Here is a 97,427-nt window from a genome sequence, read left to right on the forward strand (position 1 = left end):
ACGAGTTCAAGACCCTAAAAGACCAACGGCTCTCTCTTCACTTCTACTATATAAAAAATAGTAGTGCGAACCAATGCCTTGGTCTGCACTACTAATCTTAGTATGTTTTATTGCTAAAAAAGGAGATGAAAAGATGGATCGTATTGATGTATTGTTAAAAGCTTTTATTGCCACTTTCGGTGGCTTCTGTGGTTACTTTTTAGGAGGATGGGATACAACATTGAAAGTTCTAGTAATCATGGCAGCAATCGACTATATAACGGGAGTAATTGCAGCAGGATTTAATGGGGAATTGAAAAGTAAAATTGGTTTCAAAGGCATCGCCAAAAAGGTGGTGCTTTTTCTTTTAGTTGCAGCCGCTACTCAAGCTGATGCAATTGTGGGCTCAAATAGTGCTCTTCGTGAAGCAACAATCTTTTTCTTTATCGGAAATGAGTTGCTTTCACTTTTAGAAAATGCAGGGCGTATGGGAATACCTTTGCCTTCAGCTTTAACAAATGCAGTCGAAATTTTAGGTGGTAAACAAAAACAAGAAGAGAAAAAGGAGATGTTCAATAATGGAAATTAGAAAAAATTTAGTTGACCCAAGTAAATATGGTACAAAATGCCCTTATACGATGAATCCGGAATTCATTACAGTCCACAATACTTACAACGATGCTACAGCAGAAAACGAAGTAGCTTATATGATTCGTAATGATAATCAGGTTTCATTTCATATTGCAGTAGATGATAAAGAAGCAGTACAAGGAATCCCTTTAGAGCGTAACGCCTGGCATACTGGCGACGGTAACGGGAATGGTAACCGTAAATCTATCGGAGTTGAAATTTGCTACTCTTTAAGCGGTGGAGATAGATATTATAAAGCGGAAGACAATGCTGCTATCGTTGTAGCTCAACTAATGAAACAGTACAATATTCCAATTAATAAAGTCCGTACACATCAATCATGGAGTGGGAAATACTGTCCTCATCGTATGTTGGCAGAAGGACGTTGGGATAGCTTTATCGAGAGAGTCCAAAATGCATATAACGGTGGAGGTAGTCCAGTAATCCCAACTCCTATTTCACCTTCAAACGATGGTGCAAAAGTTGCTTATATTAATGGCGATAACGTGAATTTACGAAAAGGACCTGGAACTGGATATGCAGTTATTCGTAAGTTAGGTAAAGGAGAATGCTACCAAGTATGGGGTGAGTCAAATGGGTGGCTAAATTTAGGTGGCGATCAGTGGGTATATAATGATCCATCATACATTTTTTATACAGGAGGAGGAAATGCAACAGCACCTTCGAAACCTTCAAATGATGGCATTGGTGTAGTGACTATTACAGCAGATGTATTGCGTGTTCGTAAAGGTCCAGGAACTAATTATGGCATTGTAAAAAATGTATACCAAGGAGAACAGTATCAGTCGTGGGGATATAGAGATGGTTGGTATAATGTCGGTGGAGACCAGTGGGTTTCAGGTGAATATGTGAAGTTTGAAAAATAAAACATATTACTATACAAAAGAATAGTTTTTTTATTAAACAATAAAAGGCGGTTGTTCTATGGGCAGGCACGTATATCTTGACTGTTATATTTGCAGATGTTACCATAAATGTACACCGTTTCTTATTTTTATATTTATGGTAAGTATCCGTAAAATTAACCTAAAAAATCCCCTTTTGCACTCATATGCAAAAGGGGATTTTTATTTTTAGAAAAAGTACAATCTATATTATATAGTTTCTTTTTGAGATTTGAATGCTAATCCTCCAGATACAAATTGTAATATAGCTGGTATGAAGAATATTAAAGCTGATAGAAATAATGTTATTAAGCCAATTGCTATCGAAATAATACCGTAAACTTTATTGTTTAGTTTATTTACTAAACAACTAAGTGTCAAAGCAGTAAGTTGTAAGACTAAAACAATAATAGATGTAACAAAAAGACCGTTATCTTCATTGACAGGTTGGCCTCCAGCCCAAAGCATTACAATAAAAGAACATATTACTCCAAATATCCCTCCAATTAATCCTGTTACAAATTCAGTAGTACGTTTCATAAAAAACCTCCTTGAAATTATATTTAAATCATATCAATTGCATGTAATAGCTGTAAATGTTCGTTTGTAATTTATTGACGAAAAAGAACATTAGTTCTATAATTTATACAAACGCATGTTCTTTTGGAGGTCATCTTATGAATCATTTACTTAAATGCTCGTTCAATCAAAAACTACCAATTGAATTAATTTATTTAAACGGTTCAGGAGATTTCTCTCAAAGAACTGTGATTGTTAGAAAGATATATGAAGATCGTATATTGGTGTATTGCATGAAAAAACAACAAGTTAGAACGTTGAAATTAGCTAATATACTATCTGTTGATAAAGTAAGAACAAAATATCAATACGCTTAATGAGGTGATACTTTATGTCAACAGCAATTCCGAAACCACCAAAAAAGAAAGGTGCTTCAAAAAAGGAACCTAGACCATGCATGGATGAATTCGAACAACAAGAAGCTGCTGAATTAATTCAATTAGCAGTACAAGACGAAACAGAATTAGTGTTTACTGTGTATCGAAAATATAAAGAACCAGATATTATCCAAGGGAAAATCGTTAAACTTGAACAACAAATGGGTAGAATTCTAGTGAGTGATGGACCGAATGCAATACATAAAATTCAATTCATGGATATTTTGAAAATCGAAACGCCTAGTTAATTTAGCTAGGTGTTTTTTATATGGCCATAAATTCTTTATCAAAGTAGAACTTGTCCATTAAGTTGTTTACAATTCCGTTGAAATAAGCGAATTTACCCTTGTTCATTTTTGTTCTCGCTTTAATTTTCATAACAAACTCTTTGATAGCTTGTAAGCCAATAGTAAGTTCCTGGTCTTTAGTAAATGCTTTATCACCTGTTGTATGGTTAACGATTTTATTACACTGTCTTACGACTTTCCACAGTTCTTGAATTGTTTTAGATTCACTGTAAAAGGAACCAACTAAAGAAACAAAACGTTCTGGTACCCAGTGAGCTACAAAATCAGCTTGGTCAATATTCTCTTCTAGAGTATTGCTATTCTCATTACTATTACGTTTGTTTATATCTTTTATATTTTGTTTTAAGGAAACAGGTTTTGTTTTAATGGTAGGACACTTTGTAGGGCTTTTTGTATATACCTTGTTGGACACTTCTTCCACAATTGGTTGAATAATAATAGCGTTAGATGTTTGAAGCATATCCTTTTTACGTTTCATTGCTACTTGTTTAATCATCTCTAGATCCACAAGCTTTTTCATTAAACGTTGTACAGTTTTATAGGATACTTCCATCTTTTTAGCTATTCTATTTTTGCATAGGAAACTAACACCTACATATTTGCAGCTGTGGCGTTTTAAAATTTCAAGTAGTGTAATGAGTTTAGATTGTACATCCGTACGCTTAATAGACATATGGATATTTTCTCTGTATTTACGTACAGTTTTGTTTAGTTCTTCTACTTCTATAAATGGTGATAAATTATGAAATGACTCTTTACTTGCTACAACTTCAATTCTTTTTCTTTCCATATATATGTCTCCTTTGTGGAAACAAAAAAGCAACAGAATGCCAAGTGTAAGCAAACTGTTGCTAAGGAGCCCTTACGTACTGTAAAATAGTTCGTAAGAGTACAGCAAGTGTTTGCCTATCGTGAGTAGGCGGACGGTATATAGAGTGTTGACGCACTTTATATACACGCTGTACTTTTTTGTTTTATAATCCAACGGTATATTTTTTATGTGTTATGAGAGGTTTTTCGGCAGAAAAGAAGGAACGAAAGAGTTAACTCATATTACACATAAAGCACCGATTGCGATTAGTCCAGCAGATCAACTTTATTTTTTCCCTACCTATTCTTACTCTAGAAAAGAGTGCGCTTGGTTGTCTCATTTTTATATTGAAAGTAATAAAGAATTAGAAGATGGAAATCTTATTATTAGATTTATAAATGGCTTTGCTGTGAAATTAGAAATATCAAAAACTAGTTTTGAAAATCAACAAAATCGTACAGCGAAATTACGTACTGAATATGAAGATCGTAGGAAAAAACAAGGGAATCCTTGTTTTAAAGAGGTCGATAAAAAAGAGGAATCAACATTAAGACCCGCTTATGAGAAGGTGTATTTTGTGAAGGAAGGCGAAGTGTGAAAGGATGGGGGAATCCCCATTCTTTTTTTGTTTGTCAGTCAGTCTTTGTAGATAAGGCGATATATTAGAAAAAACGAGTTGTAATTGATATATTTAGAAAATCACCAGTATAATTTCATTTACCGATAAAAACCGAAAAACAATCTAAATAACAAAATGAACGACACGTCCTGTCGAATATTGATAGATTATCATAGCTAAATAATGAAGGAATTCTTATGAAAGATATGGAAACTTTAATAAATACATCTCCGTATGTCGTATCTACCATTTCCTCTTTCATATAAGCAATGATACAGTAGGGATAGTATTTAGAGTAAAGGGGTAAAGTGTAGAATGGATTTTCAGACAATCAAAGAGTATTTTTCACCAGAAAATATGGATCATATTGTTGAGAGTTATAAAGCGTTCGGACCACTTCTTGGTATTGGTTTACCGATGATAGAGGCGTTGATTCCAGCATTACCGCTTATTGTATTTGTACTGGCGAATGCTGTTGCATTTGGCTTTTGGCTCGGTTTTCTTTATTCATGGCTTGGATCAGTAATGGGTGCATTACTTGTCTTTTTCATCATCCGCCATTTTGGTCGCAGTCGTTTCTTTTCGTTTGTAAATAAGCATGAGAGAGTACGAAAAGCAATGGGGTGGATTGAAAGGAAAGGATTCGCACCGATTTTTGTTATATTTTGTTTTCCGTTTACACCGTCAGCGCTAATAAATGTTGTCGCTGGTTTATCCCGAATTAGTGTAAAACAGTTTGGTCTAGCGTTAGCATTCGGAAAACTTGTGATGATTTTTATTTTAACGTATATCGGTCATGATTTAATGTCATTTATTCATAATCCAGTGAAATCAGTTATTGTAGCGATTGGTATTTTTATTTTATGGTATGTCGGTAAGAAAATCGAAGTAAAGTTAGAACTACATTAAGAATAGTCTTCTTTGTAAAGGAAAGCTTCAGTATTAAAGGATAAGGGGAGAAGCAGATGAAGAAAACTTTGAAAAAAGAAGGCATAGAGTGGATACGAACAATTTTAATTGGTGTATTATTAGCTGTATTTTTTCGAACGTTTTTCTTTTCAACGTATGTTGTAGAGGGGAAGTCAATGATGCCGACATTGCAAGATGGCAATATGCTAGTTGTAAATAAGGTGAGTTATCAAGTTGGGGACTTGAACAGATTTGACGTTGTGGTATTTCATGCGAATAAAAAAGAGGACTATGTAAAGCGGGTTATCGGTTTACCTGGAGATCATATTGAATATAAGCAGGATAAGTTATATATAAACGGTCAATTTATTGATGAGCCGTATTTAGAGAAGTATAAGAAAGAGATAAATGGAAGGCAACTAACAGGCGACTTTACATTAGAAGAGTTAACGAAAGAAAAGCTGGTGCCACCCGGGTTTATTTTTGTAGTAGGTGATAACCGGCTCGGGAGCTGGGATAGTAGACACTTTGGCTTTGTAAAAGCTGATACAGTTGTCGGTAAAGTTGATTTGCGATATTGGCCAATTCAAGAGGTGCAAACGAATTTTTCAAAAGGTTGATATAATGAAGTAGAAGTATAGAAAAGACAAACAACTCAGTTTGTCTTTTTTCGTGTACTATAATACAATTATAGTAGCAAACTAACGTTCGTTATGTAAGTGAAAGGTGGGGTTACATGTCACTTCGATTTGTGATTGGTAGAGCGGGAAGTGGAAAAAGTACACTTTGTTTACGCGAAGTGCAAGAAGAGTTAAAACAACGCCCGAGAGGGAAAACAATATTATATCTTGTGCCAGAACAGATGACATTCCAGACGCAGCAGGCGTTAATTGGAAGTGAGGATGTAAGAGGTTCTATTCGGGCACAAGTTTTTAGTTTTTCACGATTAGCGTGGAAGGTACTACAAGAAGTTGGCGGAGCGAGTCGTCTTCATATTGATGAAGCGGGTGTACATATGTTACTCCGTAAAATTGTAGAGTCTCGTAAAGATGGATTATCGGTGTTCCAAAAAGCAGCGGAGCAAAACGGTTTCTTTGAACATCTTGGCAGTATGATTGCAGAGTTTAAACGTTACAATGTAACGCCATCTAACGTATATGAAATGTGGCAACAATTGGATGCGCATAGTAGCAGTGCCGAACAAAAGTTGCTAGCGAATAAAGTGTATGATTTACAGCTATTATACGATGATTTTGAACGTGCTTTAATTGGAAAATACTTAGATTCAGAAGACTACCTGCAATTGCTAGTGGAAAAGCTTCCGCAGTCTGAATATGTAAATGGTGCGGAAATTTATATAGATGGATTTCATTCACTCTCCCCGCAAGAGTTAGAGATTGTAAGACAGCTTATGATCTGCGGAGCGAGAGTTACGATCACGTTAACGATAGATGAAAAAACGTTAGCACAGCCAGTAAATGAACTCGATTTATTTTATGAAACGACGTTAACGTATGAAAAAATCAAACAAGTAGCGCGTGAAGAGAAAATAGAAATTGAAAAAACAATTCCACTTATGGAACAGCCGCGTTTTCATTCTCCGGCATTAGCGCATTTAGAAGCTCATTATGAAGCGCGTCCGAATGAAAAATTTAACGGTGAAGCGAGTGTAACGATTAGTACAGCTGCGAATTTACGAGCAGAGGTAGAAGGTGTTGCGCGTGAAATTCGTAAACTTGTGGCGGAGGAAAACTATCGTTACCGAGATATTGCGGTTCTTCTTCGTAATGGGGAAAGTTATTACGATGTGATGCGAACGTTATTTACAGATTATAATATCCCACACTTCATCGATGAAAAGCGCCCGATGTCACACCACCCATTAGTAGAATGTATTCGTTCTGCACTCGAGATTATTAGTGGGAATTGGCGTTATGATGCGGTGTTCCGCTGCGTGAAAACAGAGCTTTTATATCCATTAGACGTAAGAAAAGAAACGATGCGTGAAGAAATGGATGAATTTGAAAATTACTGTTTAGCGTACGGTGTACAAGGAAAGAGGTGGACTTCAGAGGATCCATGGATGTATCGCCGTTATCGTTCTCTTGATGATACGAACGGGATGATCACAGATAGTGAACGTGAAATGGAAGAGAAAATAAATAGGTTACGTGACGTTGTAAGAACACCTGTTATTCGCATGCAAAAAAGGTTAAAGCGTGCAGGAACAGTTATGCAAATGTGTGAAGCAGTTTACTTATTTCTAGAAGAGCTGGATGTTCCGAAAAAACTAGAAGAATTACGTATACGTGCAGAAGAAAGTGGAGATTTCTTATTTGCGACAGATCATGAACAAGTATGGGAAGAAGTAATGAGCCTTCTTGATACGTTTGTAGAGATGCTTGGTGAAGAGAAAATGTCTCTTTCTATGTTTACGGACGTTATGTCGACAGGTCTTGAGGCACTTCAATTTGCTAACATTCCGCCGTCATTAGACCAAGTGTTAATTGCTAATATTGATCACTCCAGGTTATCTGACGTGAAAGCAACGTTTATTATAGGTGTAAATGAGGGTGTTATTCCAGCAGCACCTATGGACGAAGGTATGCTTTCTGATGAAGAAAGAGAAGTTCTTGGTGCAGCGGGGATTGAATTAGCGCCAACGACGAGACAAACTTTGTTAGAAGAACAGTTCGTTATGTATCAAATGGTAACGAGAGCATCTGAGAAGTTATATATTTCATGCCCGCTTGCAGATGAAGAAGGAAAGACGTTACTTGCGTCTAGCTTTATTAAGAAAATAAAAAGAATGTTCCCTAATGTGAAAGATTCATTTATTACCAATGACGTAAACGATTTATCACGTTCAGAACAAATTTCATACGTAGCAACGCCAGAAGTAACGTTATCTTACGTTATGCAGCAACTACAAACGTGGAAGCGATACGGATTTGAAGGGAATTTAGACTTTTGGTGGGACGTATATAATTTCTACGTAACTTCAGATGAATGGAAACAAAAAAGTAGCCGCGTCTTATCAAGTTTATTCTATCGAAATCGTGCGAAGAAACTAAGTACAGCAGTAAGTAGAGATTTATACGGAGATATAATTAAAGGAAGCGTCTCTCGTATGGAACTATTTAACCGTTGTGCATACGCTCATTTTGCGCAGCACGGTTTATCGCTTAGAGAGCGTGATATTTTCAAGCTTGATGCGCCGGACATCGGCGAATTATTCCATGCGGCATTAAAGAAAATTGCGGACAAGCTATTGCGTGAAAACCGTACTTGGGTGGATTTATCCATAAAAGAGTGTGAGCATCTTTCTGTTTTAGTAATAGAAGAAATCGCACCGTTATTACAACGACAAATTTTATTAAGTTCAAACCGTCACTTCTATTTAAAACAAAAACTACAACAAATCATTTTCCGTACGTCAATCATTCTTCGTGAACATGCGAAGTCAAGCGGATTCGTACCAGTTGATTTAGAAGTGCCGTTCGGTATGGGTGGTACAGGATCACTTCCGCCGATGGAATTCTCATTACCAAATGGTGTGAAGATGGAAGTTGTCGGCCGTATTGACCGTGTTGATAAGGCAGAAGATGAAAACGGGACGTTCTTACGTATTATTGATTATAAATCAAGTTCAAAAGCGTTAGATTTAACGGAAGTGTATTACGGATTAGCACTTCAAATGTTAACGTATTTAGATGTTGTTACTTCGAATGCGCAGACGTGGATGAAAAAAGGTCACGCAGCATCACCAGCTGGTGTATTGTATTTCCATATTCATAACCCAATCGTTGAGATGAAAGGTGACGCATCTGAAGCTGAAATTGAAAAAGAAATTTTAAAGAAATTTAAAATGAAAGGACTCGTATTAGGAGATGCTGACGTTGTTCGTTTAATGGATAACAAACTTTCAACAGGAAGTTCAGATATTATTTCTGCTGGCCTGAAAAAAGACGGTAGCTTTAGTGCGCGTTCAAGTATTGCAAGTGAGCAAGAGTTTAACGTACTGCAAAAATATGTACACCATACGTTTGAAAATATCGGAAAAGATATTACAGAAGGTGTTATCGATATTGCTCCTTATAAAATGGGAAATAAAGCAGCATGTACGTTCTGTAACTTCAAATCTGTTTGTCAATTTGATGAGTCACTTGAAGATAATCAGTTCCGATCGTTAAAAGATATGAAAGATAGCGAAGCGATGGAGAAAATAAGAGAGGAGGTTGGCGGAGAATGATAGAAAATTGGCCTAAAAAACCAGAAGGTAGTCAATGGACAGATGATCAGTGGAAAGCTGTTGTAGCGAATGGACGTGATATTTTAGTTGCGGCTGCAGCTGGGTCAGGGAAAACAGCAGTATTAGTTGAACGTATTATTAAAAAGATTATTAATGAAGAGAATCCAGTCGATGTCGACCGCCTGCTCGTTGTAACATTTACGAATGCAGCGGCGCAAGAGATGAAAAACCGAATCGGGGAAGCGTTAGAAAAGGTATTAATTGATGAACCAGGCTCTCAACACGTAAGAAAGCAGCTGAGCCTATTAAATAAAGCTTCCATTTCAACAATTCACTCATTCTGTTTACAAGTAATTAGAGGATATTACTACATGCTTGATGTTGATCCTCGTTTCCGTATTGCGAATCAAACAGAAAATGAATTGTTAAAAGAAGAAGTGCTAGATGACATATTAGAAGAAGAGTACGGAATCGAAGATAATACAATCTTCTTTGAACTTGTTGATCGTTATACGAGTGACCGTAGTGATGATGACTTACAACGTATGATTTTAGCACTTCATACAGAGTCAAGAGCGCATCCAAATCCGGAAAAATGGCTTGATAAATTAGTAGAAGCATATGACGTAGAAGGAAAGACAATTGAAGATTTAGTATATGCTTCTTATTTATTAGAAGATGTGAAATTCCAGCTTGAAACAGCGGAACAGCATATTCGTAAGGCAACTGAACTCGCAATGCTTCCTGACGGTCCAGCGCCTCGCATTGAAACCCTGCAAGCAGATCTAGCTTTACTTGGAACGCTATCATCAGCTGCTCATGAGTCGTGGACAAGTTTGTATGAAGCGATGCAAAATGTATCGTGGCAAACGTTAAAGCGTATTAAGAAAAGTGATTACAATGAAGATGTTGTAAAACAAGTAGACTCTCTTCGTAATAAAGCGAAAGATGAAGTGAAGAAATTACAAGAAGAGTTATTTAGCCGAAAACCTGAAAGTTTCTTACGAGATTTTCAAGATATGCACCCAGTATTAGAAAAGCTTGTTCAACTTGTAAAAGTATTTACAGAGCGTTTCCAAGCGATGAAGCGAGATAAAGGAATGGTCGATTTCACAGATTTAGAGCATTTCTGTTTACAAATTTTAAGTGAACAAAGTGAAAATGGTGAAATGAATCCGTCAGCAGTGGCGCTCCAATATCGTAATAAATTTGCTGAAGTATTAGTCGATGAATATCAAGATACGAACTTTGTACAGGAATCTATTATTAAATTCGTAACGAAAGATTCTGAGAGTGAAGGAAACTTGTTCATGGTTGGTGACGTAAAGCAGTCGATTTATCGTTTCCGACTAGCCGAACCAGGACTATTCCTAGGAAAATATAAACGCTTCACACAAGAAGGATTGGGCGGTGGAATGAAGATCGACTTAGCGAAAAACTTCCGTAGTCGTCATGAAGTGTTAGCAGGTACGAACTTTATCTTCAAACAAATTATGGGTGAAGAAGTCGGAGAAATCGACTACGATGCAGACGCTGAATTAAAGTTAGGTGCTACCTATCCAGAAGGTGAAGATGTAGCGGCAGAACTACTGTGCATTCAGCAAACGGAAGAAGAAGTAATAGACGGAGAAGAAGGTGCAGAAGTCGAAAAAGCACAGCTTGAAGCTCGTCTTATGGCGCAGCGCATTAAAGCGATGGTTGATTCAGGTTATGAAGTGTATGACCGTAAAAATGATAGTATGCGCCCAGTACAATACCGCGACTTCGTTATTTTACTTCGCTCCATGCCGTGGGCCCCGCAAATTATGGAAGAGTTAAAATTACAAGGAATTCCAGTGTACGCTGACCTTGCGACTGGTTACTTTGAAGCGACGGAAGTAAATATTATGATGAACGTATTCCGCGTTATTGATAATCCGATGCAAGATATTCCGCTTGCAGCTGTACTTCGTTCTCCAATCGTTGGATTGAGCGATGAAGAACTTGCAACGCTTCGTGCTCATGGAAAGAAAGGCTCGTTTTATGAAGTAATGAGCTCATTCTTAAAAGGGGCACCACTTGAAGAGGAGCAAGAACTTCATGATAAATTAGAGTGGTTTTATAACTTACTGCAAGGATGGCGTGAATTCGCGCGCCAACAATCACTTTCTGATTTAATTTGGAAAGTGTACGGTGAGACAGGTTATTACGACTTCGTTGGCGGTTTACCAGCTGGAAAGCAAAGGCAGGCAAACTTACGCGTACTATATGACCGCGCAAGACAATACGAAGCAACATCATTTAGAGGATTATTCCGCTTCTTACGTTTTATTGAACGTATTTTAGAACGCGGTGATGACATGGGTACGGCGAGGGCCCTCGGTGAACAAGAAGACGTTGTTCGCATTATGACGATTCATAAAAGTAAAGGGTTAGAGTTCCCGGTTGTATTTGTAGCTGGACTCGGTCGTCGTTTTAATACACAAGACTTAATGAAACGTTTCTTATTGCATAAAGATTTCGGTTTCGGTTCGCAATTTATCGATCCGCGTAAACGAATTAAATATACAACATTATCACAGCTTGCGATTAAGCGTAAAATGAAAATGGAATTAATCGCGGAAGAAATGCGCGTACTATACGTAGCGTTGACGCGCGCGAAAGAGAAGTTAATTTTAATCGGAACAGTTAAGGATGCAAATAAGGAAATGGAAAAATGGCTTGATGCGAGGGAACATAGTGAATGGTTATTACCAGATCACATACGTGCCGGGGCGTCTTGTTATTTAGACTGGATTGCACCTTCATTATATAGACACCGTGATAGTGAAATGCTTCTTGAATTAGGACAAGGAAGTATTCCAGATGAAATTTACGGGTATGACACTAGCTGGAAAGTAGAAGTTGTGGACGGTAATACGCTACTTGCACCAGAGCCAGTTCAAGAAGAGAAACAAGAATTGTTAGAAGCGCTTCGTGAGAAAAAGGCTGTGCCGTTAGAAAGTGAACGAAAAGATGAAGTGTATGACAGATTAATGTGGAAGTACGGATATGAGGAAGCAACATCTCACCGTGCGAAGCAATCTGTTACAGAAATAAAGAGAAATTATCAATCAGAAGATGGTAGTGATAACGCCTTTATTAAAAAACTACGTGCACCAATTAAAACACGTCCGCGCTTTATGGAGAAAAAAGGGTTAACGTACGCAGAGCGCGGAACAGCAGTCCATGCCGTTATGCAGCATGTTGATTTGAAGAAGCCGATTACGGTTGAAGTTCTTCAAGAGCAAATTGCTGGAATGGTAAATAAGGAATTATTAACATTCGAGCAGGCGGAAGAAATAGCGATTGAAAAAGTAATTTCATTCTTTGACAGTGACTTAGGTAAAAGGGTATTAGCGGCGAAAAGTGTTGAGCGTGAAGTTCCATTTACGATGATGCTTGCAGCAGAAGAAGCATATCAAGATTGGCAAGGGAATAGCGGGGAATCGATTCTTGTCCAAGGGGTTATCGACTGCATGATTGAAGAGGAAGATGGCATTACGTTAATCGACTTCAAAACAGATACGATTGAAGGGAAATTTCCAGGCGGATTCGAACAAGCGAAACCAATTTTAGAAGATCGATATAAAGTGCAGCTTTCGTTATATGCAAAAGCACTGGAGAAAAGCTTACAACATCCTGTAAAAGAGAAATGTTTATACTTCTTTGATGGGAATCACGTTGTAAATATTGAAGAATAGAGGGGCTTGAAAATGGTAACGGAAAAAACGTTAAGAACTTGTGAACAGGGACACGAGTACTATAAAAGTAGCGATTGTCCAACTTGCCCAGTCTGTGAGAAAGAGAGAAAACCAAAAGAAGGTTTTCTCTCTCTTCTTTCAGCGCCAGCAAGAAGGGCATTAGAACACCATGGAATTCAAACTGTAGAAAAACTCTCAAAATATAGTGAAAAAGAAATATTAAAACTGCATGGTATGGGACCTGCGTCTTTGCCGAAGCTTAGGAGGGCTTTGGAGGAGAGCGGGTCATCATTTAAATAAAATGAAATAGTGCCTCTTCACTACTTACTTGTTTATACCACTATTTGTGGACAGTAAAGCTCTTGCTTATTAAAATTTTATTTTAATAATTTTGAATTAGATAAAAGAAAAAAGTAGGAGAATATCTCCTACTTTTTTTACGCTGTTCCAATCTGATCTTGATCTGCCACATCAGAATCAAATGTATTCGTTGCACTAACACCGTTAAACGTATTCACGACAAACCCAACATTGGAAGCTCCAGATCCGTTATAGGCTTTCGTGTTTTCTTTCGGAGATACGTTATAAAAATCTCCTAAGTTGAAAGATCCGTTACTGTTTTGCACGACGAGATTTCCTACAACCGAAGGCATACCATCCACCTACTTTACTAAGCTTTTTAATTACTATATGAATTATTGTGCGGAAGGTTCATCCGTAATATATTGGCGGATTTGTATAATACGAGAGTTATTAAAACCATAATCAACATTTCCAATTTGAAAGCAACCAGAATTTAAAAGTGTGCGTAATTCAACGTTATTAACTTCAATAAAAGGGCATTCATTTACAATGTTTAATTTTACATCTGTCGTTCGTTTTGGAATTGTAATGTGTTCATCTGTAAAGATTTCAAAAGCATCAAAGCGACCTTCTCCCCGTATATAAAAAGGAATTTCACGGTGGACGGCAATAGCTCTACTTTTTAATTCCATTTGGTTTGCATCTCCAACTTGAAATACAGCAGCAATCCCTAAAGAAATAATAGAAACATTTTGGACAATAGACACATGATGCAACATAATTTCTCAGTCTCCTTAACCTGGAGTAGGAGGGACATCTGTTACTAATGGTACAAATGGACCCTCTGTAACTGTTTCAAATGGTGTATCGAGAATAGAAGATAGAATGAGGAGATTTGCATCTCCAATTAAAAAGAGTGCGGACGACGATACACCGTTCATTTTAATCTGTCCGACTTTTAACTCACGGTTTACAACGTTAAGGTTCATACATACTTACTCCTTTCGGAAATTTCCCGGTATGTGCTGAATAAAGGAGAGAAAGGCTTTGTCAATATCTTGTTTCATTGCCTGAATAATGATATCTCGTAAATAATCTGGATCTGTTGAAATACCTTCATATGATTGCGCTTGTGATAAATAATAAGGGAGTCGATGCTCCATCTGTTTTTTTATGTCATCCACCATCATTTGTCGATACATTTCATCAAGCGGTGTTCGCTCTTCTTGTTCAAAATGGAGAATACGATTATATGCTTCTTCATCTAAGTATCGATGCATTTCTTGGAGGATACCTTGATAAAAGTCTGGGTTTGTTTCAGTTTCAGGGTTTACCTTCAATGTTTCTGTATCCACTTGAAAATCTTCAATTTGTTGTCCTTTTGCTGAAAATGGGTTTAAACCAATATTTAAAGTACCATTTAAATTTTCGACTTTTAATTGATCGAATTTGTATTCCACTTTTCCTACAGAAGAGGAGGGGCGATTTTTTAATTCGTTAAGCTCTTCTTGGAGTTGGCGCACTTGATCTTCTAAATTCAGGATGGCTGCTTGTTGTGTTTGAAGAGCTTGTTGAAGTTGGTGTAAGTAAGTATATATATCTTGATTCATTTGTGAAACCTCCTTTTCAATAGGGAGGGTAAAAATATTCCTGCTATATATTTATGACAAGGATGTCTTAAGAAGAACTAGTTGATGGTTTGATAGAAATAATTTGTCCTTTCGCCTGTAATGGGCGAAGCGGCTCCGTAAATCCGCCCGTATTTGAAAATTTAGATAGGGCTTTAATACTTCCGGCAGTACCAATTTGGAACACAGAAGAGGTTGTAATGCTATCAATTTTAATACTGTTGATGATGATACTTTGGTTTACATAAAAATTCAATGCAATTGCCTCCTTTAAGTTGAGCCAATTATCGCTTGATCGATTACATCTGAATCGTTGACAGTCGTTGCACTTTGATAATTGTAGACAGAAACATTGTCTCCAACGTTGAAAGAGCCGGCCCCGGCGAAAGCACGTGAGTAACTAATAGGCCTAATCGCAAATACATCTCCAATATGAAAAATACCACTTGATCCAATATTGACGATACGAATATGTCCGACCATAGCTGGCATATAAAACACCCTTCGTTTTTAAAATTTTCTTTTCTACTATTGTATGGGCGTTTTCAATAAAATGTGTGTTTTTTTGAAATAAAAGACACACACACGCTATTGCGTGTGTGTGTCGAGTGTTTGATTTGGGTGAAAATCCGTATGTACATGCCAAATTACATTTAAGAGCCTGTCCAGTTCTTGGCTACAATCCACTGTTTTTTGAGAAGTCATTCCATAGCGTTCAGCAAAATAAATCATTTTTTCACGTTTTTTTTCAATCGCTTGCTCAAACATTGAAATCGGCTCCATCTCTAAATGAAATTTTTAGTATATATGTAGTACATATTATACAAAAACTCCATAAAAAAGAAATACCTTCGCTAAAAAAAGTAAAATTTCTACATTTTATGCCAAATATAAAGGCGTAACGAATAGGGTATGAGAAGAATATTGTAAAAATTAGCGTGTATGAGAAGGTTTTTTTCTTACGGATGCGAATACAATTAAAGGGCATGAGTTTTAGGATGGAGAGTGGAAATATTGCGTTTTGTAACGGCGAAGAAAGAAGAAAAGGTATTTGTAGGTATTGTGGATGAAGAAGAAAAAAAGGTATTACACTTAAGAGAAGCGCAAAGACAAAAAGGGGAAAAGGTTACAATCCCTATTACAATGTTAGAGTGTATTGAAAGAGGAACTGAATGCTTTGAGAAAGTATGTGAAATTGTAAATTGGGCAAAAGAGAACGGGGAAGCGGCGTATTATCCGTTAACAGAGGTGAAAATATTAGCACCGATTCCAAGGCCAAGAAAGAATATTTTGTGCGTTGGAAAAAACTATCGTGAGCATGCCATAGAAATGGGCGGAATAGAGTCTATTCCAGAAAATATAATGATTTTTACGAAAGCACCAACAACAGTTATTGGCATAAATGAGCAAATTAATGGTCACCCTCATGCAACGGACGAACTAGATTACGAAGGAGAATTAGCTATCATTATTGGTAAGCGAGGGAAGCAAATAAAAAAAGAAAAAGCGCTTGAGCATGTTTTTGGTTATACGATTATAAATGATGTAACAGCTCGAGACATTCAAAGAAAACATAAACAGTTTTTCCTTGGGAAAAGCTTCGATACATTTTGTCCGATGGGACCGTATTTAATTCATAAATCGGTGGTTAATGCGCCGAATGCATTACACATTGAAACGGTAGTAAATGGAGAAGTAAGGCAAACTTCCAACACAAATAAAATGATTTTTTCAATAGAAGAAATTATTTCAACGATAAGTAAAGGAATGACTTTAGAACCAGGCGATATTATCGCAACAGGAACCCCGGCTGGTGTCGGAAAAGGTTTCACACCACCGAAGTTTTTACATGCTGGTGATGAAGTGGTTATTACAGTAGAAGGAATTGGTACTTTGCGAAATGTAGTGAAGTGAAGAAAAGAGCTATCTTGTTAAAAGATAGCTCTTTTTTATGGCCTTGGGTTATAGAGGTAATCAATAACGGAAAAAGTGTAAAGACCAATGAATGCAAGTGTACAAATGCCAAATAGTATAACCGTAAGTGCGCTTTTTTCTCGTCCAAAACCAATGATAGTAAGAATAACAGCAGTCCAAAATGATGCTTTCAGTAGTGTGAATGTAGTAGGAGTTGAGTAGTGAGTAAGCCATGTTGTGGAAAGTAGGAAGCCAAAGAATGTAACTAAAATAAAAGATGTAGCTAAATAGTTAATATGTTTACCATATCTTAATAGCATATCGCACCTCCTTTACGATTTTAAAATACAGAAAATTGCAAAATTATCTTAATGTAAATGAATATAAAAAGAAAGAGGTTGTCCCAACATGTCGGACAACCTCTCTATCATTACGATAATACAGCTTTAATTTTTTGGAATGCCCACTCTAAATCTTCTTCAGAGATTACTAGAGGTGGTGCGATACGAATTACGTTTTCATGTGTTTCTTTACATAGTAGACCAGCTGCTTTTAGTTGTTCACAGTAAGGACGAGCTGGTTCGTTTAATTCGATACCGATGAATAAACCTTTACCGCGAACTTCAGTGATCATTGGGTTATCAATCTCTTTTAATTGCCCAACTAATTTTTCACCTAATTGAAGAGAACGCTCTGTTAATTTTTCTTCTTCTAACACTTCAAGAGCTGCGATAGAAACAGCACATGCAAGTGGGTTACCACCGAATGTAGAACCGTGAGAACCTGGCTCGAATACGCCTAAAATGTCGCGGTTTGCTGCTACGCAAGAGATTGGGAATACGCCGCCGCCAAGTGCTTTACCAAGTATGTACATGTCAGGAGTTACATTGTCCCAGTCACAAGCAAATACTTTACCAGTACGGCCTAAGCCAGTTTGGATTTCATCTGCTACAAATAAAACGTTTTCTTTTTTACATACTTCAAAAGCTTCTTTTAAGTAACCAGCTGGTGGGATGTTAATTCCTGCTTCACCTTGAATTGGCTCTAAAATGAATGCTGCTGTGTTTGGTGTAATTGCGGCTTTTAATGCTTCTAAATCACCGTAAGGAATTACAACGATGCCAGGAAGCATTGGACCGAATCCACGCTTGTACTCTTCGTTTGAAGACATAGAAACAGAACCCATTGTACGTCCGTGGAAGTTATCTTCACAAACGATGATTTCAGCGCGGTTTGCTTCTACTTTCTTCACATCGTAAGCCCAGCGACGAACTGTTTTAATTGCAGTTTCAACAGCTTCAGCACCTGTATTCATTGGAAGTACCATTTCTTTATTAGTTAGTTTCGCAACTTTTTCGTACCAAGGACCTAATTGATCGCTATGGAAAGCACGAGAAGTTAACGTAACACGATTAGCTTGGTCAATTAAAGCGTTAATAATTTTCGGGTGACGATGACCTTGGTTTACTGCAGAATATGCACTTAATAAGTCCATATAGCGGTTTCCTTCAGGATCTTCTACCCAAACACCTTCTGCTTTAGAAATAACGATTGGAAGTGGGTGATAGTTATTTGCTCCGTATGTGTCTGTAAGTTCGATAATATCCTTAGTTTGAATCATGATTGTTCCCCCTTTTGTTATTACAAGAAGTTTGTAAATACTCTAAATATTATAGCATTTAAATGTAAAAAAGCGAAACATTTCCTGAAAATAAATGAACATGTTATCATATAGGATGAAAAAGTGTGAAAAGAGGAGGTAAGGAATACGATGGTACATATGCATATTACAGCATGGGCGTTAGGTTTAATTTTATTCTTCGTTGCGTATTCACTTTATTCAGCAGGAAGAAAAGGTAAAGGTGTACATATGGGGCTTCGCCTAATGTATATCATCATTATTGTGACAGGCTTCATGTTGTACATGAGTATTGTGAAGACAGCAACAGGTAGCATGCACATGTGGTATGGCTTAAAAATGTTAGCTGGTATTTTAGTTATCGGCGGAATGGAAATGGTTCTTGTGAAAATGAGCAAAAACAAACCAACAGGGGCGGTTTGGGGCTTATTTATTGTTGCGCTAGTAGCAGTATTATACTTAGGACTGAAATTGCCACTTGGCTGGTACGTATTCAAATAAAAATAAAACCACCTTATAATCTCAAAGACTTGGGAGATAAGGTGGTTTTTATTTTTTATGTCGCATCGATATGCAACTCTTCTCCATTTACTTTCGTAAAACGGAACATATTTTTATTTGACGTAGTGTGACGGACGAAATGGTGCTGCAGTGTACAAATCATTTCGTCGTTATCAAACAAAAGAATATTTACTCCTTCGCGTGACTCCTCTTTCGGTAAGAAGGATAAATAATTATGACAATACATGCAATCATATAAAGAGTAGTGAAGTGATTGCAATGATTCGGTTAATAATGTGAAGACAGAGTCAGGTAATTCCTCGAGCCATTCATTATAGCTAAGAAGTAACTTTTTTCGAATACGTACCATTTCACCATTTTGCAAATGGTGTTGCTCGTTGGCGATTTGTAATACATCTTGTTCATAGAAACGGGCTGGTAACCAATTGTTATTATACAAAATTTCAAACCCATCTTCGGCAATATCTTCTAATAGAAACGCTTCATCATTTTCATCATCAAAGAATACCCATTCATTGTTTATATATTCTACATTACCGACTGTATGAGCACGGGGCTGGTTATATAAAATATGTTTACGTTGTATCATATACGATTTCTCCTTTATGAAAAGTAGTTATTCCTGTTATAGACAGTTCGTGCGTTCTTTATAACTAGACACATCTAGACATAGGTGGGCATACAATAAAACACGTTTTACTGAGTGAGAATGCTATTCCATATGTGGATAGTAGGTTATCGTCAAGTTTTTCATTTTTTGATCCGCACTCTTAGGGTGGGGATTACTGCACGTTCAAGAAAAGAAATAAGATGGAAGGATGATTTATATGTGCGGGATTACAGGATGGGTGGATTATAAACGCTCATTAGAAGGAGAAAGAGATGTCGTTACGAAGATGGCTGAGACGTTAGCGAAGCGGGGGCCGGATGATAATAAAGTTTGGATTAAAGGAAATGTCGCATTTGGGCATAAACGGTTAATTGTTGTTGATCCTGAGGGGGGGAAACAACCAATGACTTGTTTAAAAGATGAAACGAATTATGCCATTTGCTATAACGGTGAACTTTATAACACAGAAGACATTCGAAAGGAATTATTAAGAAGAGGGTATACGTTCAAAGGTCATTCTGATACAGAAGTATTATTAGCTTCTTATATTGAATGGAAAGAAGAATGTGTCGATCATTTAAACGGTATATATGCGTTTGCAGTATGGGACGAACAGAAAGAACAAGTATTTATTGCGAGAGATCGATTAGGTGTAAAGCCACTTTTTTATAAATATGATAGCGGACGCTTATTATTTGGTTCGGAGTTAAAAGCGATATTGTCGCATCCAGATGTGAAGGCGGAAGTAACATTAGAAGGGTTATCAGAAATATTCGGACTCGGACCGTCAAGAACGCCTGGCCACGGTATTTATGCTGGTATAAAAGAATTACGTCCAGGTCATGCGATGACATTTTCAAAGAACGGTTTATGTATATGGAGATATTGGAATGTAGAAAGTAAAAAACATGAAGACTCTTTTGAAGAAACAGTAGAGAAAACGCGCTTTTTATTACAAGATGCTATTACAAGACAGCTTGTTTCTGATGTACCACTATGTACTTTTTTATCAGGTGGTGTAGATTCGAGCGCTATTACAGCTATTGCAGCGAAAGAATATGAGAGATCGGGAAAAGGGCAATTGCACACGTATTCTATTGATTACGAAGATAATGACAAATACTTTAAAGCAAATGCATTCCAGCCAAATTCAGATGCTCCGTTTATTAATTTAATGACTGAGACATTTCAAACAACCCATCATCGCTGCGTCATTTCGAATGAAAAATTAGCAGAGTATTTAACTGAAGCAGTACTTGTTCGTGATTTGCCTGGTATGGCAGATATCGATTCGTCATTATTATGGTTTTGCCGAGAAATTAAACAAGATTTTGTCGTTGGCTTATCTGGAGAATGTGCAGATGAAATATTTGGTGGATATCCGTGGTTTTATAGAGAAGATGATTTACAATCGAGTGCATTTCCATGGATGCGTTCTACAGAGGCACGTGAACAACTTCTAAAAAAAGAATGGAGAAATAAATTAAATTTACAACAATATGTACAAAGGCGTTATGAAGAGTCGATTCAAGAAGTTCCTATTTTAGAGGGGGAAAGTCCGCTAGAAGCAAAAAGACGCCAATTATTTTATTTAAATATGGTATGGTTTATGACAACATTATTAGACAGAAAAGACCGCATGAGTATGGGGGCAAGTTTAGAAGTACGTGTTCCATTTGCAGATCATCGTCTTGTCGAATATGCGTGGAATATTCCTTGGGAAATGAAAATGTATAAAAACCGCGAAAAAGGTCTATTACGTAAAGCGTTAGAAGATGTACTTCCGCATGACATCTTATATAGAAAGAAGAGTCCGTATCCGAAAACGCACAATCCACACTATACAAACGCAGTAACAGTATGGCTTCAAAATCTATTAACGGATAAAGGTTCAATTTTACACGAACTGTTTGATAAAGAGCAGTTGAGCGGATTGATTCAGTCTGGCGGCAGTGCATTTCAAACACCATGGTATGGTCAATTAAACACAACCTAACTACATCAAATGAATACAGTTAGGCTGCGATTATTTTATTTTGAAATCTGTAACCTTTATTACTGGTGCAATGGGGTTCTTGCCTACACGAGCAGGTTTTGTGACTTCGACTGTAATGGAAGATACAATTGCATTTACTGCTGCTTTCTTAGATTCGTTGTTTAAATTGTACCATTCATCTTTCAACTGATTTAAAAGTTCTTTTATTTCAAGTGAAGAGGCTGTATCAGTTATATTAGCCAGTTGTTTTTGAATTATGTTCTCTTCTTGGGTTAGGGTTAACATATCCTTTTTATATTCGTTCTTAGGAATATCTCCTTCTATGAACAGATATTTTAAACGTGCTTTCTTATCTTGGATTCTGTTATATTGTTCTTGTAAATTACTTAACTCTATTGGTTTCTCTTCAGTATCATCAAGATCAACGATGGCGTCTTCCAAGAGGTTTAGAAATTCTTTTTCGATTACATCCTCTGGAACTTGAGGCATATCGCAGGTTCCTTTATGATGTCTTGAGCTACATCTATAGCTCATTACAATTCTATTATGGCTTCTTACTTGTTTATTTCCCAAAAAATGCTTTCCGCATCTGGCGCACTTTAAAACATTAGAGAATACGAAAAAATTATGCAATCTAACTTTGCCTCTCTTTCTACTATCTTGTACTTGTTGTACAGTATACCAAGTATCTTTATCGATAAAAGTTTCGAAATCCTTTTGAGCAATGTCTGTTAGAATGTCGTCTCCCCAGCGGATTTTTCCAATATAAATCGGATTATTTATAATATAGCGTACAGCATCATAATTGAATATTTTCCCTCTCTTAGTCTTAACGCCACGACTGTTTAAAGATTTTACGATGCTTATTATACCTTTTGTTTTAAACATCTCGAATATGTATTTTACAATTTCAGCCTCAGTATGATTGATATATAAGTTTCCTTTGTTTAGGTCATATCCCATGGGGGATTTAGCTCCGTTTCTCAGACCTAATTCAGCCTTTTTGTGCATGGAATCTCTCACACGTTCTGCTGTTGTCTCTCGTTCCCATTGCGCAAGTGTAGCAACTAAGGTAATAAACATTCTTCCGGTAGCGGTTGTTGTATCAAATATCTCTGTACTACTCTTAAATTTAACATTATATTCATCCATTATTTTTAGAATGGAATGTAAGTCTGATACTGAACGAGTGAATCGATCTAATCTATAAACAAGAATAATATCAAATTGTTTTTTCTTCATATCTTTTATCATTTTTTGAAAAGCAGGTCGTTCTGTATTTTTCGCACTATATCCTTCATCACAGTAATCATTTACAACTACCCATCCTTGTGATTTAGCATATTGCTCCAGACGTAATTTCTGCATATCCAATGAAATACCTTCTTCAACTTGCATATCAGTAGATACGCGTCTATAAATTACACACTTCATTTGCGCATGCTCCTTTCTTAACTAAATTTCTATATCATATGTTTTATCAAAGCTAATTAGACAAATGTATGGGTCAATCATTTGATTGACTTTTTGGCCCAGTGAGAAATTCTCACTGTTCATCCAACTGAATGAAATCATATAAATCTTCCATATTTACGTTAAGTTGAGAAGCGATATTCTTAGCAGTTTGATAAGACATGATTCTATCATTATTTGCATAAGAATGAACTTGTTGTTTTTTCATATCTAACTTTAATGCTAAATCTACTTGTGTTAATTTCTTCTCTTTTAAAATTTCATTCAGTCGGCATTTGCCGACTACATACACCGTTTCACCGCCTAATTATTGAATGATCGGACTCACACTGTATAAAAATTTTCCTATAATCCTTATATCCTCGCAGTTATTTTGTGAGTATTGTTGGTCCTTAAAACTTTTGTCATGTGAACAAGGTTCTAAAATTATTAAATCTGTAAACTTATACACCCTTTTTAAAGTTGCGTAATGTCCATTTACAATTACAGCTGCTATTTCTCCGTTTTGTACATCACACTGTTTTTTTAGTATGGCGTAATGTCCATTAGGAACAATTTTATTCATGGATTCACCGCTAACAACCAGACCGAATAATTCATCAATACTGTGAGTTTTATATGGAGGTGCAATTCTATCAACTACATCTTCTATAGCTTCCAATGGAACACCAGCTGCTATTTTACCAATAATAGGAATGTCTTTTTTTAGTTCACACTCAATGGGTTTTTCTTGAACTAATTGAAGTTCCCCATCCACAATTTCAACTTTTGTATTCTTATAAGTTGTATCAATATCAGATTTTGTTACTCCAAATACAGCGGCCATTTTTTCTAAAACCCCTGAACTTGGCTTGGCTCTATAATTCATATAATCACTTAAGGTACTTCTTGCAATTCCTATTTGACTAGCTAAATCAGATTGAGTCATATTATTTTTTTTTAAAAAGTTCTTTATGTTTCTTACTATAGTTTGTTTTTGTATATCAGTCATACCGTCACCTCCTATTCTGATTACGCTTTTTAATATAACATATTACGAATTATTCGTAAAGTGTTATATTTGTATGATTTTTTCGTATTTTTGTATTGAAATTACATAAATTTAGTAATACAATAAATCTCGAAGGAAGGGGGAAACGAAATGGATTATTTGAAAAGAACATTGAATGAACTTAGGGAAAGCGCAGGGTTCAATCAAGCAGAGCTTGCGGATATATTAGAAGTATCCCCAAAAACGCTATGGTTATACGAACAAGATTCAACAAACATACCAGATGAATTAATTAAAAAATATATGTATTTGTTCGATGTTCCGTATGAGGATATATTTTTTGGTTCTAAGTACGAAAAATTCGTACAGGTGAAGAAACGTGTACAAGAAAGAGCAAATAATTTAAAGAAAATTGTTTCGTAAAATTTTGCTTTAAATGGGTAGTCCTATTGTCCCACGAACATATAAATGCATTGAGGTGATTGAGGATGAGTGGGGGACAAATCATTCGTGATGAAAATGGGTATGTGGTGAAAGTAATCCTTACAAAGGAACAGTGGAAGAAATTTCTAACACCGTTAATACCAGCTGCACGGGAGTTAATTATTCAAAGAAAAGTGGAACAACGAAAAAAGCAAAATGAGAATGAATAATTTTTTTAATATATTTGCGAAATTTGACGATAAATATTGGTTCTACAAATTAAAGGAGAGTGAAAAGCATGAATGGAGTACTATTAGCAACACGAATTATGAAAGGGCATGAAGTCGTTAAAAAATGCGCAGAAGCAAGAAATAACCCTTTACTATTAGAAGCTATGGAATCAGAAGCAAAACGTAAGTTATATGAAATGAACCGTAAGGTTTCAAATCGAAGGGAGGTGAGTTAATTGAAGGAAGTAACGGTAATTTTTAAATCAGGTGCTAAAGCAAGTTTTACAGTAGAGGAATTTGCAACATTTAAAAATGGATTTGGAGCTTTAACAAAAATCGAGTATACAGGTGCTAATGAGAAAGTACCCTTCCACATTGGATTAAGTAATATTGATGCAATATTTGTGGAAGACCTTGATGAGAAGGAATCAATTAAGGAACCTGATCATCCAATTGAAGATTTTTATGGTAATGAAATTATGAAAGATGAAACTTACTTTGTGTTTGATTGCGATGTTGTACTTGAACAGAATTTAAAGCAATATTTGACAGAAGAATACGAAGTTGAATGCTATCAAGCTCAATAATTAAAGAAAGGATGGTAAAAGAAAATGACACCTGAAGAGTTGTTCGAAGAGAAACAACATTTAGTGATAGCGGCGATTAAACAAAGGTTTGGAAGTATGGCAAGAGCTACACAAATTGCAGAAATGAACAATATGGAGTTGGACGATTTAATTCAAGTAGGTCGTATGCATTTATGGCAGTGCTGTGTGAAATATGATGCAGAGAGAGTGAAAACATTCAATGCATATGTCATGAAAGGTATGAAATGGGCAATGAGCGATGAAATTCACATGAAAGGAATGCCTTTTAAGATAAGTAGAAAAGTTAGTCATGAGGAAAGGAACCAAATTAATTTTCATTCGATTGATTTACATCGAGATGAGGAAACAGTAAACGAATTCTACGCAGTGTCTCCAATTGATGTGGAAGAAGAAGTAATATCATCCATTGAGTTTGAAGAAGTAACTAGTGTGCTGGAAGAAAAAGAAAAGTCAATCATTCTGCACATCGGTGAGGGGTATACCACAGCAGAAATTGCAATGAAATTTGAGATGGGACAATCCACAGTGAATGGAAAGAAAAACAAAGCATTTCTAAAAATTAATCCTGATTATAAACCGATGAAGCAAACATCATTTTTCAGGGGTAAAAGGACATTAAAAAACCACCTGCGCCAACAGGTGATCTAAGTAAAAATATTCACAGTTATTATAGCATGAATTGATTTCGTGTAAAGGAGGGACAAGCGTGAAGAACGGTAAAAAGCCAAATAAACGTGAAAAAATTCATATTCAATCAAACGATTTAAATCCACAGGATTGGTTGATTTTTAAGAAAGTAAATAAGGAATTGCATTTGGTCCATCGGACTACTGGTGTAACTCGTATAATTCCAAATTTATAGGTTAGGAGGTTACATATTAATGAGTATTAAAGAAGTTGCTAAGGCTGTACAAGCTATACGAGAAGCTCGAAATGAACATGGGATTATTAGTGTTCGTGGAAAAGAGGTTCATCTTAGTAATGAAGTATTGGAATCATTGTTGGATGAATCAAAGGTTAAACCATTAATACTAAAACGTGAATCAAAGGATTATCCTTATGAAGTTTCGTTTATTAGTGAACATGTAATTTATTTCTCTCTTTATACTTCAGAAAGATTAACAACTAAACTTGGAGGTAATATCGATGAATGCATTACAACAAAATGAATTATTAGAAGTGGACCAATTACAAGATGCGGAGCAACAATTTGAAATTACGGATATTAACGGTTTGAACTGGGCATTCCGTAAACTTGCAGCACTTAAAGCGAAGGAAAAAGAAATTACGACACTAGCAAATGTTGAACGTGATCGCATTACACAATGGGAGCAAAGTGAATTGAAGCCCATCCACAATGATATTTCATTCTTTGAAACTCATATTCGATGTTATCATATGGAACAGCTTGAAATGGATCCAAAACAGAAAACAATTAGTACGCCTTATGGTAAATCAAAGACTCGTAAGAGTAGTGAAGCGCCGGAGCAAAAAGATAAAGCCCAGGTACTTCAATATGCCATTGAAAATGAGCTTGATGATTGCTTAAAAACAGAAGTCAAATGGGCTGACTTGAAGAAGAAATTCAAGATTGCGGAAATCAGCGGTGAAAAAGTAGTTGTGGATGAAGATGGACAAATTGTCCCAGGGGTTACGGTTAAACCTGAGATGATTTCTTACAGTGTGGAGGTTTAATAAAAATGGCTAAAGTAAAAATTGAATTAGATGTAGATTGGTTAGAAGAAGGTGAAAATCTTGATGAATTAATCAAAAGTCAAGTTATTACGGGCTTACAGGATAGATTAATTCAAAAAGCAGAACAAAAGGTTTTAGCGAAAATCGAACGTGAAGTTGAAGAAAAGGCAAATGAGGTTGTAGATAATTTTATTCATGGAGCCTTGGAAAAGAAAATCGATGAATTAAAAATACCACACAAGAAAAGCGGTTGGGGATCGGAAGTGGAATTAATCCCGATTAGTGAGTTTGTTGGTATGAGGTACGAACGATATCTGACTGAAAAAACACTTGATGAAAATGGCCGAGAGGCTAAGTACTCAAGTGATAGAAAGTTATCCATAAGTGAGTATTTTATTCAAAACTATCTTGCTAAGGAGCTTACTTCTAAAGTTAGCACGATGATTCAAACTGCAAGAAAAGATGCAGAGGAAACAATAGTAAAGGCGCTTGAAAACAATCTAAAAGAACAGCTATCCGTTGATATTATTCAACGGCTCAATATCCCACAAATGTTGGAGAGTCTGCAAAATAAAGCTACAGAATTAGATGTTAAAGAATAGGGTGGGAAAAGGAGTGTAAAACATGTCGTTAAAAGTAACAGATGCACAACGTGAAAAACTGAAGGCTTGTATAGCGTTATTTGGTGCAAGTGGCGGAGGTAAAACATTAACTTCTTTAATCCTGGCATATGGAATGATGAAAGAAGCTTATCCTGATTTACCAGAAGAAGAATTGTGGAAGAAGATTGGTGTTATCGATACGGAACATAAACGTTCGCTTCTTTATGCAAACAATACAATTAAAGGTTACAAGATTGGTAGCTTTAAATATGTAGAACTTGATGCACCATATTCTACAGTGCGATACCAACAAGCGATTGAATTATTAAAGAAAAGTGGTTGTGAGGTTGTTATTGCAGATAGTCTTTCACATGCTTGGGAAGGTATCGGAGGTATCTTGGACCAGCAGCAAGATTTAGGTGGGCGTTTTCAAGATTGGAAAACAATGAAGCCGGTTATTAAAGAGTTCATTAAATCACTTACAGAAAATGATGTTCATATTATCGCTACGTTACGTACTAAACAAGAATATCAAGCTGAGCGTGATGATAATGATAAGCTTCAAATTCGTAAGTTAGGATTAAAACCAATTCAGAAAGATGATTTGGAGTACGAATTCATGATTGTTCTACGTATGGAGCAAAATCATACAGCTACACCAACTAAGGATAATTCTAATTTAATAAATGAAAATGGTGAATTAATTAAGCCAGAGCATGGTGCAATCATTTATAAATGGTTAGAACTTGGTGTGGATGTAAGAGCGGAGCAAGAGAATGAAAGAAATGCTCTTATTGCAAAAATTATAGAAATTGTTGAATCCAGTGATGAAGCAGCGAAGATGCTAGATGAAATTGAGTTTAAAACAAAACAAAAGCTCCAAGAGTTCAATCTTAAATATTTAAATGCCGCTTTAGATAGATTAAAAGTTTTTAACAACAAGGAGGAAAAATAATGTTTAAAGTAGATCACAGTCAAGCAACAGAATTTGAGGTAATTAAGCCAGGTGAATATGAAGTAACGGTTGTTAATTATGAGTTAAAGCAAGCAGAGTCAGGTAATAACCGAGTAATCGTTGATTACGAGATTCGCAGCGATGTGGACCAACCATTCCAAGGTCAAAAGATTCTATTTGATAATTTTACGGTTACAGAAAAAGCAATGTGGAGATTCCAAGCAGCATCAAAGGCAGCGCAATTCCCGGATGGAATGCAATTTAGTAGCTATAAGGAATGGGCTGATACATTCCTGAATAAACCATTGCGATTAGTAGTAGGTGAGCGTGAATATAACGGTAAAAAATATCCGGAAGTAAAAGGATTTAAGGTTTCTGAAGTAGCAGCTCCAAGTACTAACGTTGAAATTTCAGATGATGATGTACCATTTTAAAAATTAATTAACAAGATTCAAATAGGAGGGAGCTGCTAAGGGCTCCCTTTTCCAAAGGGAGAAAATCAAATGAGATATAAATTTAACCAAATACCGGCAGAGCTTAGAAACACTCCTCATTGGATCTTATGGCGGTCAGAAGTAAGAAACGGTAAGAAAACAAAAGTTCCTTATCAAATCAATGGGGAAATGGCTCAATCGAATAATAAGCGGAGCTGGTCAACATTTCCGACAATTATAAAGTTTTATGAACAAGGTGGATATGACGGAATCGGATTTATGTTTTCTAAAGATGATCCATTTGTAGGAATAGACATTGACCATTGTATTCAAGAAGGCGCGCTTACAAGTTTAGCTGAGGACGTTATTGAAACTGTTAATAGTTACACGGAATATTCACCAAGTGGTGATGGCATCCACATTATTGTAAAAGGTAAGCTGCCATTAAAAGGACCAGGTACAGGACGCAAAAATGTTGATATCGGATTAGAAGTATACAGACATGGACGCTATTTTACTTTCACCGGTGATTGCTTGGATCAAGTTCCTGTGGAAGATAGAACAGAAGAATTGAAAGTTTTATTTGAGAAGTATTTGAAAGAAAAGCCAAAGCCCGAAAAGAAACAAAGTACTGCTTCATTCGAACGAGAAGATATTACTAGTTTATCGAATGCGGAATTATGGGAGCGAATGTTTGATAGTAAAAGCGGTGCAGCCATTAAAGATTTATTCCAGGGCATTTTGATAAATGATGACCACTCTTCAACTGATATGGCCTTATGTAATCATTTAGCATTTTGGACGGATAAAGATGCTGCAAAGATGGATTCAATGTTTAGAGAGTCTTCCTTACTTCGTGAGAAGTGGGATAAACCACATTCAAGTGATGGTCGTACATATGGCCAAATGACAATTGATACAGCAATTCTTTCAACTCCTTCCACAATAGCTGATTATGAACCACCTGAAGAGAAAAAATATGAAGTTTATATTTCTGATAACTCAATTGAAGATACTGAGGAAATTATTGATGAAGCACCAAAGTTTCATTTAACTGAGCTAGGAAATGCAGAACGTATTGCATATTATCATGGCGAGAATGTTCGTTATTGTAATGAATTGGAATGGCTTATATGGAACGGCAAGCATTGGCATGAGGATAGTAAGAGACAAATTGAAGCTATCACGGCCAAAACGTTGAGAGCCATATATGGGGAAGCAAAGGCTACAGAAGATAAATATCAATCAAAGTTACTGCATGATTGGGCTAAGAAGTGTGAAAGACGGTCAATTAGGATAAATAGCATATTGGATGTAAGACCGATGGTATCAGTGAAAAAGAAAGAATTAGATTCTCATAACTTTTTATTTAACTGTGATAACGGAGTTATCGATTTAAAAACAGGTGAATTATTACCGCATGACCGTGACTTGTTATTAACAAAGATTTCTCCAATCAAGTATGACAGAAATGCTGAGTGTCCAAACTGGAAAGCTTTCTTGGAGAGTATTTTTAAAACACCTGCAGGTGAAGCGGATTATGAATTAATAAATTACCTGCAGAAAGCAATTGGTTATTCATTAACCGGTGTAACCAAAGAGCAAGTAATGTTTTTCTTATTCGGTAATGGCCGTAATGGTAAATCTACTTTTATTAATATCATCCAGGATCTACTCGGTGATTATGGAAGACAGACAAACAGTGACACGTTCTTGAAAAAGAGAAATGATTCAGGAATTAATAACGATGTGGCCAGATTAGATGGAGCGCGTTTTGTATCGGCCGTTGAGAGTGAAGAGGGGCAACAATTATCTGAAGCTCTGGTTAAACAAATCACCGGTGGAGAAAAGATGTCAGCTCGTTTCTTACGCCAGGAATATTTCGAGTTTACACCTGAATTTAAAGTATTCTTCACTACCAACCATAAGCCGATTGTAAAAGGTTCGGATGAAGGTATATGGAGAAGGATTATGCTTATTCCATTTACCGTAACAATCCCAAAAGACAAGATTGATTATGATCTACCTGATAAATTAGCAAAAGAGATGCCTGGAGTTTTACGGTGGGCTGTTGAAGGTTGCATGAAGTGGCAGACCGAAGGATTGCGTGCTCCTGAAGCCGTGAAGGCAGCGACAGCCGAATATCGTGAAGACATGGATATATTAGGACCATTTATTGATGAAAATTGTACGGTTCATTCTACGGCGCAAATTGAAGCGAAATCACTTTATGAAAGTTATACCAAGTGGTGCTATCAAAATAATGAAATGGATTTAAAGAATCGTGCCTTTTATCGTCAATTAGAGATTCGTGGATTTAAGAAAGAAAAGGGTACAGGTAATAAAACATTTATTACTGGAATTACATTAAATCAATTTGCGGGAGCAAATCTATTCTCAACTGGAGATAAAGAAGAAAAACACAATGTAACTGCAATCAATAGGAAAAAAGTTTAGATAATAGTTACTAAAGTTACTGAACTGCTTTTTTCGATAACTCTTATAAACGTTGATATAACAATGTTTATAGATGAATAGTTATTGAAGTTACTGAGTTTCCTATATCGGCTCTTAAGAAAATAAATAAATAAAAAAAATATATATAATATATAGCCTTTAATAGAAAAGTGGATAACTTTAGTAACTTTGATAACTCAATATGCTTTAAACCATTGATATGACTGGGTTTTGGGGAGTTATCGAAAATTTTCATTCAATAACTTCAGTAACTCCTTTTAAGGGGATTGTGATATGGAACATCTTGAAAAAGTGAATCGACCGCAAAATCTAGATGAATTTATTCAACAAAGATGTATTGTTGCTATCGATAAAAAAATTGAAGCCCAGTTATTTTATAAAGCTTGTATGAAAGCATTTGGTTTAACTAAAGTTTCGTTCATTGGTACAAGAACTTTTTATAAAAACCTAAAAAATATGGGTCTTGTATTAAAGAAATCAAATAATAATAAACTTTATATTTTTGGACTAACTTTGAAATAGGTGATTGAATGCATCCAAAACAAATATGTGCTGATATTCAATCGATGGGAGCGAAGCTCGTTCTTGATGGAAATGATTTATACATTGAGAATCATGAAAAGATTGCTCCTGAAATTGAATTAGTTATTAAAGAATACAAGCTACGTATTATTAAATATTTGCAAGGGAATTATTCGGACCAAGATCATGCAGTAAAACAAACAATAGATAAAATTATTAATTTTTTTATCGGTGTTGAGCAAGACATGAATCCAAAAATTAATGATTGGTTTAATCATGATGAAGCTGCAGCAAGAATGGTTATGGAATTGACATTAAACTTCTCACTTAATGGCTGGTTATATGTAAAAGAATCTGTGGCCAACTATGAAAATAAATTAACGGACGAGCTTTCATTGAATTTATATAATCGTGCGATGGCTTATTTTAAGAAAGGGGCATGAAAATGAGAGAGATAAAATTCCGTGCTTGGGATGGAACGAGTTGGGTTTATAGCGAGTGTATATCAAAAGACGGCATCAATTGGTGGATATTAAATAATGAAGATGATAATTGGTTGGTGTGTTTAGATCCACAGCAATATACAGGATTAAAAGACAAAAACGGTAAGGAGATTTATGAAGGGGATATTGTTCATATGTATAGCGTTATGCCAGGATGCGACATTGACGAAATAGGAATAGTTAAGTTTATAGAATGTGCCTTTCTGTTTGAAAAGACAGACGGAAGTAACGGATGGTCGATATTTAACGAAGCAACAGAGATTGAAGTCAGCGGAAATATTTACGAAAATCCAGAGTTATTGGAGCGATAAATATGAGTGCTATACATTATCGATACTCAGAAAAAGAGTTAAAGGAAATCCTGGATACATTAGAAATCATGGTGGATACAAGGGAACAGAAAAACCAACATGTACTTGATTATTTCCGTAAAAAGGATGTTAAATTCAGACTTAGAAAAATTGATACAGCCGATTATTCAGCGGTAATTCCTAAAAATCCTGAAATGGGCATTACACGAGATATTTATTTAAGTGCTGGGGTAGAACGTAAAAATGGCGTAGATGAATTGGTTCAATCAATTAAAGATCGTACGAGATTTGAAAATGAATTGATTCGTGCTGCTAAACATCCATTTGTTCTTCTTGTGGAAGATTTAAAAGGCTATCAAAAAATATTAAAAGGTGAGTATATAAGTCAATACAAACCAGAAGCGTTACTTGGTAGTTTAAAAACATTTGAAGTACGATATGGATTTTCAACGGTATTTATTGAGCCAGCTACAACCGGTAATTACATATATCATCATTTCTTATATATGGCTCGTGAGTATTTGAAGAAGGGCGTTATCTGATGAAACCTAAAACAATTAAAGGAGAAATAAACCATGACTAAAATTCAATTGAACGTATTATTTAAGAAAATGCAAAAAGATGATAAAAAGGAAGTTTTGATGTTCCACGTATTAAGTGATGAATTACCACATGCTGATGAGTTATTGAAGATGCCAGGTACTATTGTTCATCTAACTGTGGAGAAAAGTGATGTTGAAGCAATTGGTGCTGAATTTGTTTCTATTCAACGTGATAGCAAGAAAACAGTTCTTAAATTCAATGTAAAAGGCGATACGAAAGATAAAATTAATAAACTTTATCCATTCGCTGGTGAAAATGTTTCTATTACTCTAGAGCCTTCGCAAATGTCGATTGATGAGTTTTACGAAGAACAACATGAAGGTGTCGAGTATAACGTTAATCCTGATGGAACAACTGATGTTGCACCTGGTCAATTAAAAATTGTTGATGAAGAAAGCGTTGCTGAATAAATATTTGTCCTGGGCTTCAGCTCAGGATATCACATATAAATCGAAAGGGAGATTAACGAATGTCTAACAAATTTGATAAGGACTTTGAAGCAATTACGAATGATAGTGAATTAACGGAAGAAGGAACAAAATTTATAGAAGCTGTAAAACAATTCGTTGGCACTCAATATGATTCAGAGGATTTAGCGAAATTGATTGTATTAATTATGGCTGCTTTAGATGTGGACGACAATGCTTTTAATACAGCAATATCCGCTTTATATCAAACTGCAATAGAAGTGCAAACAGGTATCAATCTGAATGAATTACTGGATTTAGTGACAAAAGGTGAACCAGGCTTAACTCATTAGGAGAATCCAATGTGTTCGACGAGTTTCGACATAGAAATGAATGTCAGAATCGTAGTGATTTGAAGTTTTATTTCTTTCTGAATACAAATAGATGTACAAGCATTAAAACGTCTTAGAAAGGGAAATAAACGTGTTTTAAGAGATTTGTTGTTTTTAATAGAAAGTAGGTGAATCATCATTTGTTTGACTGGCTGAAAGACTATCAGAAATTAGAAGAAGATATTGATTACTTAGATTACAACTTAGATAAAACAAAAGCTGAATTAAAACGCTGGGTCAGTGGTGATTTGCGAGAAGTGCGTTTAACTGCTGAATCTGAAGGTGCAAAGGTAGAAGAGCGTATAGAAGCAATCGAATATGAGTTAGCTCATAAGATGAATGCAATGTGTGATTTATTGAAATTGATTAGTAAGTTCAAAGGATTAGAAAATAAGTTATTAAAAATGAAGTATGTGGACGGAATGACATTAGAAGAAATAGCCGAGGATATGAATTACAGTTCTAGTTATATTTATAAGAAACATGCTGAAATAATAAGGAGAATAAAGTTCGCTGAAGAACTTGCACTTTACTGACACCCAGTTTTATGAATGTTAACTCTTGAAAATATCGATTATAGTAATAACATAAGATTTTGACGAAAGGGCAACTGGTGCACGGTTGCTCTTTTATTAATAGTTTTTATAGGAATGTACGTTCTGCTTATGCTATAATTAGATTGGATTATAATTCCAAAAATGATTATGGAAAGGGATGTTGCATAGGTGAGTAATTTAGATCAAACTATTCAAAAATTCAAGGTATATTTTGGTGAAGATACTGAGGAAAAAATGTTAAAAGAAAAATTTAAGGAGTTTGAATCGGTTTTCTATAAAATGCATGTAGAGTTAAATGCGACAGAAAGAGGTTCTTTTCATACTGACTGGGTGATGGATACGAAATTTGTAGAAATCGAAGGTGTTAAACTAGAATTACATCTTAATAAAGAAACAAATGTAATTGAAGTTAGTAAGAAAGATGAATCGGGTTCTACTAGATTAGATGCCATCATTTTAAAAGAAAATGAATTGTATTGCACCAAACGTGGAGTGATTTTCACAGAAGATGTGTTCAATGAGTTTTTAAAAGAAGTGTTTGTAGAAATACTAGGTTAATAAAGTTACCAGAAGCATTCCTTATGGAGTGCTTTTTTATATAAAATTTACATAGGTGGTGTAGATATGACTCTAACGTTGCATAATGGAGATTTGAATAAGTTGGCAAGAGATACTTCACATGACAGTATCATCTTGAGAGTTGGTGAACAAGAAATGGTATCTCTGAAAAGCAATGGAGATATTTTTGTTAAAGGTAAGCTTGTTGAAAACGATAAAGAAGTTGTAGATGGCATGAGAGAGTTATTGATGTTATCTAGGAAAAGATAAGCGCAAACGTGTTGCATTTGAAAAGGATGGTGTTAAGTAAATGAATCCAGATGAGATATATGTAAAGCAAATGAATGCGTGGATTAAAGAACAAGAGGCTAGAAGAGAACAGATTGTAGTAACAATTAAAACTAGCTCTGAGATTGTGGAACAAAACAAGATACAGTTGCAATGGTTAGATAAGGGCTTGGGTCTTGCTAAAGAAGAGTTCGAGACTTGGAAGAAAGAAAAGCAATGACTATAACAGTAGCAATGATTTTAGGTCTTTGGTTAGGTTGGTTGGTAGGAGCGTTAAAGAAAAGATAAGGAGAGTGAATGTAAATGATTACTGAAATCAGAAAAACAATATCTGGTACTGAGTATTGGGATAATGAAGAAAAGCGAAGTCTATTTGTTCCAACTGGTGAAGAACCAGGATTCGAAGTAACTGTAAATCCTGGGAGTATGATTGCTAATAGAGAAGTAGCAACAGGTGGATATTTGACTAAAGATAAGTTGGCAATTGGTGAAGCTGGTACTGAACTTATCTTGAGTAACAAGACAATAAAAGAGTTACGTGAGTATGCTGATGAGCTAGGCATTGAGATTCCTTCTGATATTAAAAAGAAAGAAGACATCATTGAATTACTATCATGAAGTACTGTGACTTCAATGGCTGCCATAACAAGATAAGCAAGGGACGTTACTGTGAAGAACATAAGCGTAACAAACCAAGGAAGAAGAAAGATAAGAAGAACATCTACCATCATGATAACAAACCATTCTATCGAACTGATGCATGGAATTATGTCAGGTCAAAGGTATATGAAAGAGAGAAGGGATGTTGTCAACGATGTGGACAGTTCGTCTTTGGCAGGCGTGCTCATGTTCATCATGTAATACCAATCAAAGAAGATCCAACTCTTAAATTAGAAGAGAATAACCTCAGATTACTTTGTCCAGTTTGTCATACAATTGAGGAAAATGAAGATAAACCTAAAAAAGTTTTTCCGAGTTATTTTGGAAGCCCCCCTATCAAAAATTAAAATTTCTCCTCTGGGGAGGATAGGTAGCGTAGGGGGCATCTCTATCGTTAGACAACATTTTTAAAAAATAAAGGGGGGTGTGAAATGTCTACGAAAAAAGAGCGTCAAAAAATTGTGGCCGATAAAACAGAAGCTGAGAAAAATCGGATATTGAAAATCATGCGTGATGCAGATATTTACACCCTTACTTTAGATCCATTAATTGAATCATATTTAGATATTTTCGAAGTTTATATGACGATGTTTATCGAATGGAAAGAGAAAGGGTTTCCACCTACTCAACGTCACACCAATAAGGCAGGAGCCACGAATAATTCAAAGCATCCATTGGCGCAGCAAGTAGAAACTTGGGCGGATAAAAAAACAAAAGCATTGGATTTATTAGGTCTTACTAATAAGGCTAAACCAGGTAAATATGTCACTGGTGGTTCTACTGTTGGGAAAAATGAAGAGGTGGAAAAGCCAAAAGCAAAGGTTAGTGAATTAGACAAACATCGTGCAAAATGGCGTGGTGCAAAATGATTGAACGTGGCGTTAACTATGCAGATATTTATGCAAAACAAGTAAGAAAGAATCCTAAAAAATATCCCGATACTATCAAAGCGATGGTAGATCGTTATTATAAATGGAAAAAGCGTAAAGATATTTGGTTCGATGTGGACCGAGCGAATGAAATGATGGATTGGGTTGAAACGTTTGTCCGGCATACGAAAGGTGATTTAGCTGGACAACCTTTTATTCTGGAAGATTGGGAGAAATTCGCTTATTCATGGATTTATGGATGGGTTCATAAGAATGAAAAAGGGCAAATTGTCCGAGTTACTCGAGAAGCCTACATTCAGGTTCCTAAGAAAAATGGTAAAACTTTAATCGGTGTTGGTGCTCTTGGTTATGCGATGTACGGTGAAGGAGTACTTAGTGCCGATTGTTATTGTTGTGCGAGTGATTTTAACCAGGCTCAATATGCAGCAAAGCCATTTGCAGCAACAATTATGAACCATGATGTATTAATGGATTGTTCACACATATATAAAGGTCCAAAAGGGACGATTTCTAGTGTGACATATGATTATATTCGTGATGATTTGGCTTATCAGAACCAATTCATTGTAATGAGTAAAAATATTCAATCCATTGAGGGTTCCAATCCACACTTCATTCTAAATGATGAACTTCATGCTCAAGAAAATATGGATCAGTACGATAACTTTAAATCAGCACAGGTTTCTCGTGCTGAGCCGATTATGTTTAATATATCAACGGCTGGTAAAGGTTCTTCATCAGTTGGTATGCGAGTATATCGTGAGGCCAAAGAAGTATTGAAACGTGATGATAATGATTCAAGTTTCGTCATGATATACGAACCTAACAAGAACTATGATTGGACAGACCGAAATGTTTGGGCAATGGTTAATCCAAACATTGGTGTATCTGTAACGATGAGTGCACTTGAAACGGAATTTATCTCAGCATCACGTTCAGCACATAAAAAAGCCGAGTTTCTTTCTAAACATTTGAATGTATTCGTAAATGGAGCTGAGAACTTCTTTGAGCAAGGTCAAGTTGAACATGTTCTTGTGGAAGACCTGGGTGATTTAACAGGTGAAACTTGCTATATCGGTTTAGACTTATCGAAAACAACCGATTTAACATGTGTAAGCTTGAATTTCCCTAACGCTGGTTATACCGAAGATGGAAAGTCAATATTGAAGGTTAAACAAATGTATTTTGTACCTAATGAAGATATCGAACATCGCGAGAAGGAAGATAATGTTCCATATACTTATATGGCTGAACGTGGTTTTGTTACTTTTTGTGATGGAAAGATGATAAACCAGGATCAGGTTATGGATTACATTGTAGAATGCATGAATTTATATGATGTGCAGCAAATAAACTATGACCCAGCGATGTCACAAAAGTTAATTGAAAAACTTGAGAATCTTGGCCTCGAATGTATCTCGGTAAGTCAGTGGCCTAATGTTATGAATGCAATGATGGATGATGCAGAAATACTTATTTATGAAAAACGTATAATGACCGATAACCCTTTGTTTGTTTATTGTGCTCTCAACGTTGTGGTTGTAACAAATATCAATGGAATGAAAGCACCAAGTAAGCGGCAGTCCAAAAAGAAGATTGATGGATTTGTTGCTTTTTTATGTGCTCATAAAGAAACGATGATGGTTATGGACAGCATAACTGAAGAAGGCATGGATGAATTAATTGATGAAATTTATAGATAGAAAGAAGGTGAGAAAATGGGCTTACGGAGTATGTTTTCAAATTATTTGTATCGACAAGCTGAAAAACGTGGTTGGTTTGAAGATATATTCAACAATACTATCCGATATGGTGGGAGATACGTCACTGACGATACTATTTTAGAGTCTAGCGATGTTTATGAGTTACTACAAGATATAAGTAATCAAATGATGCTGGCTGAGATCGTTGTGGAAGACAAAGATGGTAAGGAAATTAAAAATGATTCAGCTCTTAAAATTTTAAAGAATCCTAACAATTATCTTACGCAGTCCGAATTCATTAAGTTAATGACAAATACTTATTTACTTCAAGGTGAAACCTTTCCAGTGTTGGATGGTGACCAATTACATTTAGCCACTAATGTTTATACAGAATTGGATGATAGATTGGTAGAGCACTATAAAGTAAATGGAGAAGAAATCCCACCATTTATGATTCGTCATATGAAAAACATTGGGGCAGACCACTTAAAAGGAAAAGGTATTCTTGAGTTAGGAAAAGATACACTTGAGGGTGTTATGTCAGCAGAAAAAACTTTGACGGATAAGTATAAAAAAGGTGGATTATTGGCGTTCCTACTAAAATTAGATGCCCATATTAATCCACAAAATGCAGCACAGTCTAAACTTATTAACGCTATTTTAGATCAATTGGAATCCATTGATGATGCAAGGTCCGTTAAAATGATTCCACTCGGAAAAGGATATGCAATAGAAACGCTTAAAAGTCCGTTAGATGACGAAAAGACTCTGGCATATCTAAATGTATATAAAAAGGATTTGGGTAAGTTTTTAGGCATAAATGTAGACACATACACAGAGTTAATCAGAGAAGATATTGAGAAAGCAATGATGTATATCCACAATAAAGCAGTTAGACCAATAATGAAAAATTTTGAAGACCATTTGAGTCTTCTTTTTTTCGGCAGAAATTCGGATAAACGCATTAAATTCAAAATTAATATCCTTGATTTTGTTACTTATAGCATGAAAACAAACATTGCTTACAACATTGTTCGAACTGGTATTACATCACCAGATAATGTGGCGGATATGCTTGGATTCCCTATGCAAAATACACCTGAATCACAAGCTATCTATATTTCAAATGACTTGACTGAAATCGGTATGAAAAATGCAACTGATGATTCATTGAAGGGAGGTGATGGAAATGGCAAAGACAAAGGAAACACGGACATTTGACATCACTAAATTAAGTACTAGGGACGCTACGGAAGAACAACCTTCCAGGATAACTGGTTATGCAGCCGTGTTTAATTCAAAGACAACTATTGGTGGATGGTTTGATGAAGTTATTGAACCTGGTGCATTTGCTCGTTCTCTTTCTGAGAATAGTGATATTAGAGCGTTATTCAATCACAACTGGGATAATGTCCTGGGTAGAACGAAAAGCGGTACATTGAGACTAGAAGAGGATGAAAAAGGACTTAAATTCGAAATTGAATTACCTAATACATCTGTTGGTCGAGATTTAGCTGAGAGTATGTCCAGGGGCGATATTAACCAATGCTCATTTGGATTTTGGATAACCGAAGAGAATTGGGATTATAATGTTGAACCAGCATTAAGGACCATTAAAGAAGTAGAACTTTATGAAATATCGGTTGTTTCAATACCAGCTTATGACGATACGGAAGTATCTTTAGTTCGTAGCAAAGAAATTGGCAAAGAAATAGAACAACGAATGAAAATGATTAAACAAATAAATCAAATCTTGGGGGAAAAGTAAAATGAATAAACAATTATTATTAGCATTACAAAAACGAAGCAATGAAAGATTAGTAGAATTACGTACACAAGTTGAAAATCCTGAATTACGTGCTGAAGACTTACCAGCAATTCAAGAAGAAATTGATGAAATTAACAAGCAATTACAAGACGTTGCTGATGCTTTAGCTAATCTTGAAGATGAGGGTGAAGGTGACGAAGGCGACGAAGAAGGAGAGGAAGGTTCTGGCGATGCTGGCACTGAAGGTTCTGGTGAAGGTGGAGAAGGACGTTCTGGAAATCCAGAAGGGAATGCAGGTGTAAGTCCGGAACAACGTCAAGCAGCGATGGCAGCTATTAAATCAGCATTATCTACTCGTAATGCAAAATCAACTAAAGCGAAGGAAAAAGAAATTCGTTCAGCATTTGCTAACTTTGTTGTTGGTAACATTTCAGAAATGGAAGCACGTGCATTAGGTATCGAAGCAGGTAATGGCTCAGTTACAGTTCCAGAAGTCATTGCTAGTGAAATTATTACTTATGCTCAAGAAGAAAACTTCTTGCGTCGACTTGGCCAAGGTGTAAAAACAACTGGTAATATGAAATATCCAATTTTAGTTAAGAAAGCTACAGCGCAAGGTCATAAGAAAGAACGTACAGGTTCAAATCCAATCCCTGAAACAGATATCGAATTCGATGAAGTATACCTTGAACCTACAGAATTTGATGCATTAGCAACTGTAACGAAAAAATTATTAAAACAATCAGGTTTACCAATTGAACAAATTGTCATGGATGAATTAAAGAAAGCTTATGTTCGTAAAGAAGTCCGTTATATGGTTCATGGTGATGAAACTGATAATGTCAATCCAGGGGCACTAGCTAAAAAAGCAGTAGAGTATAAACCGACAGCAGAAGACGTTGAATTATATGATCAACTTGTTTCAATGAAAAATAGTGTGCCAAAAGTTGTTCGTAAAAAAGCCCGTTGGGTGCTTAATACAGCAGCGATTACAAAAATTGAGAAGATGAAAACTAAAGATGGTTTCCCATTATTAAAACCTTTAGAACAAGCTCAAGATGGTTGTGATTATAAATTGTTAGGCTATCTGGTGGAAGAAGAGGAAGAAATCAGTAAAGAAGGACAAGAAGATACACCTGTTTTCTATTTTGGTGACTTCTCTTCATTCAAAATTCAAGATGTAACTGGTTCATTAGAATTAGAAGTATTAAGAGAATTATTCACTAATACAAACCGAGTAGGATTTAAGCTGTATTCATTACTTGATGCACAACTAATCTACTCGCCATTTGAGCCAACTGTTTATCGTTATGAAGTAAAAGCTACAACTGAAGGTAAATAGGTTATGAATGATTTAATTGAGAAATTAAAATCTCATATTCATTGGGAAGAGGGCATGGATGATTCTTTGCTCTCTTTTTATATTGAGCAAGCAAAGACGTATGTAAAGAATGCGACAGGCAAACAGACCGAGTATTTAATTATTATGGTTGCCGGTCTTATCTATGATTACAGAGTCTCTGAAAAAGAATTAGAACAGGCACTTGATGCTTTAACACCGTTCTTTGTCCAGGAGGTTTATGCCGATGAAGAGAAAGACGAATAAACTCAAATGGATGGGTGAGCTACTTAAATTAGGAGAAACAATTGATCCTGAAACAGACCGTGTTATGATGGGATATCCGTTAGAACGTAACATTCGTTATAACAATATTGGGGTTACAGCCACTGATAAATTTACAACGAAAGATACGAATGAAATTGTAAAGAAAATTGAAGTCCGTATTGATCGTGACATTGAAAATAACCAAAAGGATTATCGTATAAAAGTTGGTGGCCGTATCTATGATATTGACCGTATTTATGTGCGTGAAGAAGACCGATTGATGGAGGTGTCACTGTCTTATGCAAATTAGTTTTCAAGAGTTACGAGACATTATGAAGAAGTCAGGCATTCCAGTTTATCGTGATAGTGCACCCACAACAGCAAATTATCCTTACATTGTGTATGAATTTGTGAATGAGCAACAGAAAAGAGCTTCTAATAAAGTTATAAAGGATATGCCACTTTATCAAATTGCAGTTATCACAAATGGAACTGAAAAAGATTACGAGCCGTTAAAGACTGTTTTTAATGAAGCAGGCGTGTCCTATTCTCAATTTGATGGAATGGGTTATGACGAGAACGACGACACTATCACGCAGTTTATAACGTATGTGAGGTGTATCCAGTAATGGCTTCAAATAACAATGGCTTTGCTGAAGCATTAGAAGATATCAATACGCTATTACGGGTGAATAAAAAAGTAAGTTTGGATGTGTTAGACGAGGCAGCCAAGTATTTTGCTAGTAAATTAAAAACCAAAATCAAAGCATCCAATAAAAACAAGCGGACGCATTTAAGGGATAGCCTAAAGGTTGTTGTGAAAGATGATCGTGTATCTGTGGAATTTAAAGATGAAGCGTGGTATTGGTATTTAGTTGAACATGGCCATAAAAAAGCAAATGGTAAGGGGCGTGTGAAAGGAAAACACTTTGTCCAGAATACCTTTGATGCAGAAGGTGACAAAATTGCTGATATTATGGCACAAAAAATAATGGATAGAATGTGAGGATGAGACACATGACAATTGAAAATAAAGAAATTCAATATTCCGTAGGGATCGAAGACTTATATCTGTGCTTGATGAAGGGAAATGAAACTTCTAGCACCCTACCAACTTATGAGGACATTGTTTATAGACAAACGAATATTTCAGATTTAACGATTTCCACTACTTCTACTAATTTTACAAAGTGGGCATCTAACAAAAAAATTATTAACATTGTCAAAAATACAGCGTTTGGATTAGCTTTTAACCTTGCTGGTTTAAATCGTGAAGTGAAAGATAAAATTTTTGCTAAAACACGTAAAAAAGGCGTGTCTTTTGAAACAGCGAAGTCGAAGGCGTATCCAAAGTTCGCAGTAGGTGTTGTATTCCCTTTAAATGATGGAACAAAAATATTACGTTGGTACCCAAAATGTACAGTTGCTCCAGTAGAGGAATCTTGGAAAACACAAGGTGATGAAATGACTGTAGATGACATTGCTTACACAATTACAGCAGATCCATTGTTATTTAATGATGTAACACAAGCTGAATTAGATACTGGTGATCCTGAGGCAAAAGGAATTAAAGCTGAAGATTTCCTAAAACAAGTAATTTGTGATGAATCTCAACTAGCGCAGCTAGGTGGAACGACTCAAACAGGTAAATAAGGAGGGTAATTATGGCACGTTTAAGTGATTTAGTTAACGTTAATATAAATTTAAATAAAATCAAAATACAGGGTGTCGATATCCCTGTTATTTTTACGTTTGAATCATTTCCTTATGTGGAAGAATCTTATGGGAAACCATATCATGAATTTGAAAAAGATATGAATGAAATGTTGGCAAAAGAACAATTTAACTTAGGGGAAAATGAAGCAAAATTGATGCGATCTTTAATTTACGCGATGATGCGTAGTGGAGGTACTGAGTGTACACCAACAGAAGTGAAAAATTCAATTCCGCTTTATGATTTACCTGATATTTTCAAAGTGGTATTTAACATTTTTAACGGTCAAAACTTCCAACATTCCGATATGGAGAAGCTAAAGCAAGAAAAAAAGTAAAAAACATACTGACTAAAAACGAGGAATCTCAGTCCGAATTGGACTGGGATTTTTATTTTTATGTCGGTAATACGTTGCTTGGTTTAAGTATGGATGATTTCTGGAAAATCACACCTGCACATTTTCTAAAACAATTCATTATGCATCTCAGATACAACAATCCAGATGCATTACATGAGCAGAAACCGAAACAAATCTACACGCTAGATCAAACACCATTCCTATAAGAAATGAGGTGAGAAAATGCCTGGGAATAGTAAAGAAAGAAACGTTGTTCTTAATTTTAAAATGGATGGCCAAGTTCAGTATGCAAATACATTGAAACAAATCAATATGGTTATGAATAATGCAGCGAAAGAATATAAAAATCATATTGCAGCAATGGGCCAAGATGCGACAATGACTGATAAACTTCTTGCTGAAAAGAAGAAGCTTGAAATTCAAATGGAAGCAGCCAAGAAACGTACAGCTATGTTGCGTGCTGAATATCAAGCTATGTCCAAGGACACAAATACAACCGCTGAACAACTCAATAAAATGTACGGGAAGTTGCTTGATGCAGAACGTGCTGAAACTTCTCTTGATCATGCAATGAAAAGAGTGAATGAAGGTCTTTCCGAGCAAGCAATTGAAGCCAGGGACGCACGTGGAACTTTATTGGATTTACAAGAGAATTCTAAGAAGCTTGAAGCTGAACAGAAGCGTTTGACAAGTTCATTCAAACTTCAAAATGCTGAATTAGGTCAAAATGCTAGTGAAGCGGATAAGTTAGAATTAGCACAGAAACAACTACGTCAGCAAATGGAAATGACGGATAGGGTTGTTCACAACTTAGAACAACAATTGAGTGCAGCGAAGCGTGTGTATGGTGAGAACTCTACCGAAGTGCAGCAACTTGAGGCTAAATTAAACCAAGCAAAAACTACATTAAAGCAATTTGAAAACTCCTTACAGAGTGTTGGGCGAAGTGGTTCACAAGCAGCGGATGGTATGGCGGAAATCAATAAGAAACTTGATATGAACAATTTAATGGAAGCCGCTGAAGTCCTCCAAGGAATATCCGAAAAATTGATTGAAATGGGAAAGTCAATTGTAAATACAGCAATAGAGTTTGATGGATCACAGAGGAAAATTCAAGCTTCATTAGGGTTGACTGGAAAAGGTGCCGAAAACCTTCAAAAGATTGCTGTTGATACTTGGAAAAAAGGCTTTGGTGAAAATCTTGAAGAGGTAGATAATGCACTGATAAAAGTTTATCAAAATATGCGTGATGTTCCGTATGACGAGCTTCAAATGGCGTCGGAAGATGTTCTAACGCTAGCTAAAGTGTATGATGTGGATTTAAACGAAGCGACACGTGGTGCAGGACAATTAATGAGCCAATTTGGTTTATCTACACAAGAAACATTTGATTTACTTGCTGCCGGTGCTCAAGAAGGTTTAAATTATTCGGATGAATTATTTGATAATTTATCTGAATATGCGCCTTTATTCAAACAAGGTGGTTTTAGTGCTCAAGAAATGTTTACGATTTTAGCAAATGGAACAAAAAGTGGTTCGTATAACTTAGATTATATCAATGACCTAGTGAAAGAATTTGGTATCCGTGTACAAGATGGTTCGAAAGGTGTATCAGAAGGATTCGGCGATTTATCTGAAGAGACACAAAAAGTATGGAAGTCATTCAATGAAGGTAAGGGAACTGCAGCTGATGTTTTTAATGCTGTGTTAGGCGATCTTCAAAAGATGGATGACAAAGTAAAGGCAAACCAGATTGGTGTTGCTTTATTTGGCGTGAAATGGGAAGACATGGGCGCTGAAGCTGTACTTAGTCTAAATAATGTACATGGTGGCCTTGGTGATGTAACTGGACGTATGGATGAAATGAAAAAACTTCAAGAAGAATCACTTGGACAAAAGTTTCAAAGTGCATTGCGAGAAACGCAAGCAGCACTGGAACCGTTAGGAAAACAACTTGCCGATTTAGCTGCAGATGTTCTTCCGAAAGCTGCAAAAGGAATCTCTGATCTTGCTGAATGGTTTTCTAAGTTACCTGGGCCAGTTAAAGATTTTGTTGCCATTTCTGCAGGCTTGACAATTGCTATTACAGCTATAGGGGCTGCGATAGGTGTGTTATCTTTTGCGTTTGGTGCACTGAGTTTATCATTATGGCCTGTTTTGGGAATTATCTTGGGTCTTTCAGCTGTAATTGCAGGTGTTATTTGGGCCGTAAAAAACTGGGGAGAAATAACCGATTGGCTTTCAAAAAAGTGGTCGGAATTTAAAGATTGGTTTGGTGAATTGTGGGATAGTATAGTTCAAACTTGTGAAGATGCTTGGTCATCCACAGTTGATTACTTTTCTGGAGCCTGGTCAGATTTTTTAAATATGGTAAATGAGTTCTTTGAACCTATAGGTCAATTTTTCACTGATCTATGGACGGGTATTTCTGATACAGCATCTGAAATTTGGACAGGTATTACTGATTTTTTTTCAGAATCGTGGTCTTCATTCATTGAATTAGCAGATAGTATATTGTCTCCTTTAGGTGAATTTTTCAGTGGATTGTGGACGAGTATTGTTGAAACAGCTTCTGAATTATGGGGAACACTCGTACAATCTTGGCAAGAAACTTGGAATACCATTGTTACGGTTTTAGATCCAATTATTTCTTTGATTTCTACAGTTCTTGAGGCTGGATGGTTATTAATACAAGCCGGAGCGCAAATTGCTTGGGCGGCCATATCTCAATATATCATACAGCCGATTCAGGAAGCGTATGATTGGATAAGTGCACAAATTGGTGAATTAGTCACATGGCTTAGTACGCAGTGGGAACTTATAAAGGCTGCTGCACAAGTTGCTTGGGGCTTATTTAAACAATATATTACTCAACCTGTTCAAGAAGCATGGAACTGGGTTAAAGAACAGATCGGTACGCTTGTTTCTTGGTTAAATTCACAGTGGGAGACCTTGAAATCATATACTTCCGCAGCATGGAATCTAGTAAAACAATATGTCATTCAGCCTGTTCAAGAATTGTGGAATGCAACGAAAGAAAAATTGAATGATTTAGCAAATTGGATACTAGGTAATTGGGCCAAAATCCAATCTTACACACTTACGGCATGGAATTTAGTTTATAAATATATTATTGATCCAGTGATTTCAGCTTATAATTCTGCAAAAGAAAAGTTCAATGATATGTACAACACAGCACGGGAAAAATTTGATTCAGTAAAAAATGCAGCTCAAGAAAAATTTGATGCGGCAAAGAGATTTATCATTGACCCGATAAAAGATGCGGTGGATAAAGTGAAGGGATTCATTGATAAAATCAAAGGGTTTTTCAGTGATTTGAAATTAAAGATTCCGAAACCGGAAATGCCTAAAATGCCGCATTTTAGTTTAGAAACTAGCACGAAAAACATTTTAGGGAAAGACATTACGTATCCATCTGGCATTGGTGTACAATGGCGTGCAAAAGGCGGTATCTTTACTAGACCTACCATTTTCGGTATGAGTAATGGCCAGTTGCAAGGTGCAGGAGAAGCTGGGCGAGAAGCAGTTTTACCGTTGAATAAAAAGACATTAGGTGAAATTGGTGAAGGGATTGCAGCAACGATGTCTACTGAACCAACTGTAATTAATATTTATAATCCTTCAGTGAGGGATGATCGTGATATCGACCGCATGGTCGGAAAAATAGATGATGCACTTGCTCAAAAAGGGCGTAATTCAAAAATAGGAATAGGGAGGACTTAAATTGCTAGACATAGGTATCGATAATCAGTTAGCAAGTGACTATGGAATATGTATGGTAGAACGCCCTGTTATTCCTACAGCAGAACAAGAAGTAGAATATATTGAAGTGTCTGGTAGACATGGCTCACTTACAAAAAAAGGGGCGTTTAAAGACGTTCCTTTAAAAATAAAATTCAATATGCTTGAAGAAGAGAATATTAAGCCGTTAGTGCGACGTATGAAGGCTTGGTTGATGAATGGAAAGACATTATATTTTACTGATGATGATGTGTATCGAAAAATTAAACATGTTGTAGTAGGTGATATTGTAAATGAAATTGAAGAACACGGTGAATTTGAAGTGGATTTTAAGCTAGATCCCTTTGAATATACAGAGGATGTAAATCTAAAGCTTACCAAACCTGGTGTAATTTATAATCCAGGTACAATTGAATCTGATCCTAAGTTTTGGATTGTGGGAAATGGTACTTTCCGTATAACAATTAATGACGTCTCTTTTCAAATAAAAGATGTGAATGGTTCTGTTGTCATAGACTCAGAAGTACTTGAAGCATATACAGATACCATATCAATGAATAATAAAATGGTCGGGCAGTTCCCTATACTCAACATGGGAGAAAATAAAATAGAGTGGTCAGGAGCAATTCAATTTATGGAAATTCGACCTAGGTGGAGATATAAATGATTACTTTATATAAACCAAATGAGACTGACTTTACACACAATGGTATAGGGGCTTTAGATAAAAATATTTATAACGCAACTGTTGAGGAAGAACTCAATGGTTTATTTTTATTTTCATTTAGTTATCCATTGTTTGCACCACGTGGTCTGGAAATAGAGGGAATGAGCATCATTAAAGTTCCAACTCCTGATGGTGAACAACTGTTTCGAGTGGCAGCTCCTAAAGTCAGTATGGGTGAAATTAAAGCGCAATGTTATCACATTTTTTATGACTTAACAGAAAATCTAATTGAAGACATTTTTGCTGAAACAACAAATGGTAATGGAGCAATGAATCGTATGTCAGCAGGATGCCAATACAAGCACCCTTTTCAGTTTTATTCAGATGTACCAAAGATAGCAAGTGCACGTATTGTCCGTAAAAATCCTGTGGAAGCATTATTGGATTCTAGTCAAGACAATTCATTTGTTAATCGTTGGGGCGGCGAATTAAAACGAGATAATTTTGATGTGAAGATGCTACAAAATCGTGGTATGGATCGTGGGGTAGTGATTCGTCATAAAAAAGATTTGTTAGGGTATGAAGGTAATGTGGATTGGAAAAGTCCCATAACTAGAATCATGCCACAAGGTTTTGATGGGTTATTTCTTCCTGAAAAGTATGTGGATAGCCCACTTATAAATAAGTATCCTCATCCTAAAATTAAAGTGGTTGAGTTTAAACATATTAAAGCAGCTATTGGTGAAAATGCTGACGATGAAGATGCAGTTCCGTTAGAAGAAGCATATAGGTTATTACGCCAGGCAGCTAAGGATATGTTTGCTATTCAAAAGGTTGATCAGCCTAAAGCGAATTATAACGTTAAGTTTCAGGAGTTATCACAAACGGAAGAGTATAAGGATTATAAGCATTTACAGAGTGTTTATATGGCAGATACGGTTACGGTTGAGCATCAAGAAGATGGTATTGATATAAAGGCGAAGGTAATTGCTTATAAATATGATCCAATAAAAAAAGAGTATCTGGATATAACCATTGGTAACTTCAAAGAATCCTTTACGGACGTTTCCGGTAGAGTTGATCTGGTACAAGAAGAGTTATCCAATATGCCAGGCTCTATTTTGGATGCAGCAAAAGCGAATGCTACAAGCCTTATTAATTCAGGATTCGGAGGACATGTCCGTATTTATCCAGATCGTATTTTAATTATGGATACGAAAGATGAAAAAAGTGCTAAAAAGGTTTGGCAATGGAATTTGAATGGATTAGGGTATTCTTCCACAGGGGTGAATGGACCATACGGAACTGCCATTACAAGTGATGGAAGAATTGTTGCTGATTTTATTACTGCAGGTACGTTGAGTGGAAATCTTGTGCAAGGTGGAGAAATAACAGGTGCAACATTACGAACTTCAGATAGTGTGAACTATGTAAATATTTCAAAGCAATTCATACGCTTGTATGAGTCATCTAGAACAAGGGTGTTTGTAGGGTATTACAAAAATAGTAGAAATGAAATACAACCTACTCTTATTTTAGGCGGAGATTCAGATTCCACAGGGGCAAATGGGGCTATTATGGTGTACCAATTCTCAGATACGAGCGTTAAGTCTGGTGGAATTGGAATCACAAAAGGACTCGATGGCAATGGATACTTGAATGCAGCTTCTTTATACTTTTCGCAAACAGGGAATGCAATGCTTGATGCTGACAAAATGATTGTCCTAAATGCTCAAACTGATATGAGGTTTAAAGTCAAAGATCAGTTCCGCTTTTATCGTAATGACAATTGGATTGCGAGTATTGGAGTGTCATCTGGAGGAGATACAGATATCATACTTCCAAATGCTATGATACGAAATTCGAGTTACGAAAATGGCTATATTCAAATAAAGACAGCTCTTGGATCATATTATCAAGGAGTAATTGCTTCAGACTTCAAAGTTTCTTCTAAAGAAACATATAAAACCAATATCCGTCCTATTGCATTCAGCGCACTTGAAAAGGTAATGGAATGGGAAATTAAACAGTACAATTTGAAAACCGATATTCCCAAACTGTATGAGATGCGTATGAATCGTAAAGAAGGAGAGCCGGTAATTACTACAGATGCAATTCCTACACATTATGGTTTAGTTATTCCAAAGGAAGCAGAAGAAAATGGTGTAGGCCTATACGGGATGCTTTCACAATTGACAAGCGCATTTCAAGAGCATGTGATAAAAACGGATGCTAGATTGGAAGAATTAGAGCCATTAACACCTAAAGGGAATATAAAGCATAGGAACAGGGTGAAACGTCAGAAAAAGCCATTTAGACATGTGAAACGGAGTAGCTAGAAAGAGGTGTAGTTATGCGAAATGAGGAAATTATGATAGATTTAGCAGATCCTGTGTTTACAAAAACAATTCGTTCTCGGCAAAATGACAAGAATGGATTGAAGCTTACGGTGAACGTAAGAGAAAAAGGGGAGAAGGTGGATTTAACAGGGTATGTGGTTAAATATGAAGCGACAAATCACACAGGAGTATTCATTCGAGATGATGCTCAAATAGTTGATGCAAAGAATGGTGTGTTTTCATATTCGTTTACATCTCAAGCTGTTTCTACATCGGATGATTGGACGGCTTATTTTGTATTCGAAAAAAGTAACGAACGAATGAGTACACCAGACATTCGTATTACATTAAGACGAGATGTAAAAGAAGGGAATATTAAAATTGAAAATTACATTTCAGAGTTTGATAAAGCCCTTGAAATGGTTAAAGGGTATCAAAAGCAAATTGATGAAGCTAATAAACGTATAAACGAATTGACAGCAGCAGTTACAGGTCAGAAATATCAACTGTGGAAGGTTACAGACGATGATGGAAGTTCCGTTGATCTGGCTGCAAATATAGATTTGAATACAATTGTAAAATCTGGATTCTATGTAGGAAGCCAACTCAAAAATACACCAAATAATTCAATATATACATGGTTTGTCGCCGTAGAATCTAGCAGTAATGCAGCTCTTGTCCAAAAAGCTACACTGCTTGGAAACTGGAATGAAATTTATATTCGAATAAATAACAGTGGTAAGTGGTCCGAATGGTCTCGTTTGGTATTAGAGAAAGAGATTGTACCTAAAACAGGCGGTACGTATACGGGAACGACTCATTTTAATACTGATAATGCTATCGTAATTGGTAGTCGTTCGTATAAAACAGTTCTTCATAAAGGTGCACAAGGCCAACTTGTTATCGCTCCTTCTACAGAAGAGCAAGGTGATGAATGGGATTGGTCCAAAAGAGTAGAAATTCGAACTGATGGAACAATTAAACAGGCGACTGATATTGGATGGATTAACCTTCCTACAACTGGGGTAGAGAATGTTCCCGATAGAATTTTGAAATATAAAAGAAGCGGTGAGCAGATATCCGTCATTGGATCTGTTAGAAATCCAGCAAATACAACAATATTCGCAGTCCTTCCGGTTGGGTTTCGTCCTGTGCAAAACATCGCTTTCCCAGCACTCGCTTATGGCAATGGACCAACAGTTTGTGAAATTACAGTTAAAAGTGATGGTGGAATTTTCGTAAATGGTGTTCAAAGTGGAAATACAATTCATATTGCAATTAACTTTTTAATTTAGATATTACAGATTAAGCGTGCATAAGCAGGCTTTTTTATTTTGGAATGGGGTGATAACAGTGGACAAATGTAAAGATTGCGAAGAAAACAAAACGAAGGTTCAAGGCATAGAGGTACGTCTGGCTGTCGTTGAGAGTAAAGTTGTGAAAATCGAAGAAAGCATTGAGAAAATTAGCGCCAATACTACATGGATTCTTAGAATCATCATCGGAGCAATTGTAACAGCACTTATTGGATTGCTATTGAAAGGGGGCATGTAAAATGTCAAAAGAGAATATCAAAAAACGATTCCGCAACTGGCGTACCTGGATTGCGGTTTTTTCTTTGCTTGGATTTCTATTTACTAAGTTTGGAATGCCAGAAGCCAAAAACTTTATTGAAGAATTATTGCCTTATGTATTTGCGGTAGGTGTTTCATTAGGTATTTGGACAGACCATGAAGAAAAAGGGGAATATGTAAAATGAAAAAGACTATTAAAGTATTAAGCTCAGTTGTGACCGCTTCTATTATTCTATTAACATCTGTAGGAAGTGTTTTTGCAGATAGAGAAATGATTATTCCAGGGTTACCTCAAGTCGAATATCGCAATGGATATGGAGCGTATGAAGGTGTAGTAGCACATTCTACAGCGACTCCTGAAGCGCCTGCTATTAATATCCGAAACTATGAAGCAAGAACATGGCGTTCTGCATTTGTGCATTATGCAACAGATTGGGATGAAACAATTCAAATTGCTTCTACTAAGTATCAAGCATGGGGAGCAGGTCCGGCAGCTAATAAACGATTTGTTCATGTAGAGCTCTCTGAAACTAGTGACTCTATTAAATTTAAAAAATCATATGAAAGATATGTAAAGTTACTTGCTAAAATTTTAAAAGATAGAAATATCCATCCATCCATTGGATTGTGGACGCATAAAGACATTACGTATAAGCTTGGTGGCACAGATCACGAAGATCCGATTGACTATCTTCGTAGTCATGGTGTATCGGAATCAAAATTCCGTGCTGATGTATTAAAAGCATATAATGGAGATTCTATTTCAGTTGAAGCGAAACCACAGCAACCAAATGAAGTACCTGGTGTTATTAATGAAGTGGGAGTAGCGTATATTGATGGATACAATGTAAACCTTCGTTCTGGTCCATCCACAACAAATAGTGTTATTCGTAAATTACAAAAAGGTGAATCGTATAAAACCTGGGGTAAAGTAGGAAACTGGTTGAATCTTGGAGGAAATCAGTGGATTTATAATGATTCATCATACATTCGCTATAAAGAAGAATCGTCATCTGTGGAAGGTAAACGTGTAGTTTCTAAAGTGAATGACTTACGATTCTATTCAAAAGCTTCCTGGGCTGATAGAGATGTAGCAGGAACTGTCGATGAAGGATTAGGATTTACAATCCTTGATAAGGTATCTGTAAATGGCTCGCAGCAGTATAAAGTGAAGAATAGTAAAGGTAATGTGTACTATATTACAGCTAGTTCTTATTATGTAGAAATTAAATAGTAAGTATAAAAAGTGCCGGCTCTTAATTGAGTCGGCTTTTTTTATTGAGTATATTAAAAAAGTAATAGAGTCTTCTAAAAATACCTCTAAGTTCGTCAAAGTTTATTTTTAGAACAAAACTTTGATTTTCATGTTTAAAGGTCTCAACTACATTTACAACATGTTTATTAGTTATTTGTACAGATAAATTTCGATTTTTATTATCCGTCACTGTGACAATTCTTTTTTCATCGTCCACTAGATGTGGTCCCATTCCCCAAAAAATATTATTAGGATTTGATTTGTATTGTTGCCTTAAAGAATTATCAATGCATTCTTTTACTAATTTATCCATTTCGATATATTCATCATAAGTCATTTTAATTTCATTTATGCTTTGTGTTTTAAAATATTCTTGTTTAATCTCAATTAATTTCTTTTCTGAGTCAGCTCTTAAAACAATCTTTTGATAAGTATTTTCTTTGAATAAGCTTGTACGTTGCAATGTAATCACCGTCAACTTTGATAAGGATAGGGGTTATTATAAATCAGAAATTCTTCTAACTTGTTTTTTCTTCTTCTTAAAATTCCTTTTATATTCTTTAAAATCTTGCTTATCCACATGAAATTTTTCACCTGTAGCTACATTTTTAACTAAGTATGTTTTGCATGTGAATTCTCTTATATAGTAAATAATAACTCCTAATATAAGAGATAAACAAAATGTTGGAATAGCTAAGATAATTGCAAGTGCAGCTAGTATATTATCAGTTTTATGATCTCTCTGTAATACTAATCTTTTTCCCGCTGCAGCCTGAGCTTGTTCTAATTGCTGCATGCGTTGTAGCGATGCAATCGTATCATAACTCATGAAAAACCCTCCTTAAGAGTAGTAGACAAAGTCCCACTTGTATAAGAGAGACTTTGGATTTTTATTATTTAATAGTAACAAACTTTTTGAAGAATGCACTGCGCTTGTCTTTGTCATAAACATAAGGCTTATCAAACTTCTGTTGCCAAGATTTATCTTCAGTTTTTAAATTCTCTATTTTATATCCAATGTAAGAATTTAATTCTTTTCTATCTAAATTTATACTGTATGTTTTCCCTTCAAATGGTATTGTCATCTTTACAGTGCTTAAAGTTGGGAATTGTCTTAGTAGTCTAGTTGGTTCGCTTACTAATAACTTTTCAATTGTATGTCCCGTTGAAAAGTATTGTTTATATGCTTCATCATCTAATTTATTGTCAGGGTTATCAGTTTTATAAGATTCAAATGAATCGTAGAAAGTAATTTCAGCTTGGTTATTATTTACTTTCATTTCTTTTATGAAGCTTGCGCCTCTAATATTTTTAGCGTAGGAAACAAATTCTTCTTGAGTCACGGTTTCTTTGGTACCAGAGCTTTTGCGAACGGGATCTAGATTAATAAATACCATACATACAATAAATGAAATTAGAGCTGTAGAAAGATAAATTTTCACTACTCGTAAACGAGTGATTTTCTCTCCTCTTAATACAATTTTAGGCATGAATAAACCTATAATTAGAACGATAATTGACACAATAGATACTAGAAACAGTATCACTTCTAATGCGTTTAACAAAAAATCCACTCCTTAAAATTAAAATTGGTATAATACCTAAATCATACCAATTTCATGTAATACCTGTAAATGTTCGTTTCTAATTCATTGACGAAACAGAACGATTGTTCTATAATTTACACAAACAAATGTTCCTGTGGAGGTCATCTTATGAATCATTTACTTACATGCTCATTCAATCAAAAAATACCAATTGAATTAATTTATTTAAACGGTTCAGGAGATTTCTCTCAAAGAACTGTAATTGTCAGAAAGATATATGAAGATCGTATATTGGTGTATTGTATGAAAAAACAACAAGTTAGAACAATGAAATTAACTAATATACTATCTGTTGATAAAGTAAGAACAAAATATCAATACGCTTAAAAGGCTTAATGAGGTGATATTATATGACAAATGGAGTACCAAAACCACCAAAGAAGAAAGGTGGTTCAAAAAAGGAACCTAGACCATACATGGATGAATTCGAGCAACAAGAAGCTGCTGAATTAATACAATTGGCAGTACAGGATGATACAGAATTAGTGTTTACTGTGTATCGAAAGTATAAAGAACCCGATATTATTCAAGGTAAAATTGTTAAACTGGAACAACAAATGGGTAGAATTGTAGTGAGTGAAGACCCAAATATAATACATAAGATTCAATTCATGGATATTTTGAAAATCGCAACGCCTAGTTAATTTAGCTAGTTTTTTTTTTATATGGCCATAAATTCTTTATCAAAGTAGAACTTGTCCATTAATTTATTTACAATCCCGTTGAAATAAGCGAATTTACCCTTTTTCATTTTCGTTCCAGACTTAATTTTCATAACAAACTCTTTGATAGCTTTTAAGCCAATAGTAAGTTCCTGGTCTTTAGTAAATGCTTTATCACCTGTTGTATGGTTAACGATTTTATTACACTGTCTTACGACCTTCCACAGTTCTTGAATTGTTTTAGATTCACTGTAAAAAGAGTTAACTAAAGAAATAAAACGTTCTGGTACCCAATGAGCAACAAAGTCAGCTTGTTCAATATTCTCTTCTGGAGTATTGCTATTCTCATTACTATTACGTTTGTTTATATCTTTTATATTTTGTTTTAAGGTTTTAGTAGTTGTTTTATTGGTGTGACATTTTTCTTCATTTTTAACAGGAGCTTGTGTGACAACATGTTCTTCCACAATTGGTTGAATAACAATAGCATTACTTGTTTGTCTCATATCACTTTTACGCTTCATTTCTAGTTGTTTAATAATACCTAAAGACTCTAAGTGTAGGCATACTCTAATAACCGTTCTACGGCTAATATTGAGGTCTTCAGCGATGTGTTTTTTTGTTCTGAATGATACACCAAAGAACTTAGAAGAATAGTTGTGTAATTTATTTAATACAGCCAATTGAGTTTTATTTAACTGATCTACGAATTTTTCTTTGTATGCACGAACAGTCCTGTTTAATTCATCGACTGTTTTAAATGTTGCTAGGTTTTCATATGTTTCATTGCCTGCAATAATTGTAATGCTTTTTTTCTTTTCCATAACGATTTGTCTCCTTTTTGGAAACAAAAAAGCAACAGAATGCCAAGTGTAAGCAAACTGTTGCTAAGGAGCCCTTACGTACTGTAAAATAGTTCGTAAGAGTACAGCAAGTGTTTGCCTATCGTGAGTAGGCGGACGGTATATAGAGTGTTGACGCACTTTATATACACGCTGTGCTCTTTTGTTGTATTTATATGGCGTTTGGTCAATTGATGACTGGGCCACAGCTTTTAGCTCATTTAGCACAAATTCATGTTTGGTTTAAAGAATATGGGGTAAATATTAAGGAATAAGGGAAAAGCGGCTTACAATTATGTAAGTCGCTTTTTATTAAAGAAATTGTCATATAAAATTCAAAATCACCTTATAAATAATACTTAATTAGAATTATTATTTTGACGTACTTATTATTACTTGTTATAATTGGAAACAAACGTTCTTGAAAAAGATTCTCATTTATAAAATTGAGGTGTTATATAGATGACAAAGAAAAAAATAGGTTTACTCGTAATGGCGTATGGAACACCAGAATCATTAGACGATGTAGAGGCATATTATACACATATCCGTCACGGGCGTACGCCATCAGAAGAAGCGCTTGAAGATTTAATTGGGCGCTATAAAGCGATTGGTGGAATTTCACCGCTTGCAAAAATTACGAAAGAACAGGCGCATAAATTAACAGATTCAATGAATAACATATTTACAGAGTATGAATTTACTTGTTACTTAGGTTTAAAACATATTGCACCATTTATAGAAGATGCGGTAGAAGAAATGAAGCGTGATGGGATTGAGCAAGCGATTAGTATCGTATTAGCGCCACATTACTCTACATTTAGCATTAAAGCGTATAATGACCGTGCTATTCGTCTTTCGCAAGAAATTGGTGGTCCTGTTATTGAACCAATTGAACAATGGTATGATGAACCGAAATTTATTTCGTATTGGGCAGACCAAATAAAAGAGACGTTTACAGAAATTGATAATAAAGAGAAAGCAGTCGTAATTTTTTCAGCGCATAGTTTGCCAGAAAAAATTATTGCAACAGGAGACCCATATGTAGAACAACTAAAGCATACGGCAGATTTAATTGCAGAAGCTGCAAATATTCAAAACTATACAACGGGTTGGCAAAGTGCTGGGAATACTCCAGATCCGTGGATTGGTCCAGATGTGCAAGATTTAACGAAAGATTTATATGAAGAGCATGGGTACGAATCTTTCGTATATTGCCCAGTTGGTTTTGTAGCGGAGCATTTAGAAGTTTTATATGACAACGATTATGAATGTAAAGTTGTAACGGATGAATTAAATGCCAAATATTTCAGATCAAATATGCCGAATGCACAATCTGCATTTATCGACTGTTTGGCTGAAATTGTTTCCAAAAAAGTGAAGGAAATAGTTGACAAAGATTTAGTTTTGAATAATAATTAATTTATAATAATTTTAAATAAATAATGATTACTACGAAAGAAAGAGGAGGATCCCCCTAGATGAATCCAAATAATCGCTTAACAACAAACCAAGGTGCTCCAGTTGGAGACAACCAAAATTCTCGTACAGCTGGTCGTCGTGGACCAGTATTATTAGAAGACTATCATTTAGTAGAAAAACTTGCGCACTTTGATCGTGAACGTATTCCGGAGCGTGTTGTGCATGCACGTGGTGCAGGTGCTCACGGTGTATTCGTAACGAAAAATAGTATGAAGCAATATACGAAAGCAGCATTTTTACAAAATGAAGGAACTGAAACGCCTGTATTTGTTCGTTTTTCAACGGTTATTCATGGTCAAGGTTCTCCTGAAACAGCACGTGACCCACGTGGGTTTGCTGTTAAATTTTATACAGAAGAAGGAAACTACGATATCGTAGGTAATCATTTACCAGTTTTCTTCATTCGTGATGCAATTAAATTCCCTGATATGGTACATTCCTTAAAACCAGCACCTGATACGAATATTCAAACGCCAGATCGTTATTGGGATTTCATGACGTTAAGTCCAGAATCTACACATATGATGACATGGGTATTTTCTGATTACGGTACACCAGCAAGCTATCGTGAAATGGAAGGTTTCGGCGTCCATTCATTTAAATGGATTAATGAAGAAGGCAAAATTGTTTATATTAAATACCACTGGAAACCACAGCAAGGTGTGCGTAACTTAAATGCGAAAGAAGTGCAAGAAGTACAAGGGAAAGACTTCAATCATGCAACTCGTGACTTGTTCGATGCAATCGAAAAAGGAAATTACCCAAAATGGGATTTACACGTACAAGTTATGCAATTAGATGAAATGGACTCTTTAGACTTTGATCCACTAGATCCAACGAAAGTATGGCCAGAAGATCGCTTCCCATTAATGGAAGTAGGGACAATGACGTTAAATCGTAATCCGAAAAACTTCTTTGCAGAAGTAGAGCAAGTAGCGTTCTCTCCAAGTGCAACTGTAAATGGTATTGAGCCATCGGAAGATAAATTATTACAAGGTCGTTTATTCTCTTACCCAGATACACAGCGTTATCGTCTTGGTGCAAATTACTTACAAATTCCTGTAAACTGCCCATACGCAGCTGTTCATAATCAACAACGTGATGGTGCGATGCAAGTGAATCAAAACCCATCTACAATCAACTACGAACCGAGTCGTCATGCAGAGAATCCAGTTGAAGACAAAGCTTACCGCGATTCAACTATGAAAGTAGAAGGCTATGTATCTCGTGAAAAAATTGAGAAACCAAATGACTTCAAACAAGCAGGTGAGCGTTACCGTTCATTCTCTAAAGAAGAGCAAGATAACTTAATTGCAAACTTAACAAATGATCTAAAAGACGTAAATGAACGCACAAAATTATTAGCTGTTTGTAACTTCTTCCGTGCAGATCAAGAATACGGTATGCGTTTAGCACAGGCATTAAATGTTGATATTACGCAATATGTAGGAAATGCTCCGAAATAAATAGGAAAAGACGACCGAAGCCCGGTCGTCTTTTTTGTATAAAGTTATGTGGGGTATTTCGCATGTAAAACATGTCGCAATTTGTTGGTAAATCGATATGTTGTGTCGAACCGTTGATATATTGAAAGAAACAATCGATATATTTGAAAAATCGTTGATATATTCAAAAAATCGCTGATATATTCTCCCTAATACCAGATTGGGTATTGAGAAATCTATGTAACAAGTTCCCATTATTTAATAAGGCTAAGTGGCCTGAGTTCTACGATAGATAGGAACTCAGGCTTTTTTATGCAAAAAATTTATGAAATCTTTTTGGAATAAAACTGAGGACAAGAAAGAGGGCGATTTCTCCTAAAATAGCGACAATGATATTGAATAAAAAGGTACGGAAATTTGCAGTGATATGAGTAAGAATCGCGTATTTCCAATAAGATAAGCTCATGAAAATCACTCCTTGTAGCATTTTTTATAGTATATAAAATTTGTTTCGTAAAAGTGCGTGTCTTAGTTTGTGATTTGCGAAAAAACAAAATAAATTCTCAATATAATTTCAACAATTGAGTAATAAAACATGGAATATATTACCTGTTTAATTGCATAGGAATAGGAGTGTTTACAAAAATATTTTTTGAATTAACATAAAATTTACAAAAAACTAATAAATTGTTGAAATAATACAAACGTAAATATATACTCTATATATACTTTTTACAAAAAAAGGATGTGATGAAATGAATTACATGTTTACTTGGTAGGATAAGATTGATTCATTTTACAAATTCGAAAAAATTAAGTGAGGAGAAATGTACATGTTTCAATTTATGAAATCACCAATCGGTATAGCGGTTGGAGTAGCAGCGGTTATATTAGCGTCACCAAAAGCGAGAAAGGGGCTAAGAAAGCTAGCGGTAAAAACAGTATCTGCTTTTCTCGGTGCAAAAGAACAAATTCAAAATGCTAGTTCAGAAATGGAAGAAGCTTTACCGAAAGTAAAAGAAGCGGCACGTAAAGTGGCAGTAAAAACAGTATCGCCAATTATTGGAGCAGTAGAAGCTGTACCGACAACTATTTCTAAATTCCAGGAAAAATGGGCGTCTCGTGTAAATGCATATCATTCTGAGCAGAGTGTAGATTACGAAAGCATACCTGTTACTCCTTAGATAGTAAGTGATTTTACTTCCTTTACAAGGATAAGGAGGATGATGATGCAGAGTAAATTATTAAAAACGAGATTTATACGATCGTTACCTGGAAGAATTCGAATTGAAATATATAAACTAAAATACAACTTGGACATGGCGAACTTGATAGTAGAACGTTTTCGTGACGTGGAAGGTATTTATCAAGTGAGTCCCTCTATCTCTACAGGAAGAGCCCTGATTACTTACGATATCAACAAGACCTCTCTACATACCGTTTGTGAAATAATTAAACTCCTAGAAGAACAAACTACAAAGAATACTAACTTTAACAATATTGAAGAAACGAAGAAAGCAGAAGATTCTTCATCTAGTGTAATTTCTTACGAGAAAAAAGGTGAAGGTGTTCCATTGCCACTAGCGCTTTCTGTCGCTGGATTAGGTGCGTTCGGTATAAAGCAACTATTTATGGGAAGATCAGCTTTAGCTAGAAGTCCAGGGCTTTTTTACTTGTCGGGGGCTTTATCTGTTTTGACGGGATACCCGTTTTTAAAACGAGGATTCAAAAAAATGGTTGCTAGCAAAAAAGTGAATTCTGATCTAGTGCTTGGCATAGGAACGCTTGCACTCGCACTAGCGCGGGAAAATATCGTCGTACTAGCGGGACTTAGTCTATTAAATTATTTAAATTGGAAGCGTAGTCAAGCGAACATAAATGAAGAGAAAGATTCGTATAAAGAAAGAATTTTATCCCCGGAGATTAAAGCATACAGTGAAAAGCAATCGAAATGGGGCATGCTTTTTGGGGGAGCAACATGGGCCTTTACGAGAAATCCACTACGCGGAATGGCGGTTTTATTAGCTGCGAATCCGAAACCTGCAGTTTCGTCTGCTGAGTATGCATGGCGACAAGGAGATCTCGTTGCGAGGGAAAGAGGATATCTTATTCCAAATGAAGGATCGTTATCTCAACTGTCCCGAACGAGAACAATCGTATTTGACGATATATCGCGTATATGCTGTCATGAAGAAGCGGAGATTAGCTGCATTTCAGAAGATGAAGGGCAAGTTTGGTGCACGGCAGCCTCACTGCTGGAGAAAAGTGGGCATGATTGGAAAGAGGAAGTTGTGCAACGAGCGAAGCAAACAGGAAGAACGTTAAGGAAAGCTTTTGAAATCGAAGTTGATGACGAAGGGATAAAAGGTGACATACAAGGCATTCCATCCTTTATCGGGAGTAAAGTATTTGTGCAGCGAAATGGTGTAGATATAAGTGCTTATGAGTTAGAAGCGAAAGGACTTGGCAAAGAAGGATTTAACGTTCAGTTCGTTGCTAAAGGTAAAAAATGTGTAGGATTGTTAGTTGGATCGAAAATGACGATTACACCTGAATTCACAGAAATAATGAAAGAATTAGGTGAAAATCAGTGGAAGTTTGCAGTTTTGCAAAATAGTTTACATGTAAATCATAGTGTTCTTTCGCAGCACGGTATTGATGCAAGTTGGCAACATAGTGATGTTGTAGAGCGTGTGGAGCGTATTCGTTCGGATGGGGAAGAAGTATTATTTGTTTGTGAGGATAATATTGAATTTCCGTCTGTATCTTATTATGAAATGAAAAATATATTTCAGTCAATCGCCTATGCGAAACAAATCGATTTATTAGTGAAAGAACATTTTCGAGTAGCGAAAATATGGAATATTGCCGGGGAGATGCTGGCTGTTTGGTCTATATTCACGGCACCTATTATCGCTTTAATGGCAAATGCTCTATCTTTAACGTTTTTATCTAGAGCGAAGCGAGTAAGTGAGAAGATTTTTTCTAATAAAAAGTTACTGAATATGAACCACTCGGTAGCTAGAGAAACTTCTACAAAATGGTATGCACTCTCGCAAGAAGATGTAATAAAAGATTTACAAGTGGAGAAACAGCAAGGGCTAAGCGCTCGAGAAGTGCAAATGCGACAAGAAAAGTATGGAATGAATAGAATTGAACCGAAGCAGTCTGTTCCTTGGATTGTTTCATTTATGGGGCAATTTAAAGAGTTTACATCGCTTATTTTACTTGGAGCAGCTGGATTATCTGTATTATCAGGTGGGGTGTTTGATGGATTAGCGATGGGGACAATTCTCGTCGTCAATGCGGTAATTGGAACCCTTCAAGAGCGAAAAGCAGAAAAAGTAGTAGAAGCTTTAAATCAATTCCGTGCGCCAAATTGTATAGTAACCCGTGAAGGGGAAGAGATAGAGGTAGCAAGTAGTGAGCTCGTCCCAGGTGATGTTGTCTGCCTTCAAGCTGGAGACCGCGTACCTGCGGATCTTCGTATTATAGACTCTTGGAATTTAGAAGTTAATGAAGCGATGCTAACGGGTGAGTCTCTACCAGTTGAAAAGAAAGTGGATGCGGTAGGGGAAGAATGTTCGTTAGCGGAGCAGAATAATATGCTCTTTATGGGCACATCCGTAACGCGCGGCAAGGCGAGAGCTATAGTAGTGGAAACCGGGATGAGTACAGAGATGGGCTATATGATTTCCTTAATGAAGGGGGAAGAAACAGAGCCTACACCACTACAGCAAAAGGTGACGTCTATTAGTAAAACCTTTATTAAAGGAGCATTTGTGGCTGGCGGTATTGTGCTTGTAGCAGGATTGCTACGCGGTTTACCGATTACGCAAATGATTACAACATCAGTTGCTCTTACAGCATCTGCTGTGCCAGAAGGTTTACCGATTATGATTACAATCGCTTTAAGTGCAGGAATCTTTCGTATGCAAAAGCAAAATGCACTTGTTCGGAAGCTTTCTAGTTTAGAAACGTTAGGTAGAACAACTGTTATTTGTTCTGATAAAACAGGTACTCTTACGAAGAATGAAATGACAGTTAAAGTCATTGCCACACCAAATCGTATGTGGAGTGTATCGGGTGATGGATATGAACCAGTTGGTACAATATCGGATGTAACGTCGTCTAAAGTCGCAGCTGCTGTAGAGATGGAAGTAGAAGAAGCGACTTATCATGAAAGTGAAAAAACGCCGTTAGAACATCCAGATTTTGTTCGCGTTCTGCAAATTAGTGTTCTTTGTAATAATAGTAAGTTAGAACATGAAGACGATCAGTGGATTGTGAAAGGTGACCCAACTGAAGGGGCTTTATTAAGTTTTGCTTCTAAAGCGGGTGTTTCATATAAGGATATGGCATCATTTGAACGACATCATGAAGAACCGTTCGATTCTGAGACGAAAATTATGAGTGTCGTTTGTAAGGAAAATGAATCATTGTATAAGTTTTCGAAAGGATCTGTAGAGGCGATCCTTACTAGATGTAAATGGTATCAACATAACGGTGAAATCTATCCGTTATGTGATAAAGAAAAAGAGGTCATTTTACAACAAAATGAAGGTTTTGCAGAACAGGCATTACGTGTATTAGGTTTTGCGTATAGTAATGTTGAGAATAATGACCTTATTTTTGTTGGGTTAGTTGGTATGATTGATCCGCCAAAACCTGAAGTGGAAGAGAGTATTCGTGAAGCGATTGAACTTGGTGTAAAACCTGTCATGATTACTGGGGATCATCCGACTACGGCAATTTCTATTGCGAAGCAGACCGGTATTTGGAATCGTGATGATCGTGTTTTGACAGGGGTAGAAATCGACAATGTAACAGATGAACAATTAAAAGAAATTGTAAAAAATACTTCTGTTTTTGCTCGCGTAACACCGGCACATAAGTTACGTATAGTAGCTGCATACCAAGCGGACTGTCAAATTGTAGCGATGACTGGGGATGGTGTAAATGATACACCTGCTATAAAGAAAGCGAACATTGGTATTGCGATGGGGCAAACAGGAACAGAAGTAACGAAAGAAGCTGCCGATCTTATATTGAAAAAAGATCATTTCGGTTCCATTGTGGAAGGGGTAAAAGAAGGTAGAACGATTATTGGTAATATTCGTAAAGCGGTTGGATGTTTATTGACGGGAAATTTAGCTGAAGTATTAGTGACAAGTGCGGCAGTTATTGCGGGAATGCCGATTCCGTTAGTACCAATTCAAATTTTATTAATGAATCTTATTACAGATGCTTTACCAGCGATGATTTTAGCTGTAAATCCTGGAAACAAAACGAAGCAAACGAAACGTCAAGACATTGTTGATAAAGAGTTGTACAAAAAAGTTGTAACGCGAGGAATACTGCTTGGAGCAGGGTCACTTGCTTTATTCGGTATGAGCTTAGCGGCTGGCGTGCCTCTTGCGGTAGCGCAAACATCAGCATTTGCAGCATTAGTTGCAGGTCAACTTATTCAAACATTCTCTTGGAGACAAGAAGGATCGGACGAAACGATGCGTGATTGGTCAAAAGATCGTTTCTTTGTGACGGCGTTAGGAACGTCTTGGCTTGTATTATTATCAGCTATATATGTTCCGCCATTTGCTCGTATATTCCATACCGCTCCATTAACATTTATGCAATGGGTACCTGTTCTTTTTGTAGCTGGTACAGTATCTCAAATTTCAAAACCTATTATTAAATTAATCTCATATAAGAATGATGACTCGAAAAAGTTGGTAGTTAATGAACTAGCATTATTAAAAACAGTGTAAAGGAGTAATGAAAATGATACGAAAAATTGTTATTGGATCTACTTTAGCGTTAGCAAGTGCCGCTTTATTACCTGTTGTAAGAAATACACTCCGTCCACTTGTTGAATCAGGTGCAAAAGGTGTGAAGTCTACTTTTGAAACGATTAAAGAAGAAGTGGAAGATATTATTGTAGAAGCGAAAATGGATAGAATGCAAAAACAATTCGAGAAAGAACTTTCTTATGTTGAAGAAGAACATTCTAATGAACAAGAGATAATTGAAGCAGCTGCAAAGGTTGAGGAAAAGGAGGAAGTAAGAAATGACGCATAAAGCTGTTGAACAAGATGTGGATTACCATTTAGAAAAAGCGTTAGTACATTTTGAACAGGCACTAGACTTGAGTGTAAAAGCGGCATCTGAAAATAAGGCGATGCAAAAAGAGATTGCTACTAAAATGGGATCTTTTACGGGAGATATCTTTCAATCCGTTCGTGAAAAAGGAAAAGTGAATCGCATGAATATAATGAAGTGGTTCACTCTACCCCGTTTTTAAACAGAGCTGTTAAGTGGAAGGAATATAGGGAGTTATTTTCTCCCTATATTCATATTCCATGCTATGTATGTCACGTTAGTTTCCGGGATGTTCAACAATACGAAGGGGTGAACGAAATGGCAGCATGGATGATGGTATTAGCGCTAACGTTTTCATCAAGTATTGACAACTTAGGGGTAGGGATTTCTTATGGCATTCGAAATATAAAAATTAGTCATCTATCAAATTTTATTATTTCGGTAATTTGCTTTTTATTTAGTGTAGTAGGAATATATTTTGGCTTATGGCTATCAAAAATTTTACCTGGGATAATGCCGGTTGTAATCGGTTCGTTCTTATTAGTTATAATCGGTCTCCGAATCATCTTACTAGCAATTCCTCGGAAGGTTTCGGTGCAAGAGATTGAAGGAGAAGTGGGGGACACTGAAATAAATGGCTTAACGAAAAATATCGGTAAATCTGGGGAAATCGGTTTTGTGGAGTCTATTTTTCTTGGGATTGGTTTATCTGCTAATGCGCTCACAAATGGATTAGGAGCGGGTTTGTTCGGTTTGAATCCAATTGCTATTTGTATTGCAGCTGCAGTTGGTAGTTTTATTACAGTATGGGGCGGAGTTGTGTTGGGAAGAAAGATAGCTCACGTTCGCATCGGTAAATTCACTTTAGGTCAGTTTGGTACATTGATTAGTGGAACATTATTATTAGTTATTGCCTTTGCTGCATTTTTTGATTAATTCATAGAAGGTGAGTGAAAGTGAGATTACTGTATAAAAGACTGAAATATTCGGAATTAGAATCGGAGTTACAATTAGTAGAAAGTGTTTTAAGTTCGGGGTATTTTATTTTATTGGATTTAATCTTCGTATCTTTCTTATTAATGGTACTGACCTTTTCTATGCATCATTCATTTTTTATAGCAATTGTCACATTCGTGAGTTCTTACATAATTTGTGGTAGTGTATTTTTATTATTACGGAAATGGTTAAAATGAGTTGAAAAGCTATCTTAATTTTTTAAGATAGCTTTTTTGTTTACAAAATGTAAACATATAAAGGACTTCTATCTTGTAAATAGTCGAAAAAATTTGTTAATATGAATTGTATAGAGATTATAGTTGTTTTTCTTATAATAACTATGGTTATTCTCGTGAATAAAGGGGAATGAGATATGTCTCAAGATAATGAAAAAAGTAATCTTGGATTGTTGTTGAAAAAGTTACTTAAGGAAAAGTCTTTATCGATGCGAAAGCTTAGTTTGCTTACTGAAATTGATACGGCTACTATTTCAATGATTGTAAATGGTAAGCGAAAGGCAAATCCGAAGCATTTGCAAAAGTTCGCGGAGAGTCTTGGTGTTCCAGTTGGTGATTTGTTTGTGGCAGCAGGCTATTCTATTGAAACGAAACAGGAGGAGCAATCGGATATTCATGTTTCCATTAATAACATTGAACATTTACTTGAATCCGCACAGCTCTATGATCAAAAGTTTAGTATATCGAATGTAGAGCAGCAATTAACGAATTATGAACAATATTCGCAAACAGAAGAAGGCAAAGAAACGATTGAAAAGGGGTTTCTTGAAAAGATTCAAAAGGTAAGCAGTATTGGCCCGTTTATTAATGATTTAAAAGAATTGTATGAAAGATTTACGAAGAAGAAGGGAACGACTGCAGAACTTGCTTTAATGGGAAGTGCGCTGATCTACTTTATATTATCGGTCGATGTAATTCCGGATTATATATTTCCAATCGGCTATTTAGATGATGCGGTTGCAGTACAACTCGTTTTAAATGCACTAATGAAAAGGTAAGATGTTTATACGAATAGATAGATAAGGATATTTATATACCAATAGTTTGAGATAATTGTATCGTTATGAATATACGAAAAAGGTGTACCCCGTGTTAGAACGGAGTACACCTTTTTCGTTTTAATTTGCCGATTCTTCTACATACTCATAAGCTTTCTCACCATGCATCGAAATATCAAGTCCCATGTGTTCCTCGTGCTCATCTACTCGAACGGGGAGGAAAAAGCTAATAACTTTAATAATGGTGTACGTCATTATGATTGTAAAGGCATAGGTTGCCCCGATTGCTACAAGTTGTTTAAACAGTAACGCGGCGTTTCCGTAAAACAATCCGTTCGCACCATCCCCGTTTACGGCAGTAGTTGCAAATAGTCCTGTTGCAATACCGCCCCAAGTTCCTCCGATGCCGTGGCATCCAAAGGCATCAAGTGTATCGTCATACCCGAATTTTGTTTTTAAGAAGAAAACGGCGCCAAAGCATAATATACCACCAATTGCTCCGATAAGAAGGGCGGAGAAAGGTGTAACGAACCCGCAAGCTGGTGTAATAGCGACTAGACCAGAAACAACTCCGCAAGCAGCTCCCATTGCGGTCGGTTTTGATTGGAAGAACCATTCAGAAAGCATCCAAGTTAGAGCCGAGGCAGCGGCGGCTATATTTGTATTAATAAATGCAGTTAACGCTACGTCGTTTAAGGATAATGCGCTGCCGACGTTAAAGCCGAACCAGCCAAACCATAATAAACCTGCGCCTAACATTGTAAATGGCAAATGGTGAGGAGAAGAACCATTTATGTTTTTTCGTTTTCCAAGGAAAATAGCTAATACAAGACCAGCAACTCCGGAAGTGATGTGAACGACGTTTCCGCCAGCGAAGTCTAGGGCGCCAAGTTCCCTTAGCCACCCACCGACGCCCCATACCCAATGAGCGACAGGATTGTAAACGATTGTTGTCCATAGAAGGATAAAAATAAGAAAGGCAGAAAATCGCATTCTTTCAGCAAATGCACCTGAAATTAAAGCTGGAGTTAAAATGGCGAACATGAGTTGAAACATCATGAATAAATTGTGAGGAATAGTAGATGAGTAGTCTGGATTTGGTGCGTAGGTAACTCCGTTTAGACCGAACCAATCAAGTGTACCGATAAGCCCGTGCCAATCTGGTCCGAATGATAAAGAATAGCCGATAACAATCCATTGAATCGAAACGATAGCCATTGCACTATAACTATGCATCGTTGTACTGAGTACATTTTTGCTGCGAACCATACCTCCATAAAAAAGTGCCAATCCTGGTGTCATCAACATGACCATTACTGTCGCCATAAACATAAAAACTGTATCTCCCATATCCATGATCTCTCCTCCTATAATGTTAGAAAAAATAACATATATTTGTTATGTTTCATATCATATTCGAAATTAAACCGAAAATCAACTAAAAATTCAGAAGATTATATATATGATGTAATAAAACCTAACATGAATTATTTTGTGAGGATTAAAATCGACATATGCGCTTCATTCAGAAAATTGGTATAATATTCTTACAATTAAAGAACTTGGGGGATGCGTGTGGGAAAAATACGGACTAGGAAACTATTCATTTGTTTTTGCTTAGCTGTTGTTTTGTTTGTACCAATACATACTTTTGCAGACGAAAAAAGAGAGTGGCGAGATGAAGTTATATACTCCATTATGATTGATCGCTTCAATAATGGAGAACCGAAAAATGACAAGCAGTTAGAAGTTGGTAATTTAGAAGGGTATCAAGGCGGGGATATAAGAGGAATTATAAAAAGGTTGGATTACATAAAAGAAATGGGTTTTACTACCGTTATGCTTTCGCCGCTTTTTGAAAGTGGAAAGTACGATGGATTAGACGTGCGAAATTTTAAAAAGGTAAATGAACATTTCGGGACAGACAATGATGTGAAAGAACTTGTAAAAGAAGCTCATGCAAAAGGAATGAAAGTTGTATTTCAATTTCCACTTGGAGAAAACGAACGACAGGTAATTGACGCAATGAAATGGTGGATAAAAGAAGTTGATTTAGACGGAAGCTATGTTATACATAGTGAAAAAAAGCCGCGTTCCTTTTGGGATAACGCGCAAAAAGATATGCAAGTGATAAAGAAAGATTTTCGTATTATGACAAAGGAGGATGGTGAATACAACGAAAAAATAGTAGAATCGTTTTCTAAAGCAGATGTATCGGTGAAATCGTTATACGATGTGAGTAAAAAAGAAGGAGAATTTGTTACGTTTTTAGATGATCAAGAAACAAAAAGATATGCGCGTATTGCAAAAGAAAATATGTATTATCCGCCATCACGTTTAAAACGGGCGCTTACTTATTTGTTAACATCACCTGGAATTCCGAATTTTTATTACGGAACTGAAATTGCATTAGATGGAGGAAGTGTACCCGATAATAGACGATTAATGGATTTTAAGTCAGACGAAAAATTTATGCAGCACATAACAAAACTAGGTGAACTTAGGCAGGCGAGACCGTCTTTACGACGCGGTACGTTTGAGCTTCTGTATGATAAGAGCGGGATGAGCATACTAAAACGAAAATATAAAGATGAAGTAACTTTAGTAGCAATTAATAATACGAAAGAAACACAAAAAGTCTCCTTACCTGCAGGTGCAATTGGTGAAAAACAAGAGTTAAGAGGATTGTTGCAGGATGAAATTATAAGAGAGGGAAACGGAAAATTTTATCTCGTTTTAAAGCGTGAAGAATCAAACGTGTATAAAGTTAACGGAGAAACAGGTGTGAATTGGTTATTTATCTCCTTAATCGTTGGTGTGAATGTATTATTTATTGCGTTTTTAATTGCAGTTAAAAGGAAACGTAGATGAGAAGTTGCTGGCTCTATGTTCATGTCTTCTTATTGTATATGTAAGTTTGTTCGGTGGCGCGATAGTATTTATTCTGTTGATATGAAATTTCTTAAGAGAAACGATGTGAGAATGAAAACGTCCCTAGTGAGAGGAGGGCCAGGTTAGGAAGGGGATGTTCTTCCTAACCTGTTTTTTGTGTTAGCACCGATAGGGAAGAATCTTTGAAGCAATCAATAATTGTAACTATATTGATTTTACATTACATTAAAAGTTAGAGAATACTCTTATACTAATACAGTGCTAAATAGTAGGTGGAAAATGGAATTTTACGATTTGGGTATTACCATTAAAGAGCTTAGAATTAAAAAAAATATATCACAATCCGAATTATGTCATGGAATATGTTCACAAAGTCAAATTAGCTATTAATCTAAATACTTTATACTTATTAGGTGAACTTTACTATTTAAAGGGATGGAATTTATTGAGATTTAAACAACAGAATGAAGAAGATATTGCAAATAACATGAAAAAAGCATTATTTATATTTGAACTAACAGAAAAAGAAAATCTGATAAAAATGGTTAAAGAAAAATATTTTGAAAACCAAAATGAAAAAAGCCACTCATAATTCATTTGGGGATTACTTGAAATATAATAGAACCTACAGGGAAAATCCCTGTAGGTTCTAAACTTATAAACTTTCTTCTAAAATATTAGTGTTTAATATAAATTTTTGAATAAGAGTTTACTTAGTGTACTTTTTATTTTGAAGTCTGCATCTTTATTAACCATTTATGCTTCTTTTTAACTCCATCCAAATATAATTAAAATTAAGATGGTTCAAGTCGGAGGAAGGCGCTTTGAGGTGTCTTTTTTTATGACTTTTATCATTAACTATTTAATGTTTTTTAAATGATTACATGACATAGTTTTTTTGTACCAAGCTTTGTTGATACAGTTAGACTTATCCGTTAGTGAATTCGCATTATTAGAACATCCTACAGTATTTAGGGAGAATGTGGCCAATAAAAACCATAGTATTAATTTCTTCATATAACCACTTCTAACTCTTTTTTAATTAACATTTTTTAAGTTCCTTATTAATTTTACAATACATTAAAGGTTGGGAAATATTCTTATACTCATAAATTGTTACGTTTTGGCGGGGGGAGGAATTATGAGTTACAGCGATTTTTAAGATGACTTTGGTCTAGGGTGTAGTTACTAAGAAAAGTAATTCAAATCGAAGGGGGAAACGTCTTGAGGTGTCTTTTTCTTATTTTCAATAAGGTCTGCTAAATACATGTATAAAACAAATTCTACAATAAGGCCTAGTTTAATCATACGGTCACTTGTAAAGTATGCGTATGGTTAGACCCTGTTCACTTAGCGATTTTCACCGCATATACCTTTTTCTATAGTTTGTTCTCGTAATATTGTCTCTACAAGACAAAAAAGAAAACTCCTCTAATTAAGAGGAGTTTTCTTTTTAGCGGTAGTTAATGAACTGTACGTCGATTGGTAAATCAGCGCTACGAACAGCTGCGATTACTGCTTGTAAGTCATCACGGCTTTTTGCTGTAACACGTACTTGATCATCTTGTACTTGTGTTTTTACTTTTAATTTCATTTCTTTAATGATGTTGTTAATTTTTTTCGCGTTATCTTTATCGATACCTTGTTGAAGTGTTGCGCGTTGGCGAACAGTGTTGCCAGTTGCAGCTTCAACTTTTCCGTAATCTAAGTTCTTAATTGGAACGTTACGTTTTACAAGTTTAGAGATAAGAACGTCTTTTACTTGCTCTAATTTAAACTCGTCATCAGAAGTTAAAACAAGTACTTCTTTTTCTAATTTAATATCACTTTTACTTCCTTTAAAGTCATATCGGTTTTGGATTTCTTTTAATGCGATATTAATTGCGTTTGTTACTTCAGGTAATTCTACTTTCGAAACGATGTCAAAAGAACTATCTTTTGCCATAGTTAGCACCTCCAAATAAATTTCTAATCTTTTTATGTACTGTACATACTAAAGTATAGCTGAAAACGAGTCTAGACTTAAGTGTTTTCGTACTTATATTCATGTAACCTCATTTTATTATAGTGAATTTTGGGCAGTTGGACAAATATAGGAAAAATCATGTTATAATTAACTTTTGTTTGGAATGATAAAAAAGATAATTTTATATATATAGAAGGGAATTAAAAAATATGTATTTGCAAATAGGATCGATTGAACAGGTAACTGTTTTACGCGAAACGGAAATCGGATATATGGTTGGGAATGAAGAAGAAGAAATTTTCCTACATAAAAACGAAGTGGCTGGAGAAATTGAAGAAGGCGATACGATTGATGTATTCTTATACCTTGATCACCAAAATCGTATTTCAGCAACAATGAAGGAACCAATTATTACAACTTATGATTGGAACTGGGTAAAGGTTGTAGAAGTTATTCCTAGTTTAGGTGTGTTTGTTGATATTGGTGTGTCAAAAGATATACTAATTCCAGCTGATGAGTTCCCGATTTATATGCCGGTATGGCCAGAAGTAGGCGACGAATTATATTGTACGTTAAAATTAACGAATCGTGATCGTTTAATTGCTCTTCCGGCAAGAGACAGTGATATGCAAGAAATTATCGTAGATGCAACGCCATCTATGCGTAATAAAAACGTAAACGGACGTGTATATCGTTCACTTCAAGTTGGTTCATTCATACTAACGGATGAGCATTTCCGTGCTTTCCTACACCATACAGAAAGAAAAGAACAAGTCCGCATCGGTCAGCGTGTAACGGGCCGTATTATTGACGTAAAAGATGACGGTACAATTAACATTTCACTTCTTCCTCGTAAAGAAGAAGGAATGGAAGATGATGCTGCAGTAATTTATGCATATATGGAAGAACGAGGCGGAGCAATGCCGTTTTGGGATAAGAGCCATCCAGAAGATATTAAAGAACGCTTTAACATGAGTAAAGCTGCATTTAAGCGCGCACTTGGTAAGTTGATGAAAGAAGAAAAGGTTTACCAAGAAGAAGGTTGGACGTACTTTAAGAAATAAGGTGGATGAAAAAAGAACTATTCTTTCTCTGAATTTTTAAGAGAAGGGATAGTTCTTTTTATTTTTAATAATGTATTCGCTCTATAAGGTAGATATTGTGAAAGAAGTAGGCAGGATGGAAACTAAAGTTATAGAAGAGGTATGTTATAAAGTTTTAAAAATATATGGTTAATTATTATGTAGTTTTTTAAGTGAGATTTTGATTGTAGTATTTCTTATGTGATTCATTAAAAAGGCTAAAAGAATATAAGAGATTTATCGCAGTGTTTGTACTGCCTATCCTGCTATTTGCCGGGCAGTAAGATCATCACTGATTAAAGTTTCATTTTATGTATAAAATTGTGATAGCTTTTACACTGTGTTTTGAATTTTTACAACGCTGACAGTATTAAAAATATAAAATAATTAGGATGATTATATGCATATTTGGATACTAACAAATTGGCGGAAATATTATAATCTAGAAGAGAAGAGTCATCGCATGGGACTACGAGTAAAATTCGATAAAGATGTTGATCCTGAAGTGAGAAGAGCTATTAAAGAGTTTTGTAAATGGATACGCCGAGAATATTTTTTTCCAATTAGAGTACCTATTTATGTAAAATCTTCATATAAAATAAAGGCGATGGATGGTGAGTTGGTCTATGGTACTTTCTTTGAACCATTTGATCGAAATGATGAGCCGTATATTCGTATTTCGACAGGAGATTATTACGATGAGCTAGAGAAAAGAGGGAAAGATGACGCTTTGGGAGGATATTTGTTTACTATTGCGCATGAACTAACACATTATTTTCAATGGATTAATGATATAAGACTAACGAGAATTGGATATGAGAGGCAGGCTACTGCTTATTCAGGATATATTATTGATGAGTATAAAGAAACTAGAGAGCATCCGTGAAATAGAAACTTTATGGATAATTGGAAGTATGATAATTAGCAATGGGCTTGAATGAATGCCCTAATATTTAGGGGCTATCCGGGATTAGATATCTGAGTTATTAAACAAAAATAAGTGTGGGTAATACGCTTTGACGAAAAGGTGTGTATATGAAATTTTATAACGCAGTATATCTTATAATTTCTTATGATGATGAGATATTGAAAGAGAGGTACGAAAATGCAAGATAATGTACTGGAACAATTGATAAAGAGTCTCTCGGTATTATCCCTTGAAAAAGAACACGAAATAGCAGCAGTTGATTTACATGATATATATGAGAGCACTGAAAGATTCGAACAATTACTTGAAAATATTATGAACTCACAACAGTCTAAAGAAGAATTAATAGATGCGCTAATTGAAGTGGAGATAGAATTAGATCACATCAATTGGCATTACAAAAGCTTGAAGAAAAAGTTGGAAATATTGATGAAAGATTAAAAAGCACAACCTTATTTAAAAAAATAAGGTTGTGCTTTTTTAATTTCCTTGCGGAGAAACAAGAGTAAATGTATCTTTCAAATCACTATCATTTATTTTAATATTTGCCTTTTTTAATTCCTCTTGTAACAATTTTTTGCTGAATACAGGATCAGCAGTACGTTCTTCCTCTAAGTTTTTGCGAATAGAGTTTTTTACCTCATCGTAAGGTTTTAAATCTTTTTTATCAGTTAATTTAATAACGTGATAACCGTTTGATGATTTTACGGGATTGCTAATTTGTCCAACATTTAGTTTGTAGGCAGCCCTTTCGAATTCAGGAGCCATTGTACCTGAATTGAAGTATCCAAGGTCTCCGCCTTTATCTTTTGATAGTAGATCTTGTGATTCTTGTTTTGCTAATTCTTCAAATGAAGCACCAGCATCTAGTTTACTCTTTATTTCTTTCGCTTCATTTTCGTCACTTACTAAAATGTGACTCGCTTTAATTTCTGGCTTATAGTGGTCTTTTACGTCTTTCTCTGTAATGCTTTTCTTAATCGCTTCATTCATAGCAAGTTTGAACTTAATTTGATTTTTGAAATCCTCTTCATCTTTTAAACCATTATTTTCTAATACTTTTTTGAATTGATCTCCATATTGTTTTTTTACTTTTTCTACTTCTTTATTTACCTCTTCATCAGATACTTTATATTTTTTTGTGATGACGTCTTGTGCCATCATTTCGTATAGCATGTCTTTTCCGTAACGATCTTTCAATTGTTTTTCGAAGTTATCCTTTGTAATGGTCGAGTCTGTTGCTGTAGCGACTGTAGCTGAGCCGTTTTTTTGTCCGCAAGCAGATAACATCAATATACTTATTAGTGCAGTAATAATGAAAATATGTTTCCCTCTCATGCCAACACCTCATCCGAATATGTTATCGCTATTGTAGAATATAGAAGTGAACATGAAGTGAATTTTTAATGTTTTTTTCCTTTAAAATGTAAAAAAGTACATCAACATAATTGTTGATGTACGATGGAATCAAAGGTGATCGGTCTTTTTAGAGTATGCACGTTTACCTTGCTGAATATTTTTTTGCTCTTGCTCATTTTTTTGTGTGCGTTTTGCGTTATTATCGCGTGCTTTTTTGTCGTTATCACTCGTATGTGGCATATGTATCAACTCCATTTCTAAACGTTGTACGTTTATCATTTCCTTTTTCGTAAAGACTATGTATAGCGGTGCATTTATGAAGGGTAAAGGTGGATTCGAAATGGATTTGAAGTTGAATTATACTGAACTTATAAAGAAGTTAATCGTTGTAATCATCGCAGGTTTATTAAACGCGATTGGGATGAATTTATTTTTAACGCCAGCAAAAGTGTATGCGAGCGGCTTTGCTGGATTGTCTCAATTATTATCACAAATATTAGGTGATTTTTTATCGATTCACATATCTACGGGAGTATTGTTTAGCTTATTTAATATTCCTGTCGTTATTTTAGCGTGGAAAAAGGTTGGAAAGGCCTTCACCTTTTTTAGTTTTCTTTGTGTTATATTTATGACTCTGTTTCTAGAAATCATCCCTGTTAGAGCGGTTTCGAATGATATCATATTAAATGCGATTTTTGGCGGGATTATTTCGGCAATTGGAGTAGGGATTGCTTTAAAGTGGGGTGCTTCTACAGGTGGATTAGATATTATCGCCATGATTTTATCAAAAATAAAAGATAAGCCTGTCGGTACATACTTTTTCTTTTTTAATGCAATTATCATTATCGCTGCTGGCTATGTATATGGATGGGAAAAAGCGTTGTATACGCTAGTGACTTTATATGTATCAACGAGAATTATTGATGCAATTCATACTCGTCATGTAAAGATTACAGCATTAATTGTTACGAAGAATGGGGCAGACGTAAGAAAGGCGATTCACTCGCGATTAGTAAGAGGGATTACAACGATACCAGCAACAGGTGCTTATACGAATGAAAATAAAGAAATGTTAATGATGGTTATTACCCGTTACGAGTTATACGAATTAGAGAGGATTATTAGACAAGTGGACCCAGGTGCATTTACAAATATACTGCAAACAGTTGGGGTGTTCGGATTGTTTCGGAAAGATTAAAGAGGACCAAAGTTGGTCCTCTTTTTTAATGTAAATTCGTAATGTTTTGCAATTGCTCTTGCATTTCACGGAGCTGAACTTTTTCAGCAGTTGAAGAGTTTGCGTAAGCGGATTGCAAAGCATTTTTTGCTCTATACACGAGATCTTGTTGCTCAGTACCGCTTGAACAAGATACGGCATTTTCAACAGCATCTCTAGCTTGTTGGAATAGTAAGTTCCCCATTTAAACCCCTCCAAAAGAAGAGTTACTTCTTGCTTTTTCTGCCTCAGCTAATGTACCTCTGTACGGGAATCTTGCATCATGCTTCATAACAGCATCGGCTCCTTGTTGGATAAAACGTTTTGATTTGTTCTTTTTACCCATTCGAAAAACCCCCTTTATTTAGCTGAAAACAATCGACGCAATGTCTCATGCGTCTACTTATAGTATGGACATTTGGCAGGAAACTATAAGTAGGGAATTTTTAGATTACAACCCAAGAACCTCTTCTAAATATAAAGCAATACCATCTTCTTCGTTCGTTAACGTCGTATGGTTTGCGAGTGATTTTAATTCAGGGATGGCATTTCCCATTGCGATGCCATGACCAGCAAATTCAATCATTTCAAAATCATTATCTTCATCACCGAAAGCGATAATGCGCTCTTGTGGAATGTTGTAATGACTAGAAATTTTTTGTAATCCAACTGCTTTATTTAATCCGCTTTTCACAATTTCAATAATCGGCCAAGGTGCGCCCCATTTTCTATGGTCGATTACTTCCGCATGCATATCCGTTAAATGTTGACGAATTGCAGTAGAATGCTCGTCATGTGCGTCAATTAATAAGCAAGTTGGATGATCGTTTAAAATATTTAATAAGTCTCCGGTAAAAATCTTAGGAGAGCCGAATTCGAAAATATGTTTTTTATCTTCATCAATTTCACGAACATACACATCGTCCATTACTTCCGCGTATATATTTTTTACGCCAAAATCAAAGCAAGCTCGGACAATTTCTTGCGCTGTTGCTAGCTCAAGAGGAGAGTGATGTGTTCCCCAGTTTGAATCAAGAGGATGATGTACGTAAGCGCCGTTAAAGTTTACGATAGGTGTGTTAAGATCAAGTTCTTTATAGTAATCGTAACTAGCACGGAATGGACGTCCTGTTGAAATAACAACAATATGTCCCTGTTCCTTTGCTTTTGCAATTGTATGTTTCGTTCGAGTGGAAATTATTTTGTTGTCTGTTAATAAAGTGCCGTCTAAGTCTAATGCGATTAAATGTTGTTTGTTCATAATTTCACCTCTTATAATAATTTTTTTGTATCTATCTGTATTTCCGTTTTTAATATGCAGAAATAAGAGGTTAGGCTCGGTGAAATCACCATAGATGGAAATTTCACTATATATCCATCTTACGTCTCAAAGTGCTGTGGTGTCTACTATTTATCGTTGGAAATTAAGAAAAGTCAACATCTTTTTAGAAAGTTCAAACAATGTTTCTTTCATTATGTACAAATTGTGAAAAGGGTTACATTGCTCGTGTGGTGAGGCATATAATGAACATGTAATCTTCTCGTATATGTTTGACTCTCCTTTGAAACTAGCCTAGAGTAGGTTGGTTTCTTTTTTTTTCTACAAGTAGGAAAGAAATCCCTGCTTACGCTTGTGTCATTCATATATATGTACAAGAATGAGATGTAGTACTGTTTCCTAAACATGACAGAACAGCTTTCTTTTAAAATGGATATACTAATGAGGCAAGACGTCATGGAAGGAGAATGAAGATGGGACAAAATCGCAGGTTTCGTTCTGGACAAAAAGCGCCGAATGATGGCATTTACGTAGAAATTGGTGAAACGGGAAGTATGGTGAAAGATCCGCAAATGGTGAAATTAACTGCCGGTGAAAAGTTTCCGGATAACACGAATCATAACCGCCAGTGGACATATAAAAGAAAACCGTAACAGAAGCCGCAATCATTATTGCGGCTTTTTTGTCGTTACACATTGTAATTTCATTTACCGTATTTTTTAGCAGTATAATGAATGCTCTCTTTTTCTTTTTCAAATAATAAGTTTGAAAATACATAGGCAAAATTATTGTATAAAAAAGTCAGTTGGCGTATAATCAAATCAAAGGTCAAAGAAAGTCAAACTTTTGGAGGGCTGTAAAGATGGACTTAAATCAAATGACAACAAAAACACAAGAGGCGATTATGAGTGCCCAATCTTTAGCGGTATCTCATCATCACCAAGAGGTGGATACTGTTCATCTATTACTTGCATTATTAGAAGAGCAAGATGGATTAGCAGTACGTATATTTCAAAAAACGAATGTTGATATAGAAGCATTAAAGCAAGGTGCTGAAAGTTTAATTAAAAAGAAACCTTCTGTAACGGGGAGCGGTGCAGAAGTTGGAAAATTGTATGTAACGAGCGCTCTGCAACAACTGCTTGTAAGAGCAGGGAAAGAAGCAGAAAAACTGCAGGATGATTACATTTCAGTAGAACATGTGTTGCTTGCTTTTTCTGAAGAAAAAGGCGATATAAATCAATTATTTACAAGATTGCATATTACGAAAGATAACTTATTACAGTCTTTAATGACAGTTCGGGGGAATCAAAGAGTGACGAGTCAAAATCCAGAAGCAACTTATGAAGCGTTAGAAAAATATGGTCGTGATTTAGTGGCGGAAGTGAGAGCAGGGAAAATCGATCCTGTAATCGGCCGTGATAGTGAAATACGACGTGTAATCCGTATTCTTTCACGTAAAACGAAAAACAATCCGGTTTTAATTGGGGAGCCAGGTGTTGGTAAAACAGCAATCGTTGAAGGGCTAGCCCAGCGTATTGTGAAAAAGGATGTACCTGAAGGATTGAAAGATAGAACGATTTTTGCGTTAGATATGAGTGCACTCGTAGCTGGTGCGAAATTCCGTGGTGAGTTCGAAGAGCGTCTGCAAGCTGTATTAAATGAAATTAAAAAGAGTGAAGGACGCATTTTATTATTCATTGATGAACTTCATACAATAGTTGGAGCTGGTAAAACAGAAGGAGCCATGGATGCAGGAAATATGTTAAAACCGATGCTTGCGCGTGGTGAACTGCATTGTATCGGGGCGACGACGCTCGATGAATATCGCAAATATATTGAGAAAGATCCAGCGCTAGAAAGACGTTTCCAACAAGTATTAGCAGAAGAACCAACTGTTGAAGATACAATTTCAATTTTACGTGGATTAAAAGAACGCTTTGAAATTTATCACGGTGTAAATATTCATGACCGTGCGATTGTAGCAGCGTCAGTTTTATCAGATCGATATATTTCAGATCGATTCTTACCTGATAAAGCAATTGACCTTGTTGATGAAGCGTGTGCAACAATTCGTACAGAAATCGATTCTATGCCAACAGAATTAGATGAAGTAACGCGCCGCATTATGCAGCTGGAAATTGAAGAAGCGGCTCTTGGAAAAGAAACGGATCGTGGTAGCCAAGAGCGTCTAAAAACATTGCAACGTGAATTATCGGATTTAAAAGAAGTTGCAAGTGGTATGAGAGCAAAGTGGGAGAAAGAAAAAGAAGACATTCACAAAGTTCGTGACTTACGTGAACATTTAGAACGTCTGCGTCGTGAATTAGAAGAAGCAGAAGGTAATTACGATTTAAATAAAGCAGCCGAACTTCGTCACGGGAAAATTCCAGCAATTGAAAAAGAGTTAAAAGAAGCGGAAGAAATGGGCGCGCATAATAAACAAGAAAATCGTTTATTACGTGAGGAAGTAAGTGAAGAAGAAATTGCAGATATTGTTTCACGCTGGACGGGTATTCCTGTTGCGAAACTCGTGGAAGGTGAACGCGAGAAATTATTACGCTTAGAGCAAATCTTATCAGAGCGTGTCATCGGACAAGAGGAAGCAGTAAGCTTAGTGTCAGACGCAGTTCTTCGTGCTCGCGCTGGTATTAAAGATCCGAACCGCCCGATTGGTTCTTTCATCTTCTTAGGACCAACAGGTGTTGGTAAAACAGAACTTGCAAAAACGTTAGCGCAGTCTTTATTCGATAGTGAAGAGCAAATGATTCGCATTGACATGTCTGAGTATATGGAGAAACACGCAGTGTCACGCTTAATTGGTGCACCTCCTGGATATGTAGGATATGAGGAAGGTGGTCAATTAACAGAAGCGGTAAGACGTAAACCATATTCCGTTGTTTTATTAGATGAAATTGAAAAAGCACATCCAGAAGTATTCAACATTTTATTACAAATGTTAGATGATGGGCGCATTACAGATTCGCAAGGTCGTACAGTGGACTTTAAAAATACAGTTATTATTATGACTTCAAATATTGGATCTGCTCATTTACTAGATGGATTAGAAGAAGATGGTTCGATTAAAGAGGAATCAAGAGATCTTGTAATGGGACAATTAAGAGGACATTTCCGCCCTGAATTTTTAAACCGTGTTGATGAAATTATTTTATTCAAACCTCTTACAACGAATGAAATTAAAGGCATTGTTGATAAAATTGTAAAAGAACTACAAGGTCGTCTAGCTGACCGTCACATTACAGTAGAATTAACAGATGCAGCAAAAGAATTTGTTGTAGAAGCTGGTTTCGACCCAATGTACGGAGCTCGTCCATTAAAACGATACGTACAGCGTCAAGTGGAAACGAAATTAGCACGAGAATTAATTGCAGGAACAATTACTGACAATAGTCACGTAGTTGTTGATGTAGAAAATAACGAATTAGTCGTTCATGTGAAATAAAAATAAAAAAGAGTTCGGATAAAATCCGGACTCTTTTTTTAGTGTTGTTCTACTGGCTCGTTTGGAATTGCAGCTGAAATTGCTAGTACTAACACAGCAAGAACAACTGAGAAAATAGACGCTTGGTTAAAGTCGTATGTACCGCCAGTCATAGAGCCGATTACATAGCTCATCATATGTACAAGTAAGAACGACCAAATTAATGCCCAAATGAAACGCATATTTTACACCTCTATTCGTTCAATCTGTCCTTATTGTAACACAATTGAAAAAAGAATATAGAAAAATATTTGTAGATTTTTCAACGCAAATTTGCATTCCGTTCATACATTATAAAAGAGTACTTTTATATGTTTAGAAAATAAGGCGGGGGAAAAATGAGTATTACGGAACGTTTTTTTTACTTAGAAAAAGAACCATGTGTCATTTATTTACCGGAGAAGCCAAATGGATTTTCTGTTATGCTCCTCGGTGATTATAACTACTTTATTGAGAATGGTACAAGTTTATGGACACAACATGCGGGTAAATCTTATTTTTTACATGGTCTTATTGAACAAGGCTACACGGTCTTTTCCTCTAATTTATACGGAAGACATTGGGGAAACGATCAATCTGTTCGTCTGGCAAAACGTTTGTATGATGTTGTTTTGAGAAAAGAGACGTTAAATGCGAAAATGCACATTATGGCAGATGGTATGGGAGCGCTTGTAGCACTTGAAATGATGAACAAATATCCTGAATGTATTCGTTCTGTTGTTATGCTAAATCCGTGTTTAGATTTACCGGAATATGTAAGTTTTGAGAAAGAGCATAAATTTTTTTACAAGAGACTCGTGAAGGAATTAAGTTTGGCGTATGATGCCAAAGAAGAAGAATTAGAATCAAAAATAAATAAGAAATCATTTACGCTTCTTCCATCTTGTGTACCTGTTAAAATTTTCGTATCAACACAAGAAAAAAGAGGAAGAAAACAGCAGTTGCGTAGATATGAGAAAATGAGGCAACTAAATCAATGTGATACTTCTGTCTTGTTCCATCTGCAAGATGTGAAATATAAAATGGTTAGGCAAACGACTGATTTCTTTAAAAAATATGAAGAAGAATTATGAAGCTCCCATATACATAAATGAGGAGCTATTTGTTTCAGAGGGAAAGGGTTGGTGGTATGGAACGCGTGCTGATAATAGGTGCACTTACGTTTGTAGGTTATCACCTTGTAAATAAAATGATTGCAGAAGAAGTGGAAGTCTATGGTCTTGATTTTGATGAATTCGATAGTATGACCAAAATTAATGAAGAGAAGTTATTATTAATTGGGCGAAATGCGTTATTTACGTATTATTCGATAAGAGATGAAGATGGATGGAGATCGGTTGAGGAAGAGAGATTCGATACTGTTTATTTTTGCTTATATGAGCCAAATCAGCAAAGTGGATTTCGGAATGAAAGAGTCATATTACAATATTTAAAGCGAATTATAAGAATGTGTGAAGAACAAAAAGTGAAGTTAAATTTAATTTCTTCTATTGAAGTAGGCAGTACAGATGAATCCGAAAATAAGCGCCTATTTTTGAAAGTAGAAGAAGGATTGAAAAAAGGGAATTTACAATATAGTGTATTTCGAGTTCCAACATTATATGGACCGTGGCAACCGTCCTTTATGATGTTTCATCAGCTTATTTTATCAGAATTAGTTGAAAAAGAGTGGCGTTGTACGATTGAGGAAAAGGGGAATGATTTACTTTACGTTGAAGATGTATGTGAATACTTATGGGAACATGGAACGAACGGGGCGCATCTTGGTATATACAATTTACTTAGTGGTAAACAGTCATTATGGGAAAAAGGTATGAATCTTTTACGCGCGGATGATAAAGTAAATAAAAATAATAGCGAAGTAAGAGATGAGGCTATCGAAGTAATTTCGATAAAAAGAAATACTCCGTTAGAATACGGTTTAAATAAGCAACTGGCACACATGAAAAAATATAAAGAGTTATACGAAGGGTAGTACGCGTGTTACACTATTGTATGTGAAAGTTTTAATGGAGAGGAAGAGTATAATATGAACGAAAAAAGCATGCAGTTTTTACAAATCGCAATGAAGCATTTACCGGAAGCAAAGGCAATTTTAGATGATAATGGAATTGCACTTGATATGGAGAAGGCACAGCCGGTGTTAGAGTTGTTAATGAAAGTTATGAACGAAGCTTATGAGCTTGGGAAAGCAGATAAAGAATAAAAAGCATCTTTTTAAGATGGAAGAGAGGCCCGAACCGTGGATAGAAGCGGTCAGGGCCTTTTTTATTCTCGCCTGGGGGAAAACCAGAGATATGAAGAGGATAAAGGAAAAGTAGTGAGGAGAACTGTCTAGTTTAGAAGGAAAGCAGATAAAGAATAAAAAGCATCTTTTTAAGGTGGAAGAGAGGCTCGAACCGTGGATAGAAGCGGTCAGGGCCTTTTGTATTCTCGCCTGGGGGAAAACCAGAGATATGAAGAGGATAAAGGAAAGGTAGTGAGGAGAACTCTCTAGTTTAGAAGAAAAGCAGATAAAGAATAAAAAACATCTTTTTAGATGGAAGAGAGGCTCGAACCGTGAACAGAAGGGTTTGAGTCTTTTTATATTTGAGAGGTATGTTTCTGTTTCTTTTAATGAAAAATAAAGTGGATAATGCGTTAGCTTTCTGTTTTATGCGAAATATATTCTAGACAAAAATACATTTATGTTTTAAAATTAGTACCAAGTCATAATAATTGATATAAAACGGAGGGCTGCGATGTGAACGTGGGCATTTTAGGGATCGGAAGATATGTGCCAGAAAAAGTAGTCACAAATCACGATTTAGAAAAAATAATGGATACATCCGATGAATGGATTCGTACGAGAACGGGAATTGCAGAAAGACGCATTGCCGATGATACAATAGATACTTCATATATGGCCGTAGAGGCTGCAAAAAAAGCACTTGAAGATGCAGGGGTTAGCGGAGAAGATATCGATCTTATTTTAGTGGCGACAGTAACACCAGATCGTGCGTTTCCAGCAGTAGCTTGTGTCATTCAAGAAGCGATTGGAGCGAAACATGCAGCTGCAATGGATGTAGGTGCAGCATGCGCTGGTTTTATGTACGGAATGATTACAGCGCAGCAATTTATTCAAACGGGGACTTATAAAAACGTATTAGTAGTTGGTAGTGATAAGCTATCTAAAATTGTAGACTGGAATGATCGAAATACAGCGGTATTATTTGGAGACGGAGCCGGTGCTATCGTAATGGGAGCAGTTTCAGAAGGAAGAGGCGTTCTATCTTTCGAATTAGGAGCAGACGGAAGCGGCGGTAAGCATCTATATCAAGACGAGTATGTTATGATGAATGGCAGAGAAGTCTTTAAATTTGCCGTTCGTCAACTTGGTGAATCTTGTCTTCGCGTGCTGGATAAGGCTGGTCTTACAAAAGAGGATGTGGATTTCTTAGTACCGCATCAAGCGAATATTCGTATTATGGAATCTGCAAGAGAGAGATTAAATTTACCACAAGAAAAAATGAGTATGACAATTGAAAAGTTTGGTAATACATCAGCTTCTTCAATTCCAATTGCAATGGTAGAGGAATTGCAAAATGGACGTATTCAAGATGGTGATTTAATTATACTTGTTGGTTTTGGTGGCGGATTAACATGGGGAGCAGTCGCTCTTCGTTGGGGTAAATAAGGACTGAGAGAAAAAAAGGAGTGTATTTTGTATGGAAAAAAAGAGGGTCGTAATTACAGGACTAGGAGCTGTTACACCGGTCGGAACAGATGTTGAAACAGCATGGGAAAACATTAAAAAGGGTGTATCTGGAATCGGACGACTTACAAGAATTGATCCGGAACTATTTCCAGCAAAAGTAGCAGCAGAAATTAACGACTTTGAAGTCGAGAAATATATTGATAAAAAAGAAGCGCGCCGTATGGACCGCTTTACACAATATGCAGTAGCAGCAGCGAAAATGGCAGTTGCAGATGCAAAGCTTGAAATTACAGAAGAAAACGGACCTCGAATTGGTGTATGGATTGGATCAGGTATTGGCGGTATGGAAACATACGAAGAACAATTTAAGATTTTTACTGAGAAAGGCCCACGCCGCGTGAGCCCATTCTTCGTACCGATGATGATTCCGGATATGGCAGCAGGTCAAGTATCAATCGCAACAGGAGCAAAAGGAATTAACACTTGTTCTGTAACGGCTTGTGCATCTGGTGCAAACTCAATTGGTGATGCATTTAAAGCAATTCAGCGTGGTGATGCTGATGCAATGATTACAGGCGGAGCAGAAGCACCGCTAACAAGTATGGCATTCGCAGGATTTAGCTCAGCGAAAGCATTAACATTTAATGAAGACCCAGCAACGGCTTGCCGTCCATTTGATAAAAACCGTAGCGGTTTTGTAATGGGTGAAGGCTCAGGTATTCTAATTCTTGAAGAATTAGAGCACGCATTAGCGCGTGGTGCTCACATTTACGCGGAAATTGCTGGTTATGGTGCAACTGGAGATGCGTTCCATATTACAATGCCTGCTCCTGGTGGTGAAGGCGGAGTGCGTGCAATGCGTCAAGCTTTAGCTGATGCAGGCCTACAGCCAGAAGATATTGATTACATTAATGCGCATGGTACAAGTACGGATGCGAATGAAAAATATGAAACGATGGCAATTAAAGAAACTTTCGGTGAGCACGCGTATAAAGTAGCGATTAGCTCAACGAAATCAATGACAGGTCACTTATTAGGAGCAGCTGGTGCTGTTGAAGCGATTTTCTCTATTAAATCAATTACAGACGGAGTAATTCCGCCAACAATTAACTATGAGACACCAGATCCAGAATGTGACTTAGATTACGTACCGAATCAAGCGAGACACCAAGAAGTAAATGCAGTATTAAGTAACTCATTAGGATTTGGTGGTCATAACGCAGTGTTAGTATTTAAATCGTATAAATAATAGATGAAATAAGGAGTTTTTTCGCAATATATTGCGAAAAAACTCCTTATTTATTTTTACGCCTTTTTCTCCTGTAGCATATACATAAGAAAAAGGAGGGATAAAGATGGGGATTGTTGAAACAGCTGAATGGCTACATTTATATTATGGGCAGCCAGAAAAACTTTGTGAGAAATTTACGAAGTATATTCCGTTGCCAAAAGAAAGGTTGTATCGCTTTTTAATTTCAAAAGGGATGTATCGCCCGATCATGCGCGGAGAAAAGGAAATTAAAGAATTAGAGGAAAAGGAAATTTGGAAAGAATTGAGCCTGGAGTATGATAAACTGAAAAACTGGTTAAAAGGTCCAGATGTCCCTGTCTTTATTTTATTATCAGATTCCTATAATCGAACTGTACAAGAAGAGTATAACGGTAGGGCTGGATTATCTATGCGTCATGTTATTTTCTTATTCGTATGTGGGCGGAATTCGGTAGAAGAATTAAAAGTGTTATTAGCGCATGAATATCATCACATATGCAGGTTACATCAAATTGAGACGAAAGAAACAGAATATACATTACTTGATACGATGATTATGGAAGGGCTAGCTGAACAAGCAGTAACAGAAAGGTATACAGAAAAAAACAATGCACCGTGGACGGCGTATCTTTCAAAGGAAGAGGCTATTTATTATTGGAAAAATATTGTACATGAAAGAATAAGTATAAAACGAGGGACAAGGGAACATGACATCTTATTAAATGGCTTTCACTCTTATCCGAAGATGCTTGGCTATGCGCTTGGATTTCATATTGTCAAAGATTGTGTAACTTTGGAAGGAGAAGATACACTTTCTTTATTATCTATAGATGCAAAAGAAATATTGAATAAAGCAAGTACATTTCATATATAAAAAAACAGGAGTTCTATTTCCTGTTTTTTTAGTATTAATAGAAGAAAAAATAATAATTAGAATATATTTCCTCAAGTGGAATAAAGTTAAGCAAAAATGAACATAATGATTGGTACAAACAGTAGTGAAGTGAGGGGTAGTGAATGTTATATCTACATGATGTATGGGTAAATTGGTTTGAAGGTGAAGAAAATGGGTATAACGTTTGTCATTTTTACGAATGGCGGAAAGATGATACGATTGAGCTATTAGATCAAGTGCCATTATTAAAAGTAGATGCCACATTATATCATTACATCGAGAACGAATTGTTAGAGCTTCCGCAAAAAATGCTGGAAGACGTACATCATAAGGCTTATATTCGTAAAAATCATGAACGTTTGCAGCAAGAGTATTGCTTTGTTGTTACAGATGGAAAAGGAATTATTGCGATTGACACAATTGGTTACAATGTACCAATTCGCAAAAGCAGACTTATACCACGCCAAGAGCAGATGGTATATGAGATGGTAGAAAATGTACAAGCAGAAAAGTATGAGTTCCAAGTAGAAGAAACAGAAAAAGAACATCACATTTTATCACCATCGCCTTTCATTATGAATGGCTTGACTCGTAAAGAAAGACAGCTAAAACAATTATTATTTATGGCGTTAGATCAATTACATACAACGAAAAATACAGCAGAAATTCGCTATTGGTTCACAGAGTGGGATCCATCAGCATATGGAATGGTTCAACATATGGAATTTGAAGATATTTGGGTTAAGCTGTATGATGAAGCGAAAACAGGCTGGTCTGATAAGCATGAACAATTATGCGAGCGTCTCGTAAAAGGACAGCCATTTTTTGAAAAGTTATGGGAAATGGAAAATGAGCAAAAGGTAAATTAAAAAACCGCCAATTGGCGGTTTTTTAATTTTGTAGTAATCCAGCTCCAGCGGCAAGAATGTTCGGTGGCTTCGCGCCTTCCTGCGAGGCAAAAAGCGCCTCTACGTCAGGAGCTCCATCCCCCTCACATTCTGAACGAGCCGCTTCCACCTTATATGTAATCCAGCTCCAGCGGCAAGCTCTTCGTGTCTAAGAACCTTCCGCATAAGAAGGAAAAAAGCTCCTTTTATGCGAAAGAACCTTAGCCAGTCAGAGCTGAACGAGCCGCTTCCACTTTATATGTTACCTACGTTTTCTGCTTAGTCCCATTGCGTTTTCTACTTTGCGTAGTTGTTTGAATGCAACGCGGTTTGCTTTTTCTGCACCTTTGTCTAGAATTTCGTCTAGTTCTGGTGAGTTGATTAGTTCGTTATATTTGTCTTGGATTGGACGAATTGCTTCTACGACTACTTGCGCTAGGTCGCCTTTGAAGTCGCCGTATCCTTTTCCTTCGTACATTGCTTCAATTTCTTCAACTGTTTTTCCAGAGAATGAAGAGTAGATTGTTAATAAGTTAGAGATACCAGGTTTGTTTTCTTTATCAAATTTCACAATACCTTCAGAGTCAGTAACAGCACTCTTAATTTTCTTTTCAATTGTTTTTGGTTCATCAAGCATACTGATCATTGATTTTGGATTCGGATCAGATTTACTCATTTTCTTCGTAGGTTCTGTTAATGACATAACGCGAGCGCCTACTTTTGGAATACGAATTTCAGGAATTGTGAACACTTCACGGAAGCGTTTGTTGAAACGCTCTGCTAGGTCGCGTGTTAATTCCATATGTTGCTTTTGGTCATCACCAACTGGTACGATTTCAGTGTTGTAAAGTAAAATATCAGCAGCCATTAATGGTGGATACGTAAGTAATCCAGCTGGAACTGAATCTCTACCCGAAGCTTTATCTTTATATTGCGTCATACGTTCTAATTCTCCAACGTAAGCAACAGATTGCATGATCCATCCTAATTGAGCGTGTGCTGGTACTTCTGATTGTACAAATAAAGTAGCTTTTTCAGGATCGATGCCGCATGCTACATAAAGTGCAGCAAGACTGCGGATGTTTTTACGAAGTCCGACGGGATCTTGAGGTACTGTAATCGCATGTTGGTTTACAATACAGAAATAACAGTCGTGTTCATTTTGAAGCTCTGTAAACTGCTTCATTGCGCCTAAATAGTTTCCAAGTGTAATCGTTCCACTTGGCTGAATACCAGAAAAGATAACTGACATAAGTAATTCCTCCTAAAATTGAATGCGTGATGGGGGGGAGAGAAGGCAAACAAAAAAGCCCATTCATCCCAAAAACTATAGGGACGAATGGACCGCGGTACCACCCTAATTATTTCACTACTGTGAAATCTCTCTAATCCATAATAACGTTAGGATATAACGCCAAAGCCTACTACTTTCGGTTCGGTTTGGTGCTCAAAAGCCCATTCCATACTGTACAATTACTTGTTCACACCAACCACAAGCTCTCTGAAATTGCCTCAATATGTACTCTTCTTTATCATCGCATACATATAAATTTATTTATTGTTACTTGAGCTCTTTTAATATGAAAGAACTAAAGTTTTATAACAAAATGTTTTGCTGATTATTATATCATATGGGATAGTGTTTGCAAACTACATCAAAATAGTAAAGCTAATAAGGGTCGAGAACAACCCAAGGAAGATACCTGTAATACAAATTGGATATGTCCATTTGAATGAATATGTTTTATAAATACGTTCTTTCTTATCTGTAGGTTCCTCGACTTCTTCAATTAAAGAGTCAATCTTTTTGTTCGTACCAAATACTCTTTGGAATGCGTAAATGGTTACATTGAAAAAACCATTTTGAAATATGTATAAAAAACCGCCGATAAGAATAAAAAACAGTGCAATATAAAACAAAATGTTGACAAAGTTCAACAAAAATTGAGATGAAATGAGGAATGCGCCAATACTAGAAGCAATCATCGCTATAAAAATTAGTATACAAGTATGAAAAAAAACTTTATTCAAAATATTCCCCTCCGTCAAAATATTACTAGAATTATTATACTATAAAAGCTATAATAAGTACTAGGATTAATTTTTTGAAAATTATACGCAATTAAAGGTCTGATTTTAAGATGATGGTAGCAATGTTAATGTATCCCTTTACGAAAAATTTAAAATATAAATATTTTATTAAAAATTTTAACAAAAAAACAAAAAACTATATTCACAATTGTTATATTATATGTATAATGAAAATTGTAGAAACTTGGAGATTATTCTTTCAATTCTACTTTTTAACAAGTGAGGGTACAGGAAGTGCAATTAGGGGAGGCAACACAACATGAAGAAAAAGATACCGTTATTACTTGCATCAACTTTAACTGCAAGTATGTTGCTTAGCGCGTGTAGCTACCAAAAAGATGACGCAAAAGCAAAAGGGAAAGAGAACGCTACGAGTAGTAGTAACGGAAAACAGATTCTTAATTTAACAGAGTTATCTGAAATTCCGTCAATGGATGCATCATTAGCATCTGATTCTTCATCTTCTACAGCATTAAATAATACGATGGAAGGTTTATATCGTATTGGCAAAGATCAAAAGAGAATGCCTGGAGTTGCAGAAGATGTCGAAAAGCTAGATGATGGGAAGAAATACATATTTAAATTAAGAAGAGATGCGAAATGGTCGAATGGGGAACCTGTAACAGCTAAAGACTTTGTGTATTCATGGAAAAGAGCAGTAAATCCAGATACAAAAGCAACGTATTCATACATTATGTTCGATATTAAAAATGCAGAGAAAATTCATAAAAAAGAATTACCTGCTGACCAATTAGGTGTAAAAGCGATTGATGATTATACATTAGAAGTAGAATTAGACAATCCCGTTCCTTACTTTATCGATTTAACAGTTTATCCAGTATTTTACCCACTAAATGAAAACTTTGTAAAAGCACAAGGTGATAAATTTGGTTTAGAGGCAAATACAACATTATATAACGGTCCATTCGTTATGAGTGATTGGAAACATGAACAAAGTTTCCAATTCAAGAAGAATCCTTCATATTGGGATAATAAAACGGTTAAAATCGAAGAAATCAACTTTAATATTGTAAAAAATACAGCAACTGATGTAAATTTATATGAGACAAACGCGATTGATCGGGCGGCTTTAACGTCTGAATTTGTTGATAAGTTTAGAAAAAGCCCAGAGTTCCAAACAAGAAAAGAGGCAGGGGTTGCTTACTTAAGATTTAATCAAAGTAATCAGTACTTAAGTAATAAAAACTTAAGAAAAGCAATTTCAATGTCCTTTGACCGTGATAACATTGCAAAAGTTATTTTAAATAACGGCGCAATTGGAGCTTACGGATTTGTTGGAAAAGATTTCGCTGAAGGTCCAAATAAAAAAGATTTCCGAGCTGAAAATGGAAAGCTAGTTGAAACAAATCCAAAAGAAGCAAAAAAGCTTTGGGAAACAGCGAAGAAAGAGCTTGGAACTGATAAAATCGAACTAGAATTCTTAAACTTTGATAATGAAGATGCTAAAAAAGTTGGGGAATTCTTAAAAGGTGAGATGGAAAAGAACTTACCAGGTTTATCAATTAAAATTAAACAGCAACCATTCGCACAAAAAAATAAATTAGAAGATTCTCAGCAATATGATATTGCGTTTGGTATTTGGGGACCAGATTTCCCAGATCCAATCTCATATTTAGATATGTTTGTTACGAATGGTTCTCAAAATAAAACAGGGTATTCTAATCAGAAATATGATGAGTTAATCCTAAAAGCTAAAACAGATACAAAAGATTTACAAGCTCGCTGGGACAACCTTCTAGAAGTAGAGAAGATGTTAATTAAAGAGGATGCAGTTATCACTCCAATCTTCCAAAAAGGTTCAGCGTATGTAGTAAAAGGTGCCGTAAAAGATATTATCCCAATTAACTATGGTGGTAAATTAACTTACAAATGGGCATCTGTTGAACAAAAATAATCTTTTTTTTTCCATCGTTTACAAGGGTATATGCCTATGATGGGCATATGCTCTTATTTTAAAAAAATAAAAGTAAGAATATTTTAAACTATCTTATTGCTTTTGAGAAAAACGGGGAGGTGCTTGACTATGGGACGTTATGTATTAAAACGTTTCGTGTACATGGCTTTGACATTATTTTTAATTACTACAATGACTTTCTTTTTGATGAAATTACTTCCGGGTTCTCCGCTTAAAAACCAGGAGAAGCTATCACCGGCACAAAAAGAAATCATTCTTGAAAAATACGGATTGAATGATCCGGTACCAGTTCAATATGCACGTTACTTAGGTAACTTAGCAAAAGGTGATTTAGGGGTATCATTCCAATATGATAACCGCCCAGTAACAGACATGATTGTGGATCGTATTGGACCATCAGCCCAATTAGGTTTACAAGCGATTATATTAGGAACATTTATCGGTTTAATTTTAGGTATTGTTGCCGCACTTCGTAATAATACGTGGGTAGATTATAGTGCAACAGTTATTTCGGTACTCGGAATGTCGGTACCATCATTCGTATTCGCCGCATTACTGCAATATTTCGTAGGGGTAAAACTAGGCTGGTTCCCAGTAGCATTCTGGAAAGGACCAGAGTTTACTGTAATGCCTACAATTGCATTATCGATGGGAGTTATCGCGACAATCGCACGTTTCTCTCGTGCAGAATTAATTGAAGTTATGCAAGCCGATTACATTTTAACAGCGAAAGCGAAAGGAATTAGCCAAGGCGTTATCATTGTCAAACATGCACTTCGTAACGCGTTAATTCCAGTTGTAACAATTTTAGGACCAATGGTTGCGGCATTAATTACAGGAACACTTGTTATCGAGCAAATTTATGCTGTACCAGGACTTGGGGAACAATTCGTTAAATCGATTACTTTAAATGACTATACAGTTATTATGGGAACTACGATTTTCTATAGTGCGATCTTCATTTTAGTTATTTTCATTGTCGATATTTTATACGGAATTATTGATCCTCGTATTCGTTTAGCGGGAGGGAAAAAATGATGAAAGATGTACAAAAATTATCTCCAGATTTATTTCAACAAGCCAATCAAAATAATGTTGATAATGAAGTCATTGCCCGTCCAAGCTTAACGTTTTGGCAAGATGTAAGAAGACGTTTATTCCAACATAAAGGTGCGATGCTTGGCCTTGTATTGTTAGTTATCATTGCGCTATTAGCGATTTTTGGACCGATGGTAAGTAAACACTCGTATAAAGAGCAAGATTTAGGTCGTGCGAAATTACCACCAAAAATTCCAGTTATTGAAAATGTTCATTGGTTACCATTTGACGGTACAGATCAATATGGTGTTGACCAATATGAAAAACGTGATATTAAAGAGTACTTCTGGTTTGGTACAGATGACCTTGGCCGTGACTTATGGACAAGAACATGGGAAGGTACACGCGTATCATTATATATCGCTCTTTTAGCGGCAGCAATTGACTTAGTAATTGGGGTTGCATACGGAGGTATTTCAGCATTCTACGGCGGTAGAGTAGATAACATTATGCAACGTATTATGGAGATTATTAACGGTATTCCGTACTTAATCATCGTTATTTTAATGGTAATCATTATGGGATCTGGTATTTGGTCAATTACACTTGCGATGGCGATTACAGGTTGGATAGGGATGTCGCGTATTGTTCGTGGACAAATCTTAAAGTTAAAAAACCAAGAATATGTATTAGCATCTCGTACATTAGGTGCAACAAATACACAATTAATTGTGAAACATTTAATTCCAAACGTAATGGGACCTATTATCGTAATGACAATGTTTACAATTCCATCAGCGGTGTTTGGTGAAGCGTTCTTAAGTTTCATCGGTTTAGGAATTCAGCCACCATTTGCGTCACTAGGTTCTCTTGTAAATGATGGTTATAAATCTATTCAAACGTATCCGCATATGATGTTCATCCCTGCGGTTGTCATCAGTATATTAATTTTAGCGTTTAACTTAATGGCAGACGGATTACGCGACGCGTTAGATCCAAAAATGCGTAAGTAAAAGAGGGGAGAGGCAAAGATGAAAACATTGTTAGAGGTAAAAGATTTACAAGTCTCCTTTGATACACATGCAGGTGAAGTACAAGCTGTACGCGGCGTTACTTTTGATTTGAAAAAAGGAGAAACATTGGCGATTGTAGGAGAATCTGGTTCAGGGAAATCAGTTACTTCTAAAGCGTTAATGGGATTAATTCCGAATCCTCCTGGACGCATTAAAAATGGTGAAATCGTATTTGAAGGTCGTGACTTAACAAAATTAACAGAAAAAGAAATGCAGCAAGTACGCGGTAAAGATATTGCGATGATTTTCCAAGATCCAATGACATCATTAAACCCAACGATGACAATTGGAAATCAAATTATGGAAGGTCTAATTAAACACCAAGGGATGAGTAAAGCAGATGCACGTAAAGTTGCTTTAGAGTTAATTGACCTTGTAGGTATTCCAAATCCAGAAGCTCGTTTAAAACAATATCCTCACCAATTCTCAGGTGGTATGAGACAGCGTGTAGTTATTGCGATGGCGTTAGCTTGTAACCCGAAATTATTAATTGCCGATGAGCCGACAACAGCGCTAGACGTTACGATTCAGGCGCAAATTTTAGAACTTATGAAAGACATTCAGCAAAAAACAGAAGCAGCAATCATTTTCATTACGCATGACTTAGGTGTAGTAGCAAACGTTGCGGACCGAGTGGCAGTTATGTACGCTGGTAAAGTTGTTGAAATTGGAACTGTAGATGAAATTTTCTACAATCCGAAACATCCATATACTTGGGGTTTAATCGCATCTATGCCAAGTTTAGATGGTTCAGAAGAAGAGTTATATGCAATCCCTGGAACACCTCCAGATTTATTGAAGCCGCCAAAGGGAGATGCTTTTGCACCACGTAACCCACAGGCACTGAAAATTGATTTTGAAATGGACCCACCTTTATTTAAAGTAAGTGATACGCACTATGCGGCAACTTGGTTACTTCACGAGCAAGCTCCAGAAGTAAAACCGCCGGCAGTCGTTGAAAAACGCATTCTTCAAATGAAAGCAGGTGAACAACATGACTAAACAACGTGAGAAATTAATTGAAGTAAAAAATGTAAAGCAGCACTTCGACGTGAGTGGTGGTGTTGTCAAAGCGGTTAATGATATTTCATTTGATATTTACCGCGGAGAAACATTTGGCCTTGTAGGAGAATCAGGTTGTGGTAAATCGACAACTGGAAGAACGATTATTCGTTTATATGATGCAACTGCTGGTGAAGTGTTATTCGATGGTGAAAATGTACATGGTAAAAAATCACGCGCAGAGCTGAAGAAATTCAACCGTAAAATGCAAATGATTTTCCAAGATCCATATGCATCATTAAACCCTCGTATGACAGTAGGGGATATTATTGCAGAAGGTATCGATATTCACGGACTAGCGAAAAGTAAAAAAGAGCGCATGGACCGTGTTCATGAACTATTAAACACAGTTGGTTTAAATAAAGAGCACGCAAACCGTTTCCCACACGAATTCTCAGGTGGACAACGTCAGCGTATCGGTATCGCTCGAGCGCTTGCTGTAGACCCAGAATTTATCATTGCCGATGAGCCGATCTCAGCACTTGACGTATCGATTCAGGCGCAAGTTGTAAACTTACTGAAAAAGCTACAAAAAGAAAAAGGTTTAACATACTTATTCATCGCCCATGATTTATCAATGGTAAAATACATTAGTGACCGTATTGGTGTAATGTACCGTGGCCAAATCGTTGAGTTAACAACAAGTGATGAATTATATGCGAATCCAATTCATCCATATACGAAATCACTATTATCAGCGATTCCACTTCCAGATCCAGATTATGAGCGCAATCGTAAACGTATCGTATATGATCCATCACAGCATAATTATGGTAGTGAAGCACCAACAATGCGTGAAATTCGCCCAGGACATTTCGTACTATGTTCGGAAGCGGAGTACAAGAAATATAAAGAGATTTATCAATAAGAAAAAGAGCCATTCTTCTGTTATGAAGTGACCCCCGAAAGTTAGACAGGTCGTTTCATTAGGCAGCCTCTAGGGTATGAGCCCGGTATTGTACTGGGCTCATACCCTTTAATTTTGCCTTAATTCTTTTATGATTATAGTATTCTATATACTTTGCTAATTCTTGTTTGAAATGTGTTATACTTTCAAATTCTTTTCGATACAGAAAT

At 36.0% G+C, this 97,427-nt stretch carries 115 protein-coding genes, 3 pseudogenes and 1 other annotated feature; of the genes and pseudogenes, 88 read left to right on the forward strand and 30 right to left on the reverse strand.

Annotation, left to right across the window (positions count from 1 at the left end; genetic code table 11):
* The first annotated feature begins 133 nt into the window (after nt 1-133).
* Both ACS2CR_RS12665 and ACS2CR_RS12670 read left to right on the forward strand, forming a co-directional pair.
* Nucleotides 134-568: a phage holin family protein gene (locus ACS2CR_RS12665; protein ID WP_060852345.1), complete on the forward strand. Its 435-nt coding sequence runs from the start codon at nt 134-136 to the stop codon at nt 566-568.
* Entirely contained in the window at nt 558-1,496 is a 939-nt protein-coding gene (locus ACS2CR_RS12670; RefSeq protein WP_042597366.1) for an N-acetylmuramoyl-L-alanine amidase, read from the forward strand. The genes ACS2CR_RS12665 and ACS2CR_RS12670 overlap by 11 nt, the downstream gene beginning before the upstream one ends.
* Nucleotides 1,497-1,724: 228 nt before the next feature.
* Here the strand turns inward: ACS2CR_RS12670 and ACS2CR_RS12675 are convergent, their stop codons facing one another.
* Nucleotides 1,725-2,054, reverse strand: a complete 330-nt coding sequence (locus ACS2CR_RS12675) for a hypothetical protein (RefSeq protein ID WP_042597368.1) — start codon at nt 2,052-2,054, stop codon at nt 1,725-1,727.
* 137 nt (nt 2,055-2,191) lie between these two features.
* Between ACS2CR_RS12675 and ACS2CR_RS12680 the strand changes: the two genes are divergently transcribed.
* Nucleotides 2,192-2,410, forward strand: a complete 219-nt coding sequence (locus tag ACS2CR_RS12680; protein WP_042597369.1) for a hypothetical protein — start codon at nt 2,192-2,194, stop codon at nt 2,408-2,410.
* A gap of 14 nt (nt 2,411-2,424) precedes the next feature.
* Nucleotides 2,425-2,718: a YolD-like family protein gene (locus ACS2CR_RS12685; protein ID WP_042597371.1), complete on the forward strand. Its 294-nt coding sequence runs from the start codon at nt 2,425-2,427 to the stop codon at nt 2,716-2,718.
* 16 nt (nt 2,719-2,734) lie between these two features.
* Here ACS2CR_RS12685 and ACS2CR_RS12690 read toward each other — a convergent pair whose 3' ends face one another.
* On the reverse strand, nt 2,735-3,568 hold the full coding sequence (locus ACS2CR_RS12690) for a cytosolic protein (RefSeq protein WP_042597373.1): 834 nt from the start codon (nt 3,566-3,568) through the stop codon (nt 2,735-2,737).
* A gap of 223 nt (nt 3,569-3,791) precedes the next feature.
* On the opposite strand from ACS2CR_RS12690, the pseudogene ACS2CR_RS12695 reads away from it, so the two are divergent.
* The 6 genes and pseudogenes from ACS2CR_RS12695 to ACS2CR_RS12720 form a co-directional block, all read left to right on the forward strand.
* Nucleotides 3,792-4,187 (forward strand): annotated as a pseudogene (locus ACS2CR_RS12695) (competence protein ComK); the annotation flags it as partial.
* A 336-nt stretch (nt 4,188-4,523) separates the two neighbouring features.
* Nucleotides 4,524-5,117: a TVP38/TMEM64 family protein gene (locus ACS2CR_RS12700; RefSeq protein ID WP_000347517.1), complete on the forward strand. Its 594-nt coding sequence runs from the start codon at nt 4,524-4,526 to the stop codon at nt 5,115-5,117.
* Nucleotides 5,118-5,173: 56 nt separating this feature from the next.
* Nucleotides 5,174-5,737 carry a signal peptidase I gene (gene lepB / locus ACS2CR_RS12705; RefSeq protein WP_000751910.1) on the forward strand — a complete coding sequence of 188 codons (564 nt, stop codon included), beginning with the start codon at nt 5,174-5,176 and terminating at the stop codon, nt 5,735-5,737.
* A 116-nt stretch (nt 5,738-5,853) separates the two neighbouring features.
* A complete protein-coding gene (gene addB, locus ACS2CR_RS12710) occupies nt 5,854-9,369 on the forward strand; it encodes a helicase-exonuclease AddAB subunit AddB (RefSeq protein ID WP_053513610.1) in 3,516 nt (1,171 codons plus the stop codon).
* Entirely contained in the window at nt 9,366-13,091 is a 3,726-nt protein-coding gene (addA, locus tag ACS2CR_RS12715; RefSeq protein ID WP_053513612.1) for a helicase-exonuclease AddAB subunit AddA, read from the forward strand. The genes addB and addA overlap by 4 nt, the downstream gene beginning before the upstream one ends.
* Nucleotides 13,092-13,103: 12 nt before the next feature.
* Nucleotides 13,104-13,391 carry an RNA polymerase alpha subunit C-terminal domain-containing protein gene (locus tag ACS2CR_RS12720; RefSeq protein WP_053513614.1) on the forward strand — a complete coding sequence of 96 codons (288 nt, stop codon included), beginning with the start codon at nt 13,104-13,106 and terminating at the stop codon, nt 13,389-13,391.
* Between the two features lie 137 nt (nt 13,392-13,528).
* Here the strand turns inward: ACS2CR_RS12720 and gerPF are convergent, their stop codons facing one another.
* From gerPF to ACS2CR_RS12755, 7 genes are all read right to left on the reverse strand, one after another.
* Nucleotides 13,529-13,744, reverse strand: a complete 216-nt coding sequence (gerPF, locus tag ACS2CR_RS12725) for a spore germination protein GerPF (RefSeq protein WP_001141566.1) — start codon at nt 13,742-13,744, stop codon at nt 13,529-13,531.
* Nucleotides 13,745-13,786: 42 nt separating this feature from the next.
* Nucleotides 13,787-14,173, reverse strand: a complete 387-nt coding sequence (locus tag ACS2CR_RS12730; RefSeq protein WP_000902319.1) for a spore germination protein GerPE — start codon at nt 14,171-14,173, stop codon at nt 13,787-13,789.
* Nucleotides 14,174-14,188: 15 nt separating this feature from the next.
* Nucleotides 14,189-14,383, reverse strand: coding sequence for a spore germination protein GerPD (gerPD, locus tag ACS2CR_RS12735; RefSeq protein ID WP_001052807.1), 195 nt, complete (start codon nt 14,381-14,383; stop codon nt 14,189-14,191).
* Between the two features lie 6 nt (nt 14,384-14,389).
* Entirely contained in the window at nt 14,390-15,004 is a 615-nt protein-coding gene (gene gerPC / locus ACS2CR_RS12740) for a spore germination protein GerPC (RefSeq protein ID WP_001070760.1), read from the reverse strand.
* Nucleotides 15,005-15,071: 67 nt separating this feature from the next.
* A complete protein-coding gene (gene gerPB, locus ACS2CR_RS12745; protein WP_001012508.1) occupies nt 15,072-15,278 on the reverse strand; it encodes a spore germination protein GerPB in 207 nt (68 codons plus the stop codon).
* A 14-nt stretch (nt 15,279-15,292) separates the two neighbouring features.
* The gene (gene gerPA, locus ACS2CR_RS12750) at nt 15,293-15,514 is read right to left on the reverse strand and encodes a spore germination protein GerPA (RefSeq protein WP_001111187.1); all 222 of its coding nucleotides are present in this window, start codon (nt 15,512-15,514) and stop codon (nt 15,293-15,295) included.
* Nucleotides 15,515-15,610: 96 nt separating this feature from the next.
* On the reverse strand, nt 15,611-15,790 hold the full coding sequence (locus ACS2CR_RS12755) for an aspartyl-phosphate phosphatase Spo0E family protein (RefSeq protein ID WP_000462845.1): 180 nt from the start codon (nt 15,788-15,790) through the stop codon (nt 15,611-15,613).
* A 246-nt stretch (nt 15,791-16,036) separates the two neighbouring features.
* Here ACS2CR_RS12755 and ACS2CR_RS12760 point away from each other — a divergent pair, with 246 nt between their 5' ends.
* Nucleotides 16,037-16,936: a fumarylacetoacetate hydrolase family protein gene (locus tag ACS2CR_RS12760; protein ID WP_001213086.1), complete on the forward strand. Its 900-nt coding sequence runs from the start codon at nt 16,037-16,039 to the stop codon at nt 16,934-16,936.
* A 35-nt stretch (nt 16,937-16,971) separates the two neighbouring features.
* Here ACS2CR_RS12760 and ACS2CR_RS12765 read toward each other — a convergent pair whose 3' ends face one another.
* A complete protein-coding gene (locus ACS2CR_RS12765; protein WP_000926864.1) occupies nt 16,972-17,256 on the reverse strand; it encodes a hypothetical protein in 285 nt (94 codons plus the stop codon).
* 110 nt (nt 17,257-17,366) lie between these two features.
* Entirely contained in the window at nt 17,367-18,557 is a 1,191-nt protein-coding gene (gene rocD / locus ACS2CR_RS12770; protein ID WP_000616658.1) for an ornithine aminotransferase, read from the reverse strand.
* A gap of 150 nt (nt 18,558-18,707) precedes the next feature.
* Between rocD and ACS2CR_RS12775 the strand changes: the two genes are divergently transcribed.
* Nucleotides 18,708-19,076 (forward strand): YisL family protein, encoded by a 369-nt coding sequence (locus ACS2CR_RS12775; RefSeq protein ID WP_000233495.1) that lies wholly within the window; start codon nt 18,708-18,710, stop codon nt 19,074-19,076.
* 55 nt (nt 19,077-19,131) lie between these two features.
* Here ACS2CR_RS12775 and ACS2CR_RS12780 read toward each other — a convergent pair whose 3' ends face one another.
* Nucleotides 19,132-19,686, reverse strand: a complete 555-nt coding sequence (locus ACS2CR_RS12780) for a DUF2777 domain-containing protein (protein WP_000616049.1) — start codon at nt 19,684-19,686, stop codon at nt 19,132-19,134.
* 238 nt (nt 19,687-19,924) lie between these two features.
* Between ACS2CR_RS12780 and asnB the strand changes: the two genes are divergently transcribed.
* Complete coding sequence (gene asnB, locus ACS2CR_RS12785) at nt 19,925-21,703, forward strand: asparagine synthase (glutamine-hydrolyzing) (RefSeq protein WP_153602789.1); 1,779 nt, start codon at nt 19,925-19,927, stop codon at nt 21,701-21,703.
* Nucleotides 21,704-21,733: 30 nt separating this feature from the next.
* Here asnB and ACS2CR_RS12790 read toward each other — a convergent pair whose 3' ends face one another.
* The 3 genes from ACS2CR_RS12790 to ACS2CR_RS12800 form a co-directional block, all read right to left on the reverse strand.
* Entirely contained in the window at nt 21,734-23,137 is a 1,404-nt protein-coding gene (locus tag ACS2CR_RS12790; RefSeq protein WP_016097900.1) for a recombinase family protein, read from the reverse strand.
* A 112-nt stretch (nt 23,138-23,249) separates the two neighbouring features.
* The gene (locus ACS2CR_RS12795; protein WP_000289676.1) at nt 23,250-23,468 is read right to left on the reverse strand and encodes a helix-turn-helix domain-containing protein; all 219 of its coding nucleotides are present in this window, start codon (nt 23,466-23,468) and stop codon (nt 23,250-23,252) included.
* Between the two features lie 15 nt (nt 23,469-23,483).
* Entirely contained in the window at nt 23,484-24,167 is a 684-nt protein-coding gene (locus tag ACS2CR_RS12800; protein WP_153602788.1) for a LexA family protein, read from the reverse strand.
* A gap of 150 nt (nt 24,168-24,317) precedes the next feature.
* On the opposite strand from ACS2CR_RS12800, the gene ACS2CR_RS12805 reads away from it, so the two are divergent.
* The 43 genes from ACS2CR_RS12805 to ACS2CR_RS13015 all read left to right on the forward strand — a co-directional run bounded on the left by ACS2CR_RS12805 (nt 24,318) and on the right by ACS2CR_RS13015 (nt 54,008).
* Nucleotides 24,318-24,590 carry a helix-turn-helix transcriptional regulator gene (locus ACS2CR_RS12805; protein ID WP_016097902.1) on the forward strand — a complete coding sequence of 91 codons (273 nt, stop codon included), beginning with the start codon at nt 24,318-24,320 and terminating at the stop codon, nt 24,588-24,590.
* A gap of 65 nt (nt 24,591-24,655) precedes the next feature.
* On the forward strand, nt 24,656-24,820 hold the full coding sequence (locus tag ACS2CR_RS12810; RefSeq protein WP_000014073.1) for a hypothetical protein: 165 nt from the start codon (nt 24,656-24,658) through the stop codon (nt 24,818-24,820).
* 68 nt (nt 24,821-24,888) lie between these two features.
* Nucleotides 24,889-25,056, forward strand: coding sequence for a hypothetical protein (locus ACS2CR_RS12815; protein ID WP_001014678.1), 168 nt, complete (start codon nt 24,889-24,891; stop codon nt 25,054-25,056).
* Complete coding sequence (locus ACS2CR_RS12820; RefSeq protein WP_016097903.1) at nt 25,057-25,407, forward strand: YqaI family protein; 351 nt, start codon at nt 25,057-25,059, stop codon at nt 25,405-25,407.
* A 24-nt stretch (nt 25,408-25,431) separates the two neighbouring features.
* Nucleotides 25,432-26,076 carry a sigma-70 family RNA polymerase sigma factor gene (locus ACS2CR_RS12825; RefSeq protein ID WP_016097904.1) on the forward strand — a complete coding sequence of 215 codons (645 nt, stop codon included), beginning with the start codon at nt 25,432-25,434 and terminating at the stop codon, nt 26,074-26,076.
* Nucleotides 26,077-26,134: 58 nt separating this feature from the next.
* A complete protein-coding gene (locus tag ACS2CR_RS12830) occupies nt 26,135-26,290 on the forward strand; it encodes a DUF6906 family protein (RefSeq protein WP_016097905.1) in 156 nt (51 codons plus the stop codon).
* A 19-nt stretch (nt 26,291-26,309) separates the two neighbouring features.
* Nucleotides 26,310-26,597, forward strand: a complete 288-nt coding sequence (locus tag ACS2CR_RS12835; protein ID WP_016097906.1) for a hypothetical protein — start codon at nt 26,310-26,312, stop codon at nt 26,595-26,597.
* Nucleotides 26,575-27,123, forward strand: a complete 549-nt coding sequence (locus tag ACS2CR_RS12840; protein ID WP_016097907.1) for a host-nuclease inhibitor Gam family protein — start codon at nt 26,575-26,577, stop codon at nt 27,121-27,123. The genes ACS2CR_RS12835 and ACS2CR_RS12840 overlap by 23 nt, the downstream gene beginning before the upstream one ends.
* Nucleotides 27,124-27,128: 5 nt before the next feature.
* Nucleotides 27,129-27,725: a hypothetical protein gene (locus ACS2CR_RS12845; RefSeq protein ID WP_153603192.1), complete on the forward strand. Its 597-nt coding sequence runs from the start codon at nt 27,129-27,131 to the stop codon at nt 27,723-27,725.
* Nucleotides 27,726-27,747: 22 nt separating this feature from the next.
* Nucleotides 27,748-28,680 (forward strand): AAA family ATPase, encoded by a 933-nt coding sequence (locus ACS2CR_RS12850; protein WP_325839025.1) that lies wholly within the window; start codon nt 27,748-27,750, stop codon nt 28,678-28,680.
* Nucleotides 28,680-29,114: a DUF669 domain-containing protein gene (locus tag ACS2CR_RS12855; RefSeq protein WP_053514276.1), complete on the forward strand. Its 435-nt coding sequence runs from the start codon at nt 28,680-28,682 to the stop codon at nt 29,112-29,114. The genes ACS2CR_RS12850 and ACS2CR_RS12855 overlap by 1 nt, the downstream gene beginning before the upstream one ends.
* 69 nt (nt 29,115-29,183) lie before the next feature.
* Nucleotides 29,184-31,571: a phage/plasmid primase, P4 family gene (locus tag ACS2CR_RS12860; protein ID WP_153603129.1), complete on the forward strand. Its 2,388-nt coding sequence runs from the start codon at nt 29,184-29,186 to the stop codon at nt 31,569-31,571.
* A 294-nt stretch (nt 31,572-31,865) separates the two neighbouring features.
* Nucleotides 31,866-32,114, forward strand: coding sequence for a hypothetical protein (locus ACS2CR_RS12865; protein WP_000400491.1), 249 nt, complete (start codon nt 31,866-31,868; stop codon nt 32,112-32,114).
* Nucleotides 32,115-32,122: 8 nt separating this feature from the next.
* Nucleotides 32,123-32,557: a hypothetical protein gene (locus ACS2CR_RS12870; protein WP_000553416.1), complete on the forward strand. Its 435-nt coding sequence runs from the start codon at nt 32,123-32,125 to the stop codon at nt 32,555-32,557.
* Between the two features lie 2 nt (nt 32,558-32,559).
* Nucleotides 32,560-32,928, forward strand: coding sequence for a YopX family protein (locus ACS2CR_RS12875; RefSeq protein WP_153603130.1), 369 nt, complete (start codon nt 32,560-32,562; stop codon nt 32,926-32,928).
* Nucleotides 32,929-32,930: 2 nt separating this feature from the next.
* Nucleotides 32,931-33,470, forward strand: a complete 540-nt coding sequence (locus tag ACS2CR_RS12880) for an ERCC4 domain-containing protein (protein WP_001273080.1) — start codon at nt 32,931-32,933, stop codon at nt 33,468-33,470.
* A gap of 33 nt (nt 33,471-33,503) precedes the next feature.
* On the forward strand, nt 33,504-33,941 hold the full coding sequence (locus ACS2CR_RS12885) for a hypothetical protein (protein WP_016097914.1): 438 nt from the start codon (nt 33,504-33,506) through the stop codon (nt 33,939-33,941).
* 59 nt (nt 33,942-34,000) lie between these two features.
* On the forward strand, nt 34,001-34,291 hold the full coding sequence (locus tag ACS2CR_RS12890) for a hypothetical protein (RefSeq protein ID WP_000066163.1): 291 nt from the start codon (nt 34,001-34,003) through the stop codon (nt 34,289-34,291).
* Nucleotides 34,292-34,470: 179 nt separating this feature from the next.
* A complete protein-coding gene (locus tag ACS2CR_RS12895) occupies nt 34,471-34,866 on the forward strand; it encodes a DUF1492 domain-containing protein (protein ID WP_000460730.1) in 396 nt (131 codons plus the stop codon).
* Nucleotides 34,867-35,055: 189 nt separating this feature from the next.
* Nucleotides 35,056-35,445: a DUF3942 family protein gene (locus ACS2CR_RS12900; protein ID WP_071699987.1), complete on the forward strand. Its 390-nt coding sequence runs from the start codon at nt 35,056-35,058 to the stop codon at nt 35,443-35,445.
* A gap of 66 nt (nt 35,446-35,511) precedes the next feature.
* Nucleotides 35,512-35,715, forward strand: coding sequence for a hypothetical protein (locus ACS2CR_RS12905; RefSeq protein ID WP_153603221.1), 204 nt, complete (start codon nt 35,512-35,514; stop codon nt 35,713-35,715).
* Nucleotides 35,716-35,755: 40 nt separating this feature from the next.
* Nucleotides 35,756-35,953: a hypothetical protein gene (locus ACS2CR_RS12910; protein WP_242321432.1), complete on the forward strand. Its 198-nt coding sequence runs from the start codon at nt 35,756-35,758 to the stop codon at nt 35,951-35,953.
* Between the two features lie 83 nt (nt 35,954-36,036).
* A complete protein-coding gene (locus tag ACS2CR_RS12915; protein ID WP_153603085.1) occupies nt 36,037-36,351 on the forward strand; it encodes a Rho termination factor N-terminal domain-containing protein in 315 nt (104 codons plus the stop codon).
* Nucleotides 36,348-36,740, forward strand: coding sequence for an HNH endonuclease (locus ACS2CR_RS12920; RefSeq protein WP_153603084.1), 393 nt, complete (start codon nt 36,348-36,350; stop codon nt 36,738-36,740). Before ACS2CR_RS12915 ends, ACS2CR_RS12920 begins: the two co-directional genes overlap by 4 nt.
* A gap of 84 nt (nt 36,741-36,824) precedes the next feature.
* The gene (locus tag ACS2CR_RS12925) at nt 36,825-37,262 is read left to right on the forward strand and encodes a P27 family phage terminase small subunit (RefSeq protein WP_098355406.1); all 438 of its coding nucleotides are present in this window, start codon (nt 36,825-36,827) and stop codon (nt 37,260-37,262) included.
* Nucleotides 37,259-38,986: a terminase large subunit gene (locus tag ACS2CR_RS12930; RefSeq protein ID WP_106001020.1), complete on the forward strand. Its 1,728-nt coding sequence runs from the start codon at nt 37,259-37,261 to the stop codon at nt 38,984-38,986. Before ACS2CR_RS12925 ends, ACS2CR_RS12930 begins: the two co-directional genes overlap by 4 nt.
* 15 nt (nt 38,987-39,001) lie before the next feature.
* Nucleotides 39,002-40,207, forward strand: a complete 1,206-nt coding sequence (locus tag ACS2CR_RS12935; RefSeq protein WP_153603083.1) for a phage portal protein — start codon at nt 39,002-39,004, stop codon at nt 40,205-40,207.
* The gene (locus tag ACS2CR_RS12940; RefSeq protein WP_087988202.1) at nt 40,176-40,754 is read left to right on the forward strand and encodes an HK97 family phage prohead protease; all 579 of its coding nucleotides are present in this window, start codon (nt 40,176-40,178) and stop codon (nt 40,752-40,754) included. Before ACS2CR_RS12935 ends, ACS2CR_RS12940 begins: the two co-directional genes overlap by 32 nt.
* Nucleotide 40,755: 1 nt before the next feature.
* Nucleotides 40,756-42,096: a phage major capsid protein gene (locus tag ACS2CR_RS12945; protein WP_153603082.1), complete on the forward strand. Its 1,341-nt coding sequence runs from the start codon at nt 40,756-40,758 to the stop codon at nt 42,094-42,096.
* Nucleotides 42,097-42,099: 3 nt separating this feature from the next.
* Entirely contained in the window at nt 42,100-42,360 is a 261-nt protein-coding gene (locus ACS2CR_RS12950; protein WP_106001074.1) for a head-tail connector protein, read from the forward strand.
* Complete coding sequence (locus tag ACS2CR_RS12955) at nt 42,341-42,670, forward strand: hypothetical protein (RefSeq protein WP_374050073.1); 330 nt, start codon at nt 42,341-42,343, stop codon at nt 42,668-42,670. Before ACS2CR_RS12950 ends, ACS2CR_RS12955 begins: the two co-directional genes overlap by 20 nt.
* Complete coding sequence (locus ACS2CR_RS12960; protein ID WP_153603080.1) at nt 42,660-42,989, forward strand: hypothetical protein; 330 nt, start codon at nt 42,660-42,662, stop codon at nt 42,987-42,989. The genes ACS2CR_RS12955 and ACS2CR_RS12960 overlap by 11 nt, the downstream gene beginning before the upstream one ends.
* Nucleotides 42,989-43,366 carry an HK97-gp10 family putative phage morphogenesis protein gene (locus tag ACS2CR_RS12965; protein ID WP_153603079.1) on the forward strand — a complete coding sequence of 126 codons (378 nt, stop codon included), beginning with the start codon at nt 42,989-42,991 and terminating at the stop codon, nt 43,364-43,366. Before ACS2CR_RS12960 ends, ACS2CR_RS12965 begins: the two co-directional genes overlap by 1 nt.
* An 11-nt stretch (nt 43,367-43,377) precedes the next feature.
* A complete protein-coding gene (locus ACS2CR_RS12970; RefSeq protein ID WP_242321427.1) occupies nt 43,378-44,013 on the forward strand; it encodes a major tail protein in 636 nt (211 codons plus the stop codon).
* An 11-nt stretch (nt 44,014-44,024) separates the two neighbouring features.
* Nucleotides 44,025-44,411, forward strand: a complete 387-nt coding sequence (locus ACS2CR_RS12975; protein ID WP_153603078.1) for a hypothetical protein — start codon at nt 44,025-44,027, stop codon at nt 44,409-44,411.
* A gap of 38 nt (nt 44,412-44,449) precedes the next feature.
* Nucleotides 44,450-44,638, forward strand: a complete 189-nt coding sequence (locus ACS2CR_RS12980) for a hypothetical protein (protein WP_006927278.1) — start codon at nt 44,450-44,452, stop codon at nt 44,636-44,638.
* A gap of 16 nt (nt 44,639-44,654) precedes the next feature.
* Nucleotides 44,655-48,176, forward strand: coding sequence for a phage tail tape measure protein (locus tag ACS2CR_RS12985; RefSeq protein WP_309567734.1), 3,522 nt, complete (start codon nt 44,655-44,657; stop codon nt 48,174-48,176).
* Between the two features lies 1 nt (nt 48,177).
* Nucleotides 48,178-48,861: a phage tail domain-containing protein gene (locus ACS2CR_RS12990; protein ID WP_309567735.1), complete on the forward strand. Its 684-nt coding sequence runs from the start codon at nt 48,178-48,180 to the stop codon at nt 48,859-48,861.
* Nucleotides 48,858-51,200, forward strand: coding sequence for a phage tail spike protein (locus ACS2CR_RS12995; protein WP_309567736.1), 2,343 nt, complete (start codon nt 48,858-48,860; stop codon nt 51,198-51,200). The genes ACS2CR_RS12990 and ACS2CR_RS12995 overlap by 4 nt, the downstream gene beginning before the upstream one ends.
* Before the next feature lie 14 nt (nt 51,201-51,214).
* The gene (locus ACS2CR_RS13000) at nt 51,215-52,495 is read left to right on the forward strand and encodes a BppU family phage baseplate upper protein (RefSeq protein WP_038413811.1); all 1,281 of its coding nucleotides are present in this window, start codon (nt 51,215-51,217) and stop codon (nt 52,493-52,495) included.
* Between the two features lie 49 nt (nt 52,496-52,544).
* Nucleotides 52,545-52,754: a hemolysin XhlA family protein gene (locus ACS2CR_RS13005; protein WP_038413980.1), complete on the forward strand. Its 210-nt coding sequence runs from the start codon at nt 52,545-52,547 to the stop codon at nt 52,752-52,754.
* 1 nt (nt 52,755) lies between these two features.
* The gene (locus tag ACS2CR_RS13010; RefSeq protein ID WP_038413810.1) at nt 52,756-52,959 is read left to right on the forward strand and encodes a hypothetical protein; all 204 of its coding nucleotides are present in this window, start codon (nt 52,756-52,758) and stop codon (nt 52,957-52,959) included.
* The gene (locus ACS2CR_RS13015; protein WP_309567737.1) at nt 52,956-54,008 is read left to right on the forward strand and encodes an N-acetylmuramoyl-L-alanine amidase; all 1,053 of its coding nucleotides are present in this window, start codon (nt 52,956-52,958) and stop codon (nt 54,006-54,008) included. The genes ACS2CR_RS13010 and ACS2CR_RS13015 overlap by 4 nt, the downstream gene beginning before the upstream one ends.
* Nucleotides 54,009-54,030: 22 nt before the next feature.
* On the opposite strand, the gene ACS2CR_RS13020 is transcribed toward ACS2CR_RS13015, so the two are convergent.
* The 3 genes from ACS2CR_RS13020 to ACS2CR_RS13030 form a co-directional block, all read right to left on the reverse strand.
* Nucleotides 54,031-54,492: a hypothetical protein gene (locus ACS2CR_RS13020; protein ID WP_309567738.1), complete on the reverse strand. Its 462-nt coding sequence runs from the start codon at nt 54,490-54,492 to the stop codon at nt 54,031-54,033.
* A 36-nt stretch (nt 54,493-54,528) separates the two neighbouring features.
* Nucleotides 54,529-54,858: a hypothetical protein gene (locus ACS2CR_RS13025; RefSeq protein ID WP_153602676.1), complete on the reverse strand. Its 330-nt coding sequence runs from the start codon at nt 54,856-54,858 to the stop codon at nt 54,529-54,531.
* A gap of 64 nt (nt 54,859-54,922) precedes the next feature.
* Nucleotides 54,923-55,594 carry a hypothetical protein gene (locus ACS2CR_RS13030; protein WP_153602675.1) on the reverse strand — a complete coding sequence of 224 codons (672 nt, stop codon included), beginning with the start codon at nt 55,592-55,594 and terminating at the stop codon, nt 54,923-54,925.
* A 150-nt stretch (nt 55,595-55,744) separates the two neighbouring features.
* Between ACS2CR_RS13030 and ACS2CR_RS13035 the strand changes: the two genes are divergently transcribed.
* Both ACS2CR_RS13035 and ACS2CR_RS13040 read left to right on the forward strand, forming a co-directional pair.
* Nucleotides 55,745-55,963 carry a hypothetical protein gene (locus ACS2CR_RS13035; protein ID WP_153602674.1) on the forward strand — a complete coding sequence of 73 codons (219 nt, stop codon included), beginning with the start codon at nt 55,745-55,747 and terminating at the stop codon, nt 55,961-55,963.
* A 23-nt stretch (nt 55,964-55,986) separates the two neighbouring features.
* A complete protein-coding gene (locus ACS2CR_RS13040) occupies nt 55,987-56,280 on the forward strand; it encodes a YolD-like family protein (protein WP_153602673.1) in 294 nt (97 codons plus the stop codon).
* Nucleotides 56,281-56,297: 17 nt separating this feature from the next.
* Here ACS2CR_RS13040 and ACS2CR_RS13045 read toward each other — a convergent pair whose 3' ends face one another.
* Nucleotides 56,298-57,122 carry a helix-turn-helix domain-containing protein gene (locus tag ACS2CR_RS13045; protein WP_153602672.1) on the reverse strand — a complete coding sequence of 275 codons (825 nt, stop codon included), beginning with the start codon at nt 57,120-57,122 and terminating at the stop codon, nt 56,298-56,300.
* Nucleotides 57,123-57,322: 200 nt separating this feature from the next.
* On the opposite strand from ACS2CR_RS13045, the pseudogene ACS2CR_RS13050 reads away from it, so the two are divergent.
* The 10 genes and pseudogenes from ACS2CR_RS13050 to ACS2CR_RS13095 all read left to right on the forward strand — a co-directional run.
* Nucleotides 57,323-57,415, forward strand: a pseudogene (locus ACS2CR_RS13050) (aspartate--ammonia ligase); the annotation flags it as partial.
* A 187-nt stretch (nt 57,416-57,602) separates the two neighbouring features.
* Nucleotides 57,603-58,562, forward strand: coding sequence for a ferrochelatase (gene hemH, locus ACS2CR_RS13055; protein ID WP_053513458.1), 960 nt, complete (start codon nt 57,603-57,605; stop codon nt 58,560-58,562).
* Nucleotides 58,563-58,621: 59 nt separating this feature from the next.
* A complete protein-coding gene (gene katB, locus ACS2CR_RS13060) occupies nt 58,622-60,088 on the forward strand; it encodes a catalase KatB (protein WP_001069180.1) in 1,467 nt (488 codons plus the stop codon).
* A gap of 812 nt (nt 60,089-60,900) precedes the next feature.
* Nucleotides 60,901-61,251: a YtxH domain-containing protein gene (locus tag ACS2CR_RS13065; protein ID WP_000486133.1), complete on the forward strand. Its 351-nt coding sequence runs from the start codon at nt 60,901-60,903 to the stop codon at nt 61,249-61,251.
* Between the two features lie 45 nt (nt 61,252-61,296).
* Entirely contained in the window at nt 61,297-65,835 is a 4,539-nt protein-coding gene (locus ACS2CR_RS13070; RefSeq protein ID WP_053513455.1) for a cation-translocating P-type ATPase, read from the forward strand.
* Between the two features lie 13 nt (nt 65,836-65,848).
* Nucleotides 65,849-66,145, forward strand: coding sequence for a hypothetical protein (locus tag ACS2CR_RS13075; RefSeq protein WP_000619724.1), 297 nt, complete (start codon nt 65,849-65,851; stop codon nt 66,143-66,145).
* Nucleotides 66,135-66,368, forward strand: a complete 234-nt coding sequence (locus ACS2CR_RS13080) for a hypothetical protein (RefSeq protein WP_000148974.1) — start codon at nt 66,135-66,137, stop codon at nt 66,366-66,368. Before ACS2CR_RS13075 ends, ACS2CR_RS13080 begins: the two co-directional genes overlap by 11 nt.
* A 116-nt stretch (nt 66,369-66,484) precedes the next feature.
* On the forward strand, nt 66,485-67,102 hold the full coding sequence (ytaF, locus tag ACS2CR_RS13085) for a sporulation membrane protein YtaF (RefSeq protein WP_000741933.1): 618 nt from the start codon (nt 66,485-66,487) through the stop codon (nt 67,100-67,102).
* Nucleotides 67,103-67,122: 20 nt separating this feature from the next.
* On the forward strand, nt 67,123-67,359 hold the full coding sequence (locus ACS2CR_RS13090) for a hypothetical protein (protein ID WP_001238640.1): 237 nt from the start codon (nt 67,123-67,125) through the stop codon (nt 67,357-67,359).
* A 176-nt stretch (nt 67,360-67,535) separates the two neighbouring features.
* Nucleotides 67,536-68,177, forward strand: coding sequence for a DUF1232 domain-containing protein (locus ACS2CR_RS13095; protein ID WP_000076219.1), 642 nt, complete (start codon nt 67,536-67,538; stop codon nt 68,175-68,177).
* Between the two features lie 120 nt (nt 68,178-68,297).
* Here the strand turns inward: ACS2CR_RS13095 and ACS2CR_RS13100 are convergent, their stop codons facing one another.
* Nucleotides 68,298-69,533, reverse strand: a complete 1,236-nt coding sequence (locus ACS2CR_RS13100) for an ammonium transporter (RefSeq protein WP_000367127.1) — start codon at nt 69,531-69,533, stop codon at nt 68,298-68,300.
* Between the two features lie 213 nt (nt 69,534-69,746).
* Here ACS2CR_RS13100 and ACS2CR_RS13105 point away from each other — a divergent pair, with 213 nt between their 5' ends.
* Complete coding sequence (locus tag ACS2CR_RS13105; protein ID WP_309567969.1) at nt 69,747-71,048, forward strand: alpha-amylase family glycosyl hydrolase; 1,302 nt, start codon at nt 69,747-69,749, stop codon at nt 71,046-71,048.
* Nucleotides 71,049-71,442: 394 nt separating this feature from the next.
* Nucleotides 71,443-71,661, forward strand: a pseudogene (locus ACS2CR_RS13110) (hypothetical protein); the annotation flags it as partial.
* A gap of 861 nt (nt 71,662-72,522) precedes the next feature.
* Here ACS2CR_RS13110 and ACS2CR_RS13115 read toward each other — a convergent pair.
* Nucleotides 72,523-73,014 (reverse strand): YajQ family cyclic di-GMP-binding protein, encoded by a 492-nt coding sequence (locus tag ACS2CR_RS13115; RefSeq protein WP_001040149.1) that lies wholly within the window; start codon nt 73,012-73,014, stop codon nt 72,523-72,525.
* Between the two features lie 230 nt (nt 73,015-73,244).
* Here ACS2CR_RS13115 and ACS2CR_RS13120 point away from each other — a divergent pair, with 230 nt between their 5' ends.
* From ACS2CR_RS13120 to ACS2CR_RS13130, 3 genes are all read left to right on the forward strand, one after another.
* Nucleotides 73,245-74,099: a CvfB family protein gene (locus tag ACS2CR_RS13120; protein WP_000281260.1), complete on the forward strand. Its 855-nt coding sequence runs from the start codon at nt 73,245-73,247 to the stop codon at nt 74,097-74,099.
* A 418-nt stretch (nt 74,100-74,517) separates the two neighbouring features.
* Nucleotides 74,518-75,003 (forward strand): hypothetical protein, encoded by a 486-nt coding sequence (locus ACS2CR_RS13125; protein ID WP_000548429.1) that lies wholly within the window; start codon nt 74,518-74,520, stop codon nt 75,001-75,003.
* A gap of 219 nt (nt 75,004-75,222) precedes the next feature.
* Nucleotides 75,223-75,486, forward strand: coding sequence for a hypothetical protein (locus ACS2CR_RS13130; RefSeq protein ID WP_001153798.1), 264 nt, complete (start codon nt 75,223-75,225; stop codon nt 75,484-75,486).
* A gap of 39 nt (nt 75,487-75,525) precedes the next feature.
* On the opposite strand, the gene prsA is transcribed toward ACS2CR_RS13130, so the two are convergent.
* Nucleotides 75,526-76,383, reverse strand: a complete 858-nt coding sequence (gene prsA / locus ACS2CR_RS13135; protein ID WP_001214215.1) for a peptidylprolyl isomerase PrsA — start codon at nt 76,381-76,383, stop codon at nt 75,526-75,528.
* 129 nt (nt 76,384-76,512) lie between these two features.
* Complete coding sequence (locus ACS2CR_RS13140) at nt 76,513-76,644, reverse strand: DUF3941 domain-containing protein (protein WP_001120851.1); 132 nt, start codon at nt 76,642-76,644, stop codon at nt 76,513-76,515.
* Nucleotides 76,645-76,744: 100 nt separating this feature from the next.
* Here ACS2CR_RS13140 and ACS2CR_RS13145 point away from each other — a divergent pair, with 100 nt between their 5' ends.
* Entirely contained in the window at nt 76,745-77,602 is an 858-nt protein-coding gene (locus ACS2CR_RS13145; RefSeq protein ID WP_000364432.1) for a YitT family protein, read from the forward strand.
* Nucleotides 77,603-77,627: 25 nt separating this feature from the next.
* On the opposite strand, the gene ACS2CR_RS13150 is transcribed toward ACS2CR_RS13145, so the two are convergent.
* From ACS2CR_RS13150 to ACS2CR_RS13160, 3 genes are all read right to left on the reverse strand, one after another.
* Nucleotides 77,628-77,825, reverse strand: coding sequence for a DUF3813 domain-containing protein (locus tag ACS2CR_RS13150; RefSeq protein WP_000527407.1), 198 nt, complete (start codon nt 77,823-77,825; stop codon nt 77,628-77,630).
* Complete coding sequence (locus ACS2CR_RS13155) at nt 77,826-77,966, reverse strand: hypothetical protein (RefSeq protein WP_000516816.1); 141 nt, start codon at nt 77,964-77,966, stop codon at nt 77,826-77,828.
* Nucleotides 77,967-78,071: 105 nt separating this feature from the next.
* The gene (locus ACS2CR_RS13160) at nt 78,072-78,881 is read right to left on the reverse strand and encodes a Cof-type HAD-IIB family hydrolase (RefSeq protein WP_001041232.1); all 810 of its coding nucleotides are present in this window, start codon (nt 78,879-78,881) and stop codon (nt 78,072-78,074) included.
* A 491-nt stretch (nt 78,882-79,372) separates the two neighbouring features.
* Between ACS2CR_RS13160 and ACS2CR_RS13165 the strand changes: the two genes are divergently transcribed.
* Together ACS2CR_RS13165 and clpB are read left to right on the forward strand one after the other, a co-directional pair.
* A complete protein-coding gene (locus ACS2CR_RS13165) occupies nt 79,373-79,552 on the forward strand; it encodes a YjzC family protein (RefSeq protein WP_000531421.1) in 180 nt (59 codons plus the stop codon).
* A 209-nt stretch (nt 79,553-79,761) separates the two neighbouring features.
* The gene (gene clpB / locus ACS2CR_RS13170; RefSeq protein WP_053513451.1) at nt 79,762-82,362 is read left to right on the forward strand and encodes an ATP-dependent chaperone ClpB; all 2,601 of its coding nucleotides are present in this window, start codon (nt 79,762-79,764) and stop codon (nt 82,360-82,362) included.
* A gap of 38 nt (nt 82,363-82,400) precedes the next feature.
* Here the strand turns inward: clpB and ACS2CR_RS13175 are convergent, their stop codons facing one another.
* A complete protein-coding gene (locus tag ACS2CR_RS13175) occupies nt 82,401-82,583 on the reverse strand; it encodes a YjzD family protein (protein ID WP_001211116.1) in 183 nt (60 codons plus the stop codon).
* 156 nt (nt 82,584-82,739) lie between these two features.
* Here ACS2CR_RS13175 and ACS2CR_RS13180 point away from each other — a divergent pair, with 156 nt between their 5' ends.
* From ACS2CR_RS13180 to ACS2CR_RS13210, 7 genes are all read left to right on the forward strand, one after another.
* Nucleotides 82,740-83,474 carry a hydrolase gene (locus ACS2CR_RS13180; protein ID WP_000028691.1) on the forward strand — a complete coding sequence of 245 codons (735 nt, stop codon included), beginning with the start codon at nt 82,740-82,742 and terminating at the stop codon, nt 83,472-83,474.
* A gap of 29 nt (nt 83,475-83,503) precedes the next feature.
* The gene (locus ACS2CR_RS13185) at nt 83,504-84,376 is read left to right on the forward strand and encodes an NAD-dependent epimerase/dehydratase family protein (protein ID WP_016109546.1); all 873 of its coding nucleotides are present in this window, start codon (nt 83,504-83,506) and stop codon (nt 84,374-84,376) included.
* Nucleotides 84,377-84,430: 54 nt separating this feature from the next.
* Nucleotides 84,431-84,607 carry a ComZ family protein gene (locus ACS2CR_RS13190; RefSeq protein WP_001986215.1) on the forward strand — a complete coding sequence of 59 codons (177 nt, stop codon included), beginning with the start codon at nt 84,431-84,433 and terminating at the stop codon, nt 84,605-84,607.
* 537 nt (nt 84,608-85,144) lie between these two features.
* Nucleotides 85,145-86,077, forward strand: coding sequence for a beta-ketoacyl-ACP synthase III (gene fabH, locus ACS2CR_RS13195; protein ID WP_001100533.1), 933 nt, complete (start codon nt 85,145-85,147; stop codon nt 86,075-86,077).
* Between the two features lie 31 nt (nt 86,078-86,108).
* Nucleotides 86,109-87,347, forward strand: a complete 1,239-nt coding sequence (fabF, locus tag ACS2CR_RS13200; protein WP_000412656.1) for a beta-ketoacyl-ACP synthase II — start codon at nt 86,109-86,111, stop codon at nt 87,345-87,347.
* A gap of 106 nt (nt 87,348-87,453) precedes the next feature.
* Nucleotides 87,454-88,242, forward strand: coding sequence for a DUF2268 domain-containing protein (locus ACS2CR_RS13205; RefSeq protein WP_153602671.1), 789 nt, complete (start codon nt 87,454-87,456; stop codon nt 88,240-88,242).
* Nucleotides 88,243-88,385: 143 nt separating this feature from the next.
* The gene (locus ACS2CR_RS13210) at nt 88,386-89,132 is read left to right on the forward strand and encodes a YjbA family protein (protein ID WP_000966128.1); all 747 of its coding nucleotides are present in this window, start codon (nt 88,386-88,388) and stop codon (nt 89,130-89,132) included.
* A gap of 280 nt (nt 89,133-89,412) precedes the next feature.
* Here ACS2CR_RS13210 and trpS read toward each other — a convergent pair whose 3' ends face one another.
* Both trpS and ACS2CR_RS13220 read right to left on the reverse strand, forming a co-directional pair.
* Complete coding sequence (gene trpS / locus ACS2CR_RS13215; RefSeq protein WP_000110985.1) at nt 89,413-90,402, reverse strand: tryptophan--tRNA ligase; 990 nt, start codon at nt 90,400-90,402, stop codon at nt 89,413-89,415.
* 76 nt (nt 90,403-90,478) lie between these two features.
* Nucleotides 90,479-90,695: a binding site (T-box leader), on the reverse strand.
* 105 nt (nt 90,696-90,800) lie between these two features.
* Nucleotides 90,801-91,181 (reverse strand): DUF3899 domain-containing protein, encoded by a 381-nt coding sequence (locus tag ACS2CR_RS13220; protein ID WP_001044997.1) that lies wholly within the window; start codon nt 91,179-91,181, stop codon nt 90,801-90,803.
* A 319-nt stretch (nt 91,182-91,500) separates the two neighbouring features.
* Here ACS2CR_RS13220 and ACS2CR_RS13225 point away from each other — a divergent pair, with 319 nt between their 5' ends.
* The 5 genes from ACS2CR_RS13225 (at nt 91,501) to ACS2CR_RS13245 (ending at nt 97,218) form a co-directional block, all read left to right on the forward strand.
* On the forward strand, nt 91,501-93,156 hold the full coding sequence (locus tag ACS2CR_RS13225; RefSeq protein WP_000727219.1) for a peptide ABC transporter substrate-binding protein: 1,656 nt from the start codon (nt 91,501-91,503) through the stop codon (nt 93,154-93,156).
* Between the two features lie 129 nt (nt 93,157-93,285).
* A complete protein-coding gene (gene opp3b / locus ACS2CR_RS13230) occupies nt 93,286-94,215 on the forward strand; it encodes an oligopeptide ABC transporter permease (RefSeq protein ID WP_000534172.1) in 930 nt (309 codons plus the stop codon).
* Complete coding sequence (opp3C, locus tag ACS2CR_RS13235; RefSeq protein WP_000974106.1) at nt 94,212-95,228, forward strand: oligopeptide ABC transporter permease; 1,017 nt, start codon at nt 94,212-94,214, stop codon at nt 95,226-95,228. The genes opp3b and opp3C overlap by 4 nt, the downstream gene beginning before the upstream one ends.
* An 18-nt stretch (nt 95,229-95,246) precedes the next feature.
* Nucleotides 95,247-96,290, forward strand: a complete 1,044-nt coding sequence (locus ACS2CR_RS13240) for an ABC transporter ATP-binding protein (protein WP_000854346.1) — start codon at nt 95,247-95,249, stop codon at nt 96,288-96,290.
* Nucleotides 96,283-97,218 carry an ABC transporter ATP-binding protein gene (locus ACS2CR_RS13245; protein ID WP_000166348.1) on the forward strand — a complete coding sequence of 312 codons (936 nt, stop codon included), beginning with the start codon at nt 96,283-96,285 and terminating at the stop codon, nt 97,216-97,218. The genes ACS2CR_RS13240 and ACS2CR_RS13245 overlap by 8 nt, the downstream gene beginning before the upstream one ends.
* 58 nt (nt 97,219-97,276) lie before the next feature.
* Here the strand turns inward: ACS2CR_RS13245 and ACS2CR_RS13250 are convergent.
* The coding region (locus tag ACS2CR_RS13250; RefSeq protein ID WP_016084332.1) for an IS3 family transposase at nt 97,277-97,427 on the reverse strand (151 nt) is incomplete at its 5' end.

Source organism: Bacillus cereus group sp. BceL291 (genome assembly GCF_051776705.1).
GTDB classification, from domain to species: Bacteria; Bacillota; Bacilli; order Bacillales; family Bacillaceae_G; genus Bacillus_A; species Bacillus_A cereus.

Excerpts from the sequence above, each read along its gene's own strand:
- gerPA (WP_001111187.1), bottom strand. The coding sequence starts at position 15,514 with ATGCCAGCTATGGTCGGACATATTCGTATCGTCAATATTGGATCAAGT.
- ACS2CR_RS12950 (WP_106001074.1), top strand. The coding sequence starts at position 42,100 with ATGAATGATTTAATTGAGAAATTAAAATCTCATATTCATTGGGAAGAG.
- ACS2CR_RS13065 (WP_000486133.1), top strand. The coding sequence starts at position 60,901 with ATGTTTCAATTTATGAAATCACCAATCGGTATAGCGGTTGGAGTAGCA.
- ACS2CR_RS12780 (WP_000616049.1), bottom strand. The coding sequence starts at position 19,686 with ATGATACAACGTAAACATATTTTATATAACCAGCCCCGTGCTCATACA.
- ACS2CR_RS13025 (WP_153602676.1), bottom strand. The coding sequence starts at position 54,858 with ATGAGTTATGATACGATTGCATCGCTACAACGCATGCAGCAATTAGAA.
- ACS2CR_RS12690 (WP_042597373.1), bottom strand. The coding sequence starts at position 3,568 with ATGGAAAGAAAAAGAATTGAAGTTGTAGCAAGTAAAGAGTCATTTCAT.
- opp3C (WP_000974106.1), top strand. The coding sequence starts at position 94,212 with ATGATGAAAGATGTACAAAAATTATCTCCAGATTTATTTCAACAAGCC.
- ACS2CR_RS13205 (WP_153602671.1), top strand. The coding sequence starts at position 87,454 with ATGGGGATTGTTGAAACAGCTGAATGGCTACATTTATATTATGGGCAG.
- ACS2CR_RS12675 (WP_042597368.1), bottom strand. The coding sequence starts at position 2,054 with ATGAAACGTACTACTGAATTTGTAACAGGATTAATTGGAGGGATATTT.
- trpS (WP_000110985.1), bottom strand. The coding sequence starts at position 90,402 with ATGTCAGTTATCTTTTCTGGTATTCAGCCAAGTGGAACGATTACACTT.
- ACS2CR_RS13015 (WP_309567737.1), top strand. The coding sequence starts at position 52,956 with ATGAAAAAGACTATTAAAGTATTAAGCTCAGTTGTGACCGCTTCTATT.
- ACS2CR_RS13160 (WP_001041232.1), bottom strand. The coding sequence starts at position 78,881 with ATGAACAAACAACATTTAATCGCATTAGACTTAGACGGCACTTTATTA.
- hemH (WP_053513458.1), top strand. The coding sequence starts at position 57,603 with ATGACAAAGAAAAAAATAGGTTTACTCGTAATGGCGTATGGAACACCA.
- ACS2CR_RS12975 (WP_153603078.1), top strand. The coding sequence starts at position 44,025 with ATGGCACGTTTAAGTGATTTAGTTAACGTTAATATAAATTTAAATAAA.
- clpB (WP_053513451.1), top strand. The coding sequence starts at position 79,762 with ATGGACTTAAATCAAATGACAACAAAAACACAAGAGGCGATTATGAGT.
- ACS2CR_RS12910 (WP_242321432.1), top strand. The coding sequence starts at position 35,756 with ATGAATCCAGATGAGATATATGTAAAGCAAATGAATGCGTGGATTAAA.
- ACS2CR_RS12685 (WP_042597371.1), top strand. The coding sequence starts at position 2,425 with ATGTCAACAGCAATTCCGAAACCACCAAAAAAGAAAGGTGCTTCAAAA.
- ACS2CR_RS12890 (WP_000066163.1), top strand. The coding sequence starts at position 34,001 with ATGTCTAACAAATTTGATAAGGACTTTGAAGCAATTACGAATGATAGT.
- ACS2CR_RS13175 (WP_001211116.1), bottom strand. The coding sequence starts at position 82,583 with ATGCGTTTCATTTGGGCATTAATTTGGTCGTTCTTACTTGTACATATG.
- ACS2CR_RS12885 (WP_016097914.1), top strand. The coding sequence starts at position 33,504 with ATGACTAAAATTCAATTGAACGTATTATTTAAGAAAATGCAAAAAGAT.
- ACS2CR_RS13045 (WP_153602672.1), bottom strand. The coding sequence starts at position 57,122 with ATGGAAAAGAAAAAAAGCATTACAATTATTGCAGGCAATGAAACATAT.
- ACS2CR_RS12955 (WP_374050073.1), top strand. The coding sequence starts at position 42,341 with ATGAAGAGAAAGACGAATAAACTCAAATGGATGGGTGAGCTACTTAAA.
- ACS2CR_RS12835 (WP_016097906.1), top strand. The coding sequence starts at position 26,310 with ATGAGTATTAAAGAAGTTGCTAAGGCTGTACAAGCTATACGAGAAGCT.
- prsA (WP_001214215.1), bottom strand. The coding sequence starts at position 76,383 with ATGAGAGGGAAACATATTTTCATTATTACTGCACTAATAAGTATATTG.
- ACS2CR_RS12790 (WP_016097900.1), bottom strand. The coding sequence starts at position 23,137 with ATGAAGTGTGTAATTTATAGACGCGTATCTACTGATATGCAAGTTGAA.
- ACS2CR_RS13190 (WP_001986215.1), top strand. The coding sequence starts at position 84,431 with ATGAACGAAAAAAGCATGCAGTTTTTACAAATCGCAATGAAGCATTTA.
- gerPC (WP_001070760.1), bottom strand. The coding sequence starts at position 15,004 with ATGAATCAAGATATATATACTTACTTACACCAACTTCAACAAGCTCTT.
- ytaF (WP_000741933.1), top strand. The coding sequence starts at position 66,485 with ATGGCAGCATGGATGATGGTATTAGCGCTAACGTTTTCATCAAGTATT.
- ACS2CR_RS12965 (WP_153603079.1), top strand. The coding sequence starts at position 42,989 with ATGGCTTCAAATAACAATGGCTTTGCTGAAGCATTAGAAGATATCAAT.
- ACS2CR_RS13100 (WP_000367127.1), bottom strand. The coding sequence starts at position 69,533 with ATGGATATGGGAGATACAGTTTTTATGTTTATGGCGACAGTAATGGTC.
- ACS2CR_RS12800 (WP_153602788.1), bottom strand. The coding sequence starts at position 24,167 with ATGACTGATATACAAAAACAAACTATAGTAAGAAACATAAAGAACTTT.
- ACS2CR_RS13120 (WP_000281260.1), top strand. The coding sequence starts at position 73,245 with ATGTATTTGCAAATAGGATCGATTGAACAGGTAACTGTTTTACGCGAA.
- ACS2CR_RS12870 (WP_000553416.1), top strand. The coding sequence starts at position 32,123 with ATGCATCCAAAACAAATATGTGCTGATATTCAATCGATGGGAGCGAAG.
- fabF (WP_000412656.1), top strand. The coding sequence starts at position 86,109 with ATGGAAAAAAAGAGGGTCGTAATTACAGGACTAGGAGCTGTTACACCG.
- ACS2CR_RS13010 (WP_038413810.1), top strand. The coding sequence starts at position 52,756 with ATGTCAAAAGAGAATATCAAAAAACGATTCCGCAACTGGCGTACCTGG.
- asnB (WP_153602789.1), top strand. The coding sequence starts at position 19,925 with ATGTGCGGGATTACAGGATGGGTGGATTATAAACGCTCATTAGAAGGA.
- ACS2CR_RS12840 (WP_016097907.1), top strand. The coding sequence starts at position 26,575 with ATGAATGCATTACAACAAAATGAATTATTAGAAGTGGACCAATTACAA.
- ACS2CR_RS13150 (WP_000527407.1), bottom strand. The coding sequence starts at position 77,825 with ATGGGGAACTTACTATTCCAACAAGCTAGAGATGCTGTTGAAAATGCC.
- ACS2CR_RS13245 (WP_000166348.1), top strand. The coding sequence starts at position 96,283 with ATGACTAAACAACGTGAGAAATTAATTGAAGTAAAAAATGTAAAGCAG.
- ACS2CR_RS12670 (WP_042597366.1), top strand. The coding sequence starts at position 558 with ATGGAAATTAGAAAAAATTTAGTTGACCCAAGTAAATATGGTACAAAA.
- ACS2CR_RS12825 (WP_016097904.1), top strand. The coding sequence starts at position 25,432 with ATGACACCTGAAGAGTTGTTCGAAGAGAAACAACATTTAGTGATAGCG.
- ACS2CR_RS13000 (WP_038413811.1), top strand. The coding sequence starts at position 51,215 with ATGCGAAATGAGGAAATTATGATAGATTTAGCAGATCCTGTGTTTACA.
- ACS2CR_RS12880 (WP_001273080.1), top strand. The coding sequence starts at position 32,931 with ATGAGTGCTATACATTATCGATACTCAGAAAAAGAGTTAAAGGAAATC.
- ACS2CR_RS13095 (WP_000076219.1), top strand. The coding sequence starts at position 67,536 with ATGTCTCAAGATAATGAAAAAAGTAATCTTGGATTGTTGTTGAAAAAG.
- ACS2CR_RS12860 (WP_153603129.1), top strand. The coding sequence starts at position 29,184 with ATGAGATATAAATTTAACCAAATACCGGCAGAGCTTAGAAACACTCCT.
- rocD (WP_000616658.1), bottom strand. The coding sequence starts at position 18,557 with ATGATTCAAACTAAGGATATTATCGAACTTACAGACACATACGGAGCA.
- ACS2CR_RS13070 (WP_053513455.1), top strand. The coding sequence starts at position 61,297 with ATGCAGAGTAAATTATTAAAAACGAGATTTATACGATCGTTACCTGGA.
- gerPF (WP_001141566.1), bottom strand. The coding sequence starts at position 13,744 with ATGCCTTCGGTTGTAGGAAATCTCGTCGTGCAAAACAGTAACGGATCT.
- ACS2CR_RS12665 (WP_060852345.1), top strand. The coding sequence starts at position 134 with ATGGATCGTATTGATGTATTGTTAAAAGCTTTTATTGCCACTTTCGGT.
- ACS2CR_RS12970 (WP_242321427.1), top strand. The coding sequence starts at position 43,378 with ATGACAATTGAAAATAAAGAAATTCAATATTCCGTAGGGATCGAAGAC.
- ACS2CR_RS13140 (WP_001120851.1), bottom strand. The coding sequence starts at position 76,644 with ATGCCACATACGAGTGATAACGACAAAAAAGCACGCGATAATAACGCA.
- ACS2CR_RS13240 (WP_000854346.1), top strand. The coding sequence starts at position 95,247 with ATGAAAACATTGTTAGAGGTAAAAGATTTACAAGTCTCCTTTGATACA.
- ACS2CR_RS12730 (WP_000902319.1), bottom strand. The coding sequence starts at position 14,173 with ATGTTGCATCATGTGTCTATTGTCCAAAATGTTTCTATTATTTCTTTA.
- ACS2CR_RS13145 (WP_000364432.1), top strand. The coding sequence starts at position 76,745 with ATGGATTTGAAGTTGAATTATACTGAACTTATAAAGAAGTTAATCGTT.
- ACS2CR_RS13180 (WP_000028691.1), top strand. The coding sequence starts at position 82,740 with ATGAGTATTACGGAACGTTTTTTTTACTTAGAAAAAGAACCATGTGTC.
- addA (WP_053513612.1), top strand. The coding sequence starts at position 9,366 with ATGATAGAAAATTGGCCTAAAAAACCAGAAGGTAGTCAATGGACAGAT.
- ACS2CR_RS13165 (WP_000531421.1), top strand. The coding sequence starts at position 79,373 with ATGGGACAAAATCGCAGGTTTCGTTCTGGACAAAAAGCGCCGAATGAT.
- ACS2CR_RS12805 (WP_016097902.1), top strand. The coding sequence starts at position 24,318 with ATGGATTATTTGAAAAGAACATTGAATGAACTTAGGGAAAGCGCAGGG.
- ACS2CR_RS13125 (WP_000548429.1), top strand. The coding sequence starts at position 74,518 with ATGCATATTTGGATACTAACAAATTGGCGGAAATATTATAATCTAGAA.
- ACS2CR_RS12850 (WP_325839025.1), top strand. The coding sequence starts at position 27,748 with ATGTCGTTAAAAGTAACAGATGCACAACGTGAAAAACTGAAGGCTTGT.
- ACS2CR_RS12775 (WP_000233495.1), top strand. The coding sequence starts at position 18,708 with ATGGTACATATGCATATTACAGCATGGGCGTTAGGTTTAATTTTATTC.
- ACS2CR_RS13115 (WP_001040149.1), bottom strand. The coding sequence starts at position 73,014 with ATGGCAAAAGATAGTTCTTTTGACATCGTTTCGAAAGTAGAATTACCT.
- ACS2CR_RS12945 (WP_153603082.1), top strand. The coding sequence starts at position 40,756 with ATGAATAAACAATTATTATTAGCATTACAAAAACGAAGCAATGAAAGA.
- ACS2CR_RS12755 (WP_000462845.1), bottom strand. The coding sequence starts at position 15,790 with ATGTTTGAGCAAGCGATTGAAAAAAAACGTGAAAAAATGATTTATTTT.
- ACS2CR_RS12985 (WP_309567734.1), top strand. The coding sequence starts at position 44,655 with ATGCCTGGGAATAGTAAAGAAAGAAACGTTGTTCTTAATTTTAAAATG.
- ACS2CR_RS12865 (WP_000400491.1), top strand. The coding sequence starts at position 31,866 with ATGGAACATCTTGAAAAAGTGAATCGACCGCAAAATCTAGATGAATTT.
- ACS2CR_RS12960 (WP_153603080.1), top strand. The coding sequence starts at position 42,660 with ATGCAAATTAGTTTTCAAGAGTTACGAGACATTATGAAGAAGTCAGGC.
- ACS2CR_RS12765 (WP_000926864.1), bottom strand. The coding sequence starts at position 17,256 with ATGCTATTAAGATATGGTAAACATATTAACTATTTAGCTACATCTTTT.
- lepB (WP_000751910.1), top strand. The coding sequence starts at position 5,174 with ATGAAGAAAACTTTGAAAAAAGAAGGCATAGAGTGGATACGAACAATT.
- ACS2CR_RS12720 (WP_053513614.1), top strand. The coding sequence starts at position 13,104 with ATGGTAACGGAAAAAACGTTAAGAACTTGTGAACAGGGACACGAGTAC.
- ACS2CR_RS12915 (WP_153603085.1), top strand. The coding sequence starts at position 36,037 with ATGATTACTGAAATCAGAAAAACAATATCTGGTACTGAGTATTGGGAT.
- ACS2CR_RS12935 (WP_153603083.1), top strand. The coding sequence starts at position 39,002 with ATGGGCTTACGGAGTATGTTTTCAAATTATTTGTATCGACAAGCTGAA.
- ACS2CR_RS12810 (WP_000014073.1), top strand. The coding sequence starts at position 24,656 with ATGAGTGGGGGACAAATCATTCGTGATGAAAATGGGTATGTGGTGAAA.
- ACS2CR_RS12855 (WP_053514276.1), top strand. The coding sequence starts at position 28,680 with ATGTTTAAAGTAGATCACAGTCAAGCAACAGAATTTGAGGTAATTAAG.
- addB (WP_053513610.1), top strand. The coding sequence starts at position 5,854 with ATGTCACTTCGATTTGTGATTGGTAGAGCGGGAAGTGGAAAAAGTACA.
- ACS2CR_RS12995 (WP_309567736.1), top strand. The coding sequence starts at position 48,858 with ATGATTACTTTATATAAACCAAATGAGACTGACTTTACACACAATGGT.
- ACS2CR_RS12930 (WP_106001020.1), top strand. The coding sequence starts at position 37,259 with ATGATTGAACGTGGCGTTAACTATGCAGATATTTATGCAAAACAAGTA.
- ACS2CR_RS13105 (WP_309567969.1), top strand. The coding sequence starts at position 69,747 with ATGCGTGTGGGAAAAATACGGACTAGGAAACTATTCATTTGTTTTTGC.
- ACS2CR_RS13035 (WP_153602674.1), top strand. The coding sequence starts at position 55,745 with ATGAATCATTTACTTACATGCTCATTCAATCAAAAAATACCAATTGAA.
- gerPD (WP_001052807.1), bottom strand. The coding sequence starts at position 14,383 with ATGAACCTTAACGTTGTAAACCGTGAGTTAAAAGTCGGACAGATTAAA.
- ACS2CR_RS13080 (WP_000148974.1), top strand. The coding sequence starts at position 66,135 with ATGACGCATAAAGCTGTTGAACAAGATGTGGATTACCATTTAGAAAAA.
- ACS2CR_RS12940 (WP_087988202.1), top strand. The coding sequence starts at position 40,176 with ATGGCAAAGACAAAGGAAACACGGACATTTGACATCACTAAATTAAGT.
- ACS2CR_RS12905 (WP_153603221.1), top strand. The coding sequence starts at position 35,512 with ATGACTCTAACGTTGCATAATGGAGATTTGAATAAGTTGGCAAGAGAT.
- ACS2CR_RS13040 (WP_153602673.1), top strand. The coding sequence starts at position 55,987 with ATGACAAATGGAGTACCAAAACCACCAAAGAAGAAAGGTGGTTCAAAA.
- opp3b (WP_000534172.1), top strand. The coding sequence starts at position 93,286 with ATGGGACGTTATGTATTAAAACGTTTCGTGTACATGGCTTTGACATTA.
- ACS2CR_RS12875 (WP_153603130.1), top strand. The coding sequence starts at position 32,560 with ATGAGAGAGATAAAATTCCGTGCTTGGGATGGAACGAGTTGGGTTTAT.
- ACS2CR_RS12700 (WP_000347517.1), top strand. The coding sequence starts at position 4,524 with ATGGATTTTCAGACAATCAAAGAGTATTTTTCACCAGAAAATATGGAT.
- katB (WP_001069180.1), top strand. The coding sequence starts at position 58,622 with ATGAATCCAAATAATCGCTTAACAACAAACCAAGGTGCTCCAGTTGGA.
- ACS2CR_RS12815 (WP_001014678.1), top strand. The coding sequence starts at position 24,889 with ATGAATGGAGTACTATTAGCAACACGAATTATGAAAGGGCATGAAGTC.
- ACS2CR_RS13155 (WP_000516816.1), bottom strand. The coding sequence starts at position 77,966 with ATGGGTAAAAAGAACAAATCAAAACGTTTTATCCAACAAGGAGCCGAT.
- ACS2CR_RS12845 (WP_153603192.1), top strand. The coding sequence starts at position 27,129 with ATGGCTAAAGTAAAAATTGAATTAGATGTAGATTGGTTAGAAGAAGGT.
- ACS2CR_RS13075 (WP_000619724.1), top strand. The coding sequence starts at position 65,849 with ATGATACGAAAAATTGTTATTGGATCTACTTTAGCGTTAGCAAGTGCC.
- ACS2CR_RS13225 (WP_000727219.1), top strand. The coding sequence starts at position 91,501 with ATGAAGAAAAAGATACCGTTATTACTTGCATCAACTTTAACTGCAAGT.
- ACS2CR_RS12920 (WP_153603084.1), top strand. The coding sequence starts at position 36,348 with ATGAAGTACTGTGACTTCAATGGCTGCCATAACAAGATAAGCAAGGGA.
- ACS2CR_RS12925 (WP_098355406.1), top strand. The coding sequence starts at position 36,825 with ATGTCTACGAAAAAAGAGCGTCAAAAAATTGTGGCCGATAAAACAGAA.
- ACS2CR_RS13130 (WP_001153798.1), top strand. The coding sequence starts at position 75,223 with ATGCAAGATAATGTACTGGAACAATTGATAAAGAGTCTCTCGGTATTA.
- ACS2CR_RS12680 (WP_042597369.1), top strand. The coding sequence starts at position 2,192 with ATGAATCATTTACTTAAATGCTCGTTCAATCAAAAACTACCAATTGAA.
- ACS2CR_RS13210 (WP_000966128.1), top strand. The coding sequence starts at position 88,386 with ATGTTATATCTACATGATGTATGGGTAAATTGGTTTGAAGGTGAAGAA.